The following is a 115,343-nucleotide window of genomic DNA, read 5'->3' on the forward strand; positions in this document are numbered from 1 at the left end:
AAAAATCACTAGATTATAAGCAACTTTTAAAAGAGCGGTGGAATTTACTTTTTCACTGGAATTTACTTTTTCAAGTCAGCTCTATTCTATCAAAACAAGCGGCAGTCCCACCACACATGGTCCTGTCGCTCTTTCTTATTTCTTATTCTTTTTTCTTTTATTTTACTTTCCGCGCCTCTACGATCGACATTCCCTGCCGGATCAGATCTTCCATTTTGGCTTCACGGGCATTGATCTTTGCGGCCTCTGCGAGGACTTCCTGGATCCGGCCGCCGGGAACCACGACAGCGCCTGTGCTGTCCATAAGGATCAAATCTTCCGGAAGGATCTGGACGCCTCCGATCATGACCGGAACATTAACGCCGACTGTCTCGATATCCCGCGCACTCTTTACCGGGCATGTTCCCGCGCAGTATGCCGGAAATCCAAGTTCTGCGATCTCGTCCGCATCTCTCAGGCAGCCGTTCGTCAGTTCTCCGGAAACTCCGCGCGTTTTTGCCCGCAGAGCAAGGAGCGCACCGCCTGTGCTGACATTCTGAATTCCTGCCATATCGATCACGAGCATATCATACGGCTTTGTCTCTGTATCGATAATTCCGCCCTGACGTGCCTGATTTTTTCCGTCATACGCCGTACTGCGGCGTGCCTGGCGGATCGTAAGCGCAAAACCTGCTGCTTTCTCCTGTTTCGGATCGATCGCATGAAGTCCGATCACTGCACCCCTCCGGATTCCCAGATTATCCATCGCGTCAGAAATATTTCCGGTCGGGTATTTCAGAATTTCCTCTATGATCTTCTTCTTTTCTTCCAGTTCCATAAATGTAACCTTCTTTCCGTCTCTTAGAATTTTCCAGTCATCTTTCTGACATCCGGAACCATATCCAGTTCCATCAGACTTGCATAGATCGCATCTGCATGTTCCTCTCCGACTCTCGGGATCATGATCTCCTTATATTTTCCTGTTACGCCCCCGAATGTCTCATCGATATCGATCTCATGACCAAGAAGATAGGTCGTGTTGGTTGCATGCGTTCCGTCTTTAAAGTAGATCGTTGCTCTTCCGCCTCTGGACGGGGTAAATTCATCACTTCCCACGAGCTCCATGCGTTTTAACAGATACTGTACCTGCGGATTCTTTACGTTCGACATCCTGCCTCTGGCCCAGTCGTTCCTGCAGGCTCTGAACCGGAAGTATGATTTCAAAAAATATCTCTCTCCTCTCTCCGCAAAAATGATGCAGGATTACAACTGGCCGGGAAATATCCGTGAACTCAGAAACATCATCGAGCGTGCCGTCATTATCAGCAATGAGGATGAGATCGGTCCGGATGCACTCCACTTATTTCCGGTAAAGGAACGCCCGGAGACAAAGTCGAGAGTCCTGGATCCCGTGAAGGACTTAAAGACTGCTATGGAAGAGCTGGAACTGGAATATATCAACCATGCCTACGAAAAGTACGGAAACGTCCGTGAGGCCGCAGAGAGCCTCGGAATGACACCCTCAACGTTCGTTCGGAAGAGACAGAAATATACGAAAGGTGCGGATTGATAGATGGAAAGCCCAATGTTTATCTGGTTTTGAGGCTGCAAATGTGATATATTGATGATATCTGAGCAAAGGTATCATGTACCTGTGGACTGCCACAGGTAGCCCTCAAACCAATGATTCTGAAAGGGGTATCACTATGAAAAAAATCGGCGCGATTACTGTCGGCCAGTCTCCCAGAGTTGACCTGATTCCTGAGATCCAGCCCATCCTCGGAGACTCGGTTGAGATCATTCAGGCCGGAGCACTGGACGGACTTTCAAAGGGAGAGATCGCAAAGTTTGTTCCGCGTCCCGGTGAAAACGTCCTTGTGTCCAGACTCACGGACGGAACCTCAGCAACATTCGGAGAATCCTACATTCTTCCCCGCCTGCAGCTTTGCATTGACGATCTCGAACAGCAGGGCGTTTCTCTGATCCTTCTCCTCTGCACCGGAGAATTTCCGGCTGAATTTCACTCCAATGTCCCTCTTATCTTCCCTGACCATATCTTAAAGGGACTGATCCCGGCCATCAGCGTAAAAAATCTGTCGGTCATCATTCCTACAAAGGCGCAGGAGGAACAGATGCCCGGAAAGTGGAAAGACTGCTGTGACTCTCTCCACGTGACCTCTGTATCCCCATACGGTGATCCTCTCGCTGTTTTTGCAGCTGCAAAGGAGATCCCCGCTGATACGGATCTGATCCTTTTAGACTGCATCGGATACACCATCGAAATGAAGGAGCGTATCCAGGCTCTGACCCAGAAGCCAGTCCTTCTTTCCCGTACTCTCGTAGCCCGGGTGATTCGTGAATTAGTCTAATGTTTTTTCCCACTTCATTTTCCAAGGGATTTTCAGTATCTCCTATTTCCAATACTGTTCCGGTTATCGGGCCAAAACAGCCGAATATCCTGGTATCTCAAGGCGCTGCCTGCAATATAGGATCAAAGAGTACCATATCTCATCGCAATCTCACTATGATGAAAGCTGAATCTTTCGCAAGAGTTCCAGAAATAAAGAAGTGCCTGTCCTTCTCCGAAAAATTTCCGGTAAAGGACAGGCATTCTTATATGGTCACATAATTTCTAATTCACTGCGGTTCGTTCACTGCCAATATTCTTATCTCTCCCCGGCGCGGTACTTCGTCAACAGGCGGTTGATTCTTCCTGTCGGGTTTAAGAGATCGCTCAAGGATGCGTCGTGGTTCAAGTTGTCGATGATAAGAGCAATGTACTTACTCATGTCAACATTGATATAGTACGGTTTTGAGAGTAGCTCCGGTGTCTGATAGATAAGGTTTGTCGTCAGGACGCGGTCGATGATGCCATTCTCGTAGTACTCATCAAATTTCTTTAATCCGCCTGTAAAGAGACCGAATGTCGTGCAGATGAAGACCTTTCTTGCCTTCATTCTCTTTAACTCTTTGGCGGTGTCGAGCATGCTCTCACCGGAAGAGATCATATCATCAACGATGATCACGTCTTTGCCCTCCACGCTTGCGCCGAGGAACTCATGGGCAACGATCGGGTTGCGGCCGTTGATGATCTTTGTGTAGTCACGTCTCTTGTAGAACATACCGAGATCCAGTCCGAGAACATTTGCGAAGAAGACTGCGCGTCCCATACCGCCTTCATCCGGGCTGATGACCATCATGTGGTCACTGTCGATCTCAAGCTCCTTCTCGTTCTTTAACAGGTATTTGATAAACTGGTAGATCGGCTGTACCGTCTCAAAGCCCTTTAATGGGATCGCATTCTGGACGCGCGGATCATGCGCATCGAACGTAATGATGTTCTCAACGCCCATGTCAACGAGCTCGCGGAGCGCCATCGCGCAGTCTAAGGACTCACGACCGGTTCTCTTATGCTGACGGCTTTCATAGAGGAACGGCATGATCACATTGATCCTTCTGCCCTTTCCGCCTACGGCTGCGATCACACGCTTTAAATCCTGATAGTGGTCATCCGGAGACATGTGGTTCTTTAAGCCGTTCATCGTGTATGTCATATTATAATTGCAGACATCTACCATAATATAGAGGTCATCACCGCGGACAGACTCTGTCAGCTCTCCCTTTGCCTCACCAGAGCCGAAACGCGGAGTCTTTGCGCCGATAATGTAGGAATCTCTCTGATATCCGGCAAAAGCGATCGTGGTCTTGTGCTCGCTCTCTCTTTCTTTTCTCCACTCGACCAGCCAGGCATCTACCTTCTTACCCAGATCCTCACAGCTTTTCAGCGGAATCAGACCTAATGGTCCAACCGGTATTGTCTCAATCTGCTTTTCTTCGTACAGCATTCCTGTTCCTCCCTGATAATTTTCATTTTTTGATATTTTCCGCCGCATCCGGATCCTGCGTTTCCGGATTTCCCCTTCATTTTTGCGGCATCTGGATCACTTCCGCCCGCTTTCTCTGCAGAATCCAACCGGGCATTCGCGATACATCTCATTTATAGCACCAACCATCCATACCGTCAACCGGATTTCCGACCCGTTCTGACAGGATTTCCCATTTTCCGATTAATTTTATCCGGCATCTGGATCTGGCACCTCACAATGCTGTTTTCTCACAGCGCCAGCTCCGCTTTTCCTGAAGCTTTATCAGCCTCTCCGCACAAATCCTCTTCTCACCAGGCGGAGATCGTCACCGATCAGCGGTATGATCTTATACTTGCTCATGATCCTCGAAGTCACGCGCTCCGTGAATGCATCCTGGAGTTCCCCCAGTGTCAGGTTTGTGGAGATGATCGTTCCCTTGTTCCGGTTCAGGCGCTCATTCACACAGTAGAACATCTGCGACGCCGTAAAGGTATTGATCAGCTCCGTTCCCAGATCATCGATGATCAGAAGGTCGCAGTCCAGGATATAAGCGGCCCGGTCCTTCGCCTCATCGTCATCATTTCCATTAAACCGGCTGCCCGCCAGAATATCGAACATATCCGTCGCTGTCAGATAGACAACGGAATAGTACCTACGGATCAGTTCTCTCGCGATGCAGTTGCTCAAAAACGTCTTACCGCAGCCGGTATTTCCGGTAAACAGGATACTTTCCTTTTCATTTTTGAAGTTTTCCACATACTCTTTGCATTCCCTGATCATCATGGACATATAGTCGTAGACGGTCATTCCCGTCTTCTCATCCACATGGGTCCTGTCATAGTATTCCATGGACAGGGTATCAAAATTCTCGCGCTCCAGGACTTCGCGGATATTGGACTGATCGTAAAGGATCTCAATTTCCATATGCCGGAAACAGTGGCATTTCTTTCCATCTGCATAGCCCGTATCCTTACAATCCGGGCAGACATACTGGAGTTCCAGATAATCTGCCGGATATCCGTTCTGTTTTAAATAGAGCGCTTTCTGCTCCTTTAAGAATTCCGCGTCCTTTTTCAGCTGGTCCGCTGCCGCCCGGTCACCGGCAAGGAGCTTTCTCGCCGCCTGGGCCATCGTCGCCGCAAGCTCGTCGGACAGCGCCTCTACCTGCGGAATCTTTTCAAAAACTTCAGCAACCCGCTGATCCTGGTCCCGCTTATCCTGAAACTGTCTCTGGTTGTAGACCCGCATGATCGCATCATACTGGGAATTACTGAGTGCCATCCGCACTTCCTCCTTCTTTTCCGGGTCGATCCCGTCCCCGGGATTTTTCCTTCCTGCCTGTCTTTTCCATGTGCCGCGCAGCAAGTGCGCTCATCTGCCAGAAAGTTACTTTCTGCTTTTTATATCCGCCCAGACATAATCATCATAATTATAGGACCGCTGCTCAAAATTATTGAAGCGGTTTGAGGACGTGTTCCGGTTCTGCTTCGGTGCTGCCGTGGATTTCTTCGCCTGCTTTTCCTGACGGCGTTTATCCAGGGCTGCGACGTCCTGTAAGGTCCTCACGCCGTTTTCTTTCCAGCCCGTGAGGATTTTATCCGCATACGGGAAACTCGCCGATCCTGTGGCCGTGAGCGTCCTGTTGCATGCCTCCGTGACGATCGCGGAATCGAAGCCAAATTCCTTAAACCAGCGGCGCATAAATTCCTGCTCCGCAGTTCCGGGAATCCTTCCCATGATGCCGAATGCTTTCTTAACCGCAGAAATATCTTTTGAGTATCTTATAGAGTATTCTCGCGCCTCATCCTTAGTATGAATTCCTTCCTCATACCATTTTAAAGCTACTTTCTCTATGTAGCGAATGCTCGTGTGGCCGCCTTCAGCACAGTATTCCGCGAGATATTCGAGAAGCTCGCATGACATGTGCAGTACATCGTAAAAGTAGGCAAATTTCTCACATTCGATCGCGCTGAATGTCTTTCCGAGATACTGCTGAACCGCGTAGAGAAGCGCGGAGAATTCCTCATCGGAGGAAAGGCGTTTCATACGGTCGTAACTGTTTCCTGCATCCGGGATCGCAGATTTTTCCATGGACGGCACATCCTGGGATGCCCCTTCGTCCATCGGAACCTCCGCCCCTGATTTCTGTCCGTTCATTTCTCCCCGTCCGGGCGCAGATCCCGCATTCTGACGGTTTTCTGCGAACCTCGCGCCTGAATTTTCTGTCTCTTCCGCCATCTCCCGCGTCACCGCAGTCTCCTGCTCTTCCACGGATTCTCTTTCCGGTGCAAGGACACCGGTCCGCTCCCAGTATGCCAGAGCGCGGCGGACATCCGCCTCTGTGTGGTTCAGCGCATCCGCGATATCCGGGATCTCTATGTTCTCACCTTCATGGCGCAGAAGATACAGATACACTTTTACATATTCTCCGCTGGCTGTCCCCATATATTCGTCGATAAAAGTATTGGAAACGGCGGTCACCGCCGCATTGATGTTGTTTTTATAGCCCAAGCTCATTCTTTTCACCCTTTATATTCACGTTACAGTGCGCGGGCACTTCAGTGCCCGCGCACTGTAACAGGATTTTGCCGATGCTTCGCATTCCAAATCGGCAAAATCCGCGACCACAACGGTATCATGCGGAATTTTCAGTTCAGAAAATTCCTACCCGTGCAAAGTAACATATTCACGTCCTATCTGCAAATATCATACCATACGCCCTAAAAAAATGAAATAGCCGGAATTATCCACTACTCTAATTGTGGATAATGTGGATAACGTGGATAAACGCATTACATAACTGTCAAAAAAGCTCTTAAAATCCCCATAATTCCTTATTTTTCCCGGCTTTCCGGCATTTCCCGATTTTCAGTTATGTAAATCAAAAAATCCACAGGGTCTTCAACAGATTTCTGTTGAAAACTCTGTGGATAATGTGGATAACTTACTGTCCAAGGAGCTTTTCGCCCACTTTTACAATATCTCCGGCCCCCATAGTTATCAACAGGTCGCCGTTGACACAATTTTCAAGAAGGAATGTCTCGATCGCGTCGAAACTCGGGAAATAGTGGGTATCCGTCCCCAGCGCAGCGATCTTTTCCGCCAATGTCTCGGAGCTGATTCCCAGATTGTCCGTCTCCCGGGCTGCATAGATGTCCGCGAGAACCACATGGTCCGCTGCGGATAAGGACTTCGCGAAGTCATCCATCAGCGCCTTGGTTCTCGTATATGTATGCGGCTGGAAGACGCACCAGATCTCACGGTGCGGGTAATTTTTCGCCGCTGCCAGAGTCGCCGCGATCTCCTGCGGATGATGCGCGTAGTCATCAATGACGGTCACGCCGCCGATCATGCCTTTTTTCTCAAATCTGCGGTGTGTACCCGTAAATCTTAAGAGTCCGTTCCTGATCCCATCGCCGCGGATTCCCAGCTCGTGAGCCGCTGCGATGGCCGCCAGGGAATTGTATACATTGTGGATCCCCGGTACACCGAGAGTAATCGTGTCAATGGCTTTTCCGTCCTCTAAAAGAGTATAGGTTGCGCAGGCATTCTCGTTGAATGTCACGTCTGCGGCGCTGTAATGGCTCTTTTCCGGGTCGCTTCCGACGGTGATCACCTTGATCGGAAGTCCGTCGCAGATCTCTCTGTAGTCACGGATATCGCTGTTGATGATGAGGATTCCGTTTTCCGGGAGAAGTTCCGCAAATCTGCGGAATGAATGGCGGATATCTTCGATATCTTTAAAGAAATCGAGATGGTCTGCTTCTATATTTAATATGATCTCCATATTCGGGAAAAAGGACAGGAAGCTGTTTGTATACTCGCAGGCCTCTGTCACGAAAAGTTCCGGTCCGCCAACACGGATATTTCCGCCGATGGAGTCCAGCATTCCGCCGACGGAGATCGTCGGGTTCTTCTTTTCATCCATCAGGATCTCAGTCAGCATGGAAGTTGTCGTTGTCTTTCCGTGGGTTCCGGACACCGCGATGGATTTCTCATAGTTTTTCATGAGCTGTCCGAGAAGCTCCGCTCTGGAGAGGATCGGGAGATTCTTTGCCGCTGCCGCCGCGTACTCCGGGTTATCCGGGTGAACCGCCGCTGTGTATACAACAGCGTCGATATCGTCGGTAATGTTCTCCGCCCGCTGCCCGTAGACGATCTTTGCGCCGTGGGCGGTGAGCTTGTCGGTGAGCTCGGACTCATGGGCATCAGAGCCGCTTACTGTGAATCCTCTCTCCAGCAGGATCTCAGCCAGTCCGCTCATGCTGATTCCGCCAATGCCGATAAAGTGAATATGTTCTGGTTTATTAAAATCGATTTGATACATCGCAGTCTCCTTTCGGATATTTGATCTCTATTTTAGATATTTTTATACTGTGTACATTTAAGCACATAAAAAATATGTGCTTAAATATGCACGGTCTTTTACACATGATATCACAAAAGCAAAAGAAAATCTATCCTCGTGGAAAAATTAACATGAGGCGAAATTCACGCAGATCTTTTCTTTTCTGTGCAGCACTTTCTATATAAAAAGGGCGTGTGAAAAAATGAGAAATCATTTGGCCCTTCTTTTTTATAGGCTATGTTTTTTCACAGCCCCTCGCGCGGTCACTTGCGACAATCTACATCTTCGCGCGAGTGCGCATCTTTGGCACGTTAGTGCCTTTTTATGGAACAGGGAATTTCTCGAAATTTCCTGTTCCATAAAAAATCCCGCATCTACTGGATTTTTCATCCAACAGATACGGGATCACTAATTTTACGCTGCAGCTTTTCCAAAAATCACATGCTGATACCGGATCAGAACGGATAACAGGATCTGACCAAGAAGACCGATAGCCAGGATCTCTCCGATTCCGACTGTGATCGTGGAAAACCAGATCATGTCCTCAGAACCGTATGCGAAGCGGAGCACCCACGGAACAATGATCATGTTCGCGAGGATCGGCGGAACAGATACCAGATAGCGGTTTTTCCGGAGCAGGTAAGAACCTACCGCACCGATCAGGGTCGCAATACTTCCAAAGATCACATCGAGAGCCGCCGCGCCGCCAAGAAAGTTGGCAAGCAGGCATCCGATAAAGAGTCCCGGAATTGCCGCCGGGGTAAAGTACGGAAGTACGCAGAGAAGCTCAGAGATCCTAAACTGGATCGGTCCAAAGCTGATCGGCAGGAACACCATCGTCAGCACCACATAGATCGCCGCGATAGCCGCCCCGTATACAAGTGTCAGTACCGGGCTGTTTGTTGCGTTGTTTTTCATATTCAGTTTCTCCTTTAGTTTTGTTTTAGGTGTGGAAGGTCTCGAACACACCGGTCATTGCTGCAAAACGCCCAATAAATAAGGGCATCTGCGACCTTGGGAATTCACCGTTTATCTGGATCAAAAATCTACTACACAGTTTTTACACAGTTTTCGTTTTTTCTTCCTGCTCACTACGTATTTTTCTGAGATAATACATCTTCGATCACCATAAACAGCGTGCTTTTTAGCTCATAGAGTATAGCATCTTTCAACAAGAATAGCAACCGTTTTGATCACTTATTCCTGTTTTTCAAAGATCTTTTCTAACTTCGCCATTTCTTTGACCTTTGTGTTCGGCAGAACATGTGAATACAAATCCGCAGTCATTGCAAATGTCGCGTGTCCCAAGATACATTGCATACTCTTAAGATCAATTCCGCACTCCAAGCCGCGTGTTGCAAACGTATGTCTCAGAGTATGAAATGTAAACAGCGGCATATCAGTCCCCTTTGCCTTCATTTCTTTTACGCATCGTTTAATGTCAGCAGTTACTCTATCTCGTGTAACCGGTTTTCCATCATTTGTTGTGAATACCAGATCTTCCAGTCCTTCTAATGGTTTCCATAAATCTCCTGCCAACTGTTTCATCTCTTCCTGCTTCTGTTTTTGATGCTTCAGTATCTCGTAACACACTCCCAACATAGGAATATCCCTTTTGGATGTCTTTGTTTTAGGTGTATCTTTATAATGTCCACGGCTTTTTACATATTTCAGTGTTCCCGTTACATAAACGATTCTCTTCTCAAAGTTTACGTCATTCCAGGTAAGACCTCGAACTTCACCGTTTCTCATTCCAGTGCACAATGCTAATTGGTATAGCTCGTACATTGGACTGTATTCCTTTGTATATTCCAGAAAAGCTTTCTGCTGTTCCATGCTCAATACCACCCTCTCCTTTGGTTCTTTTCCGTTCGATAATGAGGCTAAAGCTACCACATTTTCCTTCAGCATTCCCAATTTTACCGCCTGCTTAAACATGCCAGATAAAATAGCAGCCGTTATTTTAATTGTACCTTTGGCAAAATGTTTATCTGTCATTACACTATAGACTTTCTCAACGTGACTCACCAGGACACTAGTCAATCGTTTTTTTCCTAATATAGGTTTGATCTGACTATTATAATTGTTAATATAACTTTCCACAGTTCCCTGCTTCACTCGCGGGCGCTTATATTTCTCGATCCATTCCTCAAACCATTCTTGAACTGTGATCTTGCTCGGTGCCTTATATACTCCGTGTGTTACTTCATAACGTAAGTCTTCCAGTTTTTTCTCTACAACCTTCAAGTTTGAATCATAAACCGGGGGATAGATTTCTCCTTCGTGTTGAAATCTTCCCATATACAATCCATCTTTTCGTTGAACAATCCCTTTGGGTAATTTTTTTCCCTTTTGATCATATGCCATATAATTATTAAGCGGGTTTCTTTTGGAAACCCGCTCATCCTCCTTACTTAGAATTTTCTTCAACCCACAGATCAAACTTATCAACATTGATAAGCAAACGCGCGCCTATTTTAACTCTTACTTCAGCCTCTCTCGCCAAACGCAGTGCAGAATTTCTGCCGATTCCCCCTGCATATTCTTGAAATTCCGGTACTGAAAGCAATTTCTTATTCGCCATAACTTTTCCCTCCTCTAATCACTTCCATGCAATTCCTCTGATTGCAGACATCGCATTTTTGCCAGTTTCATGATATCTCTTTTTTATACAGCCTTTCAGATTCGTACAAATCCAGTTCATTAGCGTGACCTGAGGCAACAAATCAAGCTCTCGATCAGCGCAAAAATCTTTATACGATTCATATAAATCTGAAACGTATATATAATCCTTACTATTTCCAGTGCATTGCAGACATCTTTCCGCAAACTGTTGGGCGCTCATGGTACTGTCGTATACACAATATCGCCAGTTCTGTTTCATTTTTTCTGCAATATAGCACGGTGAAAATATAAAGTTATTCTCAATCAAGCTTGACACTTTTGTCAGGCACAAGGAAATAATCTGTTCTTTTTCCTTCATCAGTTTGTATATCAGCTGCTGATCTGCCTGGTCTTTTGCCACGCTATGTATAAACGGAATAATAACCATCCGATCCCAGAAGGAATCATCATCCTCCTCTTTTGCAACAACTACCGGAAAATTACTTGCAAAAAGGAAATTCATATTGCTATGAATCTGGATATAGTCCTTAAATTTGCCTTCTATAGTCACCTTATCCCCACCTGTAATGCACTTAATTTCCGAGACAGTTTCCTTCGGAATCTTCCCGTTTGGTAAATCCATGCAGAGATTCAAAAGCTTTCCTTCTATGTCAGCAAGACCGAATCGTCCTCCCAGCTGATTTATTGACCTCGTTATTGTCAAATTTTCTCCTAATAACTTGATCAATAAATTTCCTAGTGTACTCTTTCCACTGTTAGGAGCGCTTCCCATCACGAAAAAGCATTTTCCGTGATTTAATGGTGTAAGCATATAGCCCAATGCTTCTATGATTCGTTCTTTAACTTCTTCATCACCGCAACTGCAAACTTGTAGAAATTTCTGGAATGCAGGTGCATTACAACTTTCCGTCCAGTTAACCTGAAGCTCATAAAAAGTCAAGTAATTAGGCGAATGTTCATGCAATTCAAGTGTGCGCAAGTCCAGCACCCCATTTTGAAAAACAACATAATATTGTCCTTCAGCAATCCGTTCTTCACAGTTCGGAGGCACCCGGGACTTATCTGATTGCATAAATTTCAGTAGATGTCGGAATGTATCTGTTGTGACACATCCAAAAGCATCATAACTGACTCGCTCTCGAACCATGCTCATTAACTCTTCCGGATTATGAATAAGCTCATATGTGCGACCATTATAAAAGTACAGTTGCTTTTCATACACTATGACCGTCACTTTTGCAGTAATCGCTTTTTCTTTGTCCAGTAGTTGCTTTGTCTCATTCCCTCTACCAGAAACTCCTGATGAGCTTTGAAATCTTTCTTTATCTGTACTCTGCTGGTCTGTATCACTCACATTGATTTCTGGCATCAGTTTCATGCCACCTGCTTTTTCAGATTCCCTCTGTTTTTTCAGCACAGTTTCCGAGGAATTTGCTTTCATAATCAAACTGGTTTTCTCCGGCGCCGGAACTAATTTCGTCTCTTTCCCATGTACCGGCCATGCAGAAAGACTATACTCCTGCATTTTAGAACGCTCCTCCGCAGATGGCAGAGAGTGCATGATGCACTCTCCATCATCCGTTTCCATCGTATTCTTACCATGGCATCGCGGAGAATATATGTTCCTGATTGTTGGTTTCTTCCCGCATATTGACGGTTTCATTTCTTCCATCTTCTCTTCCCTCCATCCAAGCATCACGCACTATTGCGTATAAACCCGAAATGCCGTTAATCATCTTGTCCTCGCAAATATAGCTGATTTTTTCTTTATCCTTGTTGTAGCTGAATGCTATTGTAAGTTCTTCATTTTCAACTACCCCAAAGATCGAGAATGTCTCTTCCTGATCCTTATCCGGAAAGAATACATACCGAGCGTTTTCGCAGTTGCCTCCCAATTCTATCGCCGCTTTTTGCATGGTTTTCAAGCAAATGCGTACGCTCATGGGAACGGTGACTGGCTGACCGTTCTCAATCTGCCATTCATAACGTGCACCCCTGTACTCCACAACTATCGCTGCGTTGATAATCCGCTCGTCCTCATTGGCTCCCAGCTTTGCTACGGTTCCTTTTTCGTTAACAGAGATGTAATCTGCTTCTTTTTTCGGATTTACAGATTTTCTTACCATCTCTTCAAAATATTCCTTTGTTTTCATTTTGTCATGCCTCCTGTCATATAGCCGCTGATCAAGCTATCGTTTATTATTGAGATCCACGCTCACAACATCCCATTCACTAGATCAGCATTGGAATGTTTTGTTGTTCGTTCCGATCTATGCTTAAAATGTAGCAGAGTCTTTTGTTCTTCGGGTACGCAATTTTTTCAGAGAATATTCCACTACTGCTATTGTCCTGTTTTCTCTCTTTAAATCGCCTAAATTTGTCTGAAAGAAAAATGAGACTAGCGTCTGGGCGATTTCACTCAAACGCTAGTCTCATTAAATTTACTACTCAATTTCATGAATTGTTTACATGCTTTTCATTCAAGTCAAACGCACGTAAAACTTGACGCATACTTCCGGTCAGCATAAGCTAACAAATTCTTCTCGGAATTGCTGCGCTCTACACTCCGTTTCTGTCAGCTCAATCCATTATCTCCAGACAATGTGCGCCCTCTCGGAGCATTTATCTCAACCGGAGATTGGACTCTTACTGAGACGAATTTACTATTACTCACCATCTAAAAGAAGTGGAAATCTTATCTGACTGGGATAATATATTTGTTCTTCTTTTCCACCTATACTACTGATATAAATTCTTTCCATTCCACCCGTTAGCTCTTCAAGCATTGCCATTTGATATCCTGCATTTAACGAATCAAAAATTTCATGAAATTCGTTGTAATAATAATCTGCTATTTCTTTTATTACATTCTGCATACCTAAATCAGAACTATTTTCATTCGAACTATATTTTACAGTGCTTTCCAAGATTCTTCCATACATGCATCGAAGTAGTTTGTCAAGGTCTTGTTCTGCATAATCTTCCTCTTTATGATTTTTTTTCCTAAAGAACAGATACGCTGCTAAAGCTTCTCCTAGTTGTGAACGTTTTATACTATAATTTTTTAACATGATCTCCTCTCCGCATGCAATGTTAATTTTAAATTTTTTTACATATTTTAATTTTTGGAAGGCTTTCATTATATTATTTTGTATTGTTTTTTCGTTTTCCTCTTTTTCTATCATCCCAGCGTAAATAGTTCCTAAATCGTTAAGAGAATAGTTCGTTTTTTCCAAATTATAGTAGAAATTTTTTATTTCAGAAAACAGCGAATAATCTGGTATTAAATCTATGTAAAATTTTTGTATAAAACGATTACGTGCATATAAATATAAGTTTATATAAATATTATCACTTTTAGGCCAAACACTATTTTGCTTATTTGCCTTTACTCTGGCATAATGTGTTTTTTCTCTTTCAAACGCTTTTATCAGCCTGTCCCTTGCATAAGCAAACACTGGGTCTAAAATAACTTCCAATATACACATATAATTATCCATCAACCCACTCCACATTATATTTATTTCTTTAAAATATTCTTCTGCGGTTCTCCCTTCGTCCGCAATATTACCTGCATCATAGGTATACATCTCTTGCATTGCTTCCGAAGTGTTAAGACGCACATCATTTTCCAAATCAAATAATTTTTTTAGCCTTTTTCTTTGAGCAAAACTTATCTCCCTATCACAAATATCACACAATATTGTAAACTGTTCTTCCTTTTTCTTCTCTTTTGCAAAAAAGGAATTCAACGTTTCATGATTTTCTATCAGCCATTTATAAATTTTATCCCCTTCTATATCAAATTTAGGGTACTGCAATGAACGATAAAATTTTTGATACGCATCCACATACCATCTTGCAAATGCCTTCCGATCATCAGCATTATATGCGTTTTCTGCATCTTTTATTCCCATCAATTTTATCACATGCGTTTGCACGCTATTTTCTACCATCCGCGCACCGGTTTTCTCTCCACTATTCTTGTTCATACTAATCCTCCCGTAATATCATGTGTCAATGTGTCAAGCCTTTTTCCAAGCATAACTATTACTTTTAAATTTAAGAATCAATTTCTCAGCACTGTCTTTAATAAGCTATAGACTTGAAATGTCACTGACACATTGGCACACCAATCTGATACATCGTTACACCAAACAAGTAAAAACACGCTTTGCGAGTTTCCCCTTGTTATCGCGACAGTCGCCAAGGTCTCGCGCAAGCGCGGACTTTGGTTCGTTATTCGCGTAAATCAATAGAAGCAGTTGACTCTTGTCCCCTGCTTCTCATGCCTTTACCTTATTTTCTTTTTTGATTGTCAATGTATTTTTTTGCTTGTTCCAACATTATTTCTGCTGTTTCAATTTGCTTTTGCGTCCCTACCATCGAAGCAATATAAAACGGATCATAATCACTCGCATGTCTAATTTCTTCTGCCTGGACAATCTGCCGTCCTAATGATCTCGGGAAAATTTCTTTTGCCACGAAATTTTTGTTGAAATAGGCCAATGTGTCCTTATGACGTTTAAATGCAACCCCATGAACCGAAAGGACCGCATCAATGGTATGATAAATAGAATAATATGCTCGATTATTTGCTCCGCGATACTTTCCGCATTCCATCAAGAGTTTAGCTGTTTCAAGATCTTCTTCCGCTATTTGCAATCGATGATACACAAGATCCCAGCGATCCCCAACGTCAAATTCTTCAGGCTGCTTCATATAAAGAAATCCCTTCCCTTTTCACGTTTTTATAAAATGGATACACATCACTCCAGTGGAGGAAAGTCTTTTTGTTTTTTACGATCGGCATCATCCAAATATCATGCTCTACATTGTAATCGAATCCCAACTCTGACAGTGCGTCAGAAAAATCATCCAGTTCTTCTTCATTCAGATCCACCAATAACATAATATCCACATCAGAATCTTTTGTATAATCACCTCGCGCGTATGAACCGTACAAAATGACTTGTTTTAAATGTTGACCATAGATTTTTTTCACGGCCGCTACATATTCGGAAATTAAATTCTGCATTTCATTTGCCATAGTGTCTCCTCCTTCTTCTTAATATGATTATACTCATTTCCAGTCACGCAATCAATCTCTTTCTTTTATTATCCGTTGCGATATGGCATCTTTGCAACGTCTCTTCATATGTAATCCCATGATTCCTGATTCTTAGAATCCCCTCACACATTCGGCGATGTACCGGATTCTCTGAACTGCGTGTTCTCTGAATCCGATTCGGTTCTTTTTCCAGATGACAGCCAAATCCGCACATCATACAGCCTGTCCTGTTCTCGCCCGTTGTAATCCATCTGCCTGCATTGTCACGAACTACTTCTCCATATATACTGCAAATAGGGATCTCATGATCGAGTTTATATTGCAGCACGTCTTCTTTTGTCCAAAATCCTATCGGCTGGCTTTTAATCGTATGACCATCATAAACATTGCATCCAGTATGATTATACTGGTTTTCTCTTTTGAACCCTTCATCCTGTGTGATTCCCATGATTGGGTATCGCCGATTTTCCCGTACATATCGTTGAAATGGCTCCTTCTTTATGATCTCACAGCACTCATCCGAGATGTCCTCCGGCTCCTTTTCCACATCAGTCAGGTATTGCCATTTTTTCGCAAGCATCCCAAATCGTCCTCTCTCATCTCCATTGAGCAAATAATTTCGGTAACGTTCACTCAGTTTCCCATGGCGTAGCTTTTTTATTTTTGCCGCAGTATCCTTGCTGATAATCGGAAATCCTTTATTTTCCATCACCCAGCGTATTCCATGTCTCGGATGCAAAACCACCAGTTCTATATCCACTTCCGGGAATTTCCGTTTTAACCATTTCGTATACTCCTGAACAAACTCCTTTATCTCAGGGAACTCTGTTCCTGTGTTGACAAATACCAACGGCAATTTCCCATCCAACTGATATTTTCGATAAGCCTCACACACCAGATAGGTCAGCACAGTGCTGTCCAGTCCTCCCGAAAATGATACATATACCATTCCTTCCCAATGTTGATACCATTCATACACTCGATACATCGAAAATGAAGGTTTCAGCTCATAAGGCTGGTACTTCATGCTTTTAAAATTATCCTTCGGAAACTTAAATGTTTCTTTTAATAAAAACGCCATATGTTCCTCCTCTTGTATAATTCATCCATTCTTCTCTGGCTGCACTGCATGCATAAAATACCGGCAGGATCATAGTTCCAGATCCTACCGGCATTCTTGCTGATTAATCTGCGATCACGCAATCATCAAAGCACCCTTGTCTCTCCGATATAAATATATCTGATCAGAAAGCTGTTCTTCCCTTATGACTATATCAGCATTTGTTCTGCGCACCAGCATGCGTAATCCTTCTATATCCAGTCCGGCTGTATATGGAAGAATCAGTGTTTCATGTACCGATGATGGAAGCACAATCAGATCCCGCCCGATTTTTTGTGCCTTTCTTTCCAGTTCACCCGGACGCAAAATTTCTACCGCCCCATAAGCAGACTTCTTATTCGTCATAATATACAGGTGGAATTTTTCCTCTGGATTTTCTTCTGCAAGGCTCAGTCCTAAGATATTTTCCATATACTCTGGCAGGCTGCAAAACAGTCCATCATCCTTTTTTTCCATATTGCCAAGTGCCGCCTGGTACAGATCCTGAGCGGTTACATTCCATTTTTCCATCAGTCCATGATCTACTTCGATACTCCTCAGTTCACCATCTTCCTCCGTAAATTCCAGGAAGAATGTAACCGCCAGATCCAAAAATGAAATCCATGGAATATTCTTCAAACGCTGCTGATTTTTCTCTGCATTCACCAGCCGCATAGTAATCCGGTCCTTTATCGTCTGAAATCCCTTTTTGATTTCATTCCCAATTTTCAGCACATCTGTTTCCTGCTCCCATGCCGTGCATACCATATTCTTGATATTCTGAATCATCATGGACGTGGACTGTTCATTCTGCGTACATCTATACTCTTCATAGAAATCATTCAATTTGATCATCGGTCCCATCATACTTCCCGGTTTTCTGATTGCAATGCCTACTATAACCTCTCCATTATTTAATACCTTTTCTACGATCTCTCCCGTATATTCTGTATTGGATGTGATCTGATTTAAAATATCTTCCGCAAATTCTTTCTGTGTCTTCATATCAATTTCCTCCATGTTTTTTCAATATTTCCGCTTCTATGCGACACTACCGCATCTTAGCGAAACCCAAAATAGCTCGACCCACTTTTCCATAAAAATATAGTTTTTATGCCGCTATCTCCAAAGCTTCTTTCTTCCGATCATACCGATAAATATGCGGAGAAAGCTGTTCATCGCCTCTAATGTGACCTCCTGTATTGACCTGCATCAAAAGTGTCCTCATATCCAGAATTGGGACCGGCACCAGTGTTTCTGATACAGCCATCACTTCATGGATCGAAGTCGGAAATATGATCAGGTTTGCTTTCAGCTGATCTGCCAGCTGCTCAAATGGTTCTTTATCAAGAAGTACCGTTGCTCCATCTGCCTCCTGACGATTCTGTATCATATAAACAGGGAGATTCAACTGATCTCCATTCGGGATATGCTCTCTGTCAAAAGCGGTCTGATTTAAGAGGACATCTTCCAAAAGCTCGGTTTTACAAGGGAACCTCTTTTTCATATTGGTAACCGCCTGTTCATGCAGTACATCCACAGAGATTCCCATCTTTTCCAACAGTTTCTCTGTAATTCTGACGCTATGTATGTAGGATCTCCTGTCCCGAAATTCCAACTGATAAATCACTGCCAGATCCAGATAGTTCTTATGCGGACTTTCCTGCAACAGTTTCAGATTTCTCACCCGATTGATGATGCGGCAGTAAACTTTCGATTTCATTTTTTCCCAATCCGAGAGATCACCAAACATCGATTCCTCATCTGCAATCTCTTCCAGCTTTATGTCCACCCGGATCATTTTTCCAATGCTTCTTCTCAAATCACCATTATGATGAAACACTTTGTAGAAATGGTCCAGATAAACACCTCGGTGGATTCTATTTCCGTGGATCATCACTTCGGTCCCCTGATAGATCAGTTCATTATTTTTAACGAGTGTCGTTTCTTCAATCGCTGACGGATTTCCCAACCTGTACCCAGCGACACGTTTGATCACCTTTATAAATTTTTCCATTGTAAACTGTACTTCCATTTTCATTTCCTCCGTTTAGCATTCTTCCGGATACTGCATCTTCTTTGCCGCGTAGATTCCATCCAGAAATCCCGTCTGATAGATTGCCAGTTCCTTTTCATTGTTGCTCTCCTGTACTGCATCCATATATTCCTCAAAGAGCTGCTTTTCCTCATCGTTCAGTTTTTCTACCAGTTCATCCCGCTTCTGACCTTCTCTCTGATAGAACATCTTTTTCTCCCGCCATTCCGCAAGAAGAATCTGTTCGATCCTCTTTAATGCTGCATCTTTGAATAAATTTAAAATTCCGTCACATGATACCATTGTCTTTTGTCTCCTTCCTTAAGCTGCTGATCTGGACTTTCGCAGTCCTGCCATGGCATCCCGGTACTGTTCCATTGTCATCTGATTGATATCTGTCAATCCATATCTTTTCAATACAGCCTGCCATGACACTCCGGTCCGATCCAGTTCCTTCTGTAACTCATCCAACCGATTCTGCATAGCCTTTTCTGCTAATTTTGTCTTGACCTGTGCGGAATTTCCCTTGGTAGTCTTTGTCTGCTTCTGCACGGTTTCATTTTTCTTACCCGAGTAATACGAATAGACAATTTCCCCTTTCTGATTCTGGATCTGTAATTCTGCGATCTCCCTTTTATCGCTGTAGTCAATGCCTGTGACCTGAAAACGGTCTTTGATCACATATTTTCCATTGATCTGCTGAATGGTAACTCTCTCTGCCGGAAGCCAGATAAACGGTGCCGAATAAAGTTCTCGTCCAATGCCCCAGTTGACACAGGCTCTCTTAAAACTGTCCGATGCCTGTCCTTTCTCCTTCTCAGCATAGCTTTCCGTTCCGACATCCTGCTTCCCGATCCACTGCTTCTTTTCTTCATCCCATACCTCAACGGTACAGTAAAGATTCCCGTCAATCATCTGGTGGCTGCGTTTCCATCCGAATACAGAAAATGTCTCATCCAGAATCTTCTGATCCACACGGGCATCTTTGTACAGCAACAAGGAAACTCCTTTTTCCGTTACCATCGCTACTCTGCACTCAATTTCATCCGCATGAAGCAGACGGATTTCTTTATCTGTCATCTGAAGCTCCTCCCTTCATCATGCCGCCGGGTTCACTACAAATCGCCTGGACGACATGGTCTTCACATACTTCTGATAAGTCTCCGGCTCTTCTTTCTTCAAAGTTTTACTGTCCATCCGCTCTAAGTTTACCAACTGCCAGGTCACCCGAAACTTCTCACTCTCTGCAATCGCATGTTCTCCCATATAGAGTTTGATCGCCTGATCGATTTTTCCTCGTTCCTGCTCAAGATCCCTGATCTGCTCCTGAATCTCAGCTCTCCGACACAGATTTGCATCAAACGAATTCAGAGGAAGGACTTCTTTATCTCTTCCTTCCGGATATTTCTGTGAAAGAAGTTTATCATCCGTTTCCGTTCCATTTGGCTGCGGCGCTTTTCCTGTCAGGACATAATGATTCCAGAAATCTTCTTCGACCGTAATTAAGTTCTGAATCATCTCTTCATCCCAGCTGATCTTTGCATATTTGAATTCCTTTCCCAGTATTACAACGGCAATGTACCAGCTCTTCTTTCCGGTGACTGCCATATAGTGGTAACACTGGATCAGATAATGCTCCGGGATCTTTCCATCCTGCCACTTATCAGCGTTATACGCATTTGCAGTCTTGCACTCCAGACCTGCATTCTCGCCTACCACAAGCCGGTCCACATCAGCGATCATAAACGGATGTTCTTCTGAGCGGTACATATAATTGGACCGCCGCACCTTCTTTCCCGTTTCTTCCATAAACCGCCTCGCGACATACTCTTCCAGATCCCTTCCCTGACGCATCGACTCATTATCGTTATCCTTCACCTCATCACTGGTCTTATCATAAAATACCTGTAACGGGCTGGAATACGGGTTCAATCCGCATACTGCTCCGGCATCTGAACCGCCAAGACCTGTTTTTCTTAACTGTAACCATTCTTCTCTTTCGATTCCCTGCAATGACATTTTTGTTTCCATATAGATTGCTCCCTTCTTTTCCTTTTTCAACGCAAAAAACTCATTATTCCGGAAAAACATTTAACTTTCCATGCTCTTTAAAACTGTAAAACTCATCTTCTCCAACAATGATGTGATCGATCATGGGAAGATTCAGGATATGCCCTGCCGCTGTCAATCGTTCTGTGATTTTCTCATCCTCCCGGCTCGGAAGTGTGTAGCCTGATGGATGGTTGTGAAAGCAGATAATATAGGACGCATTATTCAACAGCGCATGTTTAAAAATATTTTTTACATCTACTGCACACGAATCCACACCACCTACCGCAACAATTTCCACTGCCATCGGCTCCAGCTTTGCATTTACACTCATAACAAGCATCATCTCCCGATCCGCCTGTGAAAACATCGGTCGCACCATTTCGACTGCCTCCACTGCTGATGTAAAGCGCTTTGTCCCATATAACACTTTTCCTTCCCGCACCATCTGAAGTCTCACAATTCCTACCCATTTTCTTGGAATCGGACGCTTCATCATATCTTCAAGCGCTCGTCTCTGTAATTTATCACTCATAGATTCTCTTCTCCTATTTTCTTATCCGTCATATATCTCTATCGCTCTAAACAGTATTTCTCCGCTCCGCAAATCAATATTGCTTCTCAAGCAAAATCATTTCCAACAAAGAAAAAGGGACAGAATCACGTTCTTGGTGTTCTGTCCCCATCACTCTGTCCGTCATGCTGCTTTTAAAAGCTCGCAGGCCCGGTCAATCATTGTATTTCCTTCTATCGTTCTCGCAAAGAGATTTTTCTTATAATTTGCTGTTGTACGAAGCGGCTTTGCATGAGTTGCAAAGTCAGAAACTGCATTGATAAACCGATAACCATTCTTTCCCACATCTTTAAGATCTGGCGCATCATAGTATCTTGCCATCATGTCCTCCTTCATCCGCAGAAGATTTTTTGTCTGCTGTGGTGTCGGATTCTCATAAATGGGAAATAAGGCGTCAATATATTCCTTGATCTGTCGATCAGAAAGCTTGATCTGATTCATGCGTTCAATCGTTTTTCCAAGTTCTGCCATATACTTCTCCGCATAGAACAGAGAATCCCTTGCATCCATAATCTTTCCGTTCATATCTCCGGTATGATTGGTGGACCACACACGCTTCGCTGTATTCAGTGCAAGATTCAATGTATTCTGGCAGACAACCCGGATCGGAGTTATGGCTGCTTTAATTGCTCCGGTTCCATCATGGGAATTCATAAAGACCAGATACGGCTCAATCTCATCACCGCTAATGATATATCTCTGCGGTAACTTTGCGAGGATCCAGGTACGCCGTCCATTCTGCAACGATCCTGCCGTCTCATAAGAAACGCCTTCGCCCAACAGTTGATCTGTAAAGGCGAAGGCGTCTTCATTTTGTACTACTTTATAACGCTCGGTAACAACCCCAAGGACCTGCTGATCCGTATCACGGATATTGGCTCTGAATCCCGGGATCATATTCCCATCGTCGGTCATGATTGGTTTCTGAATAACTTTCCAGTCGAGGCCAGCAGCTACAAGAGCTTCTTTTGAATCCAGAGCATTCTCCACTCTGGTCCCTAATCCGTGCCACGGCTTCTCTCTGGTATAAAACATGTTTTCTACATTCGCTGGCATACTTTTCTCCTTTCGTTTTTCTTATTTCTTTAAAATGTCTGCAAGCCAGATAATAAATTTGGCGGAAACTTTTCCCGCCATCTTTAAAATATTGATTCCTGTCTTCATGATTCTCATCTCCTTTTTATAATTTATTTCACAAAAATAATGTATCATTGAAATTCCAAACGGTACTGCTTATCAGAATCCAATAAACACTTTAATAAACAATATCAAACCAATAACTGCCATTTTTGAAAGGATGATATCATGTTAGACAACACACCCGACATCTTAACTTTTAATGAATGTCGCGAAGTTTTAAAGATTGGGAAAAACTCTTTGCTTGACTTACTTCATAATAAGAATATCGAAGGATTTCGGATTGGAAATCGCTGGAAGATTCCAAGAGAGGCTTTGCTTGAATATATTTATCACAAATACTAAAATAATTCATTATTAGTGATATCTGAAGCTTTTAGGTAACAAAAGAGGAGTTAGAAATCTTGCATTTCCAACTCCTCTTCACGGTAATTCTTACTTAGATTTATTATGCGCTCTTCATTAATAAGCTTTGCATTCCTCGTTCAAAATCAGTTTCATGCACTTTATTTCTCTTTGCCATAACCAGAACAATTTCCTCGCTCATAATAGCCTCGCGTGCATATTGACGGCTCATTCCTGACATAAACATATTTTCCAGAATTTTTTCCAAATTAGGATTTGCAATCGTATTATTAGTCACCTCTTCTAATTCTTCCGCTGTTAAACCTGCAATGGAAATTGTATCCAGATATTCCTCTTTCAATATTCTGAACATTTTGACCTTATCATCTTCAATAAACTGATCCATAACCGTCTGAACAACCCATCTTCCTGCCGCAACTCCTATAATTCCTCCGGCTACCGAAATACCTTCCAATAACGCACCACCTACAATTCCTCCAGCTGTAATTAACGTATTTTTTGTCAACTGATCTGTGGAAATTTTACCACTCATTGCCCTATAAACATCTGGTCCAAAATATGTTGCTACGCTTACACCAGTAACTATAATCTGTTGACCATTTATTGCATCTAATCCCCAGCGTTTTCCTATATCACTATGCGCAAGATTAGAATTTTGAATTTGAGTGGCAAGCTTATTGCTCATGTCTGCAATAGGATTTATTGTGCTAGCTTGCCCTTTTAAAATTCCATCACTCAGGTATTCTTTTTGAAACGGTATTGCCCATTCTTTTCTTGATAACTGCATCGATAATGCATATGCAAAAGCTCCTTTACCAAGTATTTTTACGCCTGTTGATAAACCTTCATTTATAGCATCGTCTATGTTTTCTCCATTCCAAATAGCTTCTGCAAATACTATAAGTGCTGAGATTCCTGTTAGATTTGTGGAAGTAATCACTCCATTTCCCAAGTCACAAACCAAGCCCTCTACCGTTCCAGCTAAACAAATATTATGTGCTTGAGCATATGTAACGTATCCTTTTCGAATATAGTTTTCTGCACGTTCTCCAGGTTCAATATTGGGAACCAGACCAGAATCTATCTTTTTCTGCATATATTCAAGTGCTTCATAATATTGGTCTCTTGGAACTTCTATTTGCATCATCTTACCATCTTTTCCAATATAGTTAGCTTTCCCTTCCTCAAAGGCAGCATAAACACTCTCTTTTGCTGTTTTATAATATTTTGTCTGAATTTCCGCTCCATCTACTGTGCGATCTGCTCCATTTTTAACCTGCCTACCATGTTCGTCTAAAACTTGAGCTGTCGATTCAGTTGTATGTCCTATTAATCTGTCAAATGTATTATTTGCATATTCTGCTGCATACCCGTGTGATTGAGCTGCTCCCATGTACCCTTTAGTTTCCTGATAAGCATTCTGTTGATTATGTAATGTTTTACTTACTGCTATATTTTCAACATATTTTTTCTTTTTTCCCATATGTTGAGTTTGCCCAAACTTATTCTCTGCAACCTGAACTAAGTCTGTAATATTATTTTCATAATAAGCAGCACTTACCTTACTATTTATAACTCTTTTACACAAATACATTATTGAATTTATATCTATAGTATTAGATGGGATGTCAATTCTTGATCTACAATCATCAAAATTCTGTTTCGAAATATTAGTTGCAAAAATACTGTTTTTGTTATTTGATATTTCTTTTAATCCGGAAAATAGTAAAGTTTGGTCAATTACTCCTCTAGCAGACGAATCTTCCTGTGATACAAAAATACCTGATCTTGCAATAATGACTCCATATTCTCGAAGATCGTTTTTCTTTTTTCCCGGAATACAAGAATAATAATATACCTCTGTATTATCAATATTTCTTCCAAAATAGCTTAAAAATGCATTGATTCTACCGTACGGTAATGAATCAATTTTAAATTTATATCCGGGCATATTTTTGTCTGCTTCATATACATTTTCCACTAATGCAATTAAAAATTTATCAACATCTTGCATCGCAAATGTTTCTTTATTATCTTTAAGCCATTTCTTATTAGCTTTTTGTCTTTTTTTAAGCCCTTGACGAATTTTTGCTTTTTTTATAAGCTCTCTTATTGCCATAAAAGCAAGAATAATAACTGTAACAGGAATAGTAATTTGATAAAATGCAATATATAAAATGATTCCTATTCCTATTAGAATCCATTTCAAAACAGTCCCTGCTAAATGTAATATCCAGTTACCGATTCCTACAAATATAATTATCGCAATGATTATCTCAATAATATTCATATTTTTCCTCTTCCATGCAAAAAATACTTTAATGCCAAATGTTTTTCTCACTACCTGCAAAATGTATAAGTCCCGCTATACGGGTCATCATTTGTATTACAATATGTTGCTGTTTCACCATAATTGTCGAAGTAAATTCCGATTTCACCATCTGAATCTACATATTCTTGATCATTCATATTAAATAAATCTATGCTTCTTTGCAGTTGAAAGTCTCCCTCATAAAACGAAACTGAAATAAATCCGTCAGAATCTATATCTAGTTCCATTCTTCTGCTTGACTTATCTGTTGGGTCTAAATAATAAGTATATAAACCTATCGCCTGCGGAATTGCCTGAGGATCATCTATTGTCAAACCTCTTTCCGCATAATTAGGATTTCCATTTTCTATTGCCTTGATCAGATCCAGATTTTTCTTCTGAACATCTGTCAGAACACTTTCATCAAATTGGTCACTTGTTAATGTTCCGTGATACCATTCTTTGCTCTGAAAATATTGTCTTAAATCCTCTGCCTGAAATATTCTGCCGTGTGCTGCATATATTTCATTTCTCGCTATACGAAGTTGATCCTTAGACAATCCGATACAGTCTTCACTTGTTAATGGTTCAAAATAGCTTTTCCATAAAAGAATAGAATCCTTATAAGGATTATCATTTGAATATTCCTTCTCTGTTTCTTCAGTTGTCTCAACTGAAGAAGTTTCGGCGGTAGTTTCATTATCAAACACTTGCTCTAGATCATTTTCCAAGTTTGATTGATCATCTGTAATCTGATGATTTTCCATATATGATTGAAATGCTTTTTCTATCATCGAGACCGTAACCAACTCTATTTGTGGGACATCATTAAATGATAACGCCCCTGATTGGAAAGTTCCTTCTTCCTCATTTAGTATGAACTGCAATCTTGCCTTAACTTCTGCATCGCGATAGGTGCAATACCCAGTAAATTCAACTACATCTTCTCCACTATCTGCATTAAAATACGTCCATGTAGGTGACCCGAAAAATTCGTCAAACACCTTTCCATACGGACAATTAGGATATGACTGTGGATGACCATTTTTCACCATAAGGACATGTTTGTCTTCCGCTTGCACTACATTTGCAACTTGATCAACAACTTCCTTTGATGCGCTTGTTGCAGCACTGCATCCAGCCAATACCAGACAAAGACCTACTATTGTACATATTTTTTTCATACCTGTTCCTCCCTCCGGCATGTCTCATAAATAATTTCCACCTTCAGTATAGCATTTAGCATTCTAATAGGCAATTATTATTCTTATGGGATATTATTATTTATCTTAACTCTCATTAAAATATTATCTATAGATTTTAAAGGAGGACGACACTTGAAAGACATCGATTATTACGAACTTGGAAAGCGTATACGACTCCGCCGAACAGAGTTGGGTTTATCTCAGGAAACCGCAGCTGAAAAATGCGGCATATCGCCCTCTTTTTACAGCAATATCGAACGTGGAATCAAAATTATGTCTCTCGAGACCTTTGTATCAATTTGTAAAGCCCTCTCTATTAGTGCCGATTATTTACTCAGTGAAGAACTTCCTTCTATAGATGAAGTCATTTCCAACACTCTTCAAGAAGCAAAAAAATCCGGGACAATTCAATACGAAAAATATTTGCGAACGATCCAGGCCCTCGCTCTTGTTGCCGATCACCTGTAAAGTCTTTATTTCATATTGAATCCACTGGTAAAAAAAGAGATCAGACAACCTCTGTCTGATCTCTTTTCATATTATCCAGTATATAATTTACTACACATTTTTTACACAGCTACACATAAACATCCATGAACATCACTAAACTTTTTACAAGTCACATTGCTCACTAATTCCCATGTCCAAACCCATGTAAACACCATTAAACTGTTGCATTTTTTATCCATAGTAAGTTTTGTTTTACGAGTGGAAGGTCACGAACACTCGATTCATTTTCGCGCAGCAATGAGTCAGGCGGACATGCTCGCATGTACATCTGACGAATGCCGCGGAAGGCATATACTGCAAGTATATGACCTTACGCCGGGAATCGGCGAAAGCCCTTTAAGACCTTGGTTTTTGCGGGCTTAGCAACGTTTGAAAGTATATCACTGCCTTTCTAAGATTTCAAGTTAAAAATTCAATTTTTCCAGAAGATAAATGGGTACGGTCTCTATTTTTCCTTCCTGCCCCCCTAACGTATCACCTTTCAAATACAATAAACAATCAGCTTTTCCCGATTCCAATACTTTTTTTGCCGTATTTCCAATATGTTTTCCAGTTTTCACTTCTATTGCATATCTCCGGGAGGACTTCAGACCTTGTACCACAAAATCTACTTCTACACCCTTAAAAGTCGCAAATGCTGGCATTTCAAAGGCAATTTCTTCTGGAAAATCCTGCCGCTTCTTCAAATTAATATATACAAAGTTTTCACTCAGCATGCCTGCAATTTCTGTTTGTGCAGCCCCAACTCGCGCCATATAATAACTTGCTAATCCCAGATCCATAAAATAACATCTGCATCCTGGTTTAAAATTTAGAATGTCCATTTCTATAATTTTCCCACAAAATCCAATTACGCCGCAAAAACGTAACCAACTAATTGCCCGGTTGCAGACTGCCTTACTAATATTGCTGGAATAGTCTCTTGTTACCAATTTTTGAAGTTCTTCACTGATACTATCTTCTTCAAGTCCCTTTTTTTCTCTGCCAAGTATCCTGCAAATTGAAAGAAAAATATCCGTAAATACCTGGGTGTCAAGAACATCTGTAAAATAACGAATTGATTCATTCATAAAGGTATCAATGATTCTAATCAATTCACTCCGTGCTCGCTCTATACTTTTCGAATTTAAGTATTCACGAACAACAGATGGATAACCACCAATTTGACAATATATATCATACCATGATTTTAATTCTGCCCCTGTCACTGAATCCAGTTTTTTTCCAAGCAGCTTATATTTTTCAAATAGATCCGTATCCGCTGCTTCCAGAAATTCTTCATATGATAAGGTATAGATTTGAATACTTGTAACATCCCCACTTGAATACCGAAATTCCGGTTCATAGATTCTTCCAAGATAGCTGCCTGTAACAATAAAGCGGCACCGAAACTGTCGTGTGAATTCACGAATTCGGTTATAAATTTCTGCTGACTCTTGAATTTCATCTATGATAATAACGGTGTCCTCTGTGTCTGAAAAATTTTCATCAAACAGACGAAATGCATCATGTAGCGGAGCTTGAGGGCGCGGTCCCTCTCCCGGCTGCCAATCGCATGCCTTTTGATAGCAGGAAAGGAACTGTTCTCCGCTCAGTTCAAATAAGTTTATATACACTTTATGACTAAAATTTTCATCTGCAAATTTGTTAATGATATACGTCTTTCCTACCTGCCTCGCACCATTAACCTCTAGTGTCGTATGACAATTGTCATTTTTCCATTTGAGTAATGTCTGGTAAACATGCCTTTTAATATCCATACATTCACTTCCTATTTTAATTTTATTGGCTTTCCCTTCTTCAGCTGCTTTCATATTTAACAGGTTATATTTTTTTGTACTCAACAGGAGTATAATTTCCTATTACCACTGCTGCATTGAGTGCTGCCAATTTTACAAGAGCGGATACTGACAATTTTTTATCTTCCCAAAACAATTCCATAGGAATATAAAATTCCGGGAAAAATTCTCTTGAATTTGAATGCCAATAGCCATATTTTCTCGCAAACACAGGAGCTGCCTCATATTCCAAGTTAAATGCATTTCTATGAGTCTCATCTCCGCCTGATCTTCCCCGCGTCAAAGAAAGCACAAATGCACAAATCCAAACAGCAGCAAACTCTTCTTCCTTTTCACAAGAACATAACAAGGCAGCCGTTCTAATTGTTCCTTTGCTCCACCCTGCTTCAATTTCCATTCGTCCTGAAGTTAGGGCCGCTACATCAGATTCAATAGATTCCTTCTCTCTTTCTTTTTCAATCCAGTTGAAGCTGTAACACGGTCCAAATCGCGGTTTAGAAATTTCTGTTTTTAAACAGTACTTTTGAGCTGATAAAACAGGAAATTTACACATTTCCCATTTCCAGACTTTATAAATGTCTTCCCATTTCATTGTATCATTTTTATTCATACTATCTCCCTAAATCTTACACTATCTCTTATTCATTATCCATATAAAATTGCTGTTCATTCCAATGCGTGAAAAAATACGGATGATCTTCCTCTAAATTACTATTGGAATATAAAAAAGTAATAATATCTTCATCATCAAACATGTCAAAAACCCAGTCCTCTGAATAGCCCAAATTTTTACTATCTGTTGCTACCCGTTCATCGCTGACTTCCATAAACGCCATTGCTTCCTCATTACATAAATAAATAATGAGTTCTTCCATAACTGTATGTGCTTTAACCATTCTCCCAGTACTTAAACTTCTGCGCAAATGAACAAGTGTACATTTCATTTGATAAAGAAAATCATACGTATATCTCATCAGAAACTGTGCAGGAAGATCCATCTTAATAAACGATGTGTTTAATTGACCAATATGAGAACCCACAGGCATAGATGCAAGATCTGATAGATCCTGTTCAATATAATCAAGCAGGACATCACTGCCTACGGCAAAAGACACAGCTGCTTTAACTCCATAGTTATCTGCTAAAAACTGTGACCATGCTTCATGTCCCTTGTATTCTTCAATCAAATTTTTCCCCGGCTCACTGCCTGCATTGTCAGGAAAACTGCGCCAGTTTAGAGCCTTACAAATTCCTTTACATTTATCTTTTCGAATAGAGCCTCCTGATTCATAGCGGCACCAGGTTTTTACACCTACGCCCGCTCGCGAAGCCGCTTCTTCAATTGTGAGTCTAAGTTCATTGCGCCTGACTTTTATTTTTTTTCCAAGATCCTCATTGCTTAATATTGTTTTAGGAGCCATATTCACTTTCCTCCTTGGTATTTATTGACATGTTATTATATAGTCATTATGTCATTATATATTATGATTGTCAAGTTAAAATTCTCCTCAACTATAAAAGACCTCCATTCCCAATTGACATTTCCCTACTCATCTGCTATGCTGAATACCGTTAGTTAGCTACAGCTAATTGAAAGGGGTTTTACTTTGACATATCTATGGATCAATCCGGTATCGGAGAGGATGATCTCGGCGGCGGCACTTGAAAAGCTGCTTAAGAAGCATGACCTGACGCGAGTGGTCTGTCAGGAAAGCTGGGGCGAGATCGTGCTCCGGAAGTACCGGGAGCTTTTGGAACATGCAGATGGAACTTTTGCGGACGCGAGATGTCCGGCAGCGGTATCTCTGGTACATTCCCTGCAGCCTGAAATCCGGATCGCGGATATTGAGCCGATCCTGATCCACTGTGCGAGAGAACTGGCAGAACGTCCGGATCTTGCGAACGGTGAAAAGATCATCACGACTCCATGCCGGATCTTAGCTGATATGGGAAATAAGTTGGAATTAAAAGACACACATTTCGTACCGTGGAACAGCTTTCTCGCATCAATCAGCGAACCGATGGAACCTGCGCCGGACGCAAGCCCGATCCCGCCTGGATTCTTTAAGGACCTGCCGTTTCCAGTGGTCAGTAAGTCCGGCCGCCCAGCGATCGAATCCTATGTAACCGGAAATGAATGGAAGGATGCAAGACTGATCGAGCTTTTATACTGCGTTCAGGGCTGCCACAGAGGAGATGGAGTGCGATGAATCAGAAATTTAAAAAATATTTCCCACCGCTCATCGGTATCCTGGCGGTCTTCACCGTCTGGTATATCGTCTGCCGCGCGGGCATCTTAAGTTCCTATGTGCTCCCGTCCCCGGGGCGGGTCTTCCAGAGCTTCTGCAAAATGCTGCAAAGCGGTGAACTCTTCCGTGACTTAAGGATCAGCTTCCTGCGCGTTGGAAAAGGCTTTGTAATCGCCTTTATCCTGGCATTTGCCTTCGGCATGCTGCGGGCGATGATTCCGGCCTCCGCAGGTTACTATGAGTACCTGGTGCAGTTCTTCAAGAACGTACCGCCGCTCAGCATGATCCCGCTACTTATTTTATGGTGCGGAATCGGCGAAACTACAAAAACGGTCATCATCGTTCTGGCCTCCTTTTTCCCGATGTATTTAAACATCGTCAAGGGATTTACGGGCTGTGACCGGAAGCTTCTGGAGGTTGGAACCATGTTTGGCTACACAGAACGCCAAAAATTTTTCCGCATCATGCTGCCCTACGCCATGGCGGACATTCTCGTAGGAATGCGCATCGGTCTGGGCTACAGCTGGCGCGCTATCATCGGTGCGGAGATGGTCGCAGCGTCCACCGGTCTGGGACACATGATCCTGTTTGCCCAGCAGATGTCCCGGACCGACAAGGTCATCGTCGGCATCTTCACCATCGGCATCGCAGGTTATCTGACAGACCGGATCTTCGGTCTTCTCATCAGCATCTTTCTGAAAGGAGCCGGTGAAAATGGCTGGAATTAGATTAAAAGACATTCATAAAACATATCAGGTTGACGGCCGGACGTTTCCTGTCTTAAACGGCGTCGATCTCGAAATCCCGGAAGGAAAGATCACCGTGATCTTAGGTCAGAGCGGCTGCGGAAAAACGACTCTGCTGCGGCTCACCGGCGGTCTGGAATCCGCCGACAGCGGTGAGGTTCGCTGGGACGGCGCCCACAAGACCGCCTTTGTGTTCCAGGAACCGCGGCTCATGCCATGGCTCAATGTCTGGAACAATATTATTTTCGGTTTGAAGAAAAATCAGGTCGATCAGGAGAAGATCCAGGACATCGTCTCCACGGTGAACCTGTCCGGCTTTGAAAAGGCATACCCATCACAGCTTTCCGGCGGCATGCAACAGCGCGCGGCTATCGCGCGGGCACTGGCATATGAACCGACCTTCATCCTGATGGATGAACCATTTGCGGCTCTCGACTATTTCACGAGGGAACAGATGCAGAGGGAACTTCTCCGCGTTCAGCAGAAGGAACATTCCAGCATCATGTTCGTGACCCACAGCATCGACGAAGCACTGATCCTGGGTGACCAGATCGTTGTGATCGAAAAAGGTCTCGTGAAACATGTCTATCCGGTAAAGGCAGCGGCCGGAGCGCGGAATCTGCTGGATGAGGAGTTTATTGCGCTCAAGAGAGAGATTATAGAGCAGTTGAATTTTCTTAATTAGATATATTTTATATAAAATTCAATTTAACAAAGTCAGGGACACCTCTGCATTGCATAAGCAATGGGCGGGGACTTACTTATATCGGGATGGAGCAAGCCATCTCTGACAAGTTGCGCAACAGCTATTTGATTATGAACAAGCAACAAAAGCAGATTGCGAATATCTCTTGACTTCTTATGGATATCCGCCTGCAACTCAGGCATATCACATACATTTAATTTTCTACTTATTATGAGGAGGACAACACAAAATGAAAAAACTGATCGCATTAGGACTTGCGGCGTGCATGACATTTTCCCTTGCGGGCTGCTCCGGATCCACAAGCAAAGAGACAGAGGCTGCTTCTGCAGCAGAGACAACCGCAGCTGCTTCCACAGAAGCGGAAACTTCCGCTGCAGCATCTGACACAGCGACTTCCATCGACAAACTCACCGTTACTTATGTGACATCCCCGTTAAACGTACCGACCATCATCGAAAAAGACCAGGGAATCTTCGAGAAAGAGCTCGGCGTTCCGGTTGAGTATGCAGAGCTTACTTCCGGTGCTGACCAGACACAGGCTCTTGCTTCCGGCGATGTTCAGGTTCTTTACGCAGTAGGCGCAACTTCCGTGATCCTTTCTGCTGCAAACGGCGCTGACATCAAGGTGTTAAACATGTATAGCCGTTCCCCGAAGGCATTCTGCATGTACTCCAAAGATGAGACTCTGACAACTCCGGAGAGCTTAAAGGGCAAGACGATCGCAGGACCGACAGGTACCAACCTTCATGAGCTCCTTGTCTCCTACCTTGCTCAGGCAGACATGACTCTTGACGATGTAAATTATGTAAACATGACCATCCCGGACGCAAAGGCAGGTCTTGACGGCGGCAGCGTTGATGTTGCCCTGATCGCCGGCGCAACTGCTTACAATGCAGAACAGCAGGGCTACCACCTCGTTGCAGACGGTGAAGGCCTGATCAGCGCCCTGATCGCTGTTGCAACAACCCAGAAGTTCTACGATGAGCATCCGGATGTCATCGAGAAATTAACTGCTGCACAGGACGAGATCGCATCCTACATGGCTGACAGCCAGGACGAGACCATGGAGACTGTTGCCGCAGCTCTTGACCTCGACGTGGACGCTGTAAAAGAGATGTACGGCTACTACGATTTCTCCACAGAGATCACCGACGCCGACAAAGAAGGTTTCCAGAAGACTGCTGACTTCATGTATGAGTCCGGCATGATCGAGAACGAGCTGGATGTGAATACGCTGTTTATCCAGTAAGATCCGGTGTACGCGGAAAGACGCCTTGTAAATCCCAATGTGATCAGACAGATGTTCTCTGTTTGATGTTCTGTTGGCATCTTATTTTATTTCACACGTTTATCGAAAATAACCGCTCCTGTTTTCTAAGGACAGGGGCGGTTATTTTTGTTTTTTGAAACCCGGAGCAAAATATCCACATTTTCCATCCGTCCCCTGCGGAAACTCTTCCTATTTTCCCATTATTACGGTATACTAAAAAACGTGCATTCACTGTTTTCCAGATTTTCTTCATGATCTCAAGATACACATGGTGCATTCACATACTCCCACATATATTATTTTCTCGAAAGGACACGTACATGACAATTTCCCACCCACTCACAAGACTTCAGAAGTTCCGGCTTCTGTCTCTGATCCCTATTTATTTCATGATCGTCGGCCTGTTTTTGCAGCCTGTCACTGAGATCATCCCCGGTCTCATCACGATCATCAAAGAACCGGATTTCCTAATCACAGACTACTTTCTGATCGGCGGGATCGGGACTTCCTTTATTAACGCCGGTCTGCTGACTCTTCTTTGCATCTGGACGATCTATTTTCTCGGAATGGAGATGGACGGACACACGATCACGTCGAGCTGCCTGATGTTCGGGTTTTCCCTTTTTGGAAAGAACCTTTTAAATATCTGGGCAATTCTTCTGGGCGTATACCTCTATTCCCACTATCACAAAAAACACATGTCCAGCTACATTTACATCGGTTTTTACGGCACCAGCCTGTCCCCGATCATCACGCAGATCATGTATATCTCGGATCTGCCCTATGCAGTCCGGCTCATTGCAAGTCTCGCGGTCGGGCTCATCATCGGTTTCGTGCTGCCGCCGTTATCCACCCATGTCCACTATGCGCATAAGGGCTACTCGCTCTATAACGTCGGATTCTCCTCCGGTATCATCGCCACTGTTATCGTATCCGTGCTGAAATCCTTCGGGATCACCACCGAATCCCGCCTGATCTGGTCTGAGGGCAACAACCAGCTTCTGTTTGCGATCCTCTGCGGTCTCTTTATTGCCATGATCGCAGCCGCGTTCCTCTTTGGCGGAAAGAACGTTGGAGACTCTTACTGGAAGATCTTATCCTGTTCCGGGATCGGCGGAACCGACTATCTCCGTGACAACGGCGGCGCTGCAACCGTCCTCAACATGGCGCTCAACGGGCTGTTCGCAACAATCTTTGTTCTCGGAGTCGGCGGCGAGTTAAACGGACCGACGATCGGCGGGATCTTCACGATCATCGGCTTCTCCGCAACCGGAAAACATATCCGAAACATCGCTCCGATCATGTTCGGCGTTCTCCTCGCAAGTTTTACGAAACACTGGACCATCAATGCCCCGTCACCGATACTGGCGCTTTTATTCTCGACCACATTGGCACCCATCGCCGGAGAATTCGGTGTGTTTGTCGGACTTCTCGCCGGATTCCTTCACTCCTCCGTCGCCTTAAATGTCGGAATTGTGTATGGAGGCATGAATTTATATAATAATGGATTTGCAGGTGGAATTGTTGCAATTTTCATGGTCCCAGTGATCCACTCGATCATGGATCGACGGGCGCGGGCGAAGGAGGATGTTTCCCTGTAAGAAATTGGGGCAAAAACCTCGGCTGGCATCTGCCATGAAACAACGTAACCATTGTATTGCTTCGAATTTCCTGCCCTCAAGGCCATTGCTGTGAACGATACAGACTGTAAATAAGATTTTATATAGAAATGATAATGAATAACAAGCAACCAAAAACGACTCCTGCATTTTCATCAGAAAATGCTTTCAACAACAACCGATCAATCTATCTTCGCCTGCTCGCCTGGATTCCGGCACTCTTTGTCGCCGCCGCGATCTTCTGGTTCTCCTCAAAGCCGGCCGTCGAATCCACGGAAATGAGCGATTCCGTGAGCCGACTGATCCTGCTGATCGGGACGAAACTCGGTTTCTTCCGCGGGAATCCGGCACAGTATGCCGAACTCATCGAACTCATGAGTTTCCCCGTCCGGAAAACCGCCCACATAACGGAATATCTTGTATTTTACTGCACCGTCCGTTTCGGACTTCATTTTACATACCAGCCATTAAATATGAAACGCCGTCTTCTCACCGCTCTCGCCATCGTCTTCCTCTACGCCTGCACCGACGAATTCCACCAGCTCTTTGTCCCGGGCCGCGCAGGGCGGTTTACAGACGTGCTGATCGACTGTTTTGGGTGCGCAGTCGTAACGCTTATTTGTACAATAAAAAAGTCTTCTTTCCAGCGATGACCATTTTGCTGACGTCAGCAAAATGGTCATCTGTTTTTATTTCATTATTTTCTTATCGCATAAAAACGGGAGTCCCACATTTCAGAGACTCCCGCACCCAACATTCTTATTTCATTTTCATTCGCTTCTCTACATCTGCAAGCAACGGCATCGATGGAATTCCACCGAAATTTTCTACACATAGTGATGCCGCTGCATTTGCAAATCCGGCATATTCTACCGCCATATCTAATGTAATTTTTTTGATGGATTCATTTGACTGACTGAGTTTATAAAGAAATGTTCCCCAAAATGCATCTCCAGCTCCGGTCGTATCTACCACATTACTTTCAAATCCGGGAACTCTCTTTCCGCCTTCTGCATTTGCTATATATGCGCCGTCTTTTCCAAGGGTAACTGCTACAAGTTTTACTCCCTTCTCCATCAGCACTTTTGCAGCCTGCTCCGGTTTCTTCTCATCTGTTAGAAGTTCTGTTTCCTCATCCGAAATTTTCATTACATCCACAAATGGAATCAAACTTTTCATTTCGCGCTTTGCTGTTTCCACATTCTCCCACAACGTTGCTCTGTAGTTCGGATCATAAGAGATGACTGCGCCTGCTGACTTGGCTGCCTTTATTGCTGCAAACGTAGTGCTGCGTGCCGGTTCCGACGTCAAAGACAGAGAACCAACATGGAATATTTTCGTGTTCCCAAGAATTTCCATATCCAGTTCTTTCTCTGTGATCTGCGTATCTGCCCCTGGCTTTCTCGCAAATGAGAAGGTACGTTCTCCTTCCGGTGACAGATCCACGAACGCGAGCGTTGTAAAATATCTTTCATCCAGGATAAAGCCTCTCGTATCGATCTGTTCCTTCTCTAAAATCTCCTTTAAAAACCGTCCATGCATATCCGTTCCGGCTTTTCCCAGAAATGCGGTTTTTGCCCCAAAACGAGCCGCTGATGTCAACGCATTCGCCGGCGCTCCACCTGGATTCTGTGCAAATAGTTTTTGTCCGTTTCTGCCGATTCCCTGATACGTAAAATCAATCAGGATTTCACCCAGTGCTGTTATATCGTACATGCCTTCTCCTCCATAAATTTTACTCTCTCCAGAGCTGTCCCGGACAAGTAGTCATTTCCTCCGAGAATAAGCCTCTCAATTACCGGATGTCTCTGGACAGAAAGTTCCGGTAAATCATGAAATTTATAAATCTCAATTACCATCTCACCGGCAGCAACCATACAGCAGAGAATCGTATGTCCGTCCACATGATTTACAACCGGATCAAAGCACGCGGTGAATCCCAGATTCTCATAAAATTGAATTGCAGCAGACAGGTCTGAAACCTGTAGTCCCACATGTTCAAGACCACAGATCGGTGTCCTGTTCGGCGGAATCTTTTTGTGCAGCTTCTGGCTGACCTCTATCGTAAATCCATATCCCGATATAATGTTGAAATAATTCATTCCTGTTCCATATACTTTTCCACTATACCGCGGTCCTCCGTTTTCTCCGAGCTGCAGATTTAATCCCCGGCTTTCGCAATATGCAATCGCCGCCTCGATGTCATGTGTCTCCAACGCAATATGTCGGAATCCCAGACACATATCATCCGGCCCGTATTTGTCTGCGAGATGTTCCCTGTCTTCTCTTAAAACCAACCGGAAATTTCCATTACGCAGACAAATCATCCCTTTATGTTCTTCTTCCACAAAAAACAAATTTTCACAAAGCCATCTTTTCGCACCGGGCACATCTTCTACCAGAAGCTGCACTCCCCAAATGTACCTGTCGCCCATCCACTTTCACCTCTATATTCTCTGTCAGCCTGCCTTCTCTGTTGTTTTTCTGTTTCAGCCGTCATAGCGGATACTTCCGTCTTCATTTCTGCGGAAATGGCACATAAAGTGATCCCACGTAAGCTGCGCCATTTCTGCTGTGTAGGTATGCGGGCAGCTTCGAATGACTGTAAAGCACACCATCGGAGCATGATTTTGATCATACATTACCAATGTATGATATTTTCCATTATCGTACCAATTCTCAAACCCCGGTTCTACTCCGTTGCTGTGGCAGTAATTTTCAAGTGTTGCTCTCGCAATTGTACCCGGATCCAGCGATACGGAAGCGATGTCATATTCTCCAAGCATAAACCATACCGGTCTCTGTGCGCAGCCTTCCAATGGCCGTACCTGTGGATCCCACCCGTCCATTGCCCCGGTTGGAGCAAAAGCGGCAAACCGTTCCGGGATTCTCCGCGCCAGTTCCTGCGTCATATGTGAACCGTTAGAATGTCCTGTCACATAGATTCTGGATGGATCAATCGAATATGTCTTTTCCATGTAATCCAGCATTTTCTCAAAATAAGGCACCTCATCATGAAGCGGAACTCCCATTGATTCCAACGCCCAGTGCGGAACCGGAAATTTTGCCAGTCCGTCATTATAAGGATATGCTGACGCAAAGCATACAAAGAAACCTCTCTCTTCTGCAAGGCGATACCAGTCACTGGTACGTTCAAAATATTCTGCATTGCAGGACATGCCATGAATCGCCACAACGAGAGGATACTTTTTTCCATCTCCAGATCGATATCCGGACGGAACATAGATATCCCAATATCTTGGCAGACCTTCTACGATTTGTTCTACTCGTACAACCCCAATCTCCTCCTGCGTTCTCATAGGCCTTAAACAGTTATTTCCAAAACTGCCCCAGCGTGAAAACCGCAGGACAAATTTTATCATTTCTTCATTAAGTGTTTCCCGTGATACCTCACTCACACTCTCGGAATTTCCAAGCCATGCCTGTGCAACAGGCTGTGCATTAACATAATACTGTCCGCGCTCCGGCTGCTCCAGATAAACTTCTCCATATGCATTTGCCAGACCTTCTTCTTTAGCCCGAAGAATCGTCCTCATATATTCGAATGTTTCCTTTGCTTTTCCACTTCGGTCAATCAGGAATCCGGGAATCGCAATATCTGTTTTCTTTAATGTCAAATCTCCATCCGATGGAAGTTTTCCGAGTATCTCCAGCAATTCAGGATCTACCGCACAGTTTCCATCAGCCGCAAAAGCTGCAAACGTCGCACTGTACGTCAGGGCAAATGCCGCGGCAATTTCCGCACCGGCACCGAATCCCATAACATACATATAGGATTCACAGATATCGACTGTCAGCCGCTGCACAAATTCTAATGTGATGATCTCCCACGCATAATCAAATTCTTTATCAATCTGTTCTCTGTCCCATTGGCTGCTTTCAAATACTACCAAAGCTGTATGATATTTTTCCGCCAGTGCGATCCAGTTTTCAGAATGAATAAATGCTTCCGCGTTCGTCCCATTTTCCGGGAATACAAAAATCCCTGCTCCCTTTGAGATCATTCCATCCGGCACATAGATTGCATATTTCCGCTCCTGGCCATTTATCACGATCGTTTTTTCTGTAATTCCAAGATTACACTGATAATACGGGCTGCTATGATTTAATTTATCTTCCGGGATCGGCGGAAACAATTCTCTGTGTCTGTTCCGTTTCGGCGGGTGATATTCTGTTCCTCTTGGTGCCCGTGGCATTAAGATCGATCGGTTATTTTCCGGGCTAAAATGAAAGCTCTCATATTTTCCCATAATCTTTACCTCTTCCTGCATTGCAGCAGTCATTATCCATGATATTGAATACTTCCGTCAGCCTCTCTTGTAAAATGGCATAAGAATGTATCCCAGGTAAGCTGTGCCATCTCTCCGGTATAGGTATGCGGGCAGCCTTTCATGATCGTATATCGGATCATAGGAACATGATCCTTATCATACATCACCAACGTATGATAAATTCCATTATCATACCAGTTTTCAAATTGCGGCGTCATATGGTTTGCACGGCAGTATGCTTTCAAAGTCTCTCGGGCAATACTTCCTTCCTCCACTGACGGAGAAGCCATATCATACTCGCCCATCATAAACGCAATTGGGCATTTCATATGATCATCGATCGGTTCGATTGCGTCCGCCGACTTGCCGCCCAGTGCACCCGTCGGCCCAAATGCCGCAAATCGTTCCGGCATTGTCCTTGAAAGCCTCTGTGTCATCCGTCCGCCATTAGAATGTCCGACCGCATAAATCCGTTTCTTATCGATCGGATACTTTTCTTCCATATCATCCAGCATTACCTTGAAATATTCGGATTCGTCCACACCTTCCTGATCGATCGGCCAAACACACCAGCCTGGAAGTGGAAATCTGCTTCTCCCTACATTTCTCGGATACGCGGCTGGATAAACTACAAAAAATCCACGTTCCTCGGCAAGCCGGTGCCAGTCACTTGTCTGTTCAAAATATTCCGGGCTGCAGGAAAATCCATGAATTGCTACAACAAGCGGATATTCCTTTTTGTCATCCGGCCTATAGCAGGAAGGTACATAGATATCCCAGTACCTTGGCAGTCCTGCGATTTCTTTCTCTACTCTTATTACTCCGATTTCCTCCCAGCTTCTCTTCGGCCGCAGATGGTTATTTCCAGATCCGCCCCACAGGGAAAAACGAAGGACAAACCGAAGCATTGCTTCATTTATTTCATTCTGGTCAAATTTCTTTGTACTATTTTCATCCGCAAGCCATACCTGCGAAATCGGCTGCTCGTTTACATAATAAGCTCCGCGTCTCGGCTGCTCCAGATATACGCTTCCATACTGATTGATCAGATTTTCTTCTTTCACGCGGTTGATCTCTTTTATATACTCGAATACAGCTTCAGCATTTCCCTTCTTATCAATGAGAAATCCCGGCATTGCAATTTCTGTTTTCTTCCATGTATCAATTCCATCGGACGGTAATTTTCTCAACACATTAAGAAGTTCTGGATCCACGCTGCAGTCTCCGCATACCGCAAATGCCGGAAATGTCGCACTATATGTAAGCGCAAACGCGGCAGCTATGCCAGCGGCGTCCCCCAAACCGATCGGATAGAAAAACGACTCACAGATATCGACCGTTGGTCTCTTACTGAATTCGTGATAAACAGTCGTCCATGCATAGTCAAATTCTCTTTCAATCTGTTCTTTTTCCCACTTCGGGCTCTCCAGGATCAGCAGCGAGACAAGATATTTATCTGCTAGTTGTTTCCAGTTTCCTGTCTTTATAAATTCTTCTGCTGTGACACCACTTTCCGCAAAAATCACTGCGCAGGCACCTTTTGACCAAAGATTCTGCGGTGCATAAAGTCCATACGGCCGTTTTGCGCCTTCCAGTTCTATCTCCTTCTTGAAAAATCCGGAATTCAACAGGCTATATGGAGCTCTTCCCTTCAGTACTTCCTCCGGAATCGGTTCAAACGGGTTTACAAGCCTGCTGCTGTCCACATGATACTCTGTTCCTTTTGGAATTCTGGGCATCAGCATCGAACGGTTATTAAGCGGACTGAAATGAAAGCTCTGATATTTTTCCATGATGACCTCCCTGTTTATCCAACTCACAACTTTTAAAGAGAATTGATCTCACGTACTCTGCAGCAGGATACAAAATGTCCCGGTTTGATCTCCTCAAGTTTCTGTGGCTTTCTGCAGTTTTCTGTCGCATAAACGCAGCGATCTGCAAACCGGCAGCCCGGCGGCGGATCGATCGGTGATGTGATCTCTCCCTTTAATACGATTCTTTCCTTTGGATGCAGAATATCTGTTGTCGGAATTGCGGACAAAAGAGCTTTTGTATACGGGTGAAGCGGCTCCGCAAACAATTCTTTCGTCGGACTTGTCTCTACCAGCTGCCCCAGATACATAACAGAAATATTATGTGAAATATGGCGTACTACAGACATATTATGCGTAATAAACATATACGCAAGTCCATGTTCTTCCTGCAGATCCATCAAAAGATTTAAAATTTGTGCCTGAATGGAAACGTCCAGTGCGGATACCGGCTCATCACATACGATGAACTTTGGATCCAGAGCCAACGCTCTCGCAATTCCTACTCTCTGTCTTCTTCCGCCATCCAGTTCGTGCGGGTAGCTCATCTTGATTCGTCTCGCAATACCCACCATATCCATCAGACGTTCTGTCTCTGCGTCTACATTCTGCTTGTCGCATTTTCCACTAATTAAGAGCGGTTCCTTAATCGTATCCTCGACTGTCATTCGAGGATTCAGGGATGAATACGGATCCTGGAAAATGATCTGAACATCACTTCTCAATTTTTTCAGTTCCTGCGGTGTCGGATTTGTAATATCTTTTCCATTAAAATGAACAGATCCCCCCGTACTCTTCTGAAGATGGATGATCGTTCTTCCAAGAGTTGACTTTCCACAGCCGGATTCTCCTACAACACCCATTGTCTCTCCGGCATCAATATTCATCGTTACGTCGTCTACCGCATGAACAGCACCTTTGGGACCATAGAAATATTTTTTTAAGTTTTTTACCTCTACAAGTGCCATACTAATCCTCCTTTTCTGCTGCTTCACAATATGGGCAGCTGCAGAAATGCCCCGGTCTTACTTCTGTCAGCGGGAATTTTATCGTTCTGCATTTATCCGTCGCATGCGGACATCTCGGATTAAAACAGCATCCTGTCGGAAGATCTGTCGGATCCGGTGGGAGTCCTTCAATATTGGCAAGTCTCCGCGTATCTACAGAAAGATCCGGAATTGCTCCGAAAAGGCCGATGGTGTATGGATGCTGCGGGTGAAGGAATATCTCCTCTTTTGAACCATATTCCAAAACTTCACCGGCATAGATCACTGCCACATTGTCGCACATTCTTCCAACAACACCGAGATCATGGGTGATCAGGATCATGGCTGTATTGTATTTCTTCTTCAGGTCATCCATCATATCGAGAACCTGAGCCTGAATCGTTACATCCAACGCGGTCGTCGGTTCATCTGCCAGAAGAAGATGTGGATTGCAGGCCAGTGCCATTGCGATAACAACTCGCTGCTTCATTCCACCTGAAAACTGATGCGGGTATTCTCCATAACGTTCTCTCGGAATACCAACCATAGCAAGCATATCTTCGGCCATCTCTCTTGCGGTTTTATCTTCTCTTGTCTGATGTTTTCGAATTACTTCCGCAATCTGCTCTCCAACCTTCATGATTGGGTTTAACGCTGTCATCGGATCCTGAAATACCATCGTGACCTGTCCGCCGCGGACCTTTCTCATTGCTGCCTCGCTGAGAGATAAAAGATCCACACCATCCAGAATGACCTTTCCACTCTTGACCTTCGCCTGAGCGTCCGGAAGAACACGAAGAATCGTTTTCGCAATGGTTGTCTTTCCTGCGCCGGTCTCGCCCACAAGTCCTAAAGTTTTTCCTCTTTCCAATTCAAAGGAAACATTGTTGACCGCATGTACAACTTTTCCACCTGTACGATACTCAACAACGAGATCCTCCACCTTTAAAAATTTTTCGCTCATAACATGTCCCCCTCTTTAGTCCTTTAACTTCGGATCAAGTGCATCGCGCAGTCCATCACCAAACATGTTCAGGCAGAGAACTGAAATTGCGATAAATAATCCAGGGAAAATCAGCATGTACGGATAATCACGAAGGAATCCTCTTGCGCCTGCCAGCATTGCTCCCCATTCAGGAGTCGGCGGCTGTACGCCAAGACCTATGTAACTCAAAGCCGCCAGTTCCAAAATCGCTTTTGCAACGCCCATTGTCGCAGCGACAATCAACGGAGACCAGCTGTTGGGAATAACATACTTCATAATTCTTCTTGCAGTACTACATCCGATTGCTTCTGCAGCTTCCAGATACTGGTTTTCACGTGTCTGCATAACCGTTCCTCTTAAGAGGCGGACATTGCCAGGAATCGTTCCGACTGCAATCGCAATAATTGTTTTATCAATTCCAACACCGAGAGCCGCGGAAATAATGATCGTTAAAAGCATCGAAGGAATTGCCTGAATAACATCCAGAAGTCTCATAATGACCGTATCGGCTGCACCACCGAAATATCCTGCGATTGCTCCAACGACTGTACCGATAGCAGTTGAAAATAATACTGCCGCAATACTGATACTTAAGGAATATCTTCCGCCGTAAAAGACTCTGGTAAAAATATCTCTTCCGAGATCATCTGTGCCAAACAGGTGCGCAGATGACGGTCCCTGCTTGATTGCCATGACGTCCATCTTATCATACTGATACGGAGAAACGATCGGGACAATGATAATCGCCAGAACCAGGATCACAAATAATGTCAGACCAAACATTGCGTTTTTGTTTCTGGACATCCGTTTTGCGAGGACCAGAAACGCATTTTCTTTTTTATATGTATTGTCCTTCGCCATCATTTTCCCTCCTTGCTCGGTTTCTTCTTTTTGCCCTGATTCTCGTAACGCGCCTTGATTCGCGGATCATTAAACGCGTAACATAGGTCAACTAACAGCATAATTACCGCAAATACTACTGCAAGCATGACAACGCAGCCACGAACGATCGGATAGTCACGCTGATTGATCGCCGTAATCATATACTGGCCGATTCCCGGAAATGAGAATACGTTTTCGATAACAATGGAACCGCCGAAAATAACCGCAAGGTTTGTTCCTGCCAGTGTAATGATCGGGTTCAATGCATTCGGAAGTGCATGTTTTAAGATAACTTCTCGCTGGGTCAGTCCCTTTGAACGCGCTGTGACAACATAATCCGCACGGATGACCTCAAGCATACTTGATCTCGCCTGTCGTGCCTGAGTGGCAAGACCACCGAAACAAAGTGAAACTGTCGGAAGCACATAATACTCCCAACCGCCGATTCCGCTTGCTGGGAACCAGCCAAGTTTTAATGAAAATAAGAGTACAAACAGCATTGCAAGCCAGAATGTTGGAATCGAAACGCCGAGAAGCGCAATGATCATGCTGATTCTGTCTCCCCAGCCATTCTGGTGAACCGCTGCCGTTACGCCAAGCGGGATTCCGATACCAAACGCTAATACCATTGAGGCAATTCCCAGAATCAGTGTTCTTGGAAGTCTCTGCATAATTTCTCCCGCAACCGGAGCACCTGTCAGATAAGATTCACCCAGATCAAAATGAAGAAATACGTCTGATAAGAACTCTCCAAGCTGCACAATAAATGGTCTGTTTAAACCAAGCTGTTCTCTCATCTCCGCAAGTTCATATTCCGACGCTGTACTCCCCAGCATGATCTGCGCCGGATCACCGGGAACCAGGTACAGAATACCGAAGATCAATGTCGCAACGAGCAGCACTACAGGTATCATCTGCAGAATTCGTTTGCCAATAAATCTGATCATTCTTCTTCCTCCCAAATACCTCTGTTTTTAGGAATCGGCGTGCCGAATCCAACTATATGGTTCCTGCACGCCGATGATTGTTGTCATGTAACTATAAAAACTGCATTGCAATTTTCATTCATTTTTATTCCATAAGCTTAGTTCCAAACGTAAGTAGATGCGCCCGGAAGGAAGTTGGAACGGATGCTGTATTTTGCACCTGTAATCTTATTCTTGTTTGTAATATAGTAGTTGTCTTTATGGAAGAGACCATAATGATAAGCTTCTTCAACCATGTACTGCTTTGCAGCATCAATGTCCGCATCATCCTGAGAAGCAGCCGCTGTCATCAGGAGATTGTCCAGTTTGTCATCTCTTACCATTGCCATGTTATGCTCTGCGTAACGTGTGCTGTTTAACTGGTTCCAGATACGGGTAATATAACCGTATGCGGAGTTATAAGAAATATTAAGATCGAACTTAGTCGGGTCTGTCTGGTATGTATTCCAGAGAGCCTGTTCAAAGGATGTAACCTCACTGTCAATTCCAACTTCTTTTAAGTATGCCTGAATGATCTGTGCAGTCTTTACACGAACCTCATCTGTATCGCAAAGAATTGTAAGTTTCAGACTTCCATCAGCAACTCCGGCTTCCTTTAAGAGTTCTTTTGCTTTTTCCGGATTATAGTTATAATAATCCTCTGTTTTCCATTTTTCCTGGAATCCAATGTTTAAATCACTGCCATAGCAGTAAACCGGCTCACCATGGCCTTCCATAACCACATTGATCAGTCCCTGCTGGTCAATTGCGTAAAGAACAGCCTGTGCAATTTTAAGATCGTTTAACGGACTTTCTGTAGAGCGGTTGACCCACATCTGCTGAATATAGTTATCACGGGCTTCTTCTACATTAAAGTTCGCAGCACTCTCTCCGCCTTCCATAAAGCGGCTTGCATTTGAATAGTTCAGAGAGGTCGCAACATCATAAATACCGGTCTCAAGTCCGATTGCGATCTGAGAGGACTCTGTAACGAAATAATATTCGATCTTATCGACATTCTGTTCCTGACACTCAACACGAAGATCTTCCTTCTGCCAGTAGTCTTCATTCTTTACAAGTGTAAGGGAAGAACCTGTTACCCAGGACTCAACCTTGTATGGGCCGGTTGCAACCGGCATGGTTCTCATGCAGTCTCCGCTGTCCTTGTATGCTTTCTCTGAAACGATCATAACCTGAGTCAGCATATTCTCAACTTCTCCTGCTGCCTCACTATTGCACACAAGTTTTACTGTATAATCGCCGGTCTTTTCAATTGATACAAGGGAACCGGTCAATGCTGTATGCTGGTTTCCTTTACCATTTTCAAGACACTCGTTAAAGCTGAATACTACATCGTCTGCGGTAATATTGTTTCCCGCTGTATCTTTAATATAATCGTAAAGTTCGATATCCCATACCACGTTTGTCGGAGTAGATTCCGCTTCATTCTTTGCCCAGTTTTTCGCAAGTATTCCGTAGTACTCACCATCACCACCCATATAGATCAGGTTCTCATATGTATACGCCAGAACTGTCCAACGTCCGCTGGAAGATCCCTCATCGAATGTTCCAAGGGAACCCGGGTCTGAAGTATATGCAATTTTAACAACCTTCTCCTGATCACCTGCCGGTGCTGCTGTCTCAGTTCCAGCTGCTGCCGTTGTTGCCGCTGCCGTTGTTTCCGTTGAACTGCCTCCGCCGCATGCTGTCAACGAAAGCATCATTGCCGCTGCCATAGCGCCTGCAAAAATTCGTTTCGCACTCTTCTTCATATCGTCCTCTCCTTTTTTGTTATATAGTCCCCGATGGACCATTACTCGTTCTGTCAAACGTTTGCGTAAACGTTTAACTTGTTCTGTGGCTTCATTATACCCCCGCCATATATGTATTGTCAATTATTACTAATTTACAAATGCTTTTTCGCTTTTTTGTGTACTTTTTACATATTCTTCGTTTTTGTCCAATGGCTATTCTGCTCAATTTTATTTAATTGACATCAATATTTTTGGGTGATATACTTATGTTAAACGTTTTACAATGTTGCGAAGGGGGAATAAATGCATATGTCAAAAGTTAGTATTCGTGATGTCGCTGCCCTTGCCGGCGTATCTACTGCCACCGTCAGCCATGTCATCAATAATACCCGTTATGTAAAAGAAGAAACGAAACGGCTCGTTCTGAAAAGTATCGAAGAACTTCACTACAGTCCTGATGCGACTGCACGAAGTTTTAAGACGGGAAAGAGAAATTTAATTGCATTTATTGTACCTGATATTTCAAATCCCTTCTTTGCGACAATGATCGAGGAAGTTGAAAACGTTATCTCCAAAGAAGGCTTCAAGCTTCTCGTTATTAATACAAAGGAAACGAAAGAGCGCGAGATCGACAACCTGAGAATTTTATCCAGCGGTATTGTCGATGGTTTTGTTCTGGCCTCTACGGTTGAAAACTACTCTGATATTTCAGGAATCGTTCCTCCCAGTATTCCTGTTGTCTTAGTTGACCGCTCCCCTTTAGGCGCTCCCTATGATTCCGTGATCTCCGCAAACTATCAGGCCATGTCCGATGGAGTGGAATACCTTATAAAGAAAGGACATTCTAAAATCGGATTCATCACCGGGATTCCCCGCATTTCCACAACAAAAGAACGTCTTGATGCCTATCGCGATACGATGGAAAAACATGGAATCTTTTCTGAAGCCCTGATCCGTACCGGAACGTCTATGACTTCTCTGGTAGTTGAGAATCTCGATGCGCTTCTGGCGCTTGGCTGTACTGCTCTGGTTATTTCCAACAATATTATGGCGATTGAGACTATGATGATCTTAAATCAGCGTGGAATCCGCCCCCACCATGATATTGATCTGATCGGTTACAAAGACAGTGAACAGGCACAGTATGGTCTTCAGCATATGAGCCTGATCAAGCAGCCAGTTGCCGAAATGGGGCGCGCGACAGGAAAGCAGCTTCTGGAACGCCTTTCCCATCCTGATATGCCGATTCAAAGAATCATACTCCCAGCAGAATTTCTTCCGGTCGATTGAGTCCTCCCATTTTTATATCATTTTCTCATACATAGGCAGTTCTATTTGAACTTCCACGCAAACAAAAAAGCTTTTTCAGCATCAGTTTTATTCCTCTAAAACATGTACTGAAAAAGCTTTTTGATTTACAGCATCGGCACCACCACATTCCCCCAGAACCAGCTCACCGGCATGACAAGCACCATGGCGGGGATCATATCAGCAACCGGGAAGTTGTGGATTTTTGCGATGCGGAAACCTGTGGCCAGAAGAAGGAAACCGCCGCAGGCCTTGAAGTCCGCGATCATATCCGGTGTGGTAAGCGGAAAGATGAACTTCGCCGCAGCGAAGATCGCGAGAAAGATCACGCACTGCGGGATCGCAACAGCTGCGACCACCATTCCCAGGGTTCCTCCAAAGATCATCGCAGTAAAGAAGTCCAGGATGGACTTGGAGATCAGGATCGTGTGGTCACCGCTCATTCCGGAGTCCAGGGAACCATAGATTCCCGTTCCGCTGGCACAAAACAGCACGATGATCGTCACGAGCATCGTCATGTACTCTTCTCTGGACATGGACGCATTCTTATTCGGGAAGATCTTTCCGACCGGCTTCTCCATGCACGCCGCGCCGTAGTTGATGATCCCGCCGAGATTCACCGCCAGTCCAAACGCGGTTCCAATGATCACCGCAAAAATAACGGCGGGCATATTTTTCATGAGTCCGATGGAACTCACGCCCATTCCCATGGAGCAGACACCGAAGATCTTCGTGAGTTCTGAATTGATCCTTGTGGGCAGCTTATGCCCAAATAAAGCCCCAACCACACCGCCGATGGCGACGGACAGGGCATTGATGATAATTCCTACTGGCATACATCCTTCTCCTTTGCACAAGCAACTGCGGTGCAAGGGAGTCCCTGCACCGCAGAATTGACAGTTCGTTATTTAATTTTAGCACAAAGTACGGTATAGCGCAAACACTTTACCTCGTAAAAGTGCATGTTCCCAATTACCATTTCGACAACATTCTTCTGCATTTAAGTCGAACGACCGTGAGACTTGGCGTGTGATTCTGGTCAGCGAAACTGGCTTATTCCTATCAAAATCACTGTACATCCTCGCGGAGCGTTTCCCGGACGATTCTTAGATCCCATGCACCGCGTCACACATCGACTTCACATATTCCTTCACATACGGAACCGCGTCCTTTCCATACGTTCCGCAGAGCTTCACGATTGCGGAACCAACGATAGCACCGTCGGAAAGTCCTGCCATCTTCTTTGCCTGCTCCGGTGTGGAGATTCCGAAGCCGACCGCACATGGGATATCTTTCGCCTTTTTCACGAGCTTCACCATCGCGCCGATATCCGTTGTGATCTCGCTTCTCGCACCGGTGACGCCAAGTGAGGATACGCAATATACAAAGCCGGATGCCTCTTTCGCGATCATGCTGATTCTCTCATGGGAGGTCGGGGCAATGAGGGAGATCATGTCCATGTTATACTTCTTGCACACAACATCGAACTCCTCTTTCTCCTCATACGGAACATCCGGTAAGATGATTCCGTCCATGCCGAGCTCAGACGCCTTCTTAATAAAGCGCTCTGTTCCGTAGGAGAACACAACGTTCGCGTATGTCATGAATACCATCGGAATTTGTGTATTTTTCCGAATTTTTTCAACCATTGCAAAAATTTTGTCGGTGGTCACGCCGCCGGACAGAGCGCGGGTATTGGCCGCCTGAATCACCGGTCCCTCTGCCGTCGGATCGGAGAACGGAATTCCAAGCTCGATAAGGTTTGCTCCTGCCTCCTCCATTGCGTATACAAGCTGCTCTGTGACCTCTAAGGACGGGTCACCGCAGGTGATAAACGGGATAAATGCTTTTCCATTTCCGCCTTTGAAGGCGTTTGCGATCTTACTCATGAATATCCTCCCCTCTGTATCTTGCGATTGCTGCACAGTCCTTGTCTCCTCTTCCGGAAACATTGACGACAATGATCTTATCCTTCCCCATCGTCGGCGCGAGCTTCATTGCGTATGCGATGGCATGAGCGCTCTCGATCGCCGGGATGATTCCCTCGATTCTGGAGAGATACTCGAATGCATCGACCGCCTCATCATCGGTAACTGCCACATACTGGGCCCGTCCTGTATCGTAAAGATTTGCGTGTTCCGGTCCGATTCCTGGATAGTCAAGACCTGCGGAGATGGAATATACCGGGGCGATCTGGCCGTATTCATCCTGGCCGAAATAGGACTTCATGCCATGGAAAATTCCGAGACGTCCTGTCGCGATGGTCGCCGCTGTCTCTGCTGTGTTCACGCCGCGTCCTGCTGCCTCGCAGCCGATAAGCTGAACGTCCTTATCCTCGATGAAGTTGTAGAATGCGCCGATAGCGTTGGATCCGCCGCCGACACAGGCGAGAACTGCGTCCGGAAGACGTCCCTCTTTCTCTAACATCTGCTCCTTGATCTCCTTGGAGATAACTGCCTGGAAATCACGGACGATGGTCGGGAACGGATGCGGTCCCATGCAGGAGCCGAGAACATAGTGAGTGTCCTCGATCCGGTTTGTCCACTCTCTCATTGCCTCAGAAACGGCATCCTTCAGGGTGCCTGTTCCTGTTGTCACCTCATGGACCTTCGCGCCGAGAAGACGCATCTTGTATACATTTAATGCCTGACGCTTCGTGTCCTCGATTCCCATGTAGATCTCGCATTCCATGCCGAAGAGCGCTGCCGCCGTCGCTGTCGCTACGCCGTGCTGGCCTGCGCCTGTCTCGGCGATGACACGGGTCTTTCCCATCTTCTTCGCGAGAAGCACCTGTCCAAGCACGTTGTTGATCTTATGGGCGCCGGTATGGTTCAAATCCTCTCTCTTTAAGTAGATCTTCGCTCCGCCGAGATCCTTTGTCATGTGCTCCGCGTAGTAGAGTCTTGACGGTCTGCCCGCGTATTCATTTAAAAGTGTTGTGAGTTCTTTCTGGAATTCCGGGGCATTTTTGTAGTGGTTGTATGCCTCTTCGAGTTCCAGTACCGCATTCATAAGCGTCTCAGGAATGTACTGACCGCCATGTGCGCCAAATTTGCCTTTTGACATAGATGTTTCCTCCTCTTGTAGCCTGATATTGTTTCAGATCGACTTTGTCGATCATTTTTTGCGTTCTGATTAGTATTTCTCCGAGTAAAACTCTCGCACCAGCGGGTAGATCCCCTTATATCTCTGGTAGATCCCATGATACCTCGCCGAGATCTCCGGATCCGGTTCCACGGCATCGCAGTGTCCGCGGCTCTCCAGCGTGCTGATAAACGCCTGATAGTCCGGGATCACGCCCTCCGCAACGAATACCGCCGAAGCGATCGCCAGCGCCGGAAGAAGGTCCGGATCTTTGTATACAAAAATCTTTTGTCCCATGACATTGCTCAGGATCCGGCACCATCGCCGCTCTCTCGCTCCGCCGCCGATCAGTGTGATCTTTTTCGCGGGCTGGTCAAAGAGCTCCAATCCCTACCCGTAAAAAGTAACCATATCGCACTATATGCCAAAAAATATTCTGACTTTTCCAATTATGTACATACAGAAGTTACAAAACTATTACTTTTTGAACATTTCGCCGAATTAAGTAAAGCAAAAGTAAAAAATACTTGACTTTTTTAAGTTCTGGTTTTATTCTTAGGCACATAATTTTATTAACGATCCCCCCATTTATCAAAGGCGATAACTTCTGTCAGAAGTGCGCCTTTCTTTTTTACCCGGATCTTCCAAAGCGACTGCCGGTTTTATTTCACCGGTACCAGGATCCGGCGGATCGTTCGTAAAAAAAGAGAGAGGAGAGATTCTTATGAAGAAAAGACGATTGATCGCACTTGCAGCCGCAGCCGTTATGGCAGCATCTTCCCTGGCAGGATGCGGCGGTTCCCAGACGCCCTCCCAGACAACAGCCGGTTCCACCGCTGAGACGGCTGCTGCCTCATCCAACGCAGTGTCTCCGGATGCCAAATCCACAGATCAGACACTTGCTTCCGGTATCGCAGTTGGTTCTTCCGACGGAGAAGCCGTAAAGGGCGGAACACTGGTAGTGTCCATGCCATCTTCCCCGCTGACTCTCGATCCGAAATCCTACTCCACGATGTATGAAAACCACATCATGTACAACGTCATGGAGACTTTATTTATCTGGGATCAGGATTACAAAGAACTTCTTCCATGTCTTGCGACGGATTACACCGCCAGCGATGATGGTCTCACCTACACCATCAACTTAAGAGACGATGTCTATTTCCAGAAAGGAAAGTTCCAGGACGGAAGAAAGATGACTGCAGAGGACGTCAAGTACTCTCTCGAACGAAGCAAAAATGAAAGTACCACAGACCGTATCTGCCGTGACTTCTTCGATTACTGCGAAGTGACAAGTCCGACTCAGGTCGTGATCCATATGAAGTCCGTTGCAGGACCGTTCATCAACCAGTTAGCTGAGATCGGAAACGTCATTCTTCCGAAAGAGGAAGTCGAAGGCTGGGGAGATGAGTTTGGTTCCCATATCGTTGGTACCGGTCCATTCACCCTCGAAGAGATGGTAACCGATGAAAAGGTTGTTTTAAAGAAGAATGACAATTACTGGGGGACCGAGCCGAACGTCGATGGAATTGAATTCCGCATCATCTCCGACTCCAATCAGGCGATCAACGCAGTACAGACCGGTGAGGTCGATATCGCGATGTATCTCCAGGGCGAAGCGATCAAGCGTGCCCAGGATGCAGGTCTCTTACTCCAGACCGCAAGCTCCGCTGTCACCTACGTCCGCTTTAATATGCAGAATGGTCCGACTGCAAATGCAGATGTCAGAAAAGCTCTCACAATGGCAGTCGACATCGATTCCATGGTAGCCGGCATTTATCAGTACGGTGAGGGCACGAGAGCTTACCAGCCGTTACCGGTATACTCCTTCGCATATGACACTGCCTACAATGACCTCGTACCTTCCTACGATCCGGAAGGTGCAAAGAAACTCCTCGCGGAGGCCGGTTATCCGGATGGCTTCACCATGAGCCTTTACATCGGATCCACTACATACCGTGAGAAGATGGCGCAGATGTTACAGTACTACTGGAGCCAGATCGGAGTCACACTTGATATCAAGTCCTCCACGATGGCCGACTGGTCCGCAACCGTTGTCGATTCCTGGCAGGCTGATACCGTAAACAGCTACGGCGTAAGCTGGAACAGCAACCCGGATCCTTACGGTTTCCTTGGAAAGTTCTTCAGTTCCCAGACCATCCACGCTTCCTCCAACGCAGGCGGCTACAATGATCCGGAGATGGATGACCTCCTCAACAAAGGCTTTGGCTCCACTGACACTGCTGAGCGTGCCAAATACTACAAGGAAGCAATTGAGAAAGTTATGAACGAATACACCGGTATCTACTACGCATACGAGTGCCGGAACTGGGCAGTATCCCCGAAAGTACATAACGCGGTTCTCCGTGCTGATAACCAGATGTTAGTCGCAACACCGTTCAACAATATCTGGATCGAAGAATAAAACTATTACAAAATCTGCAGAAAGGGGAAGCAAATCTGATTTGTTTCCCTTTTTCTGTAGAAATGTTCGCAAAAATCGACTGTTCCCCCATTCACAGTCCCGGTGATGGATCCGGACAGTCATGAAAGGATTGGATTTTTATGGGAAAGATCATCATCAAACGATTATTGCAGACGATCCCCACACTTCTGGTCGTCGTTACACTGACCTTCTGCCTGACAAGAATGCTGCCCGGCGATCCGGCTGTGGCGATCCTGGGCATTGAGGCAAATGCGGAGGACATCGAAGCCATGAGAGCCGAGATGAACCTCGATAAACCGCTCCCGGAACAGTACGCACTCTATTTAAACGGACTCGTCCACGGTGATTTCGGTTACTCCTACAGTTACCGCCAGGACGTTCTTCCGCTCATCACTTCCAGGATCCCGAATACACTGACTCTGACGCTGACAGCACTTTTCTTCGCTTTCATCATCGGAACCAGCGTCGGCATCATCGCTGCTTTAAAGCAGAATACGATCTTCGATTACATTGTCATGGTCATCACGCTCGTCGGCGTGTCCATGCCAATCTTCTGGCTGGCTCTTATGCTGGTCCTCCAGTTTTCCGTTAAAATGAATCTCCTGCCTGTCATGGGCATGGGCGACATCTCCAAAGGCATCGGGGATGTGGTGAGCCACATGATCCTGCCAGGTTTCTGTCTCGCGACGATCCCGATGGCGACTTTCGCGAGAACCATGCGTTCCAGCATGATCGACATCATGAGCAGTGACTACATCCGATGTCTCAGAGCCCGCGGCATCCGGAAAATGAAAGTCATCCTGATCCACGGATTAAAGAACGCACTCCCGCCGCTGATCACCGTTCTCGGACTTCAGATCGCCGGAACCTTTACCGGTGCGATCATCACAGAGGGAATCTTCTCCTGGCCGGGCATGGGAACCATGATCAACACCGCGATCAACAACCGCGATTATTCCCTGATCCAGGGAACCGTTCTCTTCTCCGCGATCATGTTCGTCTTCTGCAACATGTTAGTCGATATCGCTTATGCGATCCTGAATCCGAAAGTAAAACTGGAAAAGGGGTGATATGCCATGACATTCTTCAAGAAAAAACCTGCTGCTGCCGCAGCTTCTTCCACATCCGGCGATGCTCTTGGAAAAGACGCCAACATCGCAATGCTCTTAAAAGAACGAAATGCCAACAATGCATGGCATAAGTTAGCCAGAAATAAGACCGCTCTCGTAGGCTTCTTCATCGTTGCCTTCATGGTCATCCTCGCCGTGTTTGCTCCTCTCATCGCGCCGTATGACCCGAATGCGATCAATCCTGTTCTGCCGTTTAAGGGGATCGGAACGCCGGGACATCTCTTCGGAACGGACGATCTCGGGCGTGACATCTTATCCCGTATCATCTACGGCTCCCGCGTATCCATGATCGTCGCAGTCGGTGCCACGATCGTCGGCGCCATCATCGGCGTGCTCATCGGACTCACTGCCGGATATTTCGGTGGATGGATCGATTCCATTCTCATGAGAGTCATGGACGGCATGTTCTCTTTCCCATTTATCCTGTTAGCCATGATCCTGATCACCGTTCTCGGAAACGGCGTCATGAACGTCATTCTGGCCATCGGTATCGCGAGTGTTCCGGGATTTGCCCGTGTCACGAGAGGTCAGGTCCTGATCGTAAAGGAAGAGGAATACTGCAACGCCTGCCGCGTTGTCGGCGTCTCCCCGGTGAGACTCTTATTCTTACATATTTTACCGAACTGCGTATCCCAAATCATCGTGTACGCAACACTCCGTATCGCAAGTGCTATCATTTCCGAAGCTTCTTTAAGCTTCCTCGGACTCGGCATCGCGCTTCCGACCGCATCCTGGGGCAGCATTCTCCGTGTCGGCCGTGACTGTCTGACAACAGCTCCCCATGTAGCCGGAACTGCAGGCGCCTTCATTCTTGTGACCGTCATCGGTTTCAACCTGTTGGGCGACGGGATCCGCGATGTCATGGATCCGAAAATGAAACAGTAGGAGGTGCAGGCTATGAGTGAAAACGATGCAATCTTAAAAGTAAATGGATTAAAAACATATTTCTACCAGGCGAGCGGCGTTTCCAAAGCGGTCGATGGCGTCAGCTTTACACTGAAAAAAGGAACGACCATGGGGATCGTCGGCGAATCAGGTTCCGGAAAAAGCGTCACCAGTGCCTCCGTCATGCGGCTCATGCCGGCAAAAACAGGAAAGATCGTGGACGGCTCCATCATCTTCGATGGAGTTGACATCCGGAGTCTTTCTGAAGCCCAGATGGAAAAATTCCGAGGCGATGAGTGCTGCATGATCTTCCAGAACCCGATGACCTCCTTAGATCCGGTATTCAAGATCGGCCACCAGATGGTCGAGATGATCCGAGAACACGAAAAGATCAGCAAAAAGGACGCCTGGAACAAAGCCGTTGAGGCATTAAAGCTTGTCGGCATCCCGGAGGCTGAGAAACGAATGGACGCGTATCCGCATGAGCTCTCCGGCGGCATGTGCCAGCGTGTCATCATCGCGATGGCCGTCTGCGGACATCCGAAGCTCATCATCGCCGACGAGCCGACGACCGCTCTGGATGTGACCGTACAGGCACAGGTTCTTGAGCTCTTAAAGGACCTCCAGAAGAAGCTCAATACCGCGATCCTGCTCATCACCCACAACCTCGGCGTTGTCTGGGAGATGTGTGACACCGTCATGGTCATGTATGCAGGAAATACCGTAGAATATGCGGACACAAAGACTCTTTATCAAGAGCCGCTTCACCCGTACACCTGGGGTCTTTTGGACTCCATGCCGAAACTCAGCAGCTCCGCGAAAGAAGATTTGAAGACGATCCCCGGAACACCGCCGGATCTCCGTCTTACCGGTTACTGCTGCAACTTTTATAACCGCTGTCCTTATGCCACGGAGATCTGTAAAAATCAGGTACCGCCGCTGAAGGAGGTCGCTCCCGGACATTTCGTGGCGTGCCACAGACAGGACGGAGAGCACAGATTAACACGAGGGGAAGTGAATGAGACATGCAGAAAAATGTAATCATGAGCGTCGATCATCTCAGTAAGGATTTTGTGATCCGCGGAAAAAAGTTAGGGGAAAAGAATAAACTTCTCCACGCGTTGAGCGATGTGTCTTTTGATATCTATGAAGGGGAAACATTAGGGATCATCGGTGAGTCCGGATGCGGAAAGTCCACACTGGGCCGCTGCCTTGTAAAGCTCCACAAGCCGTCCGGCGGAACGATCACCTATAACGGAAAGGATCTCTGGAACATGCCTGTCTACGACCGGGAAGCGGCCCGCAGGGATATCCAGATGATCTTCCAGGATCCGTATTCCTCCCTGGATCCCAGAAAAACGGCTTCCTACTCGATCGAGGAGGCGATGAAGGTCCACCACATCGGTGACACTGCAAGGGAACGCCGCCAGAAAGCGTTAGAATATCTCCAGGAAGTCGGACTCGACATCCAGCACATGGAACGCTACCCGCACGAGTTCTCCGGCGGCCAGAGGCAGCGTGTGAACATCGCGCGCGCCCTCTCGATGGAGCCGAAGATCATCGTCTGTGACGAGCCGGTATCCGCCCTGGACGTTTCGATCCAGGCACAGGTCATCAACCTCTTCCGCCGTCTGCAGAAGCAGTTCAACCTGACCTATGTGTTCATCTCCCATGACCTCGGCATCATCAAATATATCAGTGACCGGATCATGATCATGTACCTCGGGCGCGTCATGGAGTTCTACACCTCCGAAGGCATCTACGCAGATCCGAAGCACCCGTACACGCAGGCTCTGCTCTCCGCGATCCCGCCGGAAAGCCCGTTTGAGAAAAAAGAGCGCCTGCCGCTCACCGGCGATATCCCGAGCCCGATCGGGGATCAGGTCGGCTGCCCGCTCGCAGGCCGCTGCCCGCACTGCACGGAGCGCTGCAAAAAGGAGATCCCGAAACTCGTCGACACCGGAGACGGACATATGGTGGCATGTTTCTTATACGAATAACCTGCCTGCTGCCATCTCATGCGGAATTTTCAGTTCAGAAAATTCCTATCCGTGAAAAACAACTGCCAAACAGCTTTACGGCTGAATACTTTCATAAAGGAGTAATGTAAGATGATCGATTCTAAAAAACTGATCGCAATGGTCGAAAAATATGAAAAACTGATCTATGACACGGCAGACTATATCTGGGCACACCCGGAGACGGGATTCCGCGAGTGGAACACTTCCGCTTACATGGAAAAACACTTTGAAGAGCTCGGATACACCCTGACAAAGGCCGGAAATATCCCGGGATTCTACGCAGATCTCGACACCGGAAAACCGGGTCCGAAGATCGCGATCCTCGGAGACTGCAAAAGTGGAATCCTATGTGCGCGGCGCTTCCTTCGACGCGATCACGATGGATCAGGATGCTGTTGTATATAATGATGATGGAACGATCACTCTGAAATTCACAAAATAATGTGTCTCACTAATGAACCCTTCAGAAAGGACGGGAGATCTTGTATGAAAAACTTTGTTATCACGGTTGCCAGGGGATTTGGATCCGGCGGGCGTGACATCGCCGCTATGCTTGCTGACGAGCTGGGCGTCCACAGCTATGATAAACGGATCCTGACACTTGCGTCCCAGTACAGCGGCTATCCGGAACACTTTTTCCGGGAAGCTGACGAGACTTTAAACGGCAGTCTGATCACCAAACAGCTTCAGGCACTGCCGAAACATCATGCACCGACCGGAGAGCTCTCAAAGTTTACTTCCGATGACCGGCTTTTCGACTATCAGAAGATCATCATCGAAAAACTTGCCGCCTCCGAGTCCTGCGTCATCGTCGGAAAATGTGCCGATTATATCCTGAAGGATTATGACAATGTCGTCAGCATCTACGTGGAGGCGCCGAGAAGCTATACACTGCGGCGCGTCATGGAACGGATGGATGATATCACGGTCGAGGAGGCGCATCACCTGATCACGAAGACAGACAAGTACCGCGCGGATTACTACAAGTATTACACCGGTGGCAACTACTGGACTAACCCGGTCAACTACGACCTGACGTTCAACAATGCGAGACTCGGGGATGAGCGCTGCGTGAAGCTCACACTCGACTGCATGAAGCTGAAATTCGGGGATGATTTCGTGGAATATATGAAGAGTATCGGCAAAGATATTTAATATCTGTTCACGCCTGCTTGATCGTTATGATTTTTCCCTTTATTTTGTAATACTGGATCCGGGGCTCCAATCCTGCTCCGGACCAGCACCAGCCCCGCCGCACTTCCTCTCTCTTGCGGCGGGGATTTTTATTCAGGAAATTTCTGTCCTTAAAAAGTATCACTCCCACATCTTTTCCTGTTCGCTCGGCTGGAATTGATTTTTATTTTCTGATATGTTACGATAGTTCTATGTTCTCTGACCTGCGAGAAGTTTCCTATTCTTTCGGGAAAGAGTCGAATTCGCTATTACTGACCTTAAGAATGTTCTGACAGGGAAGAAATTGTTATCTGGCATACATATATGCCCTGCAAAAGAAAGTCTGATCCCCTCGCTGCAGCTTCTTGAACTGCATGGAATCTTTCATATTTAACACTCGGTCTGTATCATACACTTGTACGGGCTTATTTCTTTTCTCTGTCATTTCTTCTGGCCATATTTCCCACAGGAGGACCTCATGGATACTGATTTTATGAACACCGCATTGCTGGAAAACAAGTTAAACCCGAAATGCTGGTGGAAAGAGCCGGTCCGGAACGGCGTGACTGATCCGGTCTGTCTCAATGAATTAAAAGCGCTGATCGACCGTCTGGAAGCAGGCGAAGCGCTCACGAAAGACGAATGGGTCCGTCTCATCGACGGCCGTTCCCCGGAGCTTGCAGCCTACCTCTTTCCAAAGGCGCGGGCCGTCCGGGAGCGCGTGTACGGCACGGACGTCTATGTCCGCGGACTCATCGAGTACAGCAATTACTGTAAGAATAACTGCCTCTACTGCGGGATCCGGGCCGGAAATAAGAACGCAAGCCGCTACCGCCTTTCCACAGAAGATATTTTATCCTGCTGCCGGAGCGGCTACGCGCTGGGATTTCGCACTTTCGTCCTTCAGGGCGGGGAAGATCCTTTTATGACTGAGGATCGGATCACAAATCTCGTCTCCATGATCCGGAGGGAATTTCCGGACTGTGCGATCACGCTTTCCCTGGGTGAGATGGAATACGAGAGCTACAAGCGCTTCTTTGACGCTGGTGCAGACCGGTATCTGCTCCGCCATGAAACGGCAAACGCAGAACACTATCAGAAACTTCATCCGACGGAAATGTCCTTTGAGCACCGTATGAACTGTCTGAGAACATTAAAGGAGATCGGCTACCAGACCGGCTGCGGTTTTATGGTCGGCTCCCCATACCAGACATCGGAATGTCTCGCCGGGGACATGATCTTTATCCGCGATCTCAAACCGGAAATGGTTGGGATCGGGCCGTTTATCCCGCAGCATGACACGCCGTTTGGAGACCAGACTGCAGGGACCATGGAACTCACCCTGTTTATGATGGGACTTCTCCGTCTTCAGGATCCGAATGTCCTGCTTCCCGCAACGACGGCGCTCGGCACGATCCATCCGTTCGGGCGCGAGCTCGGGATCCTTGCTGGCGGAAACGTTGTCATGCCGAATCTTTCCCCGGTACAGGTCCGTGCAAAATATCTTCTCTATGACAATAAGATCTGCACCGGCGATGAGGCAGCAGAATGTGTGAACTGCATGAAACGGCGGATGGAAAGCGTCGGATATCATGTCGTTGTGGACCGCGGGGATCACAAAGGATAATCCAGAAAAAAAGAAAGGGATGGATTTGTTTGTGACAACAGATTCAGAAGGTGTATATATGGGAATGAATGAGACGCCGTCCGGCGAGAGGATCCACATCGGATTCTTTGGCAGAAGAAACGCCGGAAAGTCAAGTCTTGTAAACGCAGTGACCGGTCAGGACCTCTCCATCGTCTCTGAAGTCCGGGGAACGACCACCGACCCGGTCTCAAAGTCCATGGAACTTCTTCCGTTAGGGCCGGTCGTGATCATTGATACGCCCGGAATCGATGATGAGGGGGAGCTTGGGATCAAACGTGTCGGAAAAAGCCGCCAGGTACTGAACAAGACCGATCTCGCGATCCTGGTCGTGGATGCAACGACCGGAACCGGCAGCTGGGAAACTGAGATGATCCGGTTGTTTGAGAAAAAAGAGATTCCATATCTTGTTGTATACAATAAGGCAGATCTGCTCCCGGATCCCGCCCCGTCAGACAGGAAAACCAGCCGGAATGCTTCACAGGCTGGCGTTCCCACCGGAATTGCGACCGGGGACTCTCCGGCATCAGATCCGGCAGTTTCAGGATCCGGTCACAGCAATATGGTCTATGTCAGTGCGAAAACCGGTTTTGGCATCCACGACTTAAAGGAGCGCATGGCACGCCTCGTTGCCCCGGATGGAAGCAGGAAACGCCTTGTCGCCGATCTCGTACATCCGTTGGACGTTGTTATCCTGGTCGTCCCGATCGACAAAGCTGCCCCGAAAGGCCGCCTGATCCTGCCGCAGCAGCAGGTGATCCGGGATCTCCTTGACTCCGGCGCCATGCCGATCGTCTGTCGGGAGTCGGAACTTGCTGCAGCGCTTGATTCCTTAAAGAAAAAGCCGTCTCTCGTCATCACGGACAGCCAAGTCTTTCCTCTCGTGGACCGCATGACTCCGAAAGAGATCCGCCTGACCTCTTTTTCGATCCTGTTTGCGAGATATAAAGGAAATCTCACCCAGGCCGTCCACGGCGCGCGGGCTCTGAATACGATCCAGGATGGTGATAAGATCCTGATCTCTGAGGGCTGCACCCACCATCGCCAGTGCGGGGACATCGGAACCGAAAAACTTCCAAACTGGATCCGGGAATACACCGGAAAACAGCCGGAATTTCATTTCACCTCCGGCACCGAATTTCCGGAAGATGTCTCCGATTATAAGCTCATTATCCACTGCGGCGGCTGTATGTTAAATGAACGGGAAATGCGAAGCCGCTTAAGGAATGCCGCCGACCAGGAGATCCCGATGACAAATTACGGGATCGCGATCGCATATATGAAAGGGATTTTGGAGAGAAGTGTCGAGTGTCTCGGACTCTGAGCGCAGTCTCCATGCTCTTCTGTTTTTATGACTGCTCTGCATGATTTCTGTGCGAATGAGCCAAAACATCGCGACAGTCGCCAAGGTCTCGCGCAAGCGCGGACTTTGGCTCGTTGTTCGCGTAAGTAAAAGCTCCGGTAAAGAAAGGCATCAACACTTTCTGCCTTTTTACCGGAGCTTCTCCATTTATTCGCCAAATCTCAATACAGGCTCTTTTTCTATTGGATCATACAGACCCCGCCTGTGCATAAAAATCCGCCTTTTATTTTTCCAGACCTTCAAAATAGGCTCTCAGCTCGTCTACAAGCTCACCGAACTCTTTTCCGGTCTCATCAAGCGTGATATCCGCATATTTCTCATAGTACGGAAGGCGCTCATTGTAGAGATCCCTGAGTGTCATTCCGTCTTTTAAGACAACCCCGCGATCCACAAGATTTCCGAGACGTGATTCCAGATCTTCGTAATTTAATTTCAGATACACGATCGTTGCGGTCTCTTTATAGTGCTCCATGGCTTTCGCCTCATAAATCACACTGCCGCCCGGCGCGATGACAGACTTTTCGACATCCAGATCAAGGTTCGCCTGCTCCTCAACGCGAAGGAAACCGTCATCTCCTTCTTCCGCGATGATCTCCTTCAAAAGTTTTCCGGTCTTCTCCTGGATCACAAGATCCACATCCACGAAGGAATAGCCAAGGCGCTTTGCAAGCAGCACGCCGATGGTGCTCTTTCCGGATGCCGGCATTCCGATCATCAGAATATTTTTCTTCTTCATCACTAAAGTCCTTTCTGCTGTCACATATCCTGTCATTTTTCCGGTTCACGCATCATGATCCGATCGCAGGATCTCTACCGTCTGCGCGGTTTTCCGGCACCTGATCCGGCCTTCCCGCCCGGATTTCCTGTGTTTTTCTTTCCAGATGAGGTCTTTTTTCCGGTTTCCGGTGTCTTTCCTCCGGCCTTATTTCCGGCTTTCCTGCGCGGCTGCAGTTCTTTTTCCGCAGTCTTCTTTCCGGTTTCCGGCGCTTTTCTTCCAGCCTGTTTTCCTGCGGTCTTTCCGATCAGAATCTTCTTTTTCTCCGCCTTTCTCACGCTGTAGCCGAAGCTTCCCAGCTCCTCGCCCATCCCGTAATATCTTCCATGGGAATAGGCAAGCGGCTTTGCCATAGAGAGATGGAACGTATCTTTCTCATCCATGTACGCTTCGTCCACATCCACCGCCACGACATCAGCGATAAACATGTGATGGCTTCCGAGCTCCTCGACTTTCACAACACGGCACTCAATGTTTACCGGGCTTTCTTTGATCACCGGCACATTGACAACATTTGCCTTCTCCGGCGTCAGTCCCGTGTCTTTCCACTTATCTGTATCGCGCCCTGAGCGCACGCCGCAGTAATCGGTCGCCCACGCCATGGACTCCGTCGTCAGATTGACCACGAACTCCCCGGTCTCTCTGATCATATGGTAAGAGTGGCGTTCCGGCCGGACGCTGATCGACAGCATCGGCGGGTTTGTGCAGATGGTTCCCGCCCATGCCACCGTAAAAATATTCGAATTTCCTTCCCGGTCGGCCGCTGTCACAAGGACCGCCGGAACCGGATAGAGCATATTTCCTGGTTTAAACTGTCGTTTTCCCATTTGCAGATCCCGCCTTTATTCAACTTTTACTGCTGCAATGCCATCATGATCTGCGGTGCAAGCTGTTTCTTTCTGGAAACAACGCCCGGCAGCTTCACGATTCCGGTCTGCGCACTCACATTTTCCACATCCTCATCTGCCACATGGAACGCTGTGGTGATCAGCTGCTCCGCACCCTGTCCGGTGCAGATCAGATCTGTGGACTCGGTCAGGATGTTGGTGAGCATGAAGAACATCATGTCGATCTCATGCTGCTCTCGTTCTTTTTCCGTGTATACGGACATTCTTGATCTCAGATCCTTCAGCTCCACTGCGTTTAAGGATGTGATCTGTCCAATTCCGAATACGGAATTTCCTACCGTAAAGCGCTTGAAATCCTGATAGAAGATATCGCCGTCAGACTTTCCTTTCAGGTTGCTTCCCGCAGAGAACATGTCGATCGCATACTTTTCAATATCAAGTCCGGCGATCTGTGCAAGTGCAAGGCCGGCTGCCTTATCGACTGCTGTACAGGTCGGGGAACGGAATAACAATGTATCGGAAATGATCGCACTGCATAACAGACCTGCAGTTGTCTTATCGATCTCCATATGATTTTCCTGATACATCTGATAGATGATGGTCGCGGTACAGCCTAACGGCTGGTTTCTGAAGAATACCGGGGACATGGTCTCAACTGTTCCGAGACGATGATGGTCGATGATCTCACGGATATCGGCGCTCTCCATACCTTCTACCGCCTGACTCTTCTCATTGTGGTCCACAAGGATGATGCTCTTTCCCTTTGCACCTAAGAGGTTACGTCTGGAAATCATACCGATATACTTTCCATCAGAATCCAGGACCGGGAAATCACGGTGTCTCTTGCTCGCCATGATCTCGCGGATATCGTCGAGATAATCTTCCTCGGAGAACTCGATGATATTCTCTTTCGTCATGAAATAGCTGATCGGCATGGACTGGTTGATCAGACGGGCGGTCGTGTATGTGTCATACGGTGTCGTGATGACCGCGCAGCCGCGCTCCTGTGCCAGTTTGCGGATCGTTAAGGAAACGCCCGCACCCTCACAAACGATGATACAGCCTGCCTCCATCTCGATCGCGCAGAGCTGGGACTCATAACGGTTTCCGAGGATGACAAGGTCATGTTTCTCGATGTAGTTTTCCATCAGATCCGGGTTTGCAGCCGCGATCAGGACTTTTCCCTGATCAAAATATGTTTCGGAGTCGCCGACTACCATGCTGCCTTCCAGCGTATCCAGGATGTTCGCATATTTTGTGCATGCTTTGGAAATGATGCTGCTGTCATATAAGTTCATGTAGGACTTGGTGATATCGCCGATAGTGATAACGCCCTCCAGGAGACCTTCCTCCGTCACACACGGAAGTGTTACGACGTTGTTCTCCTGCATGAGTCCCCATGCATTCTTTAATGAAATTCCGCGGGATACGCCTTTTGTCTTGCGGATCTCGATATCCTTGACCTGCGTCTTTACGTTCTCGACAAGGCGCGGCGCCTTTAAATTAAAATAATCCAGTACATACTGTGTCTCCGGGTTTACATTTCCGGCACGGCACGGCTCATAGTTCTCGCCGGTAAGCTGATGCTTGAAACCTGCATAGCAGATGGCTGAGCAGATGGAATCCGTATCCGGATTTCTGTGTCCAAGGACAAGTGTTTTTTTCAGTCCCTCAACTGCCATTGATCTTCTCCTCTCCATTCCATGCGCATATCCCCAGAAAGTTTCTCTGTCGCATTCCTTCGCAGGTTTTCCCTTTATATCCTTTTCTGGAGCTTTATGCGTTTTTCTCAGACGCACAAATGAGAATGTGTTACAATAACTTCATAGTGCGTTCATAATTTATTCATATTTGTTTTTTATACTTATTGCATAAACAAAAAGTCATTCGACTTCGCTAACTAGACAAATTGCACATAGATTTTTCATAATTGCCCCGGTTGTCGCGACCGGGGTCTCCTCATGTTTAGGGATCTTATATGTCCGTTTATGGCGGACATTTTTCTTTATCTCCCATACAGTCAAGGCCTATGCACATCAGGCACGCTTCGTATCCTTTTCCGGCAGTAAAAAGGGAGCCCGTTTTACCGGACTCTCTCTTCTTTTATCCGAGGATCAGCTTCGCAGCTCCGTAGATCCCGGCATCGTTTCCAAGCTTTGCAAGGACGATGTCCGCTTTCTTTGTCGCCATCGGAGATAATTCATCGTGATATTTCTTGATCATGTCAGTCAGAAATGTCCCGGCTTTGGAAACGCCGCCTCCAATAATATAAGCCTGCGGATCCAGAACCATGGACAGTGTTGCAAGGACCCAGCCAAGATAATAGCAGGACTTGTTGAGAGAATCGAGCGCAAGCTCATCCCCTGCTTTTGCTGCATCCAGCACATTCTTCGCGCTGATATTCTTTAAGCTTCTGAGGCTGGATGGACGGCTGTCCGCCGCCAGCATTCTTCTTGCAGTTCTCGCGATCCCTGTCGCGGAAGCAACCTGCTCCAGGCAGCCATGGCCGCCACAGTTGCAGGCCTCTTTCTCGCCTTCCATCACATGGATATGACCGATCTCGCCTCCAACACCCTGCTCGCCGGTCCAGATCTTTTCGTTCAGGATAATGCCGCCGCCGACACCTGTTCCGAGTGTCACCATGACGAGGTTCTTATATCCTTTTCCGCCGCCCTGCCACATCTCACCGAGAGCCGCCACGTTTGCGTCGTTACCGCTCTTTACAGGCATTCCGTCCAGCAGTCTGCTTAATTCCTGCTGCGGATTTCCGGCTTTCCAGCCAAGGTTTACACACACTTCGCAGTGTCCGTCCGGAAGAACCGGTCCCGGGAATCCCATTCCCGCGCCGGAAAAATCAGAGAGTTCAAGTCTGCTCTCCTTCACTGTTCTGCGGATCGAAGCCGCAATATCGCCCAGGATGTACTTTCCGTCCTCTTCTTTTCTTGTCGGGACCTCCCATTTTTTTACAAGAGTCCCATCTTCCTCAAAGATACCAAGCTTCACGCTTGTTCCGCCGATATCGATCCCAATACACTTTAAGCTCATGTGTGTTCCCCTTTTTTCTGAATCTGCCGGATCCATTTCAAACACGTTTTCAGATCCCGCGTGCCCTTAAAACCGTGTCAGTTCAGCCATGCTGCCTTCCGATGTGGATCGCTGCATGACTGAACCGTCACGTTCGGGTTATTTAGAACAGTGTCTTTACTGTATTTACAACGTTCTCAACTGTAAATCCGAATTTCTCGAACAGCTTCGCTGCCGGGCCGCTTGCGCCAAAGGACTTCATTGTCACATAAGCGCCGTCGAGGCCGACATACTTGCCCCAGCCGAAGTCGGAAAGTGCCTCAACAACAACTCTCTTTCTGACCTCTTTCGGAAGTACGGACTCTTTATACTCCGCACTCTGCTCCTCAAAGATATCCATACACGGCATGGATACGACACGGATCTTCTTTCCTTCGTTTGCAAGCTCTGCTTTTGCCTTGACCGCAAGATCAACCTCAGAACCGCTTGCGATGAGGATCGCATCCGGTGTTCCTTCGCAGTCGTCGATGACATAGCCGCCCTTTAACGCTTCCTTGCTGCTTCCCGGGATCGGATTGAGATTCTGTCTGGAAAGAACAAGCGCTGTCGGTGTCTTTTTGGATGTTGCTGCGGAGAGCCATGCTGCAGATGTCTCTGTCGCGTCACACGGACGGAATACATGGAAGTTCGGCATTGCGCGGAACATTGCAAGCTGCTCGATCGGCTCGTGGGTCGGTCCGTCCTCACCAACTCCGATGCTGTCGTGAGTCAGAACGAAGGTCAGCGGAACTCCCATCATAGCGGAAAGTCTTGCCATCGGTTTTACATAATCACTGAATACGAAGAATGTCGCAACGTAAGCGCGGAGACCACCGTGAAGCATGATGCCGTTTCCGATCGCTGTCATCGCAAGCTCTCTTACGCCGAAGTGAAGGTTTCTGCCTGCCGGATTCTCTGCGGAGAAATCTCCTGCATCCTTCATTGCTGTCTTGTTCGACGGTGCGAGGTCAGCGGAACCGCCGATCATGTTCGGCATGATGTCCTTTAAGATGTTGATCATCTTGCCGGACAGGGAACGTGTTGCCTCTGCCTTGTCTTTTGTGAGCCAGAGTGCCTCGTTCTCGATCAGTGCCTTTGCGTCCGGAGCTGTATGGTACTGCTCCCAAAGCTTCTCCATCTCCGGGTACTCATCACAGTATGCAGCGAACATTGCGTTCCACTCTGCCTCTGTGTCTGCTTTTTCCTCTGCAAGACGGGAATAATGCTCATAAACCTCTTCCGGTACGAAGAACGGCTCCTCATACTTCCAGCCGAGGTTTTCTCTCATTGCCTTGATATTGTCAACGCCTAACGGCTCGCCGTGCGCGCTGGCTTTGCCCTGTTTTGCCGGGCAGCCGAAGCCGATCTCTGTCTTGATCGTGATGAAGGACGGATGCTCCGTATCAGCCTTTGCAACTTCGATCGCAGCGCCGATCGCATCGATATCTGTTCCGTCTTCGACTGTGATCGTCTGGAAGCCGAATGCTTTCATGCGCTCTTCCACGTTCTCGCGGAATGCGATGTCCGTGCTTCCTTCGATGGAAATACGGTTGGAGTCGTAGAGAACGATGAGTTTTCCAAGTCCAAGTGTACCTGCAAGGGAGAATGCTTCAGAGGAGATTCCCTCCATCATGCATCCGTCTCCGCCGAGTACATATGTGAAGTGATCGACAACCGGATAGTTTTCCTTGTTGAATACAGCTGCCAGATGTTTCTCAGCCATCGCCATACCAACTGCCATTCCCATACCTGCGCCGAGCGGTCCTGTTGTCGCCTCAACGCCTACGGTGTGACCGTATTCCGGATGTCCCGGAGTCAGGGAACCAACCTGACGGAAGTTCATTAAATCTTCCTTTGTCAGACCATAGCCGAACAGATGAAGCAGGGAATATAACAGCATGGAGCCATGGCCGCCGGATAAGATAAAACGGTCACGGTTCGCCCACTCCGGATTTGCCGGATTGTGGTTCATATGGTGTGCCCAGAGCTCATAAGCAGCCGGTGCGCTGCCAAGCGGAAGTCCCGGATGTCCGGAATTTGCCTTCTGGATCGCATCTGCGGATAAAATTCTGATGGAATTGATCGCCAGATTGTCGATTGTGTTCATTGTTTCATTCCTCCTGATAATCCATAAGTGTTGGGAACTGTTGAAGTTTCACAGTTCCATTTACCTTAAATTAATCTCTTTCATCACCTCGCTGCCTGCGGTGATCAGAGAATTGGTACGATTTTTTCCAGCCCTGACGAGCGATACAGAATAATCGAACTGTCCGTTAAACTTTTCGTGCCCGTCCAGGTTGTAGACCCTGCATGATTCCTCATTATACAGGATAAGCCTGTCCCCGTCAATGAGAGCGCCCGTGTAGGCGTAGTCGAAATCAATGCTTGTAACTTTCTTTCCATCCGTGTTGTATACATCAAGTCGGTACGGACTTCCGGATGTGCTGTCAACAATGACAGCCGCGTATTTATCCGAGTAGCAGATACTTCGGATCTCTTCTTCTACCGGAACATAGATCACATTTGTGTCCGGTATCACATTTTTTACAGAGATAAAGGTCAGTCCTTTATCGGAAAAGGCGCAGACGGTCTGGTCATTTAAGTATCGGACGCGCCCCACCATCTTATCATCAAATTCTTCCTCAAACGCGGCGATGAAACGGTTGTTGACATTCTTTCCGATCTCAGAGAAATCGTAGAACGCGACCTTGTTCTTTAACGCGCCGTTTTTCATGTACATGATGGACATGACGATCTGTTTTCCGTCGGGGGAAAGTGCGATGTCCACCGGATAACCGTCACCGGAAAGGAGCATCTTGATGTTGATCCCGAGCGACTCGCCGTCCTTCTTGAAGTAGAATATGTAGCTCGCCGTGCTGTCCTCGACTACGGCCGCCGCAACGCCGCGGGCCGATACCGCCGCTTTCGTGATCGGAAGCTGTGTCTTCGCGGTTCCGGTACATCCCTCTTTGTTGCAGATGTACATCTCATTTCCCTGCTGATCCGCGATCACGGCATAATCCCCGTTGATATTGATGATCGGGGTCTTCATCTCATAGCTCTGTGTCCAGATCGTCTTGCCGGAGGCATCAATGTAGGAAGCACCGTCTTTTGTGTACTTGATCATATTGTCGCCGAACACGGCAAATCGGATAAAACTGCTGTCGCTGACTGTCTTTGAGACTTCGGCCGCGGAAGTTGCCGCAGAGTCGGAGTTTCCGGTGTCCGTACCGGCAGCGCTTTCTGCCGCAGCGGTCTCATCGGTCCCATCAGTTCCCTCATCGGCCGCCGCACTTGTTTCCGGCGCCTGTGTTTCTTTATCCGCGTTGGACGTATCAGTATACCGCATGGAGCGCTCCCACTGAACACTGTAGCTGGTATATTCATACTCATTCATATATCTGTATCCGGTAAATCCCAATGCTGCAAGGAAACATGCGGCTGCAACTGCGATGATCCGCTTTTTCTTTTTATATCTGGCAAGCCGTTCGTCATCCATCGGTTCATCCGATCCGGCGTCCGGCATCTGTACGATATTTTGTCTGAGCTGCCTCTTTTTGTTCTCTCTGTCCATAGATTGCATATCACTCATAAAAAATCTCCTGAAAAATGGACATATATAGATTAGTATACACCATTTTCAGGAGATGCGCATTAAATTCTTTGTTTTTATTCCAGTTCATTCCAGCAGGCGGAAATACCCGATTTCTATGGCAGGACCAGCTTCTGCCCCGCTACGATATGGTTCACATCGTCCAAGTGATTGAGCGCGCAGATTTCGGACAACCGCTTTAAATTTCCGTACTCTTTCCAGCAGATCCCATATAACGTCTCACCGTCACCGATTTCATAGATCCGATAGCCGTTCGCGGCCGCGGCGGCGTAGTCCACCGGCTCTTTTCCCTGACCGGATGTGTCGCCCTGTCCTTCCTCTTTTCCCATACCGACACGTGGCGAGGTCGGAGCTTCAGCACTGGTGGGTGGAACTGCTTCCTCCACGGCTCCGGACGCTGCAGCGGTCTCGGTCCCGTCAGTACCGGGCTTTCCTGTTGAAGCAGCTGTATCTGGATTGTCTGGCTGGCTTGAAGCAGCGGATTGCCCCAACACGCCGGTTGTCTCCGGATTTCCTGTACTCTCTGATACTTCTGAAGATTTGCTGTTCGTGCCTGCCTCTGTCGCTTCCATCGTCTCCGCCGCGTAACTTTCCCCGGTCTCCCTGCTCTCATCCGTCGGAAATACATTTCCCGGCCGCTCTTCAATGACAAAATCCGGTTCCTGATTCAGCTTGTCCAGATAATCGCTCCAGTTTGCCGTCCCGGCAGGCACCACGGAAGTCAGCACCGTCTCCATCTGCCGCATCTTGTGATAATTATTGACGAGCACAACACCTCCTGCCAGGACCGCCACCGTGAGGACTCCGCACGCCGTCCCCAGGATCCCGGACATATGCCGCCCTGCGTCCGCCTGTTCTTTCCTGACCGTCATCCGCTGCCGGAAATCTTTGATGACCTTCTCATGCGAGCCGGATTCCACCCGGCGCACGTCTTTCCTGGTCACCATGTAATCCTGCATCATCTGATTTCTCTCGTAATAGATGCAATGTCCTTTCAGCCGGTAAAAGCCGTCCTCCGAAGTGATATAGACTGCTTCCTCACCTTCCAGACCATGATTTAAATACATCAGCTTGTTTTTCCCGTTAAAGTACTGGTTGTGCAGTTTCCAGTAATTCAGGGGACTCAGCTGGCTCGACGGAGTGCCGCAGATAAACCATCCCTGAACGGTCCGCTTCGGAAACGACTCCTCGATCCCACGATACGCCTTTTTCCAGGCATTTTCGGAAAATTCCACCTTCTCCCCGGATACTTCCACGTCCTCCATCTCGATGGCGCCATCGATAAAGATATACGGAGTCCCGTCATAGTTTTCCGTATTTCCCAGCAAAAGTCCCACTCGCAGCGTCTGATTTCCTGCCGGATACAGGCGTTTCAAATATGTATTTACATAGTCCTCCACATACAGCCGGACCACCTGGTCCGTATCACCGATCTGGCGGATATTTTTCGGAAGTTTCGGAAACGGATTGTATAATTCTCCCATGCTGCCACCTCGTTCTATCTTCAGGCAGCCGGCATGTCCAGACAGCGGCCGGCCGCCTCTTTATTTACGCGAACCACGTAAACGCGCTTCGTCGAATTCTTTCCGAAGTATAGCATGGGAGATCTGCAAAACATGTCAAAACGGCACAGTCTGACCGGAAAAGTTTTCGACACGTCTCCCGATGATCCGCAATCCAAGGCAGATGCTGCGGCTGATGCAGTCCGCAAGCCGCATGACCTGGGACAGGCGTATGCTCTGTAAAAATAATGGGTCTCCGCTCTCCGCCCCGCCGACGATCCCGGTGATGGAAATGTCGCCAACGGCGGTAAGTTCCTTTCGCACGCCGAGTCCCGGACGCAGCGGCCCTTTTTCCAGCGTCACAAGCCCCACATGATCCCAACGGCCCACGGCGGCGTCCACAGCTACAATGATCGCATCCGGGTAATGTTCTTCCATCTCCTCGATCGTCCGGTCAAGGTTCACCGCATGGACCGGATGTTCCAGTGTCCCGATCACCGTCACATCGCCGGTCACCTCCGCCGCCAGCTTTGAGCCGATGAGCGGTCCCAAACTGTCCCCCGTGGACCGGTCTGTCCCGATGCATAAAAAAACGATCCTGCGGCGCCCGGATGCCCGCATCTCATTCATCAGAAGAAGCAGAAGTCTCGCCGCAAATTTCTCCGCCTCAAATCCCGCTTCCGTATCATAATAAGTGATCTTCCGCCTCCCGAATCTCATCGTGAACACTCCGTTTCCTGGTTGGTTTCTATGAGACATTATAGGCGGGATTCAGGAAGATTATACATGTGCAATAACAGCGAATGTGCCTTGGTGCACAATACCTTTGGTTTTGTGTAGAAAATCCTGATGAAATTTTTATAAAATTGAAAGAGGACCGGGTATGATATATCCCCGATCCCCTATTTTTATCCTGTTTTTCTGTATTGCATCATTGATCTCTTAATACTCAAAATGCATCAGATCCGCTCTGCTGAATCCAACTCCCCATCTCCAGCCATGTTTTCCGAATGCCTTTACGACATCACTGTCACGACTGATAGAATACGGATTTACGCTTGGCTCCCATTTATTTCCAACAAGAACCGTTTTGCCATCTGTATCTATCTGTGGGTTTGCGTCCGGGTTAATATCAATGGCCAGACCCAGGCTGTGATTGCTTCCCACTCCGTTGCTTCTCCAGTTATATCCGCCAACACTTTCGATCGGGAACTGTTCCGGTCCATTATAGATTTCTGTAAAAATCTCTTTTACCTGATCTGCGACAGAACTTAAGACCTGTACATGAGCTGTTCCAGCAACTTTTTGACCGTTTTTCAATCTCCAGACAGGAATCTCTACGCTGACCACTTCCGCAGATGCCGTCGCATCATTCTGATTGGCTAAAATTCGGTCAACCTGTTCATTTACCTTTGCATCACGCTCTGCGCTGCGGCCATCCCAGCTATAATATTTTGCATAGTAATGATAGTATGCTATATCTAATTCACTTATTCCATCTACTTTGAAATACCAATCTGTATCATAAGAATAGCTGCTGTTGGAATTTGAACTGTTAGAGCTACTGTTGTTTCCGGATCCGCCGTTCTTTGTCTCGCCGCCGGCTTTCTGCTTTACCTCGCCTCCAACGACCCAGGCACCGATCCTGTTTACCTGGTAACCATCCGGTGTGGTGGTATTTCTAAGAACATATCCGTTGGAGTCAAAGTAAAAGCCCTCCGCCATTCCATCATTATCGGTATCGATCCATGCCCATCTTCCCTTGGGATATGTTCCATCGTCAAACTGATACCACATTCCGTTTGCATCCGATTTCCATGTCCCGGCAAACGATGCGAACGGCATCGCCATGCAAAATACAGCGGCAGCAAGCGCAAGTTTTATTCCATACTTTTTCATCTTTTGTCCCTTTTCCTGTAATTCTGTCCTTTTTGTAACTGCTCAGTATTTCCTGACCATATTTTATTGCGGCCAGTGCATCAGCTGTTATTTTGCCGTATCTCCCTGACTCTTATAGACCGAGATCGCATCACTGATATTGGATGCCGCACCGCTTCTCACGATATCCGCAAGCGCCGCGAGTTTCTCCGGCGTCATATATTCTTTTCCTATATAAACCTCGTAGTGATCCGTAATGAACAATGCTTTTTCCTTCGCAGCCGTCCGCGTACTACGAAGTTTTTCTGCCAGAGAAGAAAGCTCGTCCTCCATCCGGTTGATCTCCTCTTTGTTGTTTGCCGTGATCTCATCAGAGATGATCGTCCGTGTCACGGTATCGAAGGTCGTAAGTGCTTCCTTCTTTTTCCGGTTGATCTCCGCCGCATCCTGGTCGAGCTGGGCGATCTCATCGTCAAATTTCTGGAGATTGTAGACCGTCTCGTTCTTATCCCGTCGGATCGTCTTCGCGATGACCTTCATCTCTTTTTTATTCGCGCGGATCTTCGCCCGGATCCCAAGTCCTTCTTTCAGCACTTCCATATAGCGCACCTTGGTCATGTTTCCGATCGTTACATAGATCCCGCCAAAGATCAGGATCGCCGCCACATAGATTCCCACGAGATACATAGTCCGTCTCTCCGGGATCAGGAAATATGCTCCGCACGGGATCGCGAGGAAGCAGATCATGATCGTCATGAGAAGTGCCAGAAAATCCTTAAATGTTCTCGTAAAATAGAGCGCGTAATAGTAACTTCCACGGCAGAATCCCGGAACATGGTTTGCTTTAAACAAAGTTTTCATCTGGTCCGCAAGTTCTTTATTCTCCCGCACAAGCCCCCTGGTGTCTTCCTCGATCCGCTCTTTGACACCCTGGTTTTTCGCTTTTTCACGCTTCGCTCTTACTTTTTTCAGGCGATCCTGCACCTTCCCGAGCTCCGCATCGTAGCTTTTTGTGATCTCCTCTTTCCGCTGCTTCACCGTCTGGCTGATGGTTTCTGTAACAGAACGCTGTTTTCCCTTGAGGGAACTCTCTAACTTCTTCTCATCCGCTTCGAGCTGCTCCACCTCTGTATTCAGAGCTTCCAGTTCCTCAACTGCCTGTCCTGCGCTGGCAAAAAAGGCAGCATGATCTGTAATTGGCTGTCCCATCTTTTGTCCTCCTGGCTTTGGTTCAAGTATGTCATCAAATGTCCATATAGGTATAGATTACTACAATTTTTCAGGCGATACAAGGCATTTTCAGTAAAATTCGCATGTCCGTCCCGTGTGATGCCAAAACGTGCTTTTGTAATTTCAAAAATGCGCTGCCGCTGTTCACGTGGCTTTACTTTCTTAAAAAAATCCGTTATACTGTTTTTCAAATCATGACCGTGAACGAAAAAGAATGGAGGACTGTTTTATGTTCCGAATCTGGGGAAAAATATGGAAAGATAATCATCTGATCAAAGATATGGTGTCCTGCAACAACGACTATTCCATGTCGAGAACCGCCATGGTATTTCAGGCTCTGGATGAGATCTGTCACGAATTCGACTTAAGCCAGCCGATCTGGCTCGATTCCAATATCCGCGATTTTCAGCTGCATGATAAGACGCGGTTTACGAAAGACAGTTTTATCGAATCCATCGACTTTGATTATCTGGAGTTTCAGGTGATCGAGGAGTGATCAAAAAACGACTGATCTGCCCGTTGTGTCATTTCTGCCCTGACACATGGAGATCAGCCGTTTTTATTTTATCGTTTCTCATCCTATCCGGCAACATTTTGCCGAATACGTCTAATATTATATTTCTTTATTATAATCTCTTGAGAAGCGCCTCTCTTGCCTCCTCATAACCCGGTTTTCCGAGCAGCGCGAACATGTTCTTCTTATAGCTCTCAACACCCGGCTGGTTGAACGGGTTGACTCCGAGAATGTAGCCGCTGACGCCGCATGCGAACTCGAAGAAGTAAAACAGCTGACCAAGGCTGTAAGCATCCTGCGCCGGGATCTTTACCATAAGGTTCGGCACACTGCCGTCTGTATGCGCAAGGATTGTTCCGTTCATGGCACTCTTATTTACAAAATCAACGGTCTTTCCTGCCAGATAGTTCATGCCGTCTGTATCGACGTCCTCTTTCTGGAGAACAATCTCCGCCGGGGATTCTTCCACGTTCAGAACTGTCTCAAACATGATGCGGGCACCATCCTGGATGAACTGCCCCATAGAGTGAAGGTCTGTTGTCAGATCTACGGCTGCCGGGAAGATACCTCTCTGGTCTTTTCCTTCGCTCTCGCCGAAGAGCTGTTTCCACCACTCAGATACATAATGAAGGCTCGGTTCGTAGTTTGCTACGATCTCCACCTGTTTTCCTTTTCTTAACAGGATATTGCGGACTGCGGCATATAAAAGAGCCGGGTTCTTCTCATATTCTGTCTCAAGAGCAACCTTTCTCGCATCTGCTGCCCCCGTCATCAGGGCATCGATATCCGCACCGCTGACTGCGATCGGTAAAAGACCTACGGCTGTGAGCACGGAGAAACGTCCTCCAACGTCATCCGGAACGACGAAGCTCTCGTATCCCTCTTCGTTTGCCAGATTCTTTAAAGCTCCCTTTGCCTTGTCTGTGGTCGCATAGATCCTCTTGTTGGCCTCTTCCTTACCATACTTGCTGATCAGCATTTCCTTGAATACGCGGAATGCGATCGCCGGTTCTGTTGTCGTGCCGGACTTGGATATAATATTAATGGAGAAATCTTTTCCTTCCAGTACATCCTGAAGATCATGAATGTATTTGCTGCTGATGCTGTTTCCTACGAAATAGATCTCCGGAGTTTTTCTCTTTCCCTTCGGCAGCACATTGTAGAAGCTGTGGGATAAAAATTCGATCGCAGCGCGGGCACCGAGATAAGATCCGCCGATACCGATCACAAGAAGTACATCTGAATCGCCCTGAATCTTCTCTGCCGCTTTCTTGATCCTTGCAAACTCCTCTTTATCATAATCAACCGGGAGGTCGATCCATCCAAGATAATCATTGCCTGCACCGGATTTTGCTGTCAGGACATCTTTTGCACCCATAACGATGCTCTTCATGTTCTTCATTTCCTCTTCACTGATAAATCCGGCTGTCTTGGAATAATCAAATATGATTTCTTTACCCATAACCCTGTCTCCTTTTCTTGTGTGAGATTCACAGTCTCTGTCCGTTATTATACCACTTCGTGAAACCCTTGACAATGCTTCGCATTCTAAATCAGTGTGTTAAATAATGTTTTCAGCAGCGCCATTTCTTCCGCCGGGATCGAGTTCCGTATCAGCTCAAGATCATCCGGCATTTTCTGACTTTCGCCCGGCTGTTCCCGGCTTGCGGCGATCTGCCTCAGGCTTTCGCTCAGGTGGTTGATGCTCTGGGCAAGTTCTGTCTCACTCGTCAATACTTTTCCACCCGTCCCCATGCTTTTTGAGCCGGCATCCCGGGCATTCTGGCCCGTGCTTCTATTATAGTCGGTTTTTCCTGTTGGCTTTTTTGATGAACTGCCGATACTATTTCCATTTACGGCCGGACCGGTTCCATTCCCTTCAGACACAGATGTTTTTCCGTCCAGCCGCGACAGCTTCACGGCATCCCCGGTTCTTGTAAGGTTTTCATTTTCCAGATTCTCTGTTTCATCGCTTTCATCAGAAATCTGTGCGTCTTTTTTCCTTCTGAGAACAGAAAAACGTCCATTTCCTCTGCCATTTCTCACACTTTCCTGAGTTCTCCCATAGCCTGTACCACTGCCGGAAAAATCTCCAGCCGGAGAAGCTCCCACCGCCTTTTTCCGCTCCTGTCCGGCATAAACGATGTTATCCACACTTTTATAGAAATGCGGTGAGTTTTCCACATAATCCACCAAATGATCCGCAAGCTGTTTCCGTTTCATTCCCGTCCCGATCCAATTGTCCACAAATGCAAGAAACAATCCGCTAAAGACGCCTGCCGCACCATATAATACGATGTAGGAATTGTCACATCGATACCAGTATGCGCCAAATGCCGTTACTCCTCCGACCATAAAGCAGAGGATCATCGCCTGCACGGACAGTTTGTCCCAGCCATCGAGACTTACATGGAGGAATCGGAATCCGTAGAGCTGTTTTTCTATGTATGCGTTTACATTTCGGATCCCGTGGTTGATAAGGAACACATTTTCCATGCGCTGTTTCAGCGTCTTTAAGTTCTTATCTTTCGTCAGCGCCATATTTCCGGTTTCTTTGATCAATCTTTTGTAGAGGCTTCCTGTTGCGAGCTTGCTGAGTGTCCCGAGCGCACAGATTGCCGCCAGAACATAGAGCATTCTCCCTGTCTGTAAAAATTCCAGCATAATCAGTTCCCCTTTCTCCGTCCGGATCATTCCAGATGATGCCACTAATTATAGCGGGCTAGAATGATTTTGAGAAGATTGAGAACGGAAGAATCGTTCGTCAAATGTGGACAGGAAACGAGTTCTTAAGGTAATGACAAGATCAAAGTCTTTTTACTAAAGCAAGCATGAGATTTACAGAATGTTCAACCGCCTTTGCCTCGAACTCACCGTAATCCATATGGGCACTGTCATCTGCTTTATCAGAGATCGCGCGGACGATCAGGTACGGAATCTTATTTAAGTATGCCGCCTGTGCAACAGCTGCGCCTTCCATCTCTGCGCAGTACGCGTCAAATGTGTCACAGATCCATTTTTTCTTTTCCTTACTGTCAATAAACTGGTCACCGCTGGCAACGCGTCCTTTGAAGGTGCTGATGTCCGGGTTTGCCTCTCTGCACGCCTCTTCCGCAAGAGTTAAAAGTCTCTCATCCGCCGGAAATTCCTTTACACCGAGCTGTGGGATCTCTCCGACCGGATATCCGAATCCGCCTGCGTCCACATCATGTTGTACTGCCACTGTGGAGAGAACGAGATCCCCGATGTTGATCTCATTTCTCAGGGATCCCGCGATTCCTGTATTCACGATCCCGTCAACCTGATAGAGGTCCACAAGGATCTGGCTGCAGATACCGGCATTTACCTTACCGATACCGGAACGAACGATGACAACGTCCTTGCCTTCCAGTTTTCCCTTGCAAAAGTTCATTCCGGCCACTGTCTTCATTTCTGTCTCTGTCATTTTTGCGCGAAGTTTCTCAACTTCTACTTCCATTGCTCCGATAATACCAAGCATTTGAATTCCTCCGTGTTATAACATTATTTTACCAAAATATCGATCCTGTTTGAGTTTCAGACAGATTCTCACCATCTTTATCGTTTTCATTATACGGGATAATGGGGCGCAGGTCAAATAAAGTTCCTTTTCATCGTTATCTTTGGCGAACTAATATAAGTCGCTGATACACCCTGCCTTCACACTGTAACGGGAATTTTCCGATACACCGAATCAGGGATCGGCAAAATCCGCATCCGCAGCTGTATGATGCGGATTGTTCATTTAACGAATTTCCGTCCCGCGAATAGTACGGGCAGAGTCTCCAACAAAATGGACTTCAGTGCTTCTCTTGACAATGATTCTCTGCTGTGAGTATAATAAGGATACTTTCAATTCGGCCATACGGCCAGACTTTTACAAACGGAGGTTTTTATATGGTATACAAGACACAGGGCACCTGCTCCAGAGAAATCCATTTTGACGTAGAAAACAACAAACTCAAAAACGTAAGCTTCGTTGGCGGATGCAACGGCAACTTAAAGGGTATCGGCCTTCTTGTTGAGGGCATGGATATCGACGAAGTGATCAAAAGAGTCGAAGGCGTAAGCTGCAACGGCCGCCCAACTTCATGTCCAGACCAGCTTGCAAAAGCTTTAAAGCAGTATAAAGAGCAGCAGGCGTAATCCATCTTCGAACCCATTGATCAGACCGTATACTATTTATCTAATCGCTTTTATACACAGAAATATCAAAAGGCTCTATGTCAACAACGAAACAGGATTCTAAGCAATTCCCCCATCGGTTGATATAGAGCCAAAAATAGCCCCGCAAGAGGTTGTATTGAGCGGGGCTACGTCTTTTCATTCAGTTTATAAATTTTGAATCGTTGTTCTTACCGACCTCGGTCGGCCTTATCTAAGGTATCCTCCCATCAACCATCTCCCTTTATCAAAATTGTATTTATATTATTCGGCCGAAATAATATACGAAATTTACGAGTTATACCTCGTGGTCGGTGAGAAGGACGCCGTTTGTTTTAGTAGACTTGCCTTCCATATTGTCTCCCAGTTGAACAAGATGTACTGCCTGAGCTCGATAATAGCGATTAACTTCACATCCAGAAACAGTAAATCCAACATGATAGGACGTTAGATCATTGTTTACTTCCTCCTTGGATCTTTCAAAATCCCAGCTTCCTATCTGCACCCAATCCTCATCAGTTTCATCCCACATTTCCAGGTATACCGTTTGATATATTTTATCGACTTGTTTATGAGCTGCTGTATCCACACTAATATGTAATGTTCCATCTTCTTCATTTGTAATTCTCAGAATTCCTGCTGAAAGAATAGTACCTCTGGCATACTCTTCGAAACTATCTTCAGAATATCTCTCACCATTCTTAAGTAAAATGCCTTCCGAATGCGTTGTTTCCACACCTTTCCAAACAGGTGCTGACGCATATGCAACATTTACTGTCAAAATTGAAAACAATATTCCTACTACCACCATTCGTCTTAATTGTTTCATCATAACATTTCTCCTTTTCTTTTTATTATTCTAAACGTAAAAGGAAGTGAAATGTGACCACTTTTTTAAAAATAAGTGAGATTTTTTAATATCTTTTCGTATTCGTTCTTCGGCATCGTACCAATAATGTAATATACTATATGATCAACAACAATCATTGCTTCATATTCCATCTTTCCTTCTGGCAATCTATTTTCAGCATATACTACATCTTCATTTATCCATTTATTAAAAACAGTTTTTTGATTTTTCCTATCTGATTCAAAGTTCACCGATGTACTTTCATCATTTCCCATCATATAAATAGTAAAAATGTTTTCACCATACATAAAATTTATTTGTGCTTCATCTTTATATATCTGATAGTTCTTATATTTCATATTTTGTGGATAATATTTTAATTTTAACACCAAACTTCCAATATTAGACTCTATATCCGCATACGCATTTTCCAATTTTGAATTTTCTTCCGCATTTCTGTCGTTATCTACTACAATAGTATTTGAAATCTCTATTGAATGCCTAAAGAAATAATTCTTCTTCCCAATCGCCGTCCCCCCAAGCATCCCCGCGATCACTGCAACCAGCGCCGCCGTAGCCAGGACCTTCTTTTTCCCAAAACGGACAATCTGCTTTTTATTCTGCTTTTCGCCCTGCTTTTTCTCAAGTTCCAGCAGTTCCGGTTTACTTTCTTCTCCCGATGCACAAGCTTCAGCCTCTGCCGTTATTTCCGGGATTTCTCCAGCCTGTGCACCTGACTTCGTCGTTTCCGGTCCTGCTTCAGCGGCTTTCCGCTCCATTTCGGCTTTCCGCTCCATGAACCGCTTCATAAGGCGCTCCTCGGCTCCGGCAAAAGAAACATCCTTAAAATTTTCATTCACATGATCCAGCTGTTTTAACAGCTGCTCATCGGAGTATCCAAATGCTTCCTGAAGGCATTCACTTATTTTCTGATCTTCCTGATTTTCCATGTCTGCCATGATTCAGCACCTCACTTCTTTTCTTCCTTCGTTTCTTTTAGGGGTTGACATTTCTTTTTCAGCCGTTACTATTAAAATATCGGTAATCTCGTGTATCTTGATCACCGCACATGGGTTCCCGCATAACCTGCCGGAGCCGAAACTCCGGACAATTGTCCGGAAATTCCATGGAGGCATTTATGAAAACAATTATTCTCACCGGCGGCGGCACAGCCGGCCACGTTACACCGAACCTCGCCCTGATCCCGTCCCTCAAGGCAGCCGGTTACGATATTCGATACATTGGTTCCTACAATGGTATGGAACGCAAACTGATTGAAAACGCAGGGATTCCTTATGACGGAATTTCTTCTGGAAAACTGCGCAGATATTTCGATCTTAAAAATTTTTCCGACCCATTCCGCGTCTTAAAAGGTTACGCGGAGGCGTTAAAACTCTTAAGAAAATACAAACCAGATGTTCTCTTTTCAAAAGGCGGCTTTGTAGCGGTTCCGGTTGTTCTCGCCGCTAAACACTACCATATCCCGACGATCATTCATGAATCAGATATGACCCCGGGTCTGGCAAACAAACTCTGTATCCCATCCGCCAAATGGGTATGCTGCAACTTCCCGGAAACTTTAAAATATCTTCCGGAAGGAAAAGCAGTTCTCACAGGATCCCCGATCCGTGCGGAGCTTCTTCAGGGAGACAGACTTGCCGGTCTCCAATACACCAACCTCTCCGCTGCAAAACCGATCATCCTAGTTATCGGTGGAAGTCTCGGCTCCGTCAAGGTAAATGGCGCAGTCCGCAGCATTCTTCCAAAGCTCTTAGAGCAGTTCCAGGTCATCCACATCTGCGGAAAGGGAAACCTGGATGAATCCCTGATCGGGACTTCCGGTTATGTTCAGTATGAATATGTTGACAGTCCGCTGAAGCACTTATTCGCAGCAGCTGATCTGATCGTCTCCAGGGCGGGCGCAAATTCCATCTGTGAAATTCTTGCGCTCAGAAAGCCAAACGTCCTGATCCCGCTCTCCGCCGCTGCCAGCCGTGGAGATCAGATCCTGAATGCAAATTCTTTTGCAAAACAGGGGTATTCCACAGTTCTGGAAGAAGAGAAAGTAACGGATGATACTCTTTTTGACGCGATCCATGATACTTATGAAAATCGCCGGACATTTATTGAAAATATGGAAAAGAGTCATTTAAATAACGCGATCGATACGATCATGAAACTGATCAACGACTGTGCGGATCACAAATGACCTTTGTCAATACGACTTTGCAGTTCTTCTCTTAAGTATTTTCTCGCTCTTGAAATTCGCGAACGACACATGTCGTTCGTGATTTCAAGACGCTCACAAATTTCTTCAGTCGTCAGCCCCTGAATGAAATACATGATCGTAACGTCTTTCCACGATTCTCGTAATCCATCCAGGATCTCATAAATCTGACCACAGCTTTCTCTGCTGATCACAGCCTGAAGCGGGTCATGTGCAGAAAAGTCCGCGATGATCTCCAGCTCGCTCAGATCTTCATCCTCATTCGGCCTGATACTTCGTTTCTCTTTTCTGAAATAATCGATGCATTTATTTTCAACAATACGGGCCAACATTGCCTTTACGACTTTTTCATTTTCCAGCTTCCCACCATAATCCGCCCGGTAGAACGACCAGAATGCCTCCATGACAATATCTTCTACATCGTCAAACGGCACTCCGATCGCATACGCCAGCTTCATATACATTTGAGCATATTGCGTAATCAGTACTTGCAGCAGTTCATCTTTGTCCTGCGGCATATGATCTCCTTCAACTCTTTTCTGATTACCGTTTACAGTGCACTCTTGATCTTTTCTGCAGTTTCAGCGAGCACTTCCGGTTTTTCCTCTCCCGGTGTCCAACCGGCAATGACCGGACCACCCTCATAACGCGGAATTACATGTACATGGAAATGAAATACCGTCTGGCCGGCTGCCTCACCGTTATTCTGAACCAGGTTAAAACCGGCACAGCCGAGAGATTTCTTCATTGCTGTTCCAAGTTTTGCCCCGAGAGGAAGTACTTTTGCGGCAATCTTCGGATCCAGTTCGGTAACGTCCTTAAAATGTTCTTTCGGAAGGATCAGGGCGTGACCTTTTGAAGCCGGACCAAGGTCCAGGATTACACGAAAATCCTCATCCTCATATACCGTTGAAGATGGGATCTCACCATTTGCGATCTTACAAAAAATGCAATTACAGTCTTTCATTATATGATACCTCCGTTCGGCCATCGGTCTCCCTTAGGCCTATGATATAAAATTATAGCAAGAATAATGCCGATTACAAGGCCAGACAGGTGTGCAATGTTGTCCACACCGGTACTTGTATAGCCCAGATACAGGGAAAAGAAGATCATGACCACAAGCTGTCTTGTATTCAGATCCTCTAATCTTCCTTTATTGATCATGACCACGTAAAGCAGCCCACCGACCACTCCAAAAATTGCACCGGACGCTCCTGCTGATACTGTCATTGTATCAGCCGTATGCGCCATCATCGACACCCAGTTCGAGCCAATCCCACAGAGCAGGTAAAAGATCAGATACTTCACATGCCCAAGTGCCCGTTCCAGATTATCTCCAAGAACAAACAGGACCAGCATATTATTCATGATGTGCCGGATCCCGAAATGCATGAACATTGCCGTCAAAAGCCGGTAATACTCACCGTCCTCCAGGACCGCCGGCGCGTACATTGCACCTTTTGTATACATGAAATACGCGTCCTCCGACGAACCTGTGATCTCAAGATACAGGAAAAACAGCACATTCAGAGCGATCAGGAGTCCATTTACATAAGCCTTTTTTCCATATTGGCTTCCCATGGGTTCCATCCTTTCCATGCTGTTATTTCATGACGCCAAGTCCTTTTGCGATAATCGTGATGAAGTCCTGTACATTCGTCACGATGGTCGTCGCCGAAAGACTTCCCCGATCCATGAGCTTGTTCACAACAAATTCATCTGCATCGACCGTGTACAGATAGACCGGTCGGATCGTTCCGTCCTTCATCACGCGGAATGACGGTGTCATATTTCCCGTCGCGATCGTATGGAGCATAGTTGCCAGGCAGATCACGCAGGTTGCGTCCCTGACCATATCCCGCATTGCACTCTGCCCCTGGTACGCGTCTCCGATCACCTCCGGCATCGGACCATCGTCACGGATCGAACCGGTCAGAACAAATGGAATATGATTTTTTACGCATCCGTAGATAATCCCATTGTCAATATGATTTTCCTCGATAAACTTTGGGATCGATCCGCTTCTCCGCACCTTGTTCAGCACATCCAGATGGTTATAATGTCCGTTTGGCTGGGAAACCTGTGTATAAATATCCTGTCCCAGCGCAGTATGTAACAATGCACCTTCCAGATCATGAGTCGCAAGCGCATTTCCGGCCATCAGACCATGTGCGTATCCATTCTCGATCAGCGACTGCATCGCGTTTCTCGCGTCATAGTCGAAGGAGAACGCCGGTCCCATGACCCAGACGATCTTTCCATGTTCTTTCTCATACCGCAAGAGATCCATCAGGCGGTCATAGTCTCTCGCATAGGAGGTCTCTCTGCTCCGGCCCTGGCGAAACACAAACTTATCCGCAAGTGCTGCCTCTTCCTCTGTCTGAAATCCGGTGCTGTGGACATAAATGCCCTCTTCACAGCCTTCACTCCGTCCCAGGATCACCTTATCTCCTTTTTTGAGATTCCGGTTTTCAACCACTTCCAGATGTCCATCCGGACAGATCACTACGCTGGAATCCATGCGGCTTTCTTCCGCCAAAACCCATTTCCCCTGGATCTTAAAATATTCCGGGAACATGGATGTGCTGTGAAAATATTCAGGAGCTACCCCATCCATCTCCACAACTTCCCATCTTGCGTCAGGAGCCTTCAAAAATTGTTCCTGTGAAAAATCGGGATGATGATATTCCGGTATCTGAAATGCCATGATACCCCCTCCTTTCATTATTGATGGATTTATCATAGACCAAATATCAGAAAAACACCACCCCTGTTTTTATTTTTCCACTGTTACAGTACACGGGCACTCCATATCTCCTCACTATAACAGGATTCTTCCGATACTTCCCATTCCGAACCGGCAAAATCCACGATGGCTCAATATATGCTTGTCCGTTTTCTATAAGAAACGATATCTCTGATCCGCAAAAGATAACTGATCCCCCGGAGAGATCGTCATGCTTTCATTTGTTTCCAGAAAATGACCGTTCACACTCGTTCCATTCGTGGAGTTGAGATCCGTGATGATATATCCATCCCCGCTTTCCTCGATCTTCGCATGGATCCTGCTGATCTGGGGAAGATTCAGGCAGAGGTCCGAGATTTCCCGGTTCTTCCCGATCAAAAAGGGAAAATATCCGACCTGAACATCTTCGCCTCCGTTCTCCGGTACGAGCCGCCTTGTCACCGGATAGATCTGCCGCCCGGTAAGAAGGACCGTATGCATCTCATCCGCGTCTTTTTCCCGCCCGGTCTTTTCCTCGGTTTGTGACCCGCGATCATTCTGATCCCGTTCTTCCTGAAAAAAGTGTTTTGCTGCGCCTGAATATCCCGCTTCCGGGATTCCTCCCCGCTCCAGCTCCTCTTCCTCCCGGAACATGATCTCCCAGTCCTCTCCGTTCTCCTCCTCATCTTCTCCTTTCTTCCCGCCCGTTTCTTTTTCCACAGCAAAGATCCCGGCAAGAAGAATTCCCCATGCAGCTAAGATGCCCCATTTTAAACGGATCACCAGTTCCATTCCACCGGCAAGAAATACAGCCGCCGGAACTGCAGGCAGCAATATTCCCAGCAAAACCTGCAAAATTCTCCATTTTATGTCCGGCTCTTCCGTGTCATCGGCGTCCTCCTGTTTTTCCTGCTCTGATTTCCGGACCTGTTCCATATATTTTCCCGGTTTCTTTCCTTCTCTGCGTTCCTGCTTTTCCACATAAAATTCTCCCGGATCTGGTTGCTTTTCTTCCTGATCTGCCCGTAATTCTCTCTTATCATCTATACATCCTCCCTGAATTTTTCTCTCATATGTTTCCATTTTTCCTGCTTCCCTGTCGTTTTTTCCACCCGCCCTCAGACATGATTCCAGATCCGCGATCCCAAAGTTCTCCTTTTCTCCTGCTTTGAACAACGCAAACGCAAGGATCACCGCATCACCGTCCGTATGATCCACATGGTCCAGAATATATCTGGAGAGTTTGCGGAAATTTATTTCAAACGATCCTTCCGTTCCCGGAATAAAACAAAAATTTGCCTTGAGATCATCCGGATCCACATAGATCAGATCGGGATCCAGGGCAAGCTGGTCTCCATCCATCAAAAACTTTTCTAAAGCTGCCATTGCCATGAGCAGATCTTCCATGATCTGCCGGATCTCTTTCGCTGTAAAAAAGCGGTACTCCATCATCCTGGAAAGTGCCTGTTTTGAAGTAATGTTAAAATAAAGATAGCTTTCCCCATCGACCCGTTTTTCCCGGAAAGGAAGCAGTCCTGTGATCCGGTTTTCTGACAGCATGCGCAGCGAATATGTTTCATTCATTTCCGTCTCCGGATGCAGGACCATATAATTCCGGTTCATTTCTCTCTTAAATTCCGTCCTCATCAGTCCTCCAGCCTGTCCATGATCTTCTTTGCGGCATCTTGTTTTCTTAGGAAAGTTGCCGGCTGAAAATCGGTCCGCTCCATACTCAGATGCCAGTCTCCTGCCGATGCGTCTCCTGTAATCCCGGTTATCCCTGTTTTCAGGCCGATCGTGTACTCTCCAAGAAAAAGTCTCGGATTTCCCATCCGGGTTCCTTCCGCTTCGAACACATCTGGCGTTTTTTTCTTATCAACATTATTTCTCACCCTCTCGATCGTCTCTTCCAGGATCATACTCCCTGTCACAGTATCATGAACGGTATAGGCATACCGGATCAATGAGGCCAGCGACAGGATGACCACCGACATGACTATGGATGCCTCAACAGTCATACTTCCATCGTATTTTTGATTCTTTTGCCTTTTTTCCCTCATAAAACTCTCATCACCGCCATCCACAACGCAGTCGGAAGCAGAAATGGCAAAAATGGAAGCCGCATTTTCCGCAGATTCCCGTTTCCGCCTCCTATCGTCATTACACTTACCGCCATCGCAAGTCCGAAAATACCGCAAAAGAACTGTCCGGAGATCAACAGCAAGACTATCTCCTTCCATTCAAGGAAAAAACCGGCCACAAGAAAAAATAATCCATCTCCCTCCCCGATAATTCCATCCGCAAACCGGTTTATGAGCAAAAGTGCAATCCCCGGGATCATCGCCGGAACAATTTCTTCAAGTCCACGGCCTTCCAGCACACAAACAGCCATCCCTGCTGCCGCACCCGCAGTCAATACCTCCAGGCTGATACTTCTTGTTCTGAGATCCTGCCACGCAGCGATCCCCAAAAACAGAAAAAACAGACTCATTCCAATTCCCCCTTTTTTCTCGCACAATAGGAACATAGTCCCATATGTTCCGCTTCCCCGCGCGGCATTTCACGGACATAAGAGATCATAGATGCACAGTTTTTATCGAAATGGTAATGTTCCCCCGCTGCTGTGACATAGACGATCCCGGATCCGTTTTCCTTTCCCGCACACACTGCGCAGGGCGTTCGCTTTTTCCCATAGCTCCCGCCTTTTTCCGCTTCCATCTGCGTCACGCTCTGGTACTCATTGGAAATATAATGGCAGTCACGAAAAAGATGATAACGCCCCATCCCGGCCCCCACATAGACGATCTCTTCGTCCGAATCGCGGTCCGTCTCCAATCCGGTCCCATGTCCTCTCAGTTTTCCCCTCAATCCGATCCATGTCCGCCTTTTTACAGCTGCATTTCTCCGTTGTTTTCCAAGAATTCTCCCATAAAAAGGAACATCTTCCCGGTACTCCACCTCAAATGTGATATCCCCATTTTCTCCATACACCTCTGCCTGTTTTACCAGTACATGATCCGCATACTGCCCGACTCTTCCCCTGATCCAGAGTGCTGCTGCCGCGTCTGTACAGAATGCGGGAAGTCCGCTATTTTCTTCTTCAGGATCCGTATCCATCAGAAGACCATACTGGCTGATCTCCTCCCCTATCCGCTCGGTGCAGGTCTGCACTTTTCTCTGCCGGTCAAGCCAGGATACCGGCTGCAGAAGTGCCAGGAAGAAAAATATCGCGAGCGGAAGCGCAATGGCTGCCTCTGCCGTCATAGATGCCTGAAATCCGGAGGCGCATGGATGTACTCTCCTTGCCGGCGGGGTTAAAAACGTATATTCGTGTACCTGGAGAGACACTTTTTGATGAAAGAAGAGTTTTCGTATATTGATTTTCATAAAGAAACCGGCAAAGAAGAGCACGTCCACACACCTCCTTTCTTTAATTTCTCAGCATTTTTACAGCAACCCGCAAACCTCACTCCAAATCTGCTCCGGCAGCATGATCCCGGCATTCTGTTCCAGCCGTCAATATGATCCCGCCGCATGTACTGTTCCTCTGTATTCCTCTTTTTGAAAAAACATATGCTTTTGCATGACCTCCGCCTCGATCTCGATCTGATACGCACAGCTCGCTACGGAAAAATCAGCCTGTCCCATCCGGATATTCCACTGGATGAGATCCATCATGCGGAAATTTCGTACCCCGCGGTCCATAAAGAACATCATGCAGCTCAAATATTCCGTATAATTTCTCCCGTCCTGTCCGCTCTCTGCCGTTTCTCCCAAAAACGACTGATCCAGCAGACCGGAAAGTCCTGTTTTCCATGTCGCATCCGTTTTCCAGAACGAGACCCTGCCTCCGGCCAGAAGTGTCTTTACATCCAGCACTGCTTCCCCAAATGCCCATAGCGTCAGGATCAGGAATGAGACTGCCATCTGAGCCGGGATGATCCCCGCTGTCACTGCTGCTGCCAGCGCTTCTGCTTCCGCCTTTTTATCAGGAGAATTGAGCAGATACAGAAGGTTCATCGATCCGCGCAGCATAAGCACCTTGTTTACCGCTTCTTTTAAGTTTTCACGGTCTGATTTTTTCCCTGAGAGAAGATATTCCATCTCATAATCAAGAGCAGCATCCGCCTCCCCTGTTCCGTCCGTAAATGATCCAAAATAAAGCGGAATATATTTGCTGACAAGCAGTTCCTTTTCTGCCGTCTCCAGGATTCCCATCGCTCCTGATCCGGTATTTTCAGATCCTGTCTCATGTTTTCCCGCAGATGGGATCCCGTTTAAGGATACTGCCCGCCCGGAAACTTCCGTTCCCGCCGGGAGCAGCTGTTCAAAAAGCTCTTTGTCAAAAAGCTCCTCCAGTCTCTCCAGGGCAGCCACTTTTTTCGCGTCTTTCGGTCCGGAGTTCTCTGACTCCGGGATCTCCATTTCATCAGCACACTGGCTGATCGCATCCCAGTCCACGTCGTCCTCTTCATCCGTGTCCGGCTCCATCTCGAGATACCCACAGGCTTCCTCTAAAAGTTCCAGATTTCGTTCCACCTGTGTTTCTGCTTCCCGATACCTTTGCAGACGCTCCTTCGCGCTTTTTATGACCTCCCCGCATGCGGAAATTTCCTGCCCGAGAGTCTCCGCTGCTGTTTCATCCTCCACAGTCTTGAACCCTGATTCTTCATTCTCTTTCTCCAGCCGTCTGATCTCCTGTTCAAACTGTTCCACAGGCTTTGGGAAATCCTGGAATTCCTTCTTTAATTTCCTGGCACTCCTTTTCAGCGCAGACGCACTCTCATCAGATGCTGCATTGCTGAATCGGTTCTTACAAGTTTCCATTTCCAGCAAAGAATTTTCAACCTCCCGGGCCGCCTTCTCCAGTCTCCGTACTGCCCGTCCGGACTTTCGGCAGGAATCATACAGATTTCGGAAATCTCCCGCTTTCTTTACCTGTTCCGCCTCTTTTAAGAGCCCGCTGCCGGATGCAAAAAGTTCCGGGACCCGGTACTTCATGTAATCCGCGATCTCTTCCTCCAGCCACCGTCCATCCTCATCAGTCATGCGGAGTACCCCGGAGAGAGAAACCTTTTCCCGTCTTGCCGGATACATATTGGTCTGTTCCAGATAAAAATCAAGATAACGCCCGAATGTCTCCTGGATCGCCGCCTCCGAGTCATATTCCAGAAACAGGAGCTGATAGCGATCCCATAAATTTCGGTTATAATAGCTCATCACCGATGAGACTGCCGAGTCAGACGCCATCCTCAGATACAGTCTTGCCCCGGCCGTCCTGGCTGATTCTAAAAGTCCAAGCATCAGCGACATCACACACAGGATCGTCAGACTCAGAAACACTGTGATCTCTCCCCGGTACCGCATTTAATATACCTCTTTCGCCTGTTTATTGATCTCCGTGAAAATTCCGGTCAGAAGTTTGTTGATCTGGGTCTTAAATACAATGACCAGACCGATCAGCACGACAAGGATCAGCACAACTTCTATGACTCCGACGCCATCTTCTTCCATAAGAAATCTTTTCAACTGCATACACTTACCTCCAAACATTTTTTACAGTGACAAAAACGCCGGTGCGACTACCATGACCATCACAACTCCCAGCATGAGAAACATCGGGATCAGAAGTTTTGTGGACGCTTCTTCGCCTTTTCTGAGCGCAAGATCTTTTCTCTGACGGAATGCCGCCTCCATCTCCTCCTCAAGAAGCCTTCTCAGATCCTTTCCCCCTGTGCTCACACTGTTTCCGAGCAGAGACGCAAATTTCATATAACTGCCGATCCCGATCCGACGCCCGAATTCCGCATAAGCCCGGATCTCCGGCGTTCCCGTCTCCATCTGGTTTAATGTCGTCTGCATTTCCCGGTACACAGGATGACGCTCCTGCTGTTTTTTCTTCATTCCATCCATGACCTGTTTCTTCCAGGCCTGTCTCACCGGATATCCGGCTCCCGTTAATACAAGGAAACCGGACAGCAGTTCCGGATAGTCCAGGATCATGTGCTCTTCCCACTGTTTCCGCTTTTCTTTTTCATCACTTTTTTCCTTTAAGAATAAACATAAAGCTGCCGCGATCCCAAGAAAGATCAGACCTCCATTTCCGCCGCCGGATGCCAGACGGTAATGGAGTGGCTGTCCCTCAAAGCTTTCAGGAAGACTGACCGTAGTCTTCTCCAGGTTCTCCCCCGCGAGTTTCTCCAGAAACGCTTCAAATTTCTCCCCCACCGTCTTTTCTTCAGGAAAAACTGTAGCCTTTATCTCTGCCCGCAGGACTGTGGTTCCATTGGATATCCCGGCATCAAGGACCACCTCCTCCCCCGATTCCGGCACTTCAGAGCCGATCAGCCCCATATCGCTCAAAAGCTCCGGTTTTCCGGATTCCCACTGTACCGACAATCCATACGGTTCCAGCCTGCCTGTCAGCTCCAGATCATGGCGCACCTCGGAGAGAGACTCATTCTCCCCCAATATCTCTCCGATCAGGCATTCCATGATCTCCGGAAACTTTTCCTGCATTTCATCTGCCGACATTTTTCGCTCCGGGATCGTGACTGAGATTTCCTCCTCCCTTTCTCCCAGTCCATCCACCAGAAGATCATACTGACGATCTCCTTCGCCGTATCGTTTTCGCTCCAGAATCGCATTTCGCGCCGGATCCCCCAGCTTTCTGTTCACTTCCGCCGCTCCATAGAGCGCAAATCCGGTCACGACACATGCCGCATACTTTCCATACTCTTTCCCGTACTTTTTTAACCTGCCTTTTTCCACCTTCTCACTCATATCTCGATCTCCAGGAAACTTTTTGCCAGCTGACAGGATACCAGATAGATCCCGAGACAGATCGTCATCAGGATCCGTCCTCCCATGGTCGAATACAAAATCTCAAAAAATCCCGGTGACGTAAGTTCAATGTAGACCACGATCAGGATCGGGATCGCGCTCATGATCTTCTGCTCCATCCGCCTCGATGCGGTTGCCGTCAGGATCTCCTCCTGGATCCGAATTTTTTCTCCGATGATCTCCGCGGTCCTGGCGATGATCTTCATCAGTTCCCCGCCGCTTTTTCTCGCTGCAAGAAAAACATCTGAAAAATTTTTCACATCGTCCAGGCCGCTCCGCTTCGCAAAATCCCCCAATGCCTCCTCGAACGTCAGATTCAGGCGCACTTTCCGCAGGATCAGACGGATTTCCTGCGCGATCATGGAATCACTCCCATGGATCTCCTCCATCTCCTTTAAGCTCACCGCAAACGCATTTTCCACCGAATATCCGGCATTCAGTCCCGAGGCCACTGCCAGGATCGCATCCTTAAACTGCCCCCGCAGGGTCTCCAGCCGCCTTTTCTTCAACTGCTTTCTCAACATAAGAGGAAACAGCATTCCAACCGGCAGCAACACCAGAAAAAGCCCTGCATTCCGGTAAAAAACATAGTCCATCACCGCAATGCCAAGAATCCCTTCTGCCCCGTAGATCCCCCATTCTTTTCTGCTCAACTCATACGTCTCATACATCATACCCTGCAAGTCGGAGCTTTTCCCTGTGTTTGAGTGCTCCGACCCGTTCAAGGCTTCCTTCCACTTTCCTCCTGTCCCCGATCCGGCTCTCCGGGCACTTTGTCTCCCTGAAAGCGAAAAGGGGATTGAGGATGATCTCGCCGTTTTCAAACCGGTCCACCTCCTCGATCGCTGTTATCTTTCTCGTCTTATCCCGCATTCTCGCCACATGCACCATGACATCCACCGCCGACGCGATCTGACTCCGTATCGCCGGAAGCGGCAGATCTGCCGCCATCAGCACCATCGTTTCCAGGCGTGCGAGCATGTCTTTTACACTGTTCGCATGACCGCTGGAAAAGCCGCCGTCATGGCCCGTGTTGAGACTCTGCAAAAGGTCCAGCGCCTCTTTTCCGCGCACCTCGCCAACGATAATCCTGTCCGGCCGCATGCGGAGCGCCGCCCGGATCAGCTCCCCGATCCCGATGGCCCCGGCTCCTTCCGCATTCGCGTCCCTCGTCTCTAACCTTACCAGGTTCTCGATATGGCTTAACTGCAGTTCCGCCGCGTCCTCGATCGTGATCACCCGCTCACCGGATGGGATAAACTCTGAGAGTGCATTTAAGAGTGTCGTTTTTCCCGCTCCGGTGCCGCCGCTGACAAAGATGTTGTAGCGCGCCGCAACAAGCGTCTTCAAGAGATCCGCTGCCTCTTTTGAGATGCTTCCGTATTCCATGAGCCGTTCCATCGTCACCGGCTCCGGAAATTTCCGGATCGTCAAGATCGGTCCGTTTAATGCGATCGGTTCGAGGACCACATGGACTCTCGATCCGTCTGACAATCTGGCATTTGCAAGCGGCGTTGATGTATTGACGATCCTGTTCACACTGCTGACGATCTGCTGGATCAGATCTTCCAGCTGCTCCCTGGATTCGAAAGACTTTTCCCACCGCCCGATCTTTCCCCCTGTCTCTACGAATACCTGGTCCGGACCATTTACCATGATCTCTGTCACCCGCGGATCATCCACCAGCTCCTGCAGGATATCAAGACGCCGGAAAGAGTCAAATAACTCCCTGTGGAGTTTCAGCCGTTCCCCCAGAGTCAGCGGGAATTCTCCCGGCTGCTCCTCCAGACAGGCATCCATCTTCCGGTCGATGAGGTCCGCGATCTCTTCATCCGACATCTGCCGCTCATATGTCATCTCCGCCAGGATCTGTTCCCGCAGGATCTTCTTTAATTGTCCCATAAGTTCCTCTGTCCTTTCAGCAGACTTCTGACAAAATCTCCCATATCTCCCCACAGAAGCTCCTGTGGAAAATGTTCCATCCTTCTCCCTCCGGTCACCATCGGCACATGGATCTTCTGGATCTTTTCTGCGACAGCGTTATTTCCCGTTGTCTCCAGATACTCCTCAAATTCACGCATTTTTTCCGCAGAAAACGGATCTTCTCTGATCGGTGCGTAAACGACCTGACATTTTTCCAGCAGCGGCAGGGTATCCCGCCCGTAATCCCCGATATCGAGGACAAGTGTCGTATAATTTCCTTCCCGAAGGATCCGTTCCATGAGATCCGCCATCTCCTGCGCGGTAAGCTGTGCATAATCCTGAGGGATCCGGATCGGCGGGATCCATGCCATATCTCCCAGATAGTAGACAAGTGAGTTCAGCCGTACTATATGAAACCGTTCCTGCTTATAGTAGTAGATAAGGTCCGAGAGATCCCGCTTCCAGCGCTCATTTAACAGACCGGTAAAACCGGTAAAAGTATCCAGCGTCACAAACAGCACCTTTTCCTCTTTTGCCAGGATCTGACCGATCGCCAGCGCCAGACAGGTCTTTCCGCATCTTCCGACCGGCGAATAGACGCCTATGATCCGTCTGGACTGATCCACGCTTCCTGCGGTATTCGGGCGGATCCCCGGGATCTCACTGTAGACCGCCATCACCTCCCGGATAATATCGTCCCCGGACTGGAACTTATAGATTTCTTTCCCTGATTCCATCTGCCGTTCTGTTTCCTCCGACATATAGATCTTCTGTCCGGACGGAATTTCGGAGATATCCCCGGAATCCGTCCGCTCCCCGGAAAGCAGGACATCGATCTCATGTTTCGCGGCATATTCCGCCAGCTTTTCTTTCGAGGTAAACGCCTGTGCAGTGAATACTCCCCGCTCTTTTCTGTTAACATAATCCGACAATCGTTCCGCGTATCTCGTATCCGCGTCATAAACCGCCATCATCTTTTTCATACTTTTTCCTTTCCCCTACCGGAGCAGACCCGGCATATGATCGACAGGACTGGTTTCCCAGCCTTCAAGACTCGCGGTCCTGCCTGCTATCGGATCAGCAGAAACAGACAGTAGCCCGCGAACAGATACGGCCCCAGCCGCATAAGACTTTCCTTTTCAAAATATCCCTGATATTCCGTGATCTTTCCATTGATCCCGGACTCCACCGCAAACCGCGCGATCCTCTCTAACCGCAGCCAGACGGTTCCCTGTCTTGTCATCCTGCAGGCTGCAGATACAGCCGCGATCACAAATCCAAGACCTAAGATAAAGATCCCGTCCCAGAGTCCTGAAAATCCGACAATCAGCCCCATAAGCTTGATATCTCCCGCGCCGATCATCCGGCAGAGAAAAAAGAGATAAAACACAGCGCATGTCCCGGTAAACCGCAGAACGAAGACTCCCGCGGGAATGAGCACAGAGTTTATCTGTGTCTGTCCGTCCACTCTGTTGCCCATGCAGGCCGACACGATCCCGGCTGCGATCCCCAAAAAGCTCTGGATGTGAAAGATCTTTCCATACCTTCAGTCCGTCACGGCCGCAGACAGTAAAATCGTAAATAATATCATGACAGGATCATCTCCTTTCTCAAAAAGGTGAAGAATTCCCAGTACTTTTTCCATATAGATCCTTTGTGAAAATATCTTCACTGATGCCAGACTGGCGGTACTGGTCTTCGTAACATAAAAAGGATTTCATGCCCTGAAAACGGGCATCCGGCGAAGCTACCGGTCATACATCTGCTATTTAGAAATGAAGAACTCATCTCTGAATGTGCCACTATTATCTCTGAATTTTGAGCGAAAGTCAATTTCGTTTTCGTAAAATCAAGGTGACGTTTTTCGTCAATTTTCACCAAAAATTATTATGTCACCTTTCATTTTCCAGAAATGTTGAACAATTCATTGACGTGATTCATGAAAAATGGTAAAATGCAATTAAGTTTAAATTTTTAAACCAAAACCTTCAGGAAAGGAGAGAATTCATGACCTCAGACAATCTTCTGGGCGATATCTTCGAAGAGTGCATTCCTTTATTCATCGCGCTCGGAGACCGGACAAGACTCACGATCCTGCAGTGTCTCTTTGAGACGCAGACCACCGGCGAAAGCCGGATCCCCGGTTTGAACGTCAATGAGATCACAGACCGGACAAGTCTCTCCCGTCCGGCTGTCTCTCATCATTTAAAGATCTTAAAAGATACCGGCCTGATCGATGTTTTAAAAAAAGGCGTCTGCAATTACTACTATCTTACAAACAAAAGCGCCATCGATAAGCTCGGCCGCTTAAAGAAAGAGCTTGAAAAATATCCTGAATCCTGAATATTCCGGATGAATGGATCTCATACTACCAATTACAGGAACCACAGATCTTTCCGCGGACAGGCACGCCGTGCGGCAAACCGGTCTGCAGACAGGATCTGACAAAACAGGGGCGCAGCTGCCCGGATCTGGCAGCGATACGCGCCGGAAATAAAGGAATTGGAGTATGATACGATGTTTTTCTCTAAAAAATCAGCTTCCCAACAGGCATTCAGCCGGGAGACAAATGAACTGAAGCGCCAGATCGAACTCAGCAAAACGGCGATCCTATCCGCCCAGAACCAGTTCGAACAGGTCGTTGACCCGACTCTGGTCGACTGTTACATCTATGAGCTAAACGCTGCGCAGCTCCGGTATCAGTTCCTTCTCCGCCGCCTGAAAAAACGGGAGCTTCAGGAGGTCTGATAACCATGCATACCTGGTACGAACAGGCTGTCTTTTACCATATTTATCCCCTCGGACTTCTGGGGGCTGAGAAAACGAATACACTTACAAAAACCGCCCACCGACTCCGTGATCTTGAGACCTGGATCCCGCATATCCGCGCCTTAAACGGCTACGCGATCTATATCGGTCCGCTCTTCGAGTCATTCACACACGGCTACGACACAAGAGATTTCCGCCTTGTCGACAGGCGCCTGGGCACAAACGAGGATTTCGCCCATTTTGTGCAGCTCTGCCACGAAAACGGGATCCGCGTTGTGGTGGATGGTGTCTTCAACCATACCGGACGCGAATTTTTCGCCTTTCAGGATATCCGGGAAAAACGCGAAGCTTCCCCTTATAAAGACTGGTATCGCGGCGTCAATTTCGGTTGGGGAAGTCCTCTTGGCGATCCGTTCGGCTACGAAGCCTGGCAGGGGCATTTCGAACTTCCGTGTTTAAATTTATGGAATCCGGATGTCCGCCAGTATCTGTTTGACTCGATCCGCTTCTGGGTCGACAATTTTGATATCGACGGGATCCGTCTGGACTGCGCGAATGTCCTGGATTTCGGGTTCATGAAAGAGCTTCGTGAAAAAACTTCCGCCATGAAACCGGACTTCTGGCTCATGGGCGAGGTGATCCACGGCGAATACAGCCGCTGGGTCAATCCGGAAATGCTGCATTCCGTCACAAATTACGAGCTCCACAAAGCTCTCTACTCTGGTCACAACGACCACAACTACTTTGAGATTGCCCACAATGTGCGGCGCCTGGAGGCAGTCGGGAAATCGCTTTACACCTTCGTGGACAACCACGATGAGGACCGGATCGCAAGCAAGTTAAATCATCCGGCGAACCTCTTTCCGGTGTACCAGCTTCTCTTTACACTTCCGGGAATCCCTTCCATCTACTATGGAAGCGAGTGGAGGATCGAGGGAAAGCGCTCCAGAACATCCGATGAAGTCCTGCGCCCGGCGCTCACTTTATCCGGCATGAACGGAAAAGCTCCGGAACTTATTTCCCACATCGCGGCGCTCGGAAAGATCCATGCGGAACATGACGCGTTCCACAGTGGCTCTTATAAAGAACTTCTCCTCACCAACCAGCAGTATGCATTCAGCCGGTCCGGAGAACACGGCACTCTCATCTCCGCCGTCAATAATGATGAGCAGCCGGCATCCATCTCGATCCCGCTGCCATGCGCGGCTTCAGATGCCGTATCCCTGCTGCCCGGGGAAATCCCATTCTCCCTTGAAAACGGCAGACTTTCCGTCACGCTCCCGGCAAACGGCGGCGCGATCTTTAAACTTCAGGAGGTTTAAGTGATGACAAGAACAAAGAAAACCAAGGCTCCTGCCAAAACAAAAGAAATCGGTCTCGGTTTCATCACCGAACTGGACCGTTACCTCTTCGGTCAGGGGACTCATTATAAAATCTTTGAAAAACTCGGTGCTCATCAGAAAACACATAAAGGAAAAAGCGGCATGTATTTTGCCGTCTGGGCTCCGCACGCAAAAGCGGTCGGCGTTGTAGGCGATTTTAACGGCTGGGATCCGGATGCCGCACCAATGTCACCGTTAGCCGACTCGGGGATCTATGAGACATTTATTCCGGGCGTCGGCCTTGGAGAACTCTATAAATTTGCGATCACCACACAGGATGGAAAGATCCTGTTCAAAGCTGACCCGTATGCAGTCCACGCAGAATTCCGTCCGGGAACCGCTTCCATCACGGAAGACATCAGCGGTTTTAAATGGGAAGATGCAGGCTGGATGGACGCGAGAAAAAAAGCTGATCCTGTAAAATCCCCGATGGCGATCTACGAAGTTCATCTCGGCTCCTGGAGAAAGAAAGACCGCCCGCAGAAGGAAGGTTATTATACATATATGGAGGCAGCCCACGAGCTGGCCGACTATGTGAAGAAGATGGGCTACACCCATGTAGAGCTCATGGGAATTGCGGAACATCCTTATGACGGTTCCTGGGGCTACCAGGTCACCGGATACTACGCACCGACCTCCCGTTACGGCACTCCGAAGGAGTTCATGTACTTCGTAAACTACCTTCATAAAAAGGGCATCGGCGTGATCCTGGACTGGGTTCCGGCTCACTTCCCGAAAGACGCCCATGGACTTGCCGACTTTGACGGACAGCCGCTCTACGAGTACGCGGACCCGCGAAAGGGAGAACATCCGGACTGGGGCACAAAGGTCTTTGACTACAGTAAAAATGAGGTTAAAAACTTCCTGATCGCGAATGCCCTCTACTGGGTGGAAAACTTCCACGTCGACGGGCTTCGCGTGGATGCCGTTGCATCGATGCTGTACCTGGATTACGGCCGCAGCGATGGAAACTGGGTTCCGAATAAATACGGCGAGAACAAAAACCTCGAAGCGATCGAGTTCTTCCGCCACTTAAACAGCGTCCTGACCGGACATCTCACCGGCGCCATGATGATCGCCGAAGAGTCCACCGCGTGGCCGGGCGTCACAAAGGCACCGGAGGAAGGCGGCCTCGGCTTTACCTTCAAGTGGAACATGGGCTGGATGCACGATTTCCTGGAGTATATGAAACTCGACCCGTATTTCCGGAAATTCAACCACAACAAGATGACCTTCGGTATCACATACGCCACCAGTGAGAATTATATTTTAACCCTGTCTCACGATGAAGTTGTCCATCTGAAATGCTCAATGATCAACAAGATGCCTGGCTTAAACGGTGACAAGTTTGCGAACCTAAAGGCCGGATATACGTTTATGATGGGACATCCGGGCAAGAAGCTGCTCTTTATGGGACAGGATTTCGGTCAGTATCACGAGTGGGATGAGAAAGTCGCCCTCGACTGGTATCTCGCCGACGAGCCGCTCCACAAAGATCTGCAGAAGTATTATAGCGATCTGCTGCATGTATACCAGAAATATCCGGCATTATGGCAGCTCGATTCCGACTGGAACGGCTTCCAGTGGATCAACGCAAATGACGGCGACCGCAGCATCTTCAGTTTTATCCGCCGCGATGAGACCGGAAAGAAAAATCTCTTATTCATCATCAACTTCACTCCGGTTGCCCGTGACGATTACCGTGTAGGTGTTCCGAAATCCGGAACCTACTCGCTGATCCTGAATTCCGAACACGGACTTTATAAACGCGGAGAGCACGCGTTCTCCGTCCGCTCCAAAAAGAGCGAGTGCGATGGTCAGCCATACTCCTTCGCATATCCGCTGCCGGCGTATGGGGCTGCGATCTTTAAATTTAACTAAAATATCAGAAATTGTCTCACCTTCACAATGGTGAGACAATTTCTGACAAAAAAGGACCTCGCAAAATCCTGAATCATGGATCCGCGAGGTCCTTTTCCCAAAATACTGTCCATTTTCCATGAAAACCAACCGGACAGCACCTTGTTCATAACCCATACCATCTGCATTTACTGATCGCAATAAACCCTATTCCACATTCTTTGTCGCCACAACGTCCACTCCCGTTCCGGCAACATCCTTCAATATCACATCCCCGATGTGGACCGGAGCTGCGACCTCAACCGTCTTTAACGCTTTCACACAGTCGAAGATTTTTCCTTTCGGAATATCTTCCTTCGTCTTCACCGAAACCATATCGATGCTTCCGCCGGATACCCGCACAGTGGAAGTCACGATCCTCGTCGGATTTGTCACTTCTTTCCGCCCGTAGATCTCGCCGCGCTTGCAGGTATTCCCTGTCACGCTTACGACCTCACCGCCGTCCATCGTCACGACAAGAGGACAGCCCATCGGACATCCGATACATGTTAATCTTCTTTCCTCCATCGCCTATGCCTCCTCGATCTTGATCGTGATCGTCTTCAGATCCGGATACTTCAAAAGATCCGCTTTTTTAAGTTTCAGTTCTTCCATCTCACCCGGTGCTACGACCGGGCGTTTTCTGTGGATCACACGCTCATCGCCAAAGTACGCGCTCACATAGCAGTTCTTATACACACCGCCAACACGGAAACGGACCGTAAGTTCCTCGTCCATTCTCGCCGGATCGATGGTTCCCGGAACTGTGTAGCGCACGCCTTCGACCGGATTTAAGACGATCTCATGTCCACCGGCCGGACGGTTCTCGCCCTGTTTCACATAGGCCGCCGCATTCTTTCCGGCGATCGCCGCTTCCTCGGATACAAAATCTACGAGATCATGGACATGAAGTACATTTCCGCAGGCGAAAACTCCCTCAATATTCGTCTCAAGACTCTCATTGACCTTCGGTCCGGATGTCACCGGGTTCATGTCCACGCCCATTCCCCTGGATATCTCATTCTCCGGGATCAATCCGACGGAGAGAAGCAGCGTATCACAGCTGTATTCCTCTTCCGTTCCGGGAATCGGCTTTCCTTTTCCGTCTACCTGGGCCAGTGTAATTCCTTCCAGTCTCTCTTTTCCCTTGATGTCCACCACCGTATGGCTCAACTTTAACGGGATTCCATAATCATCGAGACACTGGACGATATTTCTCTTTAATCCGCCGGAATACGGCATCAGCTCCGCAACGACTTTGACCTTCGCGCCCTCAAGCGTCATTCGTCTCGCCATGATGAGTCCGATATCTCCGGAACCTAAGATCACAACTTCGCGTCCCGGCATATATCCCTCAATGTTTACAAGCCTCTGAGCCGTACCTGCAGAGAAGATTCCCGCCGGTCGATATCCGGGAATATTTAAAGCGCCTCTCGACCGCTCTCTGCATCCCATTGCGAGGATCACTGCCTTCGCCCGGATCTCAAAGAGACCTTCCTCCCGGTTCATGGCCGTCACGATCTTCTGCTCACTGATATCCATGACCATGGTATTCAGTTTATACTCGATATTTAATTCTTCTGCCTGTTTAATAAACCGTCCCGCGTACTCCGGACCCGTGAGTTCTTCCTTGAAGGTGTGGAGTCCAAAGCCGTTATGAATGCACTGGTTTAAGATTCCGCCTAACTCCCTGTCACGTTCCAGAATCAGAATACTCCCGATTCCGTTTTTCTTCGCGGAAACTGCAGCGGCAAGACCCGCCGGCCCGCCTCCGATGATCACAATATCATACGATTTCATGCTCTGACACCTCCCTTTTATAACGAATCCTTATTGATTCCCTTGACGATCTGCGAGTTTCCGCCGGATTTTGTGATCTCAAACATGCTCTTATGGCATTCTCTTGCAAGGATCTCCATAGTTCTCGGGGAACAGAAGCCTGCCTGGCAGCGCCCCATTCCGGCTCTCGTTCTGCGTTTTACTCCGTCTAAGGATTTTGCGCCTAAAGGTCTTCGGATCGCATCAATGATCTCACCTTCCGTGATCATCTCGCATCGGCAGATAATATTTCCGTACTCCGGTTTTTCCTTAATTAACTGGATCCGTTCTTCCTTGCTTAAAGTATTCGGGTTCAGAACGCCTTTTCTCGTCGCGATAAAGTTCTCTTTTTCCCTGAGATCCATCTTCTTTTTCAGGATATCCGCCACCATCTCACCGATCGCCGGGGAGCTTGTCAGACCCGGAGACTCGATTCCCGCACAGTCGATAAAGCCTTTCGCGTCCTCCAGCTCACCGATCAGGAATTCATGTCCATCCTCATGGGCACGGAGTCCTGCGAAGGAAGTGATCACCTGACGCATCGGGATGTTCTTCACATTCATCTCTGCCTTTGTGATAACCTCATTTAAGCCCTCTCTCGTCGTATTGGTTCCCTCTTTATTCTCAATATCGATCGCTGTCGGTCCCACCAACAGATTTCCGTGGACCGTCGGAGTCACGAGAACGCCTTTTCCGTATTTTCCGGGAAGAGCAAACACCGTATGGCTCACATGATTTCCGGCAGTTTTATCGAGCAGACAGTAATCTCCACGTCTTGGGGTGATATGGATCTTCTTGTTGCTTACCATATTGTGGAATTTGTCTGCGTAGACACCCGCCGCGTTCACGACATACCGCGTCTTATACGTGCCCTTGCTTGTCCGGATCTCCCAGCCGTCTTCCACCGGTCTTAAGTCGGTGACCTCCGTATCAAAATGGAATTCTACTCCATTTGCGTTGGCATTCTCCGCCATCGCGATATTTAAGTTAAACGGACATACGATTCCGCCCGTGGGCGCATAAAGAGCTGCGCATGCCTCATCGGAAATATTCGGCTCCATTGCCCGGAGTTCTTCCCGGTTTAAGATCCTGAGACCCGGAACTCCGTTTGTGATTCCTCTTTTATAAAGAGCTTCAAGCCCCGGCATCTCGTCTTCATGCAGGCAGACTACCAGTGAACCATTTCTCTTAAACGGAAAATCCAGGTCCTTCGACAGTTGTTCCATCATTTCATTTCCGCGTACATTGAGTTTTGCCATTAGGGAGCCTTCTGTCGCGTCATAGCCCGCGTGGACAATGGCGCTGTTCGCCTTGGAAGTACCGCAGCAGACATCCTCCTCTTTCTCCAGCACGCAGATTTTTGCCTGATAGCGCGACAATTCTCTCGCAGATGCTGCCCCGGCTACTCCTGCTCCGATTATGATCACATCATACATTTACCGTTCACTCCTTTACATCCTGTCTCTTTTAGAAGATTTCCGCCATATCCCACAACCTTGGGGAGCCGGCGGTGTCCGTCCTTGAGAAAAAAGAGCCCGCCAAGTAAACGCATACCCTTATGCGGTTATCCTGTCAGGCTCTCTCATCTCATGCCATAATTATCTGATTGTTAAGCTGTACTGCACCGGGCACAGCCTCTGTTTTTATCCTACCACGGGATCGCTCCATAAAGGAGAACCGCCACGATCGCGCCGATGATCGGTCCAACGATCGGAACTACAAGACCGTAAGAGAAGTTGGAATCGCCTTTGCCCTTGATCGGAAGGACTGCATGTGCAAGACGAGGTCCTAAGTCTCTTGCCGGGTTGATCGCGTAACCGGTAAGTCCGCCGAGGGACATACCTACGGAAACGATGATTCCGAATACGAAGAGTTTATCAACACCTGTGGAAAGTCCTGTTACATTGCCGATACCTTTGATCGCGAAAACGAGGATAAATGTACCGACTGCTTCGCTTAAAATGTTTAATCCAGTGTTCGGGATCGACGGACCTGTACAGAATACGCCAAGCTTTGTTCCCGGATCTTCTGTCGCATCAAACTGTCCCTTGAAGAGCAGATAAACGATCGATGCGCCGACAAATGCACCTGCCATCTGTGCGATCACATATCCGGGCACCATGGACCATGCGAAACTTCCGTCAACCGCAAGAGCGATCGTGAGCGCAGGGTTAAAGGACGCACCGGAAGCTTCTCCGAAGATAAATGCCGGTACCAGAACTGCAAGGCCCCATGCCAGTGTGATCTGGACAGCTCCTGCACCTTTCATTCCGGACTTGTTGAGGTTTACGTTTGCAACAACACCATCACCGAGGATGATAAGCATCATGGTTCCAAGAAACTCTGCAATATAAGGCAGCATAGAAAATCCCCCTTTTTGTTGTTTTAGGCATCTCCGGCTTTCGTTCCCCCCAAAAGCCGGAGACAGTTTTCTGTTTTTTCAAAACTTTCTGTTTTGTTTCAACAACTTTGAGTAATCATTCCATTCAAGTCCGTTCTCTGCAAGCCGCAATTCTTACCCGAAACCTTTTCCTCATTTTATATCTCGTTTAGTCTTCCTTCGCCCATCCGTAAGCGTATTTCACAGCCTTATTCCAGCCTTTGATCCGTTTTTCTCTCTCAGCGGCTTCGATCTTCGGCTCGAAGGTCTTATCGATCGCCCAGTTCTTGATGACGTCTTCCTTGCTGCTCCAGTAACCAACCGCGAGACCTGCAAGATAAGCGGCACCCATAGCTGTCGTCTCTACGCACTGCGGACGGTTCACCGGCGCGTTGATGATATCGGCCTGTGTCTGCATTAAGAAATCGTTGGCACTTGCGCCGCCGTCAACCTTAAGAGCCGCAAGCTCGATACCGGAATCTGCCTTCATCGCTTCCAGAACGTCGTTTACCTGGTATGCGAGGGATTCCAGAGTCGCGCGGATAATGTGGTACTTATTGACACCACGGGTGATTCCTACGATCGTTCCGCGCGCGTACTGATCCCAGTGCGGAGCTCCGAGACCTGTGAATGCCGGTACAACATAGCAGCCGTTCGTATCCTTTACTTTTTTCGCCATGTACTCGGAATCCGGTGCGGAATCGATAATTCTTAACTCATCGCGGAGCCACTGGATCGCAGCGCCTGCAACGAAGATAGAGCCCTCAAGAGCGTAGTTGACTTTTCCGTCTAAGCCCCATGCAATTGTTGTAACAAGACCATTCTTTGAGAAAATCGGCTTCTCACCGGTGTTCATTAACATGAAGCAGCCGGTTCCGTATGTATTCTTTGCCTCGCCAGGATTGAAGCAGGTCTGTCCGAACAGTGCGGACTGCTGGTCACCAGCAGCTCCTCCGATCGGGATCGGTCCGCCGAGGTAAGACGGATCTGTCTCGCCGTAAATGCAGCTTGACGGCTTCGGCTCCGGGAGAATACACTTCGGGATATCGAGTTCCGCTAAGATCTCATCATCCCACTGCAAAGTATTGATATTGAAGAGCATTGTACGGGACGCGTTGGAATAGTCTGTAACATGAACCGCGCCCTTTGTAAGTTTCCAGATCAGCCATGTCTCAACCGTACCGAATAACAGCTCACCCTTCTCTGCTTTTTCCCTTGCACCCGGCACATTGTCAAGCAGCCATTTTACCTTTGTTCCTGAGAAGTACGCATCAATCACGAGGCCTGTTTTCTCTCTGAACTTGTCGGTCAGGCCTTTTTCCTTTAAGGTGTCGCAGTATTCCGATGTTCTGCGGCACTGCCAGACGATCGCGTGATGGATCGGCTCTCCGGTATTCTTATCCCAGACGATCGTTGTCTCACGCTGGTTCGTGATACCGATGGCCGCGATATCCGCCGCGGTGGCACCGATCATATTCATTGCCTCTACGGCAACCCCCAGCATACTTGCCCAGATCTCGTCCGCATCGTGCTCTACCCAGCCCGGCTTCGGGAAGTACTGGGTAAACTCTCTCTGCGCTACACTGCACATCTCACCTTTTTCGTTGAACAGGATACATCTGTTGCTGGTTGTCCCCGCGTCGAGTGCCATTACATACTTTGCCATACCAATTCCTCCTTCAATATAGTTTTTCCCATGCTTTATCTCAACTGCCCTTTTCCCGGCGTTGAAACAGCTTGTGTTATCAGTCTATTCACAGCTTCCAGACTTCATGATTCGTAGATGAAACTGCCATCGCTCCTGCTGAGAGGGCGCTCATAACGGATTCTTTCTCGGAGATCAGTCCACCCGCGATGATCGGCGCTTTCGACACCTTACACATCTTTGAGATGACCTGCGGCATGATTCCCGGAAGAACCTCGATATAATCCGGCTTCACCTGATGCTGCTGCTGTCTTAAATTTTCATACGCCATGGAATCCAGTAAAAAGCACCTCTGGACCGTTATGAAAGTCAGTTCATTTCCCCTTCTGATCAGTGGGACCTTTGTACTAATGATCCCATCTGCCTCTGTCGACATTTTAATGAAGTCCACCACGATCTCCTTGCTGCTTAAGCCCACGATCAGGTCTACATGCACGATTGCGATCTTCCCAGCGTCCTTTAGGCGTTTTACGATCGCCCGGATCGTACAGATATCGCCGAACAGGACGAATACCACTCGGATCTCTTCCAGAGAACAGCAAAGTTCCAGATCATCCATGTTTTTGATCGCTGCGATGATCGGGTTTTCTTCCAGTGCCTGATAAAAATAATGTTTCACTAAACTTTTCTCCATTTCTCAAAAAGAAAAGGAGCGCACCAAGCAACAGCTAATCGTTAGCTGATTACATTTTGCTCTCCTATCACGGCTTCTTTTTTAAGTTAACTCAATCATAGCACATTGCACAATTATTATCAACCATTTCACGGCAAAATATATATTTTGTACAAACCTCACAAAATTTTCTATATTTTTTTATTGTTTTAACCTCTTGCGTGATTATTTGTCCCTCGCTTTCACAACATTATACACAAATTTTTGCGTTCATATTTTTTTACCTATGTCACTGCATCAAATCGCCGCGTCGTACCAAAAGCTTTTCTGAGCTGAAAATTCTGTACAATACAGTAACTCCTTTGTTACTTTTCATGGGTAGGAATTTTCTGAACTGAAAATTCCGTATGATACCGTTATGGCCGCGGATTTTGCCGATTCGGAATGCGAAGCATCGGCAAAATCCTGTTACAGTGCGCGGGCATAGAGTACCCGTGTACTGTAACACCCCTTTACATCTCTACATAAAAATTTAAGAACGTTCCTTATGTTTTTGCGTCATTTTTATGCTATACTGAATTATGATATATTTTTTCTTTGATTTGATTTTTTCGTAACTGGAAACATGGTCAGTTACGATTTTTCATCTTTTATTATGTCTGATATGAGGAGGAATCGATTATGCCAACCATTCTCGTCTGCGATGACGACAAACAGATCGTAGAAGCGATCAATATTTATCTGACCGGCGAAGGTTTCAATGTAATTAAGGCCTACGACGGCTATGAAGCTCTGGAGCTTCTGGAGAAGAATGAAGTAAACTTAATGATCGTGGATGTCATGATGCCGGGTCTCGACGGGATCCGCACCACACTTAAGGTCCGCGAGACCAGCAGTATCCCGATCATCATCCTCTCCGCGAAATCCGAGGATACCGATAAGATCTTAGGGTTAAACATCGGCGCTGACGACTACATTACAAAGCCGTTTAACCCATTAGAGCTCGTAGCCCGCGTGAAATCCCAGCTCCGCCGCTACACCCAGCTCGGCAATTTGAACCAGCAGGGCAGCTCCCAGGTCTACAAGTGCGGCGGACTGATGATCAACGATGAGAACAAGGAAGTTACCGTCGACGGAGAGCCGATCAAGCTGACACCCATCGAGTACAACATCCTGCTTCTTCTCGTGAAGAACGCGGGGAAGGTTTTCTCTATTGACCAAATTTACGAAAAAATCTGGAATGAAGACGCAATTGGTGCAGATAACACTGTTGCCGTCCACATCCGCCATATCCGCGAGAAAATCGAGATCAACCCGAAAGAACCCCGCTACTTAAAGGTAGTCTGGGGCGTCGGCTATAAGATCGAGAAGCAGTAAGGAGAGTCCAGATGGCAGAAAAAAAGACAAACTCATTTTTCAAGCGTCTCGTCGGCTTCCTTCACTTTCTCTTTGCCTGCGTGACACTCGTCGGAATCGGGTTCATGTATTTAAACAGCAACTACGGCCGGGGTCTCGACTGGATCAAGACGGAGACCTTTGAACAGTCCCCGGATTTCAGCAAAAAAGTCCAGGCAGATATCACAAATATCTTCGATTATGTCCAGTATCAGGATATTTTCGAGGTAAACGGTGAGGTCGACTACTCCCAGGTCGTCCTGGAAGTCACCACGGGACCTGGCGGTGAGAAATCCTACACTCTGGATGATATTATCCAGTACGGAAAATCCCTGGGCTACTACATGGACGAGTCCGACAACTACGCGTTAAAGGGCGGTCCGGAGACTCTGTCCGAGGAAGACCAGGAACAGGTCTATGTCCGCTACCGCTGCTACCAGTCTGAGGAAGACTTAACGAGCCCGGATCAGTCCTTCTCGACGATGCCGGACCTGACGTATGAGATCTTAAGGCGTTTCTCTTCCTACTACTCGATCTACTCGAGACTCATGAGCGACTTTACGAATCTCTATTTCCGCGTGGCGTACTACTCAAAAAATAATGCGATCTATGAGATCCATACCAACGCGCCGGAGATGTCCAACGATGACATTATGGCCATGGGAAGATATATCTACTATTCCGGAGACTCCAACGACCTTGCGGTCCGGACGAACTTCGAATCCAACTTTCCGAGTATCCCGGCGCTGATGTCGAAAAATAACCCGTACAACGGCAACAGCTACTATGTGGTCATCGGTCTCGACACATCCTATAAGGCGAACGATGACTATGCCCAGGCATATACCGCCTATAATAAGTCCCGCGTGAATTTCTCCAACGGACTTTATATTACGATCGCGGGACTTGCCGGTTCCCTCGTGACCTTCGCATTCCTGCTGTTCCTGTCCGGACATGCGTCGATCTCTGACCGGACCATCACGCTTTACCCATTTGACCGGACAAAAACGGATTTCATGCTGCTCCTGATGGCATTCGTGTCCTACCTCTGCATCCACATCATGGCGCCGGTGACATCAAAGCTCCTGCACCTGGTAGTGACATCAGATTACTGGGACCGCGCGAACCTGCTGGTGGCCTTCGGATACCTATATTTCTGCGTCATCCTGACCTTCTTCAGCCTGATCCGCAGATACAAGGCGGAAACCCTCTGGAAAAACAGCTTTCTGCATGATCTTACAGAAACACTCTCCGAGAGCACATTCCGCTACCGGATCACAATAGGCTTTGTGCTGTATCTTGCATACAACGTATTCATGATCACCGTGGGGGCATTCATGATCTTCCATCATGAAAATTCCGTATTCCAGTTCATGCCGTTCATCTTCGTGATGATCGCCTGGATCGCCGGAAACCTTCTGGTATTCTACTTTATCTACCGGAATGCGGACCAGACGGACAAGATCCATGCCGCCATCGAAAAACTCGCCTCCGGGGAGACGAGCTACAAGGTGGATGTCAATGATTTCTCGAGTCTGGAGGCGGAACTCGCCGAAGGACTGAACCGTATCAGTGACGGTCTGGAGACAGCTCTTGCCGAACAGGTAAAGAGCGAACGCCTGAAGGCCGACCTGATCACGAACGTGTCCCACGATATCAAGACACCGTTGACCTCCATCATCAACTATGTGGACCTCATCAAGCGCCAGCACATTGAAGACCCGACGGTTCAGAAATATCTGGAGGTTCTGGATCAGAAATCCCAGAGGTTAAAGACACTGACTGAGGATCTTGTGGAAGCTTCCCGCGCAAGCTCCGGAAATATCAAGCTGGAGATCACAAATATCGATTTCGTGGAACTTGTCCAGCAGACGACCGGAGAATTTGAGGAAAAATACGCGATCCGCCATCTGGAGATCGTCAACACACTTCCGAACGAGGTCATCATGATCGAGGCAGACGGGCGAAGGCTATGGCGTGTCCTTGAAAACCTCTATAATAACGCATTCAAGTACGCGTTAGAGGGAACCCGCGTCTACGTCACAATCGAGGACCATGGCGCCGACGTTGTGTTCACGATCAAGAATGTGTCCGCAAACCCGTTAAACATCAGCCCGGATGAGCTCACCGAGCGATTCGTCCGCGGTGACGTTTCCCGAACCACGGAGGGAAGCGGACTTGGACTTTCCATTGCGAAAGACCTGACAACTCTTCAGGGCGGAAAGTTCGAGCTGATCATCGATGGCGACCTGTTTAAGGCGCAGATCACGTTTCCGATCAAAAACTAAAATTGTTTTTTGCGCACCATAGCAGTTTCAGTTGTATGGTGCGCTTTTTTTCCATAACTTCTTATAAACAATGTATTTTCGTCACGTCTCAGGCAATAAAAAAGAATGTGTCTTTTTATGCAACAGGGAATTCCTCGGAATTTTCTGTTACATAAAATAGAGCGTACCACCTTTTTTAGGCAATACGCTCTCTGTTTATATCTTATGTATTGAAATCTCTCAGATCGTCAGCACAAACGAAGCCAGCATCGCGATCCTCGGAATATACTGGTCGATCAGGATGTACTCGTTTGCGGAGTGAGCCCCGTCACCGGCTGCGCCGAGACCGTCAAGGGTCGGGATACCCAGAGCAGACACCTCGTTTCCATCGCTGCCGCCGCCCACAAACTGATGGGAAAACTTAAGCCCGACCTTCTCGCCGCAGATCTTCGCCTTCTCAAAGAGCGCCATGTTCGCCTCCGTCTCCTCCATCGGCATCTTGCTGTCCCGTTCGATGACTTCCCTTGTGGTTCCCGGAACCGTCGTCCTGATCTCGTTGATCGCCTTGCGGATCCTGTCGCCCTCGGCGGCTGTCTTTACACGGCAGTCGATCTCGATCTCTGCCTCTGCCGGGACAACGTTCGGTTTTGTACCGCCGCTGCAAACGCCCACATTGACGGTAGTTCCAGCCTCGTAATCTGTCAGTTTCTGGATTGCGAGGATCTCATGCGCCAGTTCCTCGATGGCGTTGATCCCCTCTTTATGGGCATTTCCTGCATGGGATGCCTTTCCATGAATCCTTACGGTAAAACGGACAAGGCCTTTTCTTCCTGTCTTTAAATCTCCGTTCGCTGTACACGGCTCGCAGACAAGCGCCGCCTTCGCGTCCTTCGCAAGCTCACAAATGATATCGGTGGACTCAGCACTTCCGGTCTCCTCGTCACCATTAAAGATGAATTCCAGCCTCTTTCCCGGATCGATCCCAAGATCCTTATATGCCTTTACAGTCCAGATCGCGGAAATAAGTCCGCCTTTCATGTCATAAACACCCGGTCCGTGGAGCTCATTTCCTTCTGTATAATACTTCAGCGCACCGATGAGATGTACGGTGTCATAATGACCGATAAACAGGATCTTCTCCGTACCCTTTCCATACTGGAACCGCACCGGACAGTGTCCGTTCTCCGCTTCGTAGACAAAGCTGTCCTCTCCTGTGCGCTCCTTGATCAGCATGATCAGCTTTTCCCGCACCTTTGCCAGAGCCTCAATATCTGAAGTGCTGGCCTCTGTCAGGACTAGAGATTTTAAGTCCTCAAAGATCTCCGTCTCATGTTCTTTTAAGTAAGCAAGTATTTTCTGTTCCATGATTTCTGTCCTTTCTTCTGTAATTGATACTGTATGCCCTTCCGGCCAACCAGATCGATCCGTTTTCATTTTACATCAAATCTGAACCATCGGAACTATTTTTTCATATTTCATAAAATCTGCCTGCACTTTTGTACAGCATTTCTCAGTCCGGAGATTTCCTATCCGTATATTACTTCTTTATCACGCGGACCTTCTTCCATTTTCCTGTCAGATACCATCCAAACGAGATCACATAATTCGCGGCCCAGCCAAGGGGAACCGCCATCCATGCTACCTGAATCCCGTAGACCGGAGCAAACAGGTTCGTCACGCTGACACGGATCGCGAGATTCACGAGGTTTGCCACCGTAAATGCCGTCACATCACCTGCGCCGCGCAGCAGACCGTCCGTGGACGCCTTGAGGCCGATAAACGAGTAGAAAAACGATAAGAACTTCACATAACTGAGTCCCACCGAATACGCCTCACTGCTGCCGCTGTCAAGAAACAGGGACACGAATGCGCCTCCTGCCAGCTGGTACATCACGCAGAGCACAGCACCCGCCGTCAAGACGATCACATAGCACATCCGGTAACCTTCCTTCACCCGGTCGATCTTTCCAGCCCCCATATTCTGGGCTGTGAAGGTTGACATAGCATTTCCCATGGCCAACATCGGCACGATACTCAAGGACTCGATCCGCATGCCTGCGGAGTATCCGGCGATTGCCGTGGAGCCGAAGCTGTTGATCACAGACTGGACCAGCAAAATTCCGATCTGTACGATGGACTGCTGCAGCGTGGACGGAACGGCGATCTTCACCATGGAGACCGCCATCTCTCCGCTGTAGAGACGCACCGGCTCCTCGGCAGGATACCCCTTTAGCTTCCGCATCAAAAGAAGGAAGGAGATCACCGCCGAGATTCCCTGTGCGATCAGTGTCGCCAGCGCAACGCCCCGGACACCCTGCTTGAAAACGATCACAAGGATCATGTCCAACGCGATGTTTAACAGGGAAGAAAAGATCAGAAGGTACAGCGGCTTCTTTGAATCTCCCAACGCGTTGAAGATCGATGCCTGAACGTTATACATGAACAGGAACGGCAGTCCGATAAAGTAGATCGCCAGATACAGCGCCGCGTCGGAGAAGATATCCTCCGGTACGTTGACGAGATTCAGGATCCGGTTGTTGAACAGGATCCCCACTGCTGCCAGAAACGCCGCAATCCCAAGGAAATTGAACATCGTCGTGTAGACTGCCGTCTTCATCTTCGCGAGTTTTCCCGCCCCCAGGAACTGGGAGATCACCACGGAGCTTCCGATTCCGCCGCCGATGGCGATGGCGATAAAGACGTTCGTGATCGCATAGGATGCGCCAACCGCCGCTAACGCCTGTTCCCCGACGAATTTTCCTACCACTACTGAGTCCGTGATGTTGTAAAACTGCTGAAAAAGATTTCCGAGTATCATCGGAAGCACGAAGAAAAGCAGGGATTTTCCCGGATTGTCCGTCAGCATGTCATATTTTTTTCTTGTCTCTTTCATGTCTGTCAAAACGTAATGATGGAAGCCAATGCCAGTTTCGCTCTGGAAAACAGCGTCTCAGCTACCGCATACTCCTCCATTGAATGATTGTTCGCTCCCTTGACGCCCATGGCGCAAACTACCGGAACGCCTTCCGCCGCAGCCAGGCAGGAATCGGACCATCCGCCGACTTTCTTTGTCTGCAGCTTTCCGTAACCGATCATGTCTGCCGCCTTCTGGACATGGCGGAAAAGCTCCAGATTTTTCTCCGATACCAGCATTACCGTACTCGGCTTCGTCCAGGTCACATCTGCCGTCGTGTCCGGGACAGTTCTCGTCTCCGCAATCTTTTTGATCGTCTGAAGTGTTTCCTCAAGGCGCTCAAAGCTGTCGTAGCGGATATCGATTCCAACCTCACAGGACGCAGCCACTGCGTTTGCAACCGTTCCGCCCTGGATCACACCTACATTCACAAAAAGTCCATGTTCAAAGTCATGAAGTTTCTGGATCTCGATGACCTTATGCGCCATCTCCAAAATTGCGTTTCTTCCGCGCTGTGGATCATTTCCAGCATGGGCCGCGACTCCGTGAACGGTGAGTGTCACACGGCAGGAACCTTTTCTTCCGACAACGAGTCCGTCATCGATAAATCCCGTCTCAAAGTTGAATGCCGCCGCGCATCCCGCGCAGAGTTTCCGGATCTCTGACTCCGCATTTGTCTGACGGTGTCCGTTCTCCTCATCTCCCGCAAAGACAACGCGGATCGGGCGTTTCCCATATCCATATTCATGGAGCGCTTTTAAAATATAGACAGCGATCACAAGTCCCGCCTTCATATCCAGAACTCCCGGTCCGTGGGCATTTCCGTTCTCATCGATGCGGAACGGATTTTTCTCCAGCGTGCCTTTCGCGAATACCGTGTCCATGTGTCCGATCAGGACGATGGGCTGGCCTGCTGCCTCTTTATGCCATACGCCTGTCAGGAGGTTTCCGAAACGTTCCATCGGGATCACAGCTGTCTCCACTCCGGCACTTTCCAGTTCATCCTTTAAGACCGCACCTACCCGGTCAACGCCCTCTTTATCCGGGGTTCCGCTTTCGATAGAAACGATCTTTTCCCATAGCGACAGCATCTCGTCCCTGTGACGGTCTATATACGCGGATGTCTTCACGATTAGTTCTCTGTCTTCCATAGCCTGCATCCTCCTTGTCATTTTATTCATCTATGATATAACAAACATACTGAAATGAAAATACTGAAAATCTATAAAAATCGGGAATTCCGCCCGACGGTAACACCTTCCCGGTTACACGCTTGACTTCTGCGTCTCTGCGAATTATAATGAGTAAATTAAACCTACCATTTTACTATGAAGATATGGCCGCCCGTACGAGGCTGCTAAGATAAACGCTCCGCGAGGATGCGCAGTGATTCTGTTAGGAATATGTCAACTTCTCTGACCAGAATCACGCGGCAAGTCTCACGGACGTTCAACTTGAGAATATGAAAGGACGGAGAATTCCTTATGAACAACACGATCAACGTTTCCATAGACTGCGTTCCGGCCGCACTCCGGGAATTTTTTGCGGAGCATTCTACCATCGCTCTTGCTTTTTCCGGCGGAACGGATTCCTCTTATCTTCTCTATGCCGCAAAGGCCTGCGGAGCAAATGTACATGCCTACTATGTCTCCACTCCGTTCCAGCCGCAATTTGAGTTAGATGACGCGAAGCTTCTCGCTGAATCGTTACACGCGGACATGACGGTCCTGC

The 115,343-nt window shown here is 47.2% G+C and carries 110 protein-coding genes (1 of these 110 running past the window's edge); 31 read left to right on the top strand and 79 right to left on the bottom strand.

The window, feature by feature from the left end; genetic code table 11:
• Positions 1–157: 157 nt before the first annotated feature.
• Both GPK90_RS00565 and GPK90_RS00570 read right to left on the bottom strand, forming a co-directional pair.
• Positions 158–817 (bottom strand): RraA family protein, encoded by a 660-nt coding sequence (locus GPK90_RS00565; RefSeq protein WP_118531519.1) that lies wholly within the window; start codon positions 815–817, stop codon positions 158–160.
• A gap of 23 nt (positions 818–840) precedes the next feature.
• Positions 841–1,095, bottom strand: coding sequence for a hypothetical protein (locus tag GPK90_RS00570; protein ID WP_215701863.1), 255 nt, complete (start codon positions 1,093–1,095; stop codon positions 841–843).
• A gap of 7 nt (positions 1,096–1,102) precedes the next feature.
• On the opposite strand from GPK90_RS00570, the gene GPK90_RS00575 reads away from it, so the two are divergent.
• Both GPK90_RS00575 and GPK90_RS00580 read left to right on the top strand, forming a co-directional pair.
• Positions 1,103–1,549 (top strand): AAA-type ATPase lid domain-containing protein, encoded by a 447-nt coding sequence (locus GPK90_RS00575; protein ID WP_215701864.1) that lies wholly within the window; start codon positions 1,103–1,105, stop codon positions 1,547–1,549.
• A 136-nt stretch (positions 1,550–1,685) separates the two neighbouring features.
• A complete protein-coding gene (locus GPK90_RS00580; protein WP_215701865.1) occupies positions 1,686–2,348 on the top strand; it encodes an AroM family protein in 663 nt (220 codons plus the stop codon).
• 297 nt (positions 2,349–2,645) lie between these two features.
• Here the strand turns inward: GPK90_RS00580 and GPK90_RS00590 are convergent, their stop codons facing one another.
• The 20 genes from GPK90_RS00590 to GPK90_RS00685 all read right to left on the bottom strand — a co-directional run bounded on the left by GPK90_RS00590 (position 2,646) and on the right by GPK90_RS00685 (position 22,702).
• The gene (locus GPK90_RS00590; protein ID WP_215701866.1) at positions 2,646–3,824 is read right to left on the bottom strand and encodes a ribose-phosphate pyrophosphokinase; all 1,179 of its coding nucleotides are present in this window, start codon (positions 3,822–3,824) and stop codon (positions 2,646–2,648) included.
• A gap of 303 nt (positions 3,825–4,127) precedes the next feature.
• The gene (locus tag GPK90_RS00595; protein WP_118531606.1) at positions 4,128–5,126 is read right to left on the bottom strand and encodes an ATP-binding protein; all 999 of its coding nucleotides are present in this window, start codon (positions 5,124–5,126) and stop codon (positions 4,128–4,130) included.
• Positions 5,127–5,231: 105 nt separating this feature from the next.
• Positions 5,232–6,362 carry a DnaD domain protein gene (locus GPK90_RS00600; protein WP_252197310.1) on the bottom strand — a complete coding sequence of 377 codons (1,131 nt, stop codon included), beginning with the start codon at positions 6,360–6,362 and terminating at the stop codon, positions 5,232–5,234.
• A gap of 427 nt (positions 6,363–6,789) precedes the next feature.
• Entirely contained in the window at positions 6,790–8,172 is a 1,383-nt protein-coding gene (murC, locus tag GPK90_RS00605) for a UDP-N-acetylmuramate--L-alanine ligase (protein ID WP_215701867.1), read from the bottom strand.
• Between the two features lie 435 nt (positions 8,173–8,607).
• Positions 8,608–9,111, bottom strand: coding sequence for a QueT transporter family protein (locus GPK90_RS00610; protein WP_117503557.1), 504 nt, complete (start codon positions 9,109–9,111; stop codon positions 8,608–8,610).
• A gap of 279 nt (positions 9,112–9,390) precedes the next feature.
• Positions 9,391–10,494 carry a site-specific integrase gene (locus GPK90_RS00615; RefSeq protein ID WP_215701868.1) on the bottom strand — a complete coding sequence of 368 codons (1,104 nt, stop codon included), beginning with the start codon at positions 10,492–10,494 and terminating at the stop codon, positions 9,391–9,393.
• A gap of 109 nt (positions 10,495–10,603) precedes the next feature.
• Positions 10,604–10,777, bottom strand: coding sequence for a DUF6462 family protein (locus GPK90_RS00620; protein ID WP_215701869.1), 174 nt, complete (start codon positions 10,775–10,777; stop codon positions 10,604–10,606).
• A gap of 18 nt (positions 10,778–10,795) precedes the next feature.
• A complete protein-coding gene (locus GPK90_RS00625) occupies positions 10,796–12,490 on the bottom strand; it encodes a DNA primase family protein (protein WP_215701870.1) in 1,695 nt (564 codons plus the stop codon).
• A complete protein-coding gene (locus GPK90_RS00630) occupies positions 12,414–12,971 on the bottom strand; it encodes a hypothetical protein (protein ID WP_215701871.1) in 558 nt (185 codons plus the stop codon). Before GPK90_RS00630 ends, GPK90_RS00625 begins: the two co-directional genes overlap by 77 nt.
• Before the next feature lie 513 nt (positions 12,972–13,484).
• Positions 13,485–14,810 (bottom strand): hypothetical protein, encoded by a 1,326-nt coding sequence (locus tag GPK90_RS00635; RefSeq protein WP_215701872.1) that lies wholly within the window; start codon positions 14,808–14,810, stop codon positions 13,485–13,487.
• A gap of 307 nt (positions 14,811–15,117) precedes the next feature.
• Positions 15,118–15,540 carry a HEPN domain-containing protein gene (locus GPK90_RS00640; protein WP_215701873.1) on the bottom strand — a complete coding sequence of 141 codons (423 nt, stop codon included), beginning with the start codon at positions 15,538–15,540 and terminating at the stop codon, positions 15,118–15,120.
• Entirely contained in the window at positions 15,527–15,868 is a 342-nt protein-coding gene (locus GPK90_RS00645) for a nucleotidyltransferase domain-containing protein (protein ID WP_215701874.1), read from the bottom strand. The genes GPK90_RS00640 and GPK90_RS00645 overlap by 14 nt, the downstream gene beginning before the upstream one ends.
• A 43-nt stretch (positions 15,869–15,911) precedes the next feature.
• A complete protein-coding gene (locus GPK90_RS00650; protein ID WP_215701875.1) occupies positions 15,912–16,970 on the bottom strand; it encodes a phosphoadenosine phosphosulfate reductase family protein in 1,059 nt (352 codons plus the stop codon).
• Positions 16,971–17,084: 114 nt separating this feature from the next.
• The gene (locus GPK90_RS00655; protein ID WP_215701876.1) at positions 17,085–17,993 is read right to left on the bottom strand and encodes a DUF5688 family protein; all 909 of its coding nucleotides are present in this window, start codon (positions 17,991–17,993) and stop codon (positions 17,085–17,087) included.
• 106 nt (positions 17,994–18,099) lie between these two features.
• The gene (locus tag GPK90_RS00660; protein ID WP_215701877.1) at positions 18,100–19,023 is read right to left on the bottom strand and encodes a DUF5688 family protein; all 924 of its coding nucleotides are present in this window, start codon (positions 19,021–19,023) and stop codon (positions 18,100–18,102) included.
• Positions 19,024–19,038: 15 nt separating this feature from the next.
• Positions 19,039–19,326, bottom strand: a complete 288-nt coding sequence (locus GPK90_RS00665) for a DUF6809 family protein (protein ID WP_215701878.1) — start codon at positions 19,324–19,326, stop codon at positions 19,039–19,041.
• An 18-nt stretch (positions 19,327–19,344) separates the two neighbouring features.
• Entirely contained in the window at positions 19,345–20,103 is a 759-nt protein-coding gene (locus GPK90_RS00670; protein ID WP_252197311.1) for a hypothetical protein, read from the bottom strand.
• 18 nt (positions 20,104–20,121) lie between these two features.
• Positions 20,122–21,054 carry a YqaJ viral recombinase family nuclease gene (locus GPK90_RS00675; RefSeq protein ID WP_215701879.1) on the bottom strand — a complete coding sequence of 311 codons (933 nt, stop codon included), beginning with the start codon at positions 21,052–21,054 and terminating at the stop codon, positions 20,122–20,124.
• Positions 21,055–21,097: 43 nt separating this feature from the next.
• A complete protein-coding gene (locus GPK90_RS00680) occupies positions 21,098–21,607 on the bottom strand; it encodes a JAB domain-containing protein (protein ID WP_215701880.1) in 510 nt (169 codons plus the stop codon).
• Positions 21,608–21,769: 162 nt separating this feature from the next.
• Positions 21,770–22,702, bottom strand: coding sequence for a DUF932 domain-containing protein (locus GPK90_RS00685; protein ID WP_215701881.1), 933 nt, complete (start codon positions 22,700–22,702; stop codon positions 21,770–21,772).
• A 249-nt stretch (positions 22,703–22,951) separates the two neighbouring features.
• On the opposite strand from GPK90_RS00685, the gene GPK90_RS00690 reads away from it, so the two are divergent.
• Positions 22,952–23,128, top strand: a complete 177-nt coding sequence (locus GPK90_RS00690) for a helix-turn-helix domain-containing protein (protein ID WP_215701882.1) — start codon at positions 22,952–22,954, stop codon at positions 23,126–23,128.
• Positions 23,129–23,231: 103 nt separating this feature from the next.
• Here GPK90_RS00690 and GPK90_RS00695 read toward each other — a convergent pair whose 3' ends face one another.
• Together GPK90_RS00695 and GPK90_RS00700 are read right to left on the bottom strand one after the other, a co-directional pair.
• The gene (locus GPK90_RS00695; RefSeq protein WP_215701883.1) at positions 23,232–25,439 is read right to left on the bottom strand and encodes a hypothetical protein; all 2,208 of its coding nucleotides are present in this window, start codon (positions 25,437–25,439) and stop codon (positions 23,232–23,234) included.
• 50 nt (positions 25,440–25,489) lie between these two features.
• On the bottom strand, positions 25,490–26,644 hold the full coding sequence (locus tag GPK90_RS00700; RefSeq protein WP_215701884.1) for a YARHG domain-containing protein: 1,155 nt from the start codon (positions 26,642–26,644) through the stop codon (positions 25,490–25,492).
• A gap of 153 nt (positions 26,645–26,797) precedes the next feature.
• Between GPK90_RS00700 and GPK90_RS00705 the strand changes: the two genes are divergently transcribed.
• Complete coding sequence (locus GPK90_RS00705) at positions 26,798–27,133, top strand: helix-turn-helix domain-containing protein (RefSeq protein ID WP_215701885.1); 336 nt, start codon at positions 26,798–26,800, stop codon at positions 27,131–27,133.
• 446 nt (positions 27,134–27,579) lie between these two features.
• On the opposite strand, the gene GPK90_RS00710 is transcribed toward GPK90_RS00705, so the two are convergent.
• The 3 genes from GPK90_RS00710 to GPK90_RS00720 are packed head-to-tail and all read right to left on the bottom strand — an operon-like array spanning position 27,580 to position 30,395.
• On the bottom strand, positions 27,580–29,019 hold the full coding sequence (locus GPK90_RS00710) for an ATP-binding protein (RefSeq protein ID WP_486463656.1): 1,440 nt from the start codon (positions 29,017–29,019) through the stop codon (positions 27,580–27,582).
• A complete protein-coding gene (locus tag GPK90_RS00715) occupies positions 29,000–29,584 on the bottom strand; it encodes a hypothetical protein (RefSeq protein WP_215701886.1) in 585 nt (194 codons plus the stop codon). The genes GPK90_RS00710 and GPK90_RS00715 overlap by 20 nt, the downstream gene beginning before the upstream one ends.
• Before the next feature lie 28 nt (positions 29,585–29,612).
• The gene (locus GPK90_RS00720) at positions 29,613–30,395 is read right to left on the bottom strand and encodes a helix-turn-helix domain-containing protein (RefSeq protein WP_215701887.1); all 783 of its coding nucleotides are present in this window, start codon (positions 30,393–30,395) and stop codon (positions 29,613–29,615) included.
• A gap of 186 nt (positions 30,396–30,581) precedes the next feature.
• On the opposite strand from GPK90_RS00720, the gene GPK90_RS00725 reads away from it, so the two are divergent.
• The 6 genes from GPK90_RS00725 to GPK90_RS00750 all read left to right on the top strand — a co-directional run bounded on the left by GPK90_RS00725 (position 30,582) and on the right by GPK90_RS00750 (position 36,217).
• Complete coding sequence (locus tag GPK90_RS00725) at positions 30,582–31,184, top strand: hypothetical protein (protein ID WP_215701888.1); 603 nt, start codon at positions 30,582–30,584, stop codon at positions 31,182–31,184.
• The gene (locus tag GPK90_RS00730) at positions 31,181–31,951 is read left to right on the top strand and encodes an ABC transporter permease (RefSeq protein ID WP_215701889.1); all 771 of its coding nucleotides are present in this window, start codon (positions 31,181–31,183) and stop codon (positions 31,949–31,951) included. Before GPK90_RS00725 ends, GPK90_RS00730 begins: the two co-directional genes overlap by 4 nt.
• Positions 31,938–32,654: an ABC transporter ATP-binding protein gene (locus GPK90_RS00735; protein WP_215701890.1), complete on the top strand. Its 717-nt coding sequence runs from the start codon at positions 31,938–31,940 to the stop codon at positions 32,652–32,654. Before GPK90_RS00730 ends, GPK90_RS00735 begins: the two co-directional genes overlap by 14 nt.
• A gap of 250 nt (positions 32,655–32,904) precedes the next feature.
• The gene (locus GPK90_RS00740) at positions 32,905–33,924 is read left to right on the top strand and encodes an ABC transporter substrate-binding protein (protein ID WP_215701891.1); all 1,020 of its coding nucleotides are present in this window, start codon (positions 32,905–32,907) and stop codon (positions 33,922–33,924) included.
• 341 nt (positions 33,925–34,265) lie between these two features.
• Complete coding sequence (locus GPK90_RS00745) at positions 34,266–35,546, top strand: DUF1576 domain-containing protein (protein ID WP_118531495.1); 1,281 nt, start codon at positions 34,266–34,268, stop codon at positions 35,544–35,546.
• A 134-nt stretch (positions 35,547–35,680) separates the two neighbouring features.
• Entirely contained in the window at positions 35,681–36,217 is a 537-nt protein-coding gene (locus GPK90_RS00750) for a VanZ family protein (RefSeq protein ID WP_215701892.1), read from the top strand.
• A 106-nt stretch (positions 36,218–36,323) separates the two neighbouring features.
• Here the strand turns inward: GPK90_RS00750 and GPK90_RS00755 are convergent, their stop codons facing one another.
• From GPK90_RS00755 to GPK90_RS00795, 9 genes are all read right to left on the bottom strand, one after another.
• A complete protein-coding gene (locus tag GPK90_RS00755; RefSeq protein WP_215701893.1) occupies positions 36,324–37,280 on the bottom strand; it encodes a carbohydrate kinase family protein in 957 nt (318 codons plus the stop codon).
• Positions 37,268–37,861, bottom strand: coding sequence for a VOC family protein (locus GPK90_RS00760; protein WP_215701894.1), 594 nt, complete (start codon positions 37,859–37,861; stop codon positions 37,268–37,270). The genes GPK90_RS00755 and GPK90_RS00760 overlap by 13 nt, the downstream gene beginning before the upstream one ends.
• Before the next feature lie 192 nt (positions 37,862–38,053).
• Positions 38,054–39,835, bottom strand: a complete 1,782-nt coding sequence (locus GPK90_RS00765) for a CE1 family esterase (protein ID WP_215701895.1) — start codon at positions 39,833–39,835, stop codon at positions 38,054–38,056.
• 32 nt (positions 39,836–39,867) lie between these two features.
• Positions 39,868–41,649, bottom strand: a complete 1,782-nt coding sequence (locus GPK90_RS00770) for a CE1 family esterase (protein WP_117515188.1) — start codon at positions 41,647–41,649, stop codon at positions 39,868–39,870.
• A 32-nt stretch (positions 41,650–41,681) separates the two neighbouring features.
• Positions 41,682–42,635, bottom strand: coding sequence for an ABC transporter ATP-binding protein (locus tag GPK90_RS00775; RefSeq protein ID WP_117551933.1), 954 nt, complete (start codon positions 42,633–42,635; stop codon positions 41,682–41,684).
• A 1-nt stretch (position 42,636) separates the two neighbouring features.
• Positions 42,637–43,617: an ABC transporter ATP-binding protein gene (locus tag GPK90_RS00780; protein ID WP_117551935.1), complete on the bottom strand. Its 981-nt coding sequence runs from the start codon at positions 43,615–43,617 to the stop codon at positions 42,637–42,639.
• Between the two features lie 15 nt (positions 43,618–43,632).
• Positions 43,633–44,502, bottom strand: a complete 870-nt coding sequence (locus GPK90_RS00785) for an ABC transporter permease (protein WP_118531481.1) — start codon at positions 44,500–44,502, stop codon at positions 43,633–43,635.
• The gene (locus GPK90_RS00790) at positions 44,499–45,467 is read right to left on the bottom strand and encodes an ABC transporter permease (protein ID WP_117515180.1); all 969 of its coding nucleotides are present in this window, start codon (positions 45,465–45,467) and stop codon (positions 44,499–44,501) included. Before GPK90_RS00790 ends, GPK90_RS00785 begins: the two co-directional genes overlap by 4 nt.
• 137 nt (positions 45,468–45,604) lie before the next feature.
• On the bottom strand, positions 45,605–47,257 hold the full coding sequence (locus GPK90_RS00795; RefSeq protein WP_215701896.1) for an ABC transporter substrate-binding protein: 1,653 nt from the start codon (positions 47,255–47,257) through the stop codon (positions 45,605–45,607).
• A gap of 291 nt (positions 47,258–47,548) precedes the next feature.
• Here GPK90_RS00795 and GPK90_RS00800 point away from each other — a divergent pair, with 291 nt between their 5' ends.
• Positions 47,549–48,529 carry a LacI family DNA-binding transcriptional regulator gene (locus tag GPK90_RS00800; protein WP_181967966.1) on the top strand — a complete coding sequence of 327 codons (981 nt, stop codon included), beginning with the start codon at positions 47,549–47,551 and terminating at the stop codon, positions 48,527–48,529.
• A 125-nt stretch (positions 48,530–48,654) separates the two neighbouring features.
• Here the strand turns inward: GPK90_RS00800 and GPK90_RS00805 are convergent, their stop codons facing one another.
• From GPK90_RS00805 to GPK90_RS00820, 4 genes are all read right to left on the bottom strand, one after another.
• The gene (locus GPK90_RS00805) at positions 48,655–49,383 is read right to left on the bottom strand and encodes a DUF554 domain-containing protein (protein ID WP_215701897.1); all 729 of its coding nucleotides are present in this window, start codon (positions 49,381–49,383) and stop codon (positions 48,655–48,657) included.
• A gap of 270 nt (positions 49,384–49,653) precedes the next feature.
• Positions 49,654–50,436, bottom strand: a complete 783-nt coding sequence (trpA, locus tag GPK90_RS00810; RefSeq protein ID WP_215701898.1) for a tryptophan synthase subunit alpha — start codon at positions 50,434–50,436, stop codon at positions 49,654–49,656.
• Positions 50,429–51,613 carry a tryptophan synthase subunit beta gene (gene trpB, locus GPK90_RS00815; RefSeq protein ID WP_215701899.1) on the bottom strand — a complete coding sequence of 395 codons (1,185 nt, stop codon included), beginning with the start codon at positions 51,611–51,613 and terminating at the stop codon, positions 50,429–50,431. Before trpB ends, trpA begins: the two co-directional genes overlap by 8 nt.
• Before the next feature lie 69 nt (positions 51,614–51,682).
• The gene (locus GPK90_RS00820) at positions 51,683–52,018 is read right to left on the bottom strand and encodes an acetate and sugar kinases/Hsc70/actin family protein (protein ID WP_215701900.1); all 336 of its coding nucleotides are present in this window, start codon (positions 52,016–52,018) and stop codon (positions 51,683–51,685) included.
• Positions 52,019–52,355: 337 nt separating this feature from the next.
• On the opposite strand from GPK90_RS00820, the gene GPK90_RS00825 reads away from it, so the two are divergent.
• The 9 genes from GPK90_RS00825 (at position 52,356) to hydF (ending at position 62,255) form a co-directional block, all read left to right on the top strand.
• On the top strand, positions 52,356–54,056 hold the full coding sequence (locus GPK90_RS00825; RefSeq protein ID WP_215701901.1) for an ABC transporter substrate-binding protein: 1,701 nt from the start codon (positions 52,356–52,358) through the stop codon (positions 54,054–54,056).
• A 140-nt stretch (positions 54,057–54,196) separates the two neighbouring features.
• Entirely contained in the window at positions 54,197–55,147 is a 951-nt protein-coding gene (locus tag GPK90_RS00830) for an ABC transporter permease (protein WP_118297567.1), read from the top strand.
• 6 nt (positions 55,148–55,153) lie between these two features.
• Positions 55,154–56,092 carry an ABC transporter permease gene (locus GPK90_RS00835; RefSeq protein ID WP_252197312.1) on the top strand — a complete coding sequence of 313 codons (939 nt, stop codon included), beginning with the start codon at positions 55,154–55,156 and terminating at the stop codon, positions 56,090–56,092.
• A 12-nt stretch (positions 56,093–56,104) separates the two neighbouring features.
• Positions 56,105–57,133 (top strand): ABC transporter ATP-binding protein, encoded by a 1,029-nt coding sequence (locus GPK90_RS00840; protein WP_215701902.1) that lies wholly within the window; start codon positions 56,105–56,107, stop codon positions 57,131–57,133.
• Positions 57,118–58,092, top strand: coding sequence for an ABC transporter ATP-binding protein (locus GPK90_RS00845; RefSeq protein WP_118297569.1), 975 nt, complete (start codon positions 57,118–57,120; stop codon positions 58,090–58,092). Before GPK90_RS00840 ends, GPK90_RS00845 begins: the two co-directional genes overlap by 16 nt.
• 111 nt (positions 58,093–58,203) lie before the next feature.
• Positions 58,204–58,518 (top strand): hypothetical protein, encoded by a 315-nt coding sequence (locus GPK90_RS00850; protein WP_215701903.1) that lies wholly within the window; start codon positions 58,204–58,206, stop codon positions 58,516–58,518.
• An 81-nt stretch (positions 58,519–58,599) separates the two neighbouring features.
• Positions 58,600–59,268 (top strand): cytidylate kinase-like family protein, encoded by a 669-nt coding sequence (locus tag GPK90_RS00855; RefSeq protein WP_118531443.1) that lies wholly within the window; start codon positions 58,600–58,602, stop codon positions 59,266–59,268.
• Positions 59,269–59,764: 496 nt separating this feature from the next.
• On the top strand, positions 59,765–60,913 hold the full coding sequence (hydE, locus tag GPK90_RS00860; RefSeq protein ID WP_252197313.1) for a [FeFe] hydrogenase H-cluster radical SAM maturase HydE: 1,149 nt from the start codon (positions 59,765–59,767) through the stop codon (positions 60,911–60,913).
• A gap of 58 nt (positions 60,914–60,971) precedes the next feature.
• On the top strand, positions 60,972–62,255 hold the full coding sequence (gene hydF / locus GPK90_RS00865; protein WP_215701904.1) for a [FeFe] hydrogenase H-cluster maturation GTPase HydF: 1,284 nt from the start codon (positions 60,972–60,974) through the stop codon (positions 62,253–62,255).
• Positions 62,256–62,517: 262 nt separating this feature from the next.
• On the opposite strand, the gene GPK90_RS00870 is transcribed toward hydF, so the two are convergent.
• From GPK90_RS00870 to GPK90_RS00915, 10 genes are all read right to left on the bottom strand, one after another.
• Positions 62,518–63,030, bottom strand: coding sequence for a shikimate kinase (locus tag GPK90_RS00870; RefSeq protein WP_118297709.1), 513 nt, complete (start codon positions 63,028–63,030; stop codon positions 62,518–62,520).
• A 74-nt stretch (positions 63,031–63,104) separates the two neighbouring features.
• The gene (locus tag GPK90_RS00875) at positions 63,105–63,896 is read right to left on the bottom strand and encodes a flavin reductase family protein (protein WP_215701905.1); all 792 of its coding nucleotides are present in this window, start codon (positions 63,894–63,896) and stop codon (positions 63,105–63,107) included.
• 26 nt (positions 63,897–63,922) lie between these two features.
• Positions 63,923–65,599: a putative manganese-dependent inorganic diphosphatase gene (locus tag GPK90_RS00880; protein ID WP_118531439.1), complete on the bottom strand. Its 1,677-nt coding sequence runs from the start codon at positions 65,597–65,599 to the stop codon at positions 63,923–63,925.
• 421 nt (positions 65,600–66,020) lie between these two features.
• Positions 66,021–66,962, bottom strand: coding sequence for an ROK family glucokinase (locus tag GPK90_RS00885; protein ID WP_118297710.1), 942 nt, complete (start codon positions 66,960–66,962; stop codon positions 66,021–66,023).
• Positions 66,963–67,104: 142 nt separating this feature from the next.
• Positions 67,105–69,087, bottom strand: a complete 1,983-nt coding sequence (gene tkt, locus GPK90_RS00890; protein ID WP_215701906.1) for a transketolase — start codon at positions 69,085–69,087, stop codon at positions 67,105–67,107.
• A gap of 60 nt (positions 69,088–69,147) precedes the next feature.
• The gene (locus GPK90_RS00895; protein WP_118513648.1) at positions 69,148–70,572 is read right to left on the bottom strand and encodes a DUF5711 family protein; all 1,425 of its coding nucleotides are present in this window, start codon (positions 70,570–70,572) and stop codon (positions 69,148–69,150) included.
• A gap of 116 nt (positions 70,573–70,688) precedes the next feature.
• Positions 70,689–72,077: a LysM peptidoglycan-binding domain-containing protein gene (locus GPK90_RS00900; protein ID WP_118531435.1), complete on the bottom strand. Its 1,389-nt coding sequence runs from the start codon at positions 72,075–72,077 to the stop codon at positions 70,689–70,691.
• A 135-nt stretch (positions 72,078–72,212) separates the two neighbouring features.
• Positions 72,213–72,815 carry a spore protease YyaC gene (gene yyaC / locus GPK90_RS00905; protein ID WP_215701907.1) on the bottom strand — a complete coding sequence of 201 codons (603 nt, stop codon included), beginning with the start codon at positions 72,813–72,815 and terminating at the stop codon, positions 72,213–72,215.
• A 222-nt stretch (positions 72,816–73,037) separates the two neighbouring features.
• Positions 73,038–73,994 (bottom strand): M15 family metallopeptidase, encoded by a 957-nt coding sequence (locus GPK90_RS00910; protein WP_215701908.1) that lies wholly within the window; start codon positions 73,992–73,994, stop codon positions 73,038–73,040.
• Between the two features lie 87 nt (positions 73,995–74,081).
• The gene (locus tag GPK90_RS00915; RefSeq protein WP_215701909.1) at positions 74,082–75,182 is read right to left on the bottom strand and encodes a hypothetical protein; all 1,101 of its coding nucleotides are present in this window, start codon (positions 75,180–75,182) and stop codon (positions 74,082–74,084) included.
• Between the two features lie 250 nt (positions 75,183–75,432).
• On the opposite strand from GPK90_RS00915, the gene GPK90_RS00920 reads away from it, so the two are divergent.
• Positions 75,433–75,699, top strand: a complete 267-nt coding sequence (locus GPK90_RS00920) for a hypothetical protein (RefSeq protein WP_118297578.1) — start codon at positions 75,433–75,435, stop codon at positions 75,697–75,699.
• Between the two features lie 130 nt (positions 75,700–75,829).
• Here GPK90_RS00920 and GPK90_RS00925 read toward each other — a convergent pair whose 3' ends face one another.
• From GPK90_RS00925 to GPK90_RS00935, 3 genes are all read right to left on the bottom strand, one after another.
• Positions 75,830–77,179: a glucose-6-phosphate isomerase gene (locus tag GPK90_RS00925; RefSeq protein ID WP_215701910.1), complete on the bottom strand. Its 1,350-nt coding sequence runs from the start codon at positions 77,177–77,179 to the stop codon at positions 75,830–75,832.
• 86 nt (positions 77,180–77,265) lie between these two features.
• Positions 77,266–78,381: a hypothetical protein gene (locus GPK90_RS00930; protein ID WP_147354842.1), complete on the bottom strand. Its 1,116-nt coding sequence runs from the start codon at positions 78,379–78,381 to the stop codon at positions 77,266–77,268.
• A 142-nt stretch (positions 78,382–78,523) separates the two neighbouring features.
• The gene (locus GPK90_RS00935; protein ID WP_118297581.1) at positions 78,524–79,216 is read right to left on the bottom strand and encodes a 5'-methylthioadenosine/adenosylhomocysteine nucleosidase; all 693 of its coding nucleotides are present in this window, start codon (positions 79,214–79,216) and stop codon (positions 78,524–78,526) included.
• Positions 79,217–79,632: 416 nt separating this feature from the next.
• Between GPK90_RS00935 and GPK90_RS00940 the strand changes: the two genes are divergently transcribed.
• Positions 79,633–79,881 carry a TIGR03905 family TSCPD domain-containing protein gene (locus GPK90_RS00940; RefSeq protein WP_118297582.1) on the top strand — a complete coding sequence of 83 codons (249 nt, stop codon included), beginning with the start codon at positions 79,633–79,635 and terminating at the stop codon, positions 79,879–79,881.
• Between the two features lie 316 nt (positions 79,882–80,197).
• Here the strand turns inward: GPK90_RS00940 and GPK90_RS00945 are convergent, their stop codons facing one another.
• Together GPK90_RS00945 and GPK90_RS00950 are read right to left on the bottom strand one after the other, a co-directional pair.
• Positions 80,198–80,731, bottom strand: a complete 534-nt coding sequence (locus tag GPK90_RS00945; protein WP_215701911.1) for a DUF6147 family protein — start codon at positions 80,729–80,731, stop codon at positions 80,198–80,200.
• A gap of 62 nt (positions 80,732–80,793) precedes the next feature.
• Positions 80,794–81,708 (bottom strand): DUF4367 domain-containing protein, encoded by a 915-nt coding sequence (locus GPK90_RS00950; RefSeq protein WP_215701912.1) that lies wholly within the window; start codon positions 81,706–81,708, stop codon positions 80,794–80,796.
• 179 nt (positions 81,709–81,887) lie between these two features.
• Here GPK90_RS00950 and GPK90_RS00955 point away from each other — a divergent pair, with 179 nt between their 5' ends.
• Positions 81,888–82,958: an undecaprenyldiphospho-muramoylpentapeptide beta-N-acetylglucosaminyltransferase gene (locus GPK90_RS00955; protein WP_215701913.1), complete on the top strand. Its 1,071-nt coding sequence runs from the start codon at positions 81,888–81,890 to the stop codon at positions 82,956–82,958.
• On the opposite strand, the gene GPK90_RS00960 is transcribed toward GPK90_RS00955, so the two are convergent.
• The 8 genes from GPK90_RS00960 to GPK90_RS00995 form a co-directional block, all read right to left on the bottom strand.
• Positions 82,949–83,494, bottom strand: a complete 546-nt coding sequence (locus GPK90_RS00960; protein WP_215701914.1) for an RNA polymerase sigma factor — start codon at positions 83,492–83,494, stop codon at positions 82,949–82,951. The two genes, GPK90_RS00955 and GPK90_RS00960, sit on opposite strands and share 10 nt — an antisense overlap.
• A gap of 32 nt (positions 83,495–83,526) precedes the next feature.
• Entirely contained in the window at positions 83,527–83,943 is a 417-nt protein-coding gene (locus tag GPK90_RS00965) for an HIT family protein (RefSeq protein ID WP_118321469.1), read from the bottom strand.
• Positions 83,943–84,560, bottom strand: a complete 618-nt coding sequence (locus tag GPK90_RS00970) for a rhomboid family intramembrane serine protease (protein ID WP_215701915.1) — start codon at positions 84,558–84,560, stop codon at positions 83,943–83,945. The genes GPK90_RS00965 and GPK90_RS00970 overlap by 1 nt, the downstream gene beginning before the upstream one ends.
• A gap of 22 nt (positions 84,561–84,582) precedes the next feature.
• Positions 84,583–85,686 (bottom strand): putative NPN-dependent ornithine cyclodeaminase, encoded by a 1,104-nt coding sequence (locus GPK90_RS00975; RefSeq protein WP_118513628.1) that lies wholly within the window; start codon positions 85,684–85,686, stop codon positions 84,583–84,585.
• 192 nt (positions 85,687–85,878) lie between these two features.
• On the bottom strand, positions 85,879–87,351 hold the full coding sequence (locus GPK90_RS00980; protein ID WP_215701916.1) for a DUF6382 domain-containing protein: 1,473 nt from the start codon (positions 87,349–87,351) through the stop codon (positions 85,879–85,881).
• The gene (locus GPK90_RS00985; RefSeq protein WP_215701917.1) at positions 87,351–87,764 is read right to left on the bottom strand and encodes a hypothetical protein; all 414 of its coding nucleotides are present in this window, start codon (positions 87,762–87,764) and stop codon (positions 87,351–87,353) included. Before GPK90_RS00985 ends, GPK90_RS00980 begins: the two co-directional genes overlap by 1 nt.
• Complete coding sequence (locus tag GPK90_RS00990; protein WP_215701918.1) at positions 87,761–88,195, bottom strand: prepilin peptidase; 435 nt, start codon at positions 88,193–88,195, stop codon at positions 87,761–87,763. The genes GPK90_RS00985 and GPK90_RS00990 overlap by 4 nt, the downstream gene beginning before the upstream one ends.
• Complete coding sequence (locus GPK90_RS00995; RefSeq protein ID WP_215701919.1) at positions 88,192–88,968, bottom strand: hypothetical protein; 777 nt, start codon at positions 88,966–88,968, stop codon at positions 88,192–88,194. Before GPK90_RS00995 ends, GPK90_RS00990 begins: the two co-directional genes overlap by 4 nt.
• Before the next feature lie 87 nt (positions 88,969–89,055).
• On the opposite strand from GPK90_RS00995, the gene GPK90_RS01000 reads away from it, so the two are divergent.
• Positions 89,056–89,229: a hypothetical protein gene (locus GPK90_RS01000; protein WP_215701920.1), complete on the top strand. Its 174-nt coding sequence runs from the start codon at positions 89,056–89,058 to the stop codon at positions 89,227–89,229.
• Here GPK90_RS01000 and GPK90_RS01005 read toward each other — a convergent pair.
• The 7 genes from GPK90_RS01005 to GPK90_RS01035 all read right to left on the bottom strand — a co-directional run bounded on the left by GPK90_RS01005 (position 89,221) and on the right by GPK90_RS01035 (position 95,806).
• A complete protein-coding gene (locus GPK90_RS01005) occupies positions 89,221–91,071 on the bottom strand; it encodes a DUF5702 domain-containing protein (RefSeq protein WP_215701921.1) in 1,851 nt (616 codons plus the stop codon). The genes GPK90_RS01000 and GPK90_RS01005 overlap by 9 nt on opposite strands.
• Positions 91,072–91,239, bottom strand: coding sequence for a Flp1 family type IVb pilin (locus GPK90_RS01010; RefSeq protein WP_118297595.1), 168 nt, complete (start codon positions 91,237–91,239; stop codon positions 91,072–91,074).
• A 21-nt stretch (positions 91,240–91,260) separates the two neighbouring features.
• Positions 91,261–92,487: a hypothetical protein gene (locus GPK90_RS01015; protein WP_118297596.1), complete on the bottom strand. Its 1,227-nt coding sequence runs from the start codon at positions 92,485–92,487 to the stop codon at positions 91,261–91,263.
• Positions 92,484–93,200 (bottom strand): type II secretion system F family protein, encoded by a 717-nt coding sequence (locus tag GPK90_RS01020; RefSeq protein WP_182426479.1) that lies wholly within the window; start codon positions 93,198–93,200, stop codon positions 92,484–92,486. The genes GPK90_RS01015 and GPK90_RS01020 overlap by 4 nt, the downstream gene beginning before the upstream one ends.
• 10 nt (positions 93,201–93,210) lie before the next feature.
• Positions 93,211–94,449, bottom strand: coding sequence for a TadA family conjugal transfer-associated ATPase (locus GPK90_RS01025; RefSeq protein ID WP_215701922.1), 1,239 nt, complete (start codon positions 94,447–94,449; stop codon positions 93,211–93,213).
• Positions 94,437–95,453 (bottom strand): P-loop NTPase family protein, encoded by a 1,017-nt coding sequence (locus tag GPK90_RS01030; RefSeq protein WP_215701923.1) that lies wholly within the window; start codon positions 95,451–95,453, stop codon positions 94,437–94,439. Before GPK90_RS01030 ends, GPK90_RS01025 begins: the two co-directional genes overlap by 13 nt.
• Positions 95,454–95,539: 86 nt before the next feature.
• Positions 95,540–95,806, bottom strand: coding sequence for a hypothetical protein (locus GPK90_RS01035; RefSeq protein ID WP_215701924.1), 267 nt, complete (start codon positions 95,804–95,806; stop codon positions 95,540–95,542).
• Between the two features lie 671 nt (positions 95,807–96,477).
• Between GPK90_RS01035 and GPK90_RS01040 the strand changes: the two genes are divergently transcribed.
• The 4 genes from GPK90_RS01040 (at position 96,478) to glgB (ending at position 100,502) form a co-directional block, all read left to right on the top strand.
• Positions 96,478–96,813: an ArsR/SmtB family transcription factor gene (locus tag GPK90_RS01040; protein ID WP_118531285.1), complete on the top strand. Its 336-nt coding sequence runs from the start codon at positions 96,478–96,480 to the stop codon at positions 96,811–96,813.
• Between the two features lie 174 nt (positions 96,814–96,987).
• Positions 96,988–97,218 carry a YaaL family protein gene (locus GPK90_RS01045; protein WP_118297602.1) on the top strand — a complete coding sequence of 77 codons (231 nt, stop codon included), beginning with the start codon at positions 96,988–96,990 and terminating at the stop codon, positions 97,216–97,218.
• A gap of 5 nt (positions 97,219–97,223) precedes the next feature.
• The gene (locus GPK90_RS01050) at positions 97,224–98,561 is read left to right on the top strand and encodes an alpha-amylase family glycosyl hydrolase (RefSeq protein ID WP_215701925.1); all 1,338 of its coding nucleotides are present in this window, start codon (positions 97,224–97,226) and stop codon (positions 98,559–98,561) included.
• Between the two features lie 3 nt (positions 98,562–98,564).
• Positions 98,565–100,502: a 1,4-alpha-glucan branching protein GlgB gene (gene glgB / locus GPK90_RS01055; RefSeq protein ID WP_215701926.1), complete on the top strand. Its 1,938-nt coding sequence runs from the start codon at positions 98,565–98,567 to the stop codon at positions 100,500–100,502.
• A gap of 186 nt (positions 100,503–100,688) precedes the next feature.
• Here glgB and GPK90_RS01060 read toward each other — a convergent pair whose 3' ends face one another.
• The 6 genes from GPK90_RS01060 to GPK90_RS01085 form a co-directional block, all read right to left on the bottom strand.
• Complete coding sequence (locus GPK90_RS01060; protein ID WP_118297605.1) at positions 100,689–101,048, bottom strand: DUF1667 domain-containing protein; 360 nt, start codon at positions 101,046–101,048, stop codon at positions 100,689–100,691.
• Positions 101,049–101,051: 3 nt separating this feature from the next.
• Positions 101,052–102,320, bottom strand: coding sequence for an NAD(P)/FAD-dependent oxidoreductase (locus GPK90_RS01065; RefSeq protein WP_215701927.1), 1,269 nt, complete (start codon positions 102,318–102,320; stop codon positions 101,052–101,054).
• 17 nt (positions 102,321–102,337) lie between these two features.
• Entirely contained in the window at positions 102,338–103,774 is a 1,437-nt protein-coding gene (locus tag GPK90_RS01070; protein ID WP_215701928.1) for an NAD(P)/FAD-dependent oxidoreductase, read from the bottom strand.
• Positions 103,775–103,986: 212 nt separating this feature from the next.
• Complete coding sequence (locus GPK90_RS01075) at positions 103,987–104,700, bottom strand: MIP/aquaporin family protein (RefSeq protein ID WP_118531273.1); 714 nt, start codon at positions 104,698–104,700, stop codon at positions 103,987–103,989.
• 187 nt (positions 104,701–104,887) lie between these two features.
• Positions 104,888–106,384, bottom strand: coding sequence for a glycerol kinase GlpK (gene glpK / locus GPK90_RS01080; RefSeq protein WP_215701929.1), 1,497 nt, complete (start codon positions 106,382–106,384; stop codon positions 104,888–104,890).
• 88 nt (positions 106,385–106,472) lie between these two features.
• The gene (locus tag GPK90_RS01085) at positions 106,473–107,042 is read right to left on the bottom strand and encodes a glycerol-3-phosphate responsive antiterminator (protein ID WP_346011189.1); all 570 of its coding nucleotides are present in this window, start codon (positions 107,040–107,042) and stop codon (positions 106,473–106,475) included.
• A gap of 675 nt (positions 107,043–107,717) precedes the next feature.
• On the opposite strand from GPK90_RS01085, the gene GPK90_RS01090 reads away from it, so the two are divergent.
• Entirely contained in the window at positions 107,718–108,413 is a 696-nt protein-coding gene (locus GPK90_RS01090) for a response regulator transcription factor (protein ID WP_015552872.1), read from the top strand.
• Positions 108,414–108,424: 11 nt separating this feature from the next.
• The gene (locus GPK90_RS01095; protein WP_142410703.1) at positions 108,425–110,719 is read left to right on the top strand and encodes a HAMP domain-containing sensor histidine kinase; all 2,295 of its coding nucleotides are present in this window, start codon (positions 108,425–108,427) and stop codon (positions 110,717–110,719) included.
• A gap of 219 nt (positions 110,720–110,938) precedes the next feature.
• On the opposite strand, the gene GPK90_RS01100 is transcribed toward GPK90_RS01095, so the two are convergent.
• The 3 genes from GPK90_RS01100 to GPK90_RS01110 all read right to left on the bottom strand — a co-directional run bounded on the left by GPK90_RS01100 (position 110,939) and on the right by GPK90_RS01110 (position 114,763).
• Positions 110,939–112,063 (bottom strand): M20 family metallopeptidase, encoded by a 1,125-nt coding sequence (locus GPK90_RS01100; RefSeq protein WP_118531267.1) that lies wholly within the window; start codon positions 112,061–112,063, stop codon positions 110,939–110,941.
• 172 nt (positions 112,064–112,235) lie between these two features.
• Positions 112,236–113,591 (bottom strand): MATE family efflux transporter, encoded by a 1,356-nt coding sequence (locus tag GPK90_RS01105; RefSeq protein WP_215701931.1) that lies wholly within the window; start codon positions 113,589–113,591, stop codon positions 112,236–112,238.
• A 5-nt stretch (positions 113,592–113,596) separates the two neighbouring features.
• Positions 113,597–114,763, bottom strand: a complete 1,167-nt coding sequence (locus GPK90_RS01110) for a M20 family metallopeptidase (protein WP_215701932.1) — start codon at positions 114,761–114,763, stop codon at positions 113,597–113,599.
• Positions 114,764–115,096: 333 nt separating this feature from the next.
• Between GPK90_RS01110 and larE the strand changes: the two genes are divergently transcribed.
• Positions 115,097–115,343, top strand: the 5' portion of a protein-coding gene (larE, locus tag GPK90_RS01115; protein ID WP_215701933.1) for an ATP-dependent sacrificial sulfur transferase LarE. 584 nt of this gene lie beyond the right edge of the window; 247 of the gene's 831 nt are visible here — the first part of the coding sequence; its start codon is at positions 115,097–115,099; its stop codon lies beyond the right edge, outside the window.

The organism is Clostridium sp. MCC344, assembly GCF_018785365.1.
In the GTDB taxonomy this organism is placed as follows: Bacteria; Bacillota; Clostridia; order Lachnospirales; family Lachnospiraceae; genus Pilosibacter.

Coding starts and splice junctions, on each gene's coding strand:
- GPK90_RS01010 (WP_118297595.1), bottom strand. CDS start 91,239: ATGCAGTTGAAAAGATTTCTTATGGAAGAAGATGGCGTCGGAGTCATA.
- hydE (WP_252197313.1), top strand. CDS start 59,765: ATGGATACTGATTTTATGAACACCGCATTGCTGGAAAACAAGTTAAAC.
- trpA (WP_215701898.1), bottom strand. CDS start 50,436: ATGAGTAAGATCGCAAACGCCTTCAAAGGCGGAAATGGAAAAGCATTT.
- GPK90_RS00875 (WP_215701905.1), bottom strand. CDS start 63,896: ATGGGAAAACGACAGTTTAAACCAGGAAATATGCTCTATCCGGTTCCG.
- GPK90_RS01075 (WP_118531273.1), bottom strand. CDS start 104,700: ATGCTGCCTTATATTGCAGAGTTTCTTGGAACCATGATGCTTATCATC.
- GPK90_RS01040 (WP_118531285.1), top strand. CDS start 96,478: ATGACCTCAGACAATCTTCTGGGCGATATCTTCGAAGAGTGCATTCCT.
- GPK90_RS00795 (WP_215701896.1), bottom strand. CDS start 47,257: ATGAAGAAGAGTGCGAAACGAATTTTTGCAGGCGCTATGGCAGCGGCA.
- GPK90_RS00980 (WP_215701916.1), bottom strand. CDS start 87,351: ATGAGGACGGAATTTAAGAGAGAAATGAACCGGAATTATATGGTCCTG.
- GPK90_RS01005 (WP_215701921.1), bottom strand. CDS start 91,071: ATGCGGTACCGGGGAGAGATCACAGTGTTTCTGAGTCTGACGATCCTG.
- GPK90_RS00765 (WP_215701895.1), bottom strand. CDS start 39,835: ATGGGAAAATATGAGAGCTTTCATTTTAGCCCGGAAAATAACCGATCG.
- GPK90_RS00780 (WP_117551935.1), bottom strand. CDS start 43,617: ATGAGCGAAAAATTTTTAAAGGTGGAGGATCTCGTTGTTGAGTATCGT.
- GPK90_RS00690 (WP_215701882.1), top strand. CDS start 22,952: ATGTTAGACAACACACCCGACATCTTAACTTTTAATGAATGTCGCGAA.
- GPK90_RS00975 (WP_118513628.1), bottom strand. CDS start 85,686: ATGGCATTTCAGATACCGGAATATCATCATCCCGATTTTTCACAGGAA.
- GPK90_RS01045 (WP_118297602.1), top strand. CDS start 96,988: ATGTTTTTCTCTAAAAAATCAGCTTCCCAACAGGCATTCAGCCGGGAG.
- GPK90_RS00945 (WP_215701911.1), bottom strand. CDS start 80,731: ATGATGAAACAATTAAGACGAATGGTGGTAGTAGGAATATTGTTTTCA.
- GPK90_RS01015 (WP_118297596.1), bottom strand. CDS start 92,487: ATGAGTGAGAAGGTGGAAAAAGGCAGGTTAAAAAAGTACGGGAAAGAG.
- GPK90_RS00735 (WP_215701890.1), top strand. CDS start 31,938: ATGGCTGGAATTAGATTAAAAGACATTCATAAAACATATCAGGTTGAC.
- GPK90_RS00670 (WP_252197311.1), bottom strand. CDS start 20,103: ATGACAGATAAAGAAATCCGTCTGCTTCATGCGGATGAAATTGAGTGC.
- GPK90_RS00665 (WP_215701878.1), bottom strand. CDS start 19,326: ATGGTATCATGTGACGGAATTTTAAATTTATTCAAAGATGCAGCATTA.
- GPK90_RS00655 (WP_215701876.1), bottom strand. CDS start 17,993: ATGAAGACACAGAAAGAATTTGCGGAAGATATTTTAAATCAGATCACA.
- GPK90_RS00925 (WP_215701910.1), bottom strand. CDS start 77,179: ATGGGTAAAGAAATCATATTTGATTATTCCAAGACAGCCGGATTTATC.
- GPK90_RS00740 (WP_215701891.1), top strand. CDS start 32,905: ATGAAAAAACTGATCGCATTAGGACTTGCGGCGTGCATGACATTTTCC.
- GPK90_RS00805 (WP_215701897.1), bottom strand. CDS start 49,383: ATGCCAGTAGGAATTATCATCAATGCCCTGTCCGTCGCCATCGGCGGT.
- GPK90_RS00575 (WP_215701864.1), top strand. CDS start 1,103: ATGCGTTTTAACAGATACTGTACCTGCGGATTCTTTACGTTCGACATC.
- GPK90_RS00600 (WP_252197310.1), bottom strand. CDS start 6,362: ATGAGCTTGGGCTATAAAAACAACATCAATGCGGCGGTGACCGCCGTT.
- GPK90_RS01060 (WP_118297605.1), bottom strand. CDS start 101,048: ATGGAGGAAAGAAGATTAACATGTATCGGATGTCCGATGGGCTGTCCT.
- GPK90_RS01030 (WP_215701923.1), bottom strand. CDS start 95,453: ATGAAAAAGATGATGGCGGTTTATGACGCGGATACGAGATACGCGGAA.
- GPK90_RS00910 (WP_215701908.1), bottom strand. CDS start 73,994: ATGAAAAAGTATGGAATAAAACTTGCGCTTGCTGCCGCTGTATTTTGC.
- GPK90_RS00895 (WP_118513648.1), bottom strand. CDS start 70,572: ATGAGTGATATGCAATCTATGGACAGAGAGAACAAAAAGAGGCAGCTC.
- GPK90_RS00800 (WP_181967966.1), top strand. CDS start 47,549: ATGTCAAAAGTTAGTATTCGTGATGTCGCTGCCCTTGCCGGCGTATCT.
- GPK90_RS00835 (WP_252197312.1), top strand. CDS start 55,154: ATGACATTCTTCAAGAAAAAACCTGCTGCTGCCGCAGCTTCTTCCACA.
- GPK90_RS00715 (WP_215701886.1), bottom strand. CDS start 29,584: ATGAATAAAAATGATACAATGAAATGGGAAGACATTTATAAAGTCTGG.
- yyaC (WP_215701907.1), bottom strand. CDS start 72,815: ATGAGATTCGGGAGGCGGAAGATCACTTATTATGATACGGAAGCGGGA.
- GPK90_RS01035 (WP_215701924.1), bottom strand. CDS start 95,806: ATGGGGCTGATTGTCGGATTTTCAGGACTCTGGGACGGGATCTTTATC.
- GPK90_RS00695 (WP_215701883.1), bottom strand. CDS start 25,439: ATGAATATTATTGAGATAATCATTGCGATAATTATATTTGTAGGAATC.
- GPK90_RS00825 (WP_215701901.1), top strand. CDS start 52,356: ATGAAGAAAAGACGATTGATCGCACTTGCAGCCGCAGCCGTTATGGCA.
- GPK90_RS00635 (WP_215701872.1), bottom strand. CDS start 14,810: ATGAACAAGAATAGTGGAGAGAAAACCGGTGCGCGGATGGTAGAAAAT.
- GPK90_RS00900 (WP_118531435.1), bottom strand. CDS start 72,077: ATGGGAGAATTATACAATCCGTTTCCGAAACTTCCGAAAAATATCCGC.
- GPK90_RS01070 (WP_215701928.1), bottom strand. CDS start 103,774: ATGTATGATGTGATCATAATCGGAGCAGGAGTAGCCGGGGCAGCATCT.
- GPK90_RS00640 (WP_215701873.1), bottom strand. CDS start 15,540: ATGAAGCAGCCTGAAGAATTTGACGTTGGGGATCGCTGGGATCTTGTG.
- GPK90_RS00880 (WP_118531439.1), bottom strand. CDS start 65,599: ATGGCAGTTGAGGGACTGAAAAAAACACTTGTCCTTGGACACAGAAAT.
- murC (WP_215701867.1), bottom strand. CDS start 8,172: ATGTATCAAATCGATTTTAATAAACCAGAACATATTCACTTTATCGGC.
- GPK90_RS00620 (WP_215701869.1), bottom strand. CDS start 10,777: ATGGCGAATAAGAAATTGCTTTCAGTACCGGAATTTCAAGAATATGCA.
- GPK90_RS00610 (WP_117503557.1), bottom strand. CDS start 9,111: ATGAAAAACAACGCAACAAACAGCCCGGTACTGACACTTGTATACGGG.
- GPK90_RS00970 (WP_215701915.1), bottom strand. CDS start 84,560: ATGGGAAGCCAATATGGAAAAAAGGCTTATGTAAATGGACTCCTGATC.
- GPK90_RS00915 (WP_215701909.1), bottom strand. CDS start 75,182: ATGGGACAGCCAATTACAGATCATGCTGCCTTTTTTGCCAGCGCAGGA.
- GPK90_RS00660 (WP_215701877.1), bottom strand. CDS start 19,023: ATGGAAGTACAGTTTACAATGGAAAAATTTATAAAGGTGATCAAACGT.
- GPK90_RS00645 (WP_215701874.1), bottom strand. CDS start 15,868: ATGGCAAATGAAATGCAGAATTTAATTTCCGAATATGTAGCGGCCGTG.
- GPK90_RS00680 (WP_215701880.1), bottom strand. CDS start 21,607: ATGAGTGATAAATTACAGAGACGAGCGCTTGAAGATATGATGAAGCGT.
- GPK90_RS01095 (WP_142410703.1), top strand. CDS start 108,425: ATGGCAGAAAAAAAGACAAACTCATTTTTCAAGCGTCTCGTCGGCTTC.
- GPK90_RS00995 (WP_215701919.1), bottom strand. CDS start 88,968: ATGACGGCAGAGGCAGCCATTGCGCTTCCGCTCGCGATATTTTTCTTC.
- GPK90_RS00965 (WP_118321469.1), bottom strand. CDS start 83,943: ATGAAAGACTGTAATTGCATTTTTTGTAAGATCGCAAATGGTGAGATC.
- GPK90_RS00625 (WP_215701870.1), bottom strand. CDS start 12,490: ATGGAAGAAATGAAACCGTCAATATGCGGGAAGAAACCAACAATCAGG.
- GPK90_RS00745 (WP_118531495.1), top strand. CDS start 34,266: ATGACAATTTCCCACCCACTCACAAGACTTCAGAAGTTCCGGCTTCTG.
- GPK90_RS01025 (WP_215701922.1), bottom strand. CDS start 94,449: ATGGGACAATTAAAGAAGATCCTGCGGGAACAGATCCTGGCGGAGATG.
- GPK90_RS01090 (WP_015552872.1), top strand. CDS start 107,718: ATGCCAACCATTCTCGTCTGCGATGACGACAAACAGATCGTAGAAGCG.
- GPK90_RS00940 (WP_118297582.1), top strand. CDS start 79,633: ATGGTATACAAGACACAGGGCACCTGCTCCAGAGAAATCCATTTTGAC.
- GPK90_RS01050 (WP_215701925.1), top strand. CDS start 97,224: ATGCATACCTGGTACGAACAGGCTGTCTTTTACCATATTTATCCCCTC.
- trpB (WP_215701899.1), bottom strand. CDS start 51,613: ATGTCAAAAGGCAAATTTGGCGCACATGGCGGTCAGTACATTCCTGAG.
- GPK90_RS00730 (WP_215701889.1), top strand. CDS start 31,181: ATGAATCAGAAATTTAAAAAATATTTCCCACCGCTCATCGGTATCCTG.
- GPK90_RS00590 (WP_215701866.1), bottom strand. CDS start 3,824: ATGCTGTACGAAGAAAAGCAGATTGAGACAATACCGGTTGGACCATTA.
- GPK90_RS00920 (WP_118297578.1), top strand. CDS start 75,433: ATGTTCCGAATCTGGGGAAAAATATGGAAAGATAATCATCTGATCAAA.
- GPK90_RS00595 (WP_118531606.1), bottom strand. CDS start 5,126: ATGGCACTCAGTAATTCCCAGTATGATGCGATCATGCGGGTCTACAAC.
- GPK90_RS00935 (WP_118297581.1), bottom strand. CDS start 79,216: ATGCTTGGTATTATCGGAGCAATGGAAGTAGAAGTTGAGAAACTTCGC.
- tkt (WP_215701906.1), bottom strand. CDS start 69,087: ATGAACACAATCGACAATCTGGCGATCAATTCCATCAGAATTTTATCC.
- GPK90_RS00685 (WP_215701881.1), bottom strand. CDS start 22,702: ATGCCAGCGAATGTAGAAAACATGTTTTATACCAGAGAGAAGCCGTGG.
- GPK90_RS00930 (WP_147354842.1), bottom strand. CDS start 78,381: ATGCTGGAATTTTTACAGACAGGGAGAATGCTCTATGTTCTGGCGGCA.
- GPK90_RS00770 (WP_117515188.1), bottom strand. CDS start 41,649: ATGGAAAAATATCAGAGCTTTCATTTCAGTCCGCTTAATAACCGTTCG.
- GPK90_RS00615 (WP_215701868.1), bottom strand. CDS start 10,494: ATGGGAAGATTTCAACACGAAGGAGAAATCTATCCCCCGGTTTATGAT.
- GPK90_RS00960 (WP_215701914.1), bottom strand. CDS start 83,494: ATGCCGCAGGACAAAGATGAACTGCTGCAAGTACTGATTACGCAATAT.
- GPK90_RS00580 (WP_215701865.1), top strand. CDS start 1,686: ATGAAAAAAATCGGCGCGATTACTGTCGGCCAGTCTCCCAGAGTTGAC.
- GPK90_RS01105 (WP_215701931.1), bottom strand. CDS start 113,591: ATGAAAGAGACAAGAAAAAAATATGACATGCTGACGGACAATCCGGGA.
- GPK90_RS00990 (WP_215701918.1), bottom strand. CDS start 88,195: ATGAGTCTGTTTTTTCTGTTTTTGGGGATCGCTGCGTGGCAGGATCTC.
- GPK90_RS00950 (WP_215701912.1), bottom strand. CDS start 81,708: ATGGCAGACATGGAAAATCAGGAAGATCAGAAAATAAGTGAATGCCTT.
- GPK90_RS01065 (WP_215701927.1), bottom strand. CDS start 102,320: ATGAAATCGTATGATATTGTGATCATCGGAGGCGGGCCGGCGGGTCTT.
- GPK90_RS00785 (WP_118531481.1), bottom strand. CDS start 44,502: ATGATGGCGAAGGACAATACATATAAAAAAGAAAATGCGTTTCTGGTC.
- GPK90_RS00700 (WP_215701884.1), bottom strand. CDS start 26,644: ATGAAAAAAATATGTACAATAGTAGGTCTTTGTCTGGTATTGGCTGGA.
- hydF (WP_215701904.1), top strand. CDS start 60,972: ATGGGAATGAATGAGACGCCGTCCGGCGAGAGGATCCACATCGGATTC.
- GPK90_RS01100 (WP_118531267.1), bottom strand. CDS start 112,063: ATGGAACAGAAAATACTTGCTTACTTAAAAGAACATGAGACGGAGATC.
- GPK90_RS00650 (WP_215701875.1), bottom strand. CDS start 16,970: ATGGCGTTTTTATTAAAAGAAACATTTAAGTTTCCGAAGGATAATTTT.
- GPK90_RS00855 (WP_118531443.1), top strand. CDS start 58,600: ATGAAAAACTTTGTTATCACGGTTGCCAGGGGATTTGGATCCGGCGGG.
- GPK90_RS00870 (WP_118297709.1), bottom strand. CDS start 63,030: ATGAAGAAGAAAAATATTCTGATGATCGGAATGCCGGCATCCGGAAAG.
- GPK90_RS00955 (WP_215701913.1), top strand. CDS start 81,888: ATGAAAACAATTATTCTCACCGGCGGCGGCACAGCCGGCCACGTTACA.
- glgB (WP_215701926.1), top strand. CDS start 98,565: ATGACAAGAACAAAGAAAACCAAGGCTCCTGCCAAAACAAAAGAAATC.
- GPK90_RS00840 (WP_215701902.1), top strand. CDS start 56,105: ATGAGTGAAAACGATGCAATCTTAAAAGTAAATGGATTAAAAACATAT.
- GPK90_RS00675 (WP_215701879.1), bottom strand. CDS start 21,054: ATGGAAACAAAAATGTCATTGCAGGGAATCGAAAGAGAAGAATGGTTA.
- GPK90_RS00750 (WP_215701892.1), top strand. CDS start 35,681: ATGAATAACAAGCAACCAAAAACGACTCCTGCATTTTCATCAGAAAAT.
- GPK90_RS00565 (WP_118531519.1), bottom strand. CDS start 817: ATGGAACTGGAAGAAAAGAAGAAGATCATAGAGGAAATTCTGAAATAC.
- GPK90_RS00630 (WP_215701871.1), bottom strand. CDS start 12,971: ATGAAAACAAAGGAATATTTTGAAGAGATGGTAAGAAAATCTGTAAAT.
- GPK90_RS00790 (WP_117515180.1), bottom strand. CDS start 45,467: ATGATCAGATTTATTGGCAAACGAATTCTGCAGATGATACCTGTAGTG.
- GPK90_RS00775 (WP_117551933.1), bottom strand. CDS start 42,635: ATGGCACTTGTAGAGGTAAAAAACTTAAAAAAATATTTCTATGGTCCC.
- GPK90_RS00830 (WP_118297567.1), top strand. CDS start 54,197: ATGGGAAAGATCATCATCAAACGATTATTGCAGACGATCCCCACACTT.
- GPK90_RS00720 (WP_215701887.1), bottom strand. CDS start 30,395: ATGGCTCCTAAAACAATATTAAGCAATGAGGATCTTGGAAAAAAAATA.
- GPK90_RS00985 (WP_215701917.1), bottom strand. CDS start 87,764: ATGAGGGAAAAAAGGCAAAAGAATCAAAAATACGATGGAAGTATGACT.
- GPK90_RS00755 (WP_215701893.1), bottom strand. CDS start 37,280: ATGTACGATATAACAGCACTGGGTGAAATCCTGATTGATTTTACGTAT.
- GPK90_RS00885 (WP_118297710.1), bottom strand. CDS start 66,962: ATGAGCTTAAAGTGTATTGGGATCGATATCGGCGGAACAAGCGTGAAG.
- glpK (WP_215701929.1), bottom strand. CDS start 106,384: ATGGCAAAGTATGTAATGGCACTCGACGCGGGGACAACCAGCAACAGA.
- GPK90_RS00845 (WP_118297569.1), top strand. CDS start 57,118: ATGCAGAAAAATGTAATCATGAGCGTCGATCATCTCAGTAAGGATTTT.
- GPK90_RS00850 (WP_215701903.1), top strand. CDS start 58,204: ATGATCGATTCTAAAAAACTGATCGCAATGGTCGAAAAATATGAAAAA.
- GPK90_RS01110 (WP_215701932.1), bottom strand. CDS start 114,763: ATGGAAGACAGAGAACTAATCGTGAAGACATCCGCGTATATAGACCGT.